The organism is Planomicrobium sp. CPCC 101110 (genome assembly GCF_007859395.1).
Classification (GTDB): domain Bacteria; phylum Bacillota; class Bacilli; order Bacillales_A; family Planococcaceae; genus Planococcus.
This window is the reverse complement of record NZ_VOHD01000006.1, coordinates 457412-572754: the sequence shown is the minus strand read 5'-3', so window position 1 is coordinate 572754 and position 115343 is coordinate 457412. Positions and strand designations below refer to the sequence as shown.

120 protein-coding genes, 1 other RNA gene, 1 riboswitch and 2 other annotated features (2 of these 124 running past the window's edge) are annotated in these 115343 nt (G+C 47.8%); of the genes, 107 read left to right on the top strand and 14 right to left on the bottom strand.

Going from position 1 to position 115343, the window contains the following annotated elements; all coding sequences use genetic code 11:
* The 6 genes from recJ to dtd form a co-directional block, all read left to right on the top strand.
* Positions 1–266, top strand: partial view of a single-stranded-DNA-specific exonuclease RecJ gene (gene recJ / locus FQV30_RS10745; RefSeq protein ID WP_146500148.1) — the 3' end only. It extends 2077 nt beyond the left edge of the window; 266 of the gene's 2343 nt are visible here — the last part of the coding sequence; its start codon lies beyond the left edge, outside the window; the stop codon is at positions 264–266.
* The gene (locus FQV30_RS10740; protein ID WP_146500147.1) at positions 257–769 is read left to right on the top strand and encodes an adenine phosphoribosyltransferase; all 513 of its coding nucleotides are present in this window, start codon (positions 257–259) and stop codon (positions 767–769) included. Before recJ ends, FQV30_RS10740 begins: the two co-directional genes overlap by 10 nt.
* 88 nt (positions 770–857) lie before the next feature.
* Complete coding sequence (locus FQV30_RS10735) at positions 858–2411, top strand: glycosyl hydrolase family 28-related protein (RefSeq protein WP_146500146.1); 1554 nt, start codon at positions 858–860, stop codon at positions 2409–2411.
* Positions 2408–2929, top strand: coding sequence for a type 1 glutamine amidotransferase domain-containing protein (locus tag FQV30_RS10730; RefSeq protein WP_146500145.1), 522 nt, complete (start codon positions 2408–2410; stop codon positions 2927–2929). The genes FQV30_RS10735 and FQV30_RS10730 overlap by 4 nt, the downstream gene beginning before the upstream one ends.
* Positions 2930–3012: 83 nt before the next feature.
* Complete coding sequence (locus FQV30_RS10725; protein ID WP_146500144.1) at positions 3013–5205, top strand: RelA/SpoT family protein; 2193 nt, start codon at positions 3013–3015, stop codon at positions 5203–5205.
* 9 nt (positions 5206–5214) lie between these two features.
* The gene (dtd, locus tag FQV30_RS10720) at positions 5215–5655 is read left to right on the top strand and encodes a D-aminoacyl-tRNA deacylase (protein WP_146500143.1); all 441 of its coding nucleotides are present in this window, start codon (positions 5215–5217) and stop codon (positions 5653–5655) included.
* Positions 5656–5749: 94 nt separating this feature from the next.
* Here dtd and FQV30_RS10715 read toward each other — a convergent pair whose 3' ends face one another.
* Positions 5750–7297, bottom strand: coding sequence for an N-acetylmuramoyl-L-alanine amidase family protein (locus tag FQV30_RS10715; protein ID WP_146500142.1), 1548 nt, complete (start codon positions 7295–7297; stop codon positions 5750–5752).
* 101 nt (positions 7298–7398) lie between these two features.
* Positions 7399–7640 (top strand) — a binding site (T-box leader).
* 54 nt (positions 7641–7694) lie between these two features.
* Between FQV30_RS10715 and hisS the strand changes: the two genes are divergently transcribed.
* The 4 genes from hisS to FQV30_RS10695 all read left to right on the top strand — a co-directional run bounded on the left by hisS (position 7695) and on the right by FQV30_RS10695 (position 11856).
* Positions 7695–8975 (top strand): histidine--tRNA ligase, encoded by a 1281-nt coding sequence (hisS, locus tag FQV30_RS10710; RefSeq protein ID WP_146500141.1) that lies wholly within the window; start codon positions 7695–7697, stop codon positions 8973–8975.
* Positions 8976–8977: 2 nt separating this feature from the next.
* Positions 8978–10747 carry an aspartate--tRNA ligase gene (aspS, locus tag FQV30_RS10705; RefSeq protein ID WP_146500140.1) on the top strand — a complete coding sequence of 590 codons (1770 nt, stop codon included), beginning with the start codon at positions 8978–8980 and terminating at the stop codon, positions 10745–10747.
* 60 nt (positions 10748–10807) lie between these two features.
* Positions 10808–10991: non-coding RNA, 6S RNA (ssrS, locus tag FQV30_RS10700), on the top strand.
* A gap of 100 nt (positions 10992–11091) precedes the next feature.
* A complete protein-coding gene (locus tag FQV30_RS10695) occupies positions 11092–11856 on the top strand; it encodes a tRNA threonylcarbamoyladenosine dehydratase (protein WP_146500139.1) in 765 nt (254 codons plus the stop codon).
* 137 nt (positions 11857–11993) lie between these two features.
* Here the strand turns inward: FQV30_RS10695 and FQV30_RS10690 are convergent, their stop codons facing one another.
* Positions 11994–13283 (bottom strand): replication-associated recombination protein A, encoded by a 1290-nt coding sequence (locus FQV30_RS10690; protein ID WP_146500138.1) that lies wholly within the window; start codon positions 13281–13283, stop codon positions 11994–11996.
* Positions 13284–13415: 132 nt separating this feature from the next.
* On the opposite strand from FQV30_RS10690, the gene cymR reads away from it, so the two are divergent.
* The 15 genes from cymR (at position 13416) to mtnN (ending at position 28151) form a co-directional block, all read left to right on the top strand.
* Positions 13416–13832: a cysteine metabolism transcriptional regulator CymR gene (cymR, locus tag FQV30_RS10685; protein ID WP_146500137.1), complete on the top strand. Its 417-nt coding sequence runs from the start codon at positions 13416–13418 to the stop codon at positions 13830–13832.
* 14 nt (positions 13833–13846) lie between these two features.
* On the top strand, positions 13847–14980 hold the full coding sequence (locus tag FQV30_RS10680; RefSeq protein WP_146500136.1) for a cysteine desulfurase family protein: 1134 nt from the start codon (positions 13847–13849) through the stop codon (positions 14978–14980).
* 14 nt (positions 14981–14994) lie between these two features.
* Positions 14995–16113, top strand: a complete 1119-nt coding sequence (gene mnmA / locus FQV30_RS10675; RefSeq protein WP_146500135.1) for a tRNA 2-thiouridine(34) synthase MnmA — start codon at positions 14995–14997, stop codon at positions 16111–16113.
* Positions 16114–16127: 14 nt separating this feature from the next.
* Positions 16128–16784, top strand: coding sequence for a tetratricopeptide repeat protein (locus FQV30_RS10670; RefSeq protein WP_186725620.1), 657 nt, complete (start codon positions 16128–16130; stop codon positions 16782–16784).
* A 23-nt stretch (positions 16785–16807) separates the two neighbouring features.
* Complete coding sequence (recD2, locus tag FQV30_RS10665; protein WP_146500133.1) at positions 16808–19207, top strand: SF1B family DNA helicase RecD2; 2400 nt, start codon at positions 16808–16810, stop codon at positions 19205–19207.
* Positions 19208–19398: 191 nt separating this feature from the next.
* Positions 19399–19607 (top strand) — a binding site (T-box leader).
* A gap of 48 nt (positions 19608–19655) precedes the next feature.
* The gene (gene alaS / locus FQV30_RS10660; protein ID WP_146500373.1) at positions 19656–22280 is read left to right on the top strand and encodes an alanine--tRNA ligase; all 2625 of its coding nucleotides are present in this window, start codon (positions 19656–19658) and stop codon (positions 22278–22280) included.
* Between the two features lie 89 nt (positions 22281–22369).
* Positions 22370–22636 (top strand): IreB family regulatory phosphoprotein, encoded by a 267-nt coding sequence (locus tag FQV30_RS10655; protein WP_146494533.1) that lies wholly within the window; start codon positions 22370–22372, stop codon positions 22634–22636.
* A gap of 2 nt (positions 22637–22638) precedes the next feature.
* Positions 22639–23055: a Holliday junction resolvase RuvX gene (gene ruvX, locus FQV30_RS10650; protein ID WP_146500132.1), complete on the top strand. Its 417-nt coding sequence runs from the start codon at positions 22639–22641 to the stop codon at positions 23053–23055.
* A 13-nt stretch (positions 23056–23068) separates the two neighbouring features.
* Positions 23069–23377, top strand: a complete 309-nt coding sequence (locus tag FQV30_RS10645) for a DUF1292 domain-containing protein (RefSeq protein ID WP_146500131.1) — start codon at positions 23069–23071, stop codon at positions 23375–23377.
* Positions 23378–23479: 102 nt separating this feature from the next.
* On the top strand, positions 23480–24604 hold the full coding sequence (gene mltG / locus FQV30_RS10640; protein WP_146500130.1) for an endolytic transglycosylase MltG: 1125 nt from the start codon (positions 23480–23482) through the stop codon (positions 24602–24604).
* 109 nt (positions 24605–24713) lie between these two features.
* A complete protein-coding gene (locus FQV30_RS10635; RefSeq protein WP_146500129.1) occupies positions 24714–25325 on the top strand; it encodes an O-methyltransferase in 612 nt (203 codons plus the stop codon).
* Between the two features lie 30 nt (positions 25326–25355).
* Positions 25356–25979 carry a uridine kinase gene (udk, locus tag FQV30_RS10630; protein WP_146500128.1) on the top strand — a complete coding sequence of 208 codons (624 nt, stop codon included), beginning with the start codon at positions 25356–25358 and terminating at the stop codon, positions 25977–25979.
* 81 nt (positions 25980–26060) lie between these two features.
* Entirely contained in the window at positions 26061–26537 is a 477-nt protein-coding gene (greA, locus tag FQV30_RS10625; RefSeq protein WP_146500127.1) for a transcription elongation factor GreA, read from the top strand.
* Positions 26538–26667: 130 nt separating this feature from the next.
* Entirely contained in the window at positions 26668–27393 is a 726-nt protein-coding gene (locus tag FQV30_RS10620) for a DUF1510 family protein (RefSeq protein WP_146500126.1), read from the top strand.
* A 53-nt stretch (positions 27394–27446) separates the two neighbouring features.
* Complete coding sequence (mtnN, locus tag FQV30_RS10615; RefSeq protein ID WP_146500125.1) at positions 27447–28151, top strand: 5'-methylthioadenosine/S-adenosylhomocysteine nucleosidase; 705 nt, start codon at positions 27447–27449, stop codon at positions 28149–28151.
* 64 nt (positions 28152–28215) lie between these two features.
* Here the strand turns inward: mtnN and pssA are convergent, their stop codons facing one another.
* Positions 28216–28755 (bottom strand): CDP-diacylglycerol--serine O-phosphatidyltransferase, encoded by a 540-nt coding sequence (gene pssA / locus FQV30_RS10610; RefSeq protein ID WP_146500124.1) that lies wholly within the window; start codon positions 28753–28755, stop codon positions 28216–28218.
* 93 nt (positions 28756–28848) lie between these two features.
* Between pssA and FQV30_RS10605 the strand changes: the two genes are divergently transcribed.
* From FQV30_RS10605 to FQV30_RS10550, 12 genes are all read left to right on the top strand, one after another.
* Positions 28849–29622: a phosphatidylserine decarboxylase gene (locus FQV30_RS10605; protein ID WP_146500123.1), complete on the top strand. Its 774-nt coding sequence runs from the start codon at positions 28849–28851 to the stop codon at positions 29620–29622.
* Between the two features lie 39 nt (positions 29623–29661).
* Complete coding sequence (locus FQV30_RS10600; RefSeq protein ID WP_146500122.1) at positions 29662–30183, top strand: YqeG family HAD IIIA-type phosphatase; 522 nt, start codon at positions 29662–29664, stop codon at positions 30181–30183.
* A complete protein-coding gene (gene yqeH, locus FQV30_RS10595) occupies positions 30180–31283 on the top strand; it encodes a ribosome biogenesis GTPase YqeH (protein ID WP_146500121.1) in 1104 nt (367 codons plus the stop codon). The genes FQV30_RS10600 and yqeH overlap by 4 nt, the downstream gene beginning before the upstream one ends.
* Positions 31284–31293: 10 nt before the next feature.
* Entirely contained in the window at positions 31294–32121 is an 828-nt protein-coding gene (gene aroE / locus FQV30_RS10590) for a shikimate dehydrogenase (protein ID WP_146500120.1), read from the top strand.
* A complete protein-coding gene (gene yhbY, locus FQV30_RS10585) occupies positions 32108–32407 on the top strand; it encodes a ribosome assembly RNA-binding protein YhbY (protein WP_146500119.1) in 300 nt (99 codons plus the stop codon). The genes aroE and yhbY overlap by 14 nt, the downstream gene beginning before the upstream one ends.
* Entirely contained in the window at positions 32404–33018 is a 615-nt protein-coding gene (locus FQV30_RS10580; RefSeq protein WP_146500118.1) for a nicotinate-nucleotide adenylyltransferase, read from the top strand. Before yhbY ends, FQV30_RS10580 begins: the two co-directional genes overlap by 4 nt.
* Complete coding sequence (yqeK, locus tag FQV30_RS10575; RefSeq protein ID WP_146500117.1) at positions 32960–33535, top strand: bis(5'-nucleosyl)-tetraphosphatase (symmetrical) YqeK; 576 nt, start codon at positions 32960–32962, stop codon at positions 33533–33535. The genes FQV30_RS10580 and yqeK overlap by 59 nt, the downstream gene beginning before the upstream one ends.
* The gene (gene rsfS, locus FQV30_RS10570) at positions 33532–33870 is read left to right on the top strand and encodes a ribosome silencing factor (protein WP_146500116.1); all 339 of its coding nucleotides are present in this window, start codon (positions 33532–33534) and stop codon (positions 33868–33870) included. The genes yqeK and rsfS overlap by 4 nt, the downstream gene beginning before the upstream one ends.
* Positions 33867–34589 (top strand): class I SAM-dependent DNA methyltransferase, encoded by a 723-nt coding sequence (locus FQV30_RS10565; protein WP_146500115.1) that lies wholly within the window; start codon positions 33867–33869, stop codon positions 34587–34589. Before rsfS ends, FQV30_RS10565 begins: the two co-directional genes overlap by 4 nt.
* 81 nt (positions 34590–34670) lie before the next feature.
* On the top strand, positions 34671–35285 hold the full coding sequence (locus tag FQV30_RS10560) for a helix-hairpin-helix domain-containing protein (protein ID WP_146500114.1): 615 nt from the start codon (positions 34671–34673) through the stop codon (positions 35283–35285).
* 110 nt (positions 35286–35395) lie between these two features.
* Complete coding sequence (locus FQV30_RS10555; RefSeq protein WP_146500113.1) at positions 35396–35968, top strand: ComE operon protein 2; 573 nt, start codon at positions 35396–35398, stop codon at positions 35966–35968.
* Positions 35969–36051: 83 nt separating this feature from the next.
* Entirely contained in the window at positions 36052–38241 is a 2190-nt protein-coding gene (locus tag FQV30_RS10550; RefSeq protein ID WP_255473407.1) for a DNA internalization-related competence protein ComEC/Rec2, read from the top strand.
* 36 nt (positions 38242–38277) lie between these two features.
* Here FQV30_RS10550 and FQV30_RS10545 read toward each other — a convergent pair whose 3' ends face one another.
* Positions 38278–38412: a YqzM family protein gene (locus tag FQV30_RS10545; RefSeq protein WP_146494554.1), complete on the bottom strand. Its 135-nt coding sequence runs from the start codon at positions 38410–38412 to the stop codon at positions 38278–38280.
* Between the two features lie 156 nt (positions 38413–38568).
* Between FQV30_RS10545 and holA the strand changes: the two genes are divergently transcribed.
* Positions 38569–39606, top strand: a complete 1038-nt coding sequence (gene holA, locus FQV30_RS10540) for a DNA polymerase III subunit delta (RefSeq protein WP_146500112.1) — start codon at positions 38569–38571, stop codon at positions 39604–39606.
* A 19-nt stretch (positions 39607–39625) separates the two neighbouring features.
* Here holA and rpsT read toward each other — a convergent pair whose 3' ends face one another.
* The gene (rpsT, locus tag FQV30_RS10535; protein ID WP_146494556.1) at positions 39626–39877 is read right to left on the bottom strand and encodes a 30S ribosomal protein S20; all 252 of its coding nucleotides are present in this window, start codon (positions 39875–39877) and stop codon (positions 39626–39628) included.
* Between the two features lie 218 nt (positions 39878–40095).
* Between rpsT and lepA the strand changes: the two genes are divergently transcribed.
* The 21 genes from lepA to recO all read left to right on the top strand — a co-directional run bounded on the left by lepA (position 40096) and on the right by recO (position 61366).
* Positions 40096–41925, top strand: coding sequence for a translation elongation factor 4 (gene lepA, locus FQV30_RS10530; RefSeq protein ID WP_146500111.1), 1830 nt, complete (start codon positions 40096–40098; stop codon positions 41923–41925).
* A gap of 61 nt (positions 41926–41986) precedes the next feature.
* Complete coding sequence (gene hemW, locus FQV30_RS10525; protein WP_146500110.1) at positions 41987–43126, top strand: radical SAM family heme chaperone HemW; 1140 nt, start codon at positions 41987–41989, stop codon at positions 43124–43126.
* 94 nt (positions 43127–43220) lie between these two features.
* Positions 43221–44252: a heat-inducible transcriptional repressor HrcA gene (gene hrcA / locus FQV30_RS10520; protein ID WP_146500109.1), complete on the top strand. Its 1032-nt coding sequence runs from the start codon at positions 43221–43223 to the stop codon at positions 44250–44252.
* Between the two features lie 19 nt (positions 44253–44271).
* The gene (gene grpE / locus FQV30_RS10515) at positions 44272–44847 is read left to right on the top strand and encodes a nucleotide exchange factor GrpE (RefSeq protein WP_146500108.1); all 576 of its coding nucleotides are present in this window, start codon (positions 44272–44274) and stop codon (positions 44845–44847) included.
* Positions 44848–44867: 20 nt separating this feature from the next.
* Positions 44868–46691, top strand: coding sequence for a molecular chaperone DnaK (gene dnaK, locus FQV30_RS10510; protein ID WP_146500107.1), 1824 nt, complete (start codon positions 44868–44870; stop codon positions 46689–46691).
* Between the two features lie 108 nt (positions 46692–46799).
* Positions 46800–47915, top strand: a complete 1116-nt coding sequence (gene dnaJ, locus FQV30_RS10505; RefSeq protein ID WP_146500106.1) for a molecular chaperone DnaJ — start codon at positions 46800–46802, stop codon at positions 47913–47915.
* A 134-nt stretch (positions 47916–48049) separates the two neighbouring features.
* Complete coding sequence (gene prmA / locus FQV30_RS10500; protein ID WP_146500105.1) at positions 48050–48991, top strand: 50S ribosomal protein L11 methyltransferase; 942 nt, start codon at positions 48050–48052, stop codon at positions 48989–48991.
* A gap of 12 nt (positions 48992–49003) precedes the next feature.
* Positions 49004–49741, top strand: coding sequence for a 16S rRNA (uracil(1498)-N(3))-methyltransferase (locus FQV30_RS10495; protein WP_146500104.1), 738 nt, complete (start codon positions 49004–49006; stop codon positions 49739–49741).
* 15 nt (positions 49742–49756) lie between these two features.
* A complete protein-coding gene (gene mtaB, locus FQV30_RS10490) occupies positions 49757–51091 on the top strand; it encodes a tRNA (N(6)-L-threonylcarbamoyladenosine(37)-C(2))-methylthiotransferase MtaB (RefSeq protein ID WP_146500103.1) in 1335 nt (444 codons plus the stop codon).
* Between the two features lie 34 nt (positions 51092–51125).
* Positions 51126–51794, top strand: coding sequence for a deoxyribose-phosphate aldolase (deoC, locus tag FQV30_RS10485; RefSeq protein WP_146500371.1), 669 nt, complete (start codon positions 51126–51128; stop codon positions 51792–51794).
* 95 nt (positions 51795–51889) lie between these two features.
* Positions 51890–52063, top strand: coding sequence for a 30S ribosomal protein S21 (rpsU, locus tag FQV30_RS10480; RefSeq protein WP_008431605.1), 174 nt, complete (start codon positions 51890–51892; stop codon positions 52061–52063).
* A gap of 198 nt (positions 52064–52261) precedes the next feature.
* Complete coding sequence (locus FQV30_RS10475; RefSeq protein ID WP_370512385.1) at positions 52262–53587, top strand: NfeD family protein; 1326 nt, start codon at positions 52262–52264, stop codon at positions 53585–53587.
* Positions 53588–53590: 3 nt separating this feature from the next.
* A complete protein-coding gene (floA, locus tag FQV30_RS10470) occupies positions 53591–54577 on the top strand; it encodes a flotillin-like protein FloA (protein ID WP_146500102.1) in 987 nt (328 codons plus the stop codon).
* Between the two features lie 34 nt (positions 54578–54611).
* Positions 54612–55049, top strand: coding sequence for a hypothetical protein (locus tag FQV30_RS10465; protein WP_146500101.1), 438 nt, complete (start codon positions 54612–54614; stop codon positions 55047–55049).
* Positions 55050–55196: 147 nt separating this feature from the next.
* Positions 55197–56156, top strand: coding sequence for a PhoH family protein (locus FQV30_RS10460; RefSeq protein ID WP_146500100.1), 960 nt, complete (start codon positions 55197–55199; stop codon positions 56154–56156).
* Between the two features lie 125 nt (positions 56157–56281).
* Positions 56282–58396: an HD family phosphohydrolase gene (locus FQV30_RS10455; protein ID WP_146500099.1), complete on the top strand. Its 2115-nt coding sequence runs from the start codon at positions 56282–56284 to the stop codon at positions 58394–58396.
* A 20-nt stretch (positions 58397–58416) separates the two neighbouring features.
* The gene (ybeY, locus tag FQV30_RS10450) at positions 58417–58899 is read left to right on the top strand and encodes an rRNA maturation RNase YbeY (RefSeq protein WP_146500098.1); all 483 of its coding nucleotides are present in this window, start codon (positions 58417–58419) and stop codon (positions 58897–58899) included.
* Positions 58886–59239 (top strand): diacylglycerol kinase family protein, encoded by a 354-nt coding sequence (locus FQV30_RS10445; RefSeq protein ID WP_146500097.1) that lies wholly within the window; start codon positions 58886–58888, stop codon positions 59237–59239. The genes ybeY and FQV30_RS10445 overlap by 14 nt, the downstream gene beginning before the upstream one ends.
* A gap of 20 nt (positions 59240–59259) precedes the next feature.
* On the top strand, positions 59260–59670 hold the full coding sequence (locus FQV30_RS10440) for a cytidine deaminase (RefSeq protein ID WP_146500096.1): 411 nt from the start codon (positions 59260–59262) through the stop codon (positions 59668–59670).
* A complete protein-coding gene (gene era, locus FQV30_RS10435; RefSeq protein ID WP_146500095.1) occupies positions 59654–60571 on the top strand; it encodes a GTPase Era in 918 nt (305 codons plus the stop codon). Before FQV30_RS10440 ends, era begins: the two co-directional genes overlap by 17 nt.
* Before the next feature lie 12 nt (positions 60572–60583).
* Positions 60584–61366, top strand: coding sequence for a DNA repair protein RecO (recO, locus tag FQV30_RS10430; protein WP_146500094.1), 783 nt, complete (start codon positions 60584–60586; stop codon positions 61364–61366).
* Positions 61367–61436: 70 nt separating this feature from the next.
* Here the strand turns inward: recO and FQV30_RS10425 are convergent, their stop codons facing one another.
* Entirely contained in the window at positions 61437–62813 is a 1377-nt protein-coding gene (locus FQV30_RS10425) for a glycine--tRNA ligase (RefSeq protein WP_146500093.1), read from the bottom strand.
* A 313-nt stretch (positions 62814–63126) separates the two neighbouring features.
* Between FQV30_RS10425 and ccpN the strand changes: the two genes are divergently transcribed.
* The 8 genes from ccpN (at position 63127) to FQV30_RS10385 (ending at position 71606) form a co-directional block, all read left to right on the top strand.
* Entirely contained in the window at positions 63127–63765 is a 639-nt protein-coding gene (gene ccpN / locus FQV30_RS10420) for a transcriptional regulator CcpN (protein ID WP_146500092.1), read from the top strand.
* A gap of 9 nt (positions 63766–63774) precedes the next feature.
* The gene (locus tag FQV30_RS10415; RefSeq protein WP_146500091.1) at positions 63775–64587 is read left to right on the top strand and encodes a pyruvate, water dikinase regulatory protein; all 813 of its coding nucleotides are present in this window, start codon (positions 63775–63777) and stop codon (positions 64585–64587) included.
* Positions 64588–64917: 330 nt separating this feature from the next.
* A complete protein-coding gene (gene dnaG, locus FQV30_RS10410; protein WP_146500090.1) occupies positions 64918–66714 on the top strand; it encodes a DNA primase in 1797 nt (598 codons plus the stop codon).
* 30 nt (positions 66715–66744) lie between these two features.
* The gene (gene rpoD, locus FQV30_RS10405; RefSeq protein WP_146500089.1) at positions 66745–67899 is read left to right on the top strand and encodes an RNA polymerase sigma factor RpoD; all 1155 of its coding nucleotides are present in this window, start codon (positions 66745–66747) and stop codon (positions 67897–67899) included.
* A gap of 171 nt (positions 67900–68070) precedes the next feature.
* The gene (locus FQV30_RS10400) at positions 68071–69210 is read left to right on the top strand and encodes an acyl-CoA dehydrogenase (RefSeq protein WP_146500088.1); all 1140 of its coding nucleotides are present in this window, start codon (positions 68071–68073) and stop codon (positions 69208–69210) included.
* Between the two features lie 127 nt (positions 69211–69337).
* Positions 69338–69736, top strand: a complete 399-nt coding sequence (gene cccA, locus FQV30_RS10395; protein ID WP_146500087.1) for a cytochrome c550 — start codon at positions 69338–69340, stop codon at positions 69734–69736.
* A gap of 60 nt (positions 69737–69796) precedes the next feature.
* Positions 69797–70510, top strand: a complete 714-nt coding sequence (locus FQV30_RS10390) for a tRNA (adenine(22)-N(1))-methyltransferase (RefSeq protein ID WP_146500086.1) — start codon at positions 69797–69799, stop codon at positions 70508–70510.
* Complete coding sequence (locus FQV30_RS10385; RefSeq protein ID WP_146500085.1) at positions 70497–71606, top strand: Nif3-like dinuclear metal center hexameric protein; 1110 nt, start codon at positions 70497–70499, stop codon at positions 71604–71606. The genes FQV30_RS10390 and FQV30_RS10385 overlap by 14 nt, the downstream gene beginning before the upstream one ends.
* A gap of 17 nt (positions 71607–71623) precedes the next feature.
* Here the strand turns inward: FQV30_RS10385 and FQV30_RS10380 are convergent, their stop codons facing one another.
* Positions 71624–72151, bottom strand: coding sequence for a DNA topology modulation protein (locus FQV30_RS10380; RefSeq protein ID WP_146500084.1), 528 nt, complete (start codon positions 72149–72151; stop codon positions 71624–71626).
* A gap of 64 nt (positions 72152–72215) precedes the next feature.
* Entirely contained in the window at positions 72216–73196 is a 981-nt protein-coding gene (locus FQV30_RS10375; protein WP_146500083.1) for a 4-hydroxy-3-methylbut-2-enyl diphosphate reductase, read from the bottom strand.
* Between the two features lie 128 nt (positions 73197–73324).
* Between FQV30_RS10375 and FQV30_RS10370 the strand changes: the two genes are divergently transcribed.
* The 5 genes from FQV30_RS10370 to FQV30_RS10350 all read left to right on the top strand — a co-directional run bounded on the left by FQV30_RS10370 (position 73325) and on the right by FQV30_RS10350 (position 77658).
* Positions 73325–74620 carry a DEAD/DEAH box helicase gene (locus FQV30_RS10370; protein WP_146500082.1) on the top strand — a complete coding sequence of 432 codons (1296 nt, stop codon included), beginning with the start codon at positions 73325–73327 and terminating at the stop codon, positions 74618–74620.
* Positions 74621–74632: 12 nt separating this feature from the next.
* Entirely contained in the window at positions 74633–75526 is an 894-nt protein-coding gene (locus tag FQV30_RS10365; RefSeq protein WP_146500081.1) for a deoxyribonuclease IV, read from the top strand.
* A 104-nt stretch (positions 75527–75630) separates the two neighbouring features.
* Positions 75631–76404: a metal ABC transporter ATP-binding protein gene (locus FQV30_RS10360; RefSeq protein ID WP_146500080.1), complete on the top strand. Its 774-nt coding sequence runs from the start codon at positions 75631–75633 to the stop codon at positions 76402–76404.
* Entirely contained in the window at positions 76397–77251 is an 855-nt protein-coding gene (locus FQV30_RS10355; protein ID WP_146500079.1) for a metal ABC transporter permease, read from the top strand. The genes FQV30_RS10360 and FQV30_RS10355 overlap by 8 nt, the downstream gene beginning before the upstream one ends.
* On the top strand, positions 77248–77658 hold the full coding sequence (locus FQV30_RS10350; RefSeq protein ID WP_146500078.1) for a Fur family transcriptional regulator: 411 nt from the start codon (positions 77248–77250) through the stop codon (positions 77656–77658). Before FQV30_RS10355 ends, FQV30_RS10350 begins: the two co-directional genes overlap by 4 nt.
* Before the next feature lie 159 nt (positions 77659–77817).
* Here FQV30_RS10350 and FQV30_RS10345 read toward each other — a convergent pair whose 3' ends face one another.
* From FQV30_RS10345 to FQV30_RS10335, 3 genes are all read right to left on the bottom strand, one after another.
* Positions 77818–78396 carry a hypothetical protein gene (locus tag FQV30_RS10345; RefSeq protein WP_146500077.1) on the bottom strand — a complete coding sequence of 193 codons (579 nt, stop codon included), beginning with the start codon at positions 78394–78396 and terminating at the stop codon, positions 77818–77820.
* A 12-nt stretch (positions 78397–78408) separates the two neighbouring features.
* Positions 78409–79527, bottom strand: coding sequence for a flavodoxin-dependent (E)-4-hydroxy-3-methylbut-2-enyl-diphosphate synthase (ispG, locus tag FQV30_RS10340; RefSeq protein ID WP_186725634.1), 1119 nt, complete (start codon positions 79525–79527; stop codon positions 78409–78411).
* 145 nt (positions 79528–79672) lie between these two features.
* On the bottom strand, positions 79673–80191 hold the full coding sequence (locus tag FQV30_RS10335; RefSeq protein WP_146500075.1) for a DUF1189 family protein: 519 nt from the start codon (positions 80189–80191) through the stop codon (positions 79673–79675).
* 167 nt (positions 80192–80358) lie between these two features.
* On the opposite strand from FQV30_RS10335, the gene FQV30_RS10330 reads away from it, so the two are divergent.
* The 13 genes from FQV30_RS10330 (at position 80359) to FQV30_RS10270 (ending at position 93322) form a co-directional block, all read left to right on the top strand.
* Complete coding sequence (locus FQV30_RS10330) at positions 80359–81990, top strand: Na/Pi cotransporter family protein (RefSeq protein ID WP_146500074.1); 1632 nt, start codon at positions 80359–80361, stop codon at positions 81988–81990.
* Between the two features lie 110 nt (positions 81991–82100).
* Positions 82101–82580, top strand: coding sequence for a DUF456 domain-containing protein (locus FQV30_RS10325; protein WP_146500073.1), 480 nt, complete (start codon positions 82101–82103; stop codon positions 82578–82580).
* A 110-nt stretch (positions 82581–82690) separates the two neighbouring features.
* Positions 82691–83299, top strand: a complete 609-nt coding sequence (locus tag FQV30_RS10320; protein WP_146500072.1) for a superoxide dismutase — start codon at positions 82691–82693, stop codon at positions 83297–83299.
* Positions 83300–83411: 112 nt separating this feature from the next.
* Entirely contained in the window at positions 83412–85592 is a 2181-nt protein-coding gene (locus tag FQV30_RS10315; RefSeq protein WP_146500071.1) for a peptidoglycan D,D-transpeptidase FtsI family protein, read from the top strand.
* Positions 85593–85762: 170 nt separating this feature from the next.
* Positions 85763–86719 (top strand): PstS family phosphate ABC transporter substrate-binding protein, encoded by a 957-nt coding sequence (locus FQV30_RS10310; RefSeq protein WP_146500070.1) that lies wholly within the window; start codon positions 85763–85765, stop codon positions 86717–86719.
* A gap of 69 nt (positions 86720–86788) precedes the next feature.
* Positions 86789–87715 (top strand): phosphate ABC transporter permease subunit PstC, encoded by a 927-nt coding sequence (gene pstC, locus FQV30_RS10305; protein ID WP_146500069.1) that lies wholly within the window; start codon positions 86789–86791, stop codon positions 87713–87715.
* A 1-nt stretch (position 87716) separates the two neighbouring features.
* Positions 87717–88595, top strand: a complete 879-nt coding sequence (gene pstA, locus FQV30_RS10300) for a phosphate ABC transporter permease PstA (RefSeq protein WP_146500068.1) — start codon at positions 87717–87719, stop codon at positions 88593–88595.
* A gap of 33 nt (positions 88596–88628) precedes the next feature.
* Positions 88629–89438 carry a phosphate ABC transporter ATP-binding protein PstB gene (gene pstB, locus FQV30_RS10295; protein WP_370512393.1) on the top strand — a complete coding sequence of 270 codons (810 nt, stop codon included), beginning with the start codon at positions 88629–88631 and terminating at the stop codon, positions 89436–89438.
* A 17-nt stretch (positions 89439–89455) separates the two neighbouring features.
* Positions 89456–90115: a phosphate signaling complex protein PhoU gene (gene phoU / locus FQV30_RS10290; protein ID WP_146500066.1), complete on the top strand. Its 660-nt coding sequence runs from the start codon at positions 89456–89458 to the stop codon at positions 90113–90115.
* A 165-nt stretch (positions 90116–90280) separates the two neighbouring features.
* On the top strand, positions 90281–90430 hold the full coding sequence (gene rpmG / locus FQV30_RS10285) for a 50S ribosomal protein L33 (protein ID WP_146494603.1): 150 nt from the start codon (positions 90281–90283) through the stop codon (positions 90428–90430).
* 64 nt (positions 90431–90494) lie between these two features.
* Entirely contained in the window at positions 90495–91067 is a 573-nt protein-coding gene (locus FQV30_RS10280) for a 5-formyltetrahydrofolate cyclo-ligase (RefSeq protein ID WP_146500065.1), read from the top strand.
* On the top strand, positions 91064–91252 hold the full coding sequence (locus FQV30_RS10275) for a YqgQ family protein (protein WP_146500064.1): 189 nt from the start codon (positions 91064–91066) through the stop codon (positions 91250–91252). The genes FQV30_RS10280 and FQV30_RS10275 overlap by 4 nt, the downstream gene beginning before the upstream one ends.
* 165 nt (positions 91253–91417) lie before the next feature.
* Positions 91418–93322: an LTA synthase family protein gene (locus FQV30_RS10270; protein ID WP_146500063.1), complete on the top strand. Its 1905-nt coding sequence runs from the start codon at positions 91418–91420 to the stop codon at positions 93320–93322.
* 168 nt (positions 93323–93490) lie between these two features.
* Here the strand turns inward: FQV30_RS10270 and FQV30_RS10265 are convergent, their stop codons facing one another.
* The gene (locus tag FQV30_RS10265; RefSeq protein WP_146500062.1) at positions 93491–93670 is read right to left on the bottom strand and encodes a DUF2759 domain-containing protein; all 180 of its coding nucleotides are present in this window, start codon (positions 93668–93670) and stop codon (positions 93491–93493) included.
* 155 nt (positions 93671–93825) lie between these two features.
* Here FQV30_RS10265 and FQV30_RS10260 point away from each other — a divergent pair, with 155 nt between their 5' ends.
* Positions 93826–94464 carry an MBL fold metallo-hydrolase gene (locus FQV30_RS10260; RefSeq protein ID WP_146500061.1) on the top strand — a complete coding sequence of 213 codons (639 nt, stop codon included), beginning with the start codon at positions 93826–93828 and terminating at the stop codon, positions 94462–94464.
* Between the two features lie 56 nt (positions 94465–94520).
* Here FQV30_RS10260 and FQV30_RS10255 read toward each other — a convergent pair whose 3' ends face one another.
* Positions 94521–94763: a DUF2626 domain-containing protein gene (locus FQV30_RS10255; protein ID WP_146494609.1), complete on the bottom strand. Its 243-nt coding sequence runs from the start codon at positions 94761–94763 to the stop codon at positions 94521–94523.
* A gap of 373 nt (positions 94764–95136) precedes the next feature.
* Between FQV30_RS10255 and comGA the strand changes: the two genes are divergently transcribed.
* The 11 genes from comGA (at position 95137) to FQV30_RS10200 (ending at position 104219) form a co-directional block, all read left to right on the top strand.
* Positions 95137–96180, top strand: a complete 1044-nt coding sequence (gene comGA / locus FQV30_RS10250; RefSeq protein WP_146500060.1) for a competence type IV pilus ATPase ComGA — start codon at positions 95137–95139, stop codon at positions 96178–96180.
* A complete protein-coding gene (gene comGB / locus FQV30_RS10245; protein WP_146500059.1) occupies positions 96134–97177 on the top strand; it encodes a competence type IV pilus assembly protein ComGB in 1044 nt (347 codons plus the stop codon). The genes comGA and comGB overlap by 47 nt, the downstream gene beginning before the upstream one ends.
* 12 nt (positions 97178–97189) lie before the next feature.
* A complete protein-coding gene (gene comGC, locus FQV30_RS10240) occupies positions 97190–97507 on the top strand; it encodes a competence type IV pilus major pilin ComGC (protein ID WP_146500058.1) in 318 nt (105 codons plus the stop codon).
* Entirely contained in the window at positions 97441–97932 is a 492-nt protein-coding gene (gene comGD / locus FQV30_RS10235) for a competence type IV pilus minor pilin ComGD (RefSeq protein WP_370512392.1), read from the top strand. Before comGC ends, comGD begins: the two co-directional genes overlap by 67 nt.
* Positions 97892–98221: a hypothetical protein gene (locus FQV30_RS10230; protein ID WP_255473401.1), complete on the top strand. Its 330-nt coding sequence runs from the start codon at positions 97892–97894 to the stop codon at positions 98219–98221. Before comGD ends, FQV30_RS10230 begins: the two co-directional genes overlap by 41 nt.
* Positions 98209–98643, top strand: coding sequence for a competence type IV pilus minor pilin ComGF (gene comGF / locus FQV30_RS10225; protein WP_146500055.1), 435 nt, complete (start codon positions 98209–98211; stop codon positions 98641–98643). Before FQV30_RS10230 ends, comGF begins: the two co-directional genes overlap by 13 nt.
* A 205-nt stretch (positions 98644–98848) precedes the next feature.
* Positions 98849–99361: a shikimate kinase gene (locus tag FQV30_RS10220; protein WP_146500054.1), complete on the top strand. Its 513-nt coding sequence runs from the start codon at positions 98849–98851 to the stop codon at positions 99359–99361.
* A 139-nt stretch (positions 99362–99500) separates the two neighbouring features.
* Positions 99501–99592: riboswitch (glycine riboswitch) on the top strand.
* A gap of 178 nt (positions 99593–99770) precedes the next feature.
* The gene (gene gcvT, locus FQV30_RS10215) at positions 99771–100880 is read left to right on the top strand and encodes a glycine cleavage system aminomethyltransferase GcvT (protein WP_146500053.1); all 1110 of its coding nucleotides are present in this window, start codon (positions 99771–99773) and stop codon (positions 100878–100880) included.
* Positions 100881–100907: 27 nt separating this feature from the next.
* The gene (gene gcvPA, locus FQV30_RS10210) at positions 100908–102275 is read left to right on the top strand and encodes an aminomethyl-transferring glycine dehydrogenase subunit GcvPA (RefSeq protein ID WP_146500052.1); all 1368 of its coding nucleotides are present in this window, start codon (positions 100908–100910) and stop codon (positions 102273–102275) included.
* Entirely contained in the window at positions 102268–103731 is a 1464-nt protein-coding gene (gene gcvPB, locus FQV30_RS10205; protein ID WP_146500051.1) for an aminomethyl-transferring glycine dehydrogenase subunit GcvPB, read from the top strand. Before gcvPA ends, gcvPB begins: the two co-directional genes overlap by 8 nt.
* 161 nt (positions 103732–103892) lie before the next feature.
* Positions 103893–104219, top strand: a complete 327-nt coding sequence (locus tag FQV30_RS10200; protein ID WP_146500050.1) for a hypothetical protein — start codon at positions 103893–103895, stop codon at positions 104217–104219.
* A 255-nt stretch (positions 104220–104474) separates the two neighbouring features.
* Here FQV30_RS10200 and FQV30_RS10195 read toward each other — a convergent pair whose 3' ends face one another.
* Positions 104475–104858, bottom strand: a complete 384-nt coding sequence (locus FQV30_RS10195; RefSeq protein WP_146500049.1) for a rhodanese-like domain-containing protein — start codon at positions 104856–104858, stop codon at positions 104475–104477.
* A 406-nt stretch (positions 104859–105264) separates the two neighbouring features.
* Here FQV30_RS10195 and FQV30_RS10190 point away from each other — a divergent pair, with 406 nt between their 5' ends.
* The 10 genes from FQV30_RS10190 to xseA form a co-directional block, all read left to right on the top strand.
* Positions 105265–107823, top strand: coding sequence for a vitamin B12-dependent ribonucleotide reductase (locus FQV30_RS10190; protein ID WP_146500048.1), 2559 nt, complete (start codon positions 105265–105267; stop codon positions 107821–107823).
* A 142-nt stretch (positions 107824–107965) separates the two neighbouring features.
* Positions 107966–108406: a type II 3-dehydroquinate dehydratase gene (gene aroQ, locus FQV30_RS10185; RefSeq protein ID WP_146500047.1), complete on the top strand. Its 441-nt coding sequence runs from the start codon at positions 107966–107968 to the stop codon at positions 108404–108406.
* Positions 108403–109470, top strand: a complete 1068-nt coding sequence (locus FQV30_RS10180; protein WP_304608850.1) for a M24 family metallopeptidase — start codon at positions 108403–108405, stop codon at positions 109468–109470. Before aroQ ends, FQV30_RS10180 begins: the two co-directional genes overlap by 4 nt.
* Before the next feature lie 18 nt (positions 109471–109488).
* Positions 109489–110046, top strand: a complete 558-nt coding sequence (efp, locus tag FQV30_RS10175; RefSeq protein ID WP_146500045.1) for an elongation factor P — start codon at positions 109489–109491, stop codon at positions 110044–110046.
* A gap of 125 nt (positions 110047–110171) precedes the next feature.
* The gene (gene accB / locus FQV30_RS10170; RefSeq protein ID WP_146500044.1) at positions 110172–110672 is read left to right on the top strand and encodes an acetyl-CoA carboxylase biotin carboxyl carrier protein; all 501 of its coding nucleotides are present in this window, start codon (positions 110172–110174) and stop codon (positions 110670–110672) included.
* Positions 110673–110685: 13 nt separating this feature from the next.
* A complete protein-coding gene (accC, locus tag FQV30_RS10165; RefSeq protein WP_146500043.1) occupies positions 110686–112035 on the top strand; it encodes an acetyl-CoA carboxylase biotin carboxylase subunit in 1350 nt (449 codons plus the stop codon).
* 19 nt (positions 112036–112054) lie between these two features.
* Complete coding sequence (locus FQV30_RS10160) at positions 112055–112453, top strand: Asp23/Gls24 family envelope stress response protein (RefSeq protein WP_146500042.1); 399 nt, start codon at positions 112055–112057, stop codon at positions 112451–112453.
* Positions 112454–112670: 217 nt separating this feature from the next.
* A complete protein-coding gene (gene nusB, locus FQV30_RS10155; RefSeq protein ID WP_146500041.1) occupies positions 112671–113060 on the top strand; it encodes a transcription antitermination factor NusB in 390 nt (129 codons plus the stop codon).
* A 15-nt stretch (positions 113061–113075) separates the two neighbouring features.
* Positions 113076–113951, top strand: coding sequence for a bifunctional methylenetetrahydrofolate dehydrogenase/methenyltetrahydrofolate cyclohydrolase FolD (folD, locus tag FQV30_RS10150; protein WP_146500040.1), 876 nt, complete (start codon positions 113076–113078; stop codon positions 113949–113951).
* A gap of 70 nt (positions 113952–114021) precedes the next feature.
* Positions 114022–115343: the 5' portion of an exodeoxyribonuclease VII large subunit gene (xseA, locus tag FQV30_RS10145; protein ID WP_146500369.1), read on the top strand. It continues 31 nt past the right edge of the window; the window shows 1322 of its 1353 coding nt (coding positions 1–1322); its start codon is at positions 114022–114024; the stop codon falls past the right edge of the window.

Sequence of the window (115343 nt, the reverse complement as noted above, 5' to 3'; positions counted from 1 at the left end):
AACTGGCAAAACATAAAGGCTGGACGCGGGAAGCGATATTTTTCATGCTTCAGGTGTTTTTTGAACTCGGTTTTGTTACACTTAACAATGGACTTACGGAGATTGCAAAAGCGCCAAGCAAACGCGATTTGTCGGAAGCGCCGATTTACAAGAAGCGTGAACAGCAAATTGCGCTCGAGCAAAAGCTCCTGTATGCGTCCTATAAAGATTTAAAAGAGTGGTTCGATACGAAACTATCGGCCAAGGAGGAAAAGATATGGATTTAAAGCAGTATGTAACAATAGTTGAAGATTGGCCAAAACCAGGCATCCGCTTCAAGGACATCACATCGCTGATGGACAATGGGACTGCCTATAAATACGCTACAGACCAAATCGTAGAGTATGCCAAAAAAGTGGACGCCGAAATCATTGTCGGCCCGGAAGCCCGCGGATTCATCATCGGCTGCCCGGTGGCTTATGCGCTTGAAATCGGTTTTGCGCCAGTGCGCAAGGAAGGCAAATTGCCGCGTGAAGTGATCCGTGCCGAATACGGCCTTGAATACGGAAAAGATGTCTTGACGATGCATAAAGACGCTATCAAACCCGGCCAGCGCGTGCTTATTACAGATGACTTGCTGGCGACAGGCGGAACAATCGGCGCTACCATCAATTTGGTTGAACAATTGGGCGGCGTTGTGGTTGGCTGTGCCTTTTTGATCGAATTAACATACTTGGATGGCCGCAAAAACTTGGACGGCTATGATGTAAATACATTGCTGAAATACTAAAATCTCTTCTTCGTCTTTCGGGGCGAAGGGGTTTTTTTATACAATGCAGGGTATGTAATAAAGAAACTAATGTGGAAGAGGTGGCCGAATGATTCAATTAGAAAAAAACCATGATCCATCAACAAACAAGCAACTGATCGATGAACTGTTGAAAAATCCGCTATCTATGGTTGAAACCATGCAAGAAACCGAAGCGTTTTTTGACGAGATCAAAATTGAGCCGATAGCGAACCCGGTGCTCGACCGGCCAAGATCTGTCGCTGAAAAAGCGTTGTCGTTCTATCGGATGCCGTATTCCATACCTGATCAGCATGGCTACAAGTGGGATTCCGACGGTATGGAGCTGTATCCTGAATGGAAAGGGACGCTCGACCGGGAATACGAGAACCTGGAACGGACCATCACCCGGTATGTGAATGTAGCGGATTTCGGCGCGGTCGGCGACGGCGAGACCGATTGCACCGCAGCATTCCAAAAAGCAATCGGAAAAGGCCGTGTGCATGTTTATGTACCGCCAGGCACCTACATAGTGAAATTTATCGAACTGCCTTCCTGGACGCGCCTAGCCGGTGCAGGCAAAGGCGAGACTACGTTGAAACTCCACTGGGATACTCCAAAGCGGCGCAGGCTCATAACAAACTCCAATTACCTGATGGGCAACCGCAACATCTCAGTTGAGGATTTAAGTATGGACTGGAATGTCCACCGCCTGGAAAGTCTGGAGAAAACCGGTTTTGGCGGCAACTTTTCGAGCTGCCTGGTATTTGCCCAAGTCACTTATGGATGGGTGAAAAATGTGGAAGGCATCAATCCAGGACTGCATTGCTTCGATATTACATCCCCTTTATACAACTATTCAGGCGATGGGTTCCGCGCGCGTGGAGGAAGCCGCTATATTTGGCTTGACCGCGTAACGGGTTATGGATTCGGCGACGATGGCGTAACAACCCACCACAGTGATTACATCTTCGTTTCAAACTCCTTTTTCTGGGATCCAAGCGGCGCCGCCCATGACAGAGGAGTGGCCAATTCCAATGGCCTGGAAATTGACGACGGCTCCCGCCACGTCTGGCTTGTAAACAATGCGACCGCAAGATGCTTCGGGGGCATCGAAATAAAAGCGCATGGTTCGTCGTCTGCTGCATCCGGCGTCCACATCTCGGGCCATTTGTCACTCAATGACAACCGGGCTTATAATTTCCGCCATATCGGCCATCATAAGATGACCGACCCGGAGTCCGTGTCGGCGTACAACATTACGGCCGAGCGCATTATCGCAATCGCACCGGTATTCTCCGATCTTTACTGGGTATCGACGCCGCGTGCTTTGGTCGTTTCAGGCTACCGCAACGTGGTCATAAACCGCTTTTTGTTTGCGGGGGATCCGGAATACGATTATCAAGGAAATCCGGCTGTGACGATTCAATTCCGGGCCAATCATGTCTCATTGAATAACGGCGTTGTAAAAGGCTTTAAGACAGCCAAATCGGATATCCTGGTATCCGGCGGCGACAATGGCGCCCATCACGTGCACGTCCGGAACATCGAAAGCATCGACTCGTCGGCCGAAGCCCTGTCGGTGGGAGAGGAATGCCTTGACGTGGTCGTAGAAAACGTTTCGCAAAAGGAGGTTTCATCATGAAATTGACAGGCAAGAAAGTCCTCAGTTTTGTCCATCATGAATTTGAAGATTTGGAACTGTGGTATCCGATCTTAAGGCTGCGGGAAGAAGGGGCTACAGTCCATCTTGCGGGAGAAGAAGCGAATACAAAATATATCGGCAAGTACGGAGTTCCTGCTGAATCCGATTTTGCCTGCAGCGATATCACGCCGGAGCAATACGATGCAATCCTTGTTCCTGGCGGCTGGGCACCGGACAAAATCCGCAGGTTCCCGGAAGTTTTGAACATCGTCCAGCAAATGGACGAAAAGAAAAAGCCGATCGGCCAAATTTGCCATGCCGGCTGGGTACTCATTTCTGCCGGTATTTTAAAGGGTAGAAAAGTGACCAGCACACCTGGCATCAAAGATGATATGGTGAATGCAGGGGCGGAGTGGTTCGATGAACCGGTAATTGTCGATGGCAACCTCGTTTCAAGCCAGCGGCCGCCGGATCTGCCGGATTATATGCGGGAATTCATTAAAGTGATGGAAAAATAATAACAAAGCTTTACTTTTCGCTTGCTTGTTTTTTATAATATAAAGATATACTTTCTGAAAAACTAGAAGCAAGGTGGGCAATTATGGCCAAAGATCAAGTTAGGACAGCTGAAGACGTATTCCAGATGGTTGCCTCTTATATGAATGCTGATCATGTTGAAATGATTAAACGGGCGTACCAAGTTGCGCTCGAAGCCCATGAAGGGCAGTTCCGGAAATCGGGCGAACCTTATATTGTGCATCCTGTGCAAGTGGCGGGCATCCTGGCGGATCTGCAAATGGACCCTGCAACTGTTGCTGCGGGTTTTTTGCATGACGTTGTGGAAGATACAACCGTCAGCCGTGAAGACATTGTCCGCGACTTTAACGAAGAAGTGGCGCTTTTGGTGGACGGCGTCACAAAATTGAGCAAGATCAAATACATGTCAAAAGAAGAACAGCAGGCGGAAAATCACCGAAAAATGTTTGTGGCGATGGCCCAGGATATCCGTGTCATATTGATCAAACTGGCGGACCGGCTGCACAACCTTCGCACGCTGAAATACCAATCGGTGGAAAAGCAGCGCATCAAAGCGAACGAAACGCTGGAAATCTTTGCGCCGATTGCACACCGTTTAGGGATCAATACGATAAAGTGGGAGCTTGAAGATACGGCTCTCCGCTACTTGAATCCCCAGCAATATTACCGCATCGTCAATTTGATGAAGAAAAAGCGGACCGAACGGGAAGAATACTTGAACAAAGTGATGGATGAAATCCGCAATCAATTGAAAGATGTCGATATCAAGGCAGAGCTCTTCGGGCGTCCGAAACATATTTACAGCATCTACCGTAAAATGGTTCTGCAAAACAAGCAATTCAATGAAATATACGATCTGTTGGCTGTGCGCGTTACGGTCGAAACCGTCAAAGATTGCTATGCGGTGCTTGGCATCATCCATTCCACGTGGAAACCTATGCCCGGGCGGTTCAAGGATTATATCGCTATGCCAAAGCAAAACTTGTACCAGTCGCTGCATACAACGGTCATCGGGCCGCAAGGCGATCCGCTGGAAGTCCAAATCCGGACGGAAGAAATGCACCGCATCGCTGAATACGGGGTGGCGGCTCACTGGGCCTATAAAGAAGGCAAGGCAACCGAACGGCCGAAAAGTTCCGTGGATTCCCGCCTGACTTGGTTCCGGGAAATTCTGGATTTCCAAAACGAATCGGACAATGCGGAAGAATTCATGGAATCGCTGAAGTACGATCTGTTTTCCGACATGGTCTATGTTTTTTCGCCAAAAGGCGATGTGATTGAAATGCCGGCCGGATCTTGCCCGATCGATTTTGCTTACCGGGTGCATTCCGAAATCGGCAACAAAACCATTGGCGCAAAAGTGAACGGGAAAATGGTTCCGCTTGATACTGAGCTGGTCACTGGGGATATTGTCGAAATACTGACCTCCAAGCAATCTGTCGGCCCAAGCCGCGATTGGCTGAAAATCGCTAAATCGACTCAGACGAAAAACAAAATCAAGCAATTCTTCAAAAAGCAATTGCGCGTCGACAACGTGCAAAAGGGCCGGGAATTGATCGAAAAAGAAATAAAAGCGCAGGAATTTCCTGTCAAAGATGTACTGACCAATGAAAACATCAAACGCGTCTGCGATAAGTTCAATTTCACAGGGGAAGATGACATGTACGCAGCGGTCGGCTTTAACGGCATCACCGCCCAGCAAGTGGTCAACCGCCTGGCTGAGAAACTGCGAAAAAAAAGGGAACAGGAAGAAGCGCTCGAGAAAATCACAGTAGAGATGAAAGCTGCCAACCCTAAAAAACGGACCGAATCGGGCGTTATTGTCAGAGGCATCGACAATGTCATGATCCGCTTGTCAAGGTGCTGCAATCCGGTGCCTGGCGACAGCATCATCGGATTCATCACCAAAGGGCGCGGGGTTTCGGTCCACCGGGGCGATTGCCCGAATGTCCAGTCGAACGAAACGGACCGGCTCATCCCGGTAGAGTGGGAAATTACGGAGACAATGGAAAACAAATCTTATCAGATTGATATTGAAGTCCAGGCATATGACCGTACCGGCCTGATCAATGAAGTCATGCATATGGTCAGCGAGACGAAGACGACAATTACTGCGGTAAGCGGCCGTGCCGATAACGACAAAATCGCGACCATCAATTTGACGATCATGATTCCGCATATTTCTTATTTGAACCGGGTGGTCGAAAGGATCAAGCAGCTTCCGGATGTCTATTCGGTGACGCGCGTGACCAACTAAGGAGGAGCTATGCGGGTAATTTTACAGCGTTCCAAACAAGCTTCCGTCAAAGTCGAAGGGACTGTCACGGGGGCGATTGAATCCGGCTATGTCCTGCTTGTCGGCATTACCCATGAGGATACCGCCGATGATGCAAAATACGTGGCCGGAAAGATTGCCCAGATGAGGCTCTTTGAAGATGAAGAAGGAAAAATGAATCATTCTGTCTTAGAAGCGGGCGGGGATATTTTATCGATCTCCCAGTTCACCTTATACGGCGATGTGAAAAGAGGGCGCCGGCCAAGCTTTACCTCGGCCGCCCGCCCGGAAATTGCCGAACCGCTCTGGCATGCTTTCAACGATGCATTGCGCGACAATGGCTTGAAGGTCGAAACCGGCGTGTTCGGCGCCATGATGGACGTTGAACTCGTCAATGACGGACCCGTTACCATTCTGGTTGAATCCAAATGAAAACCGGCCCAGGGAATCATTTCCTGGGCCGGTTTTGCTTTATCGAAAATAAACCCATAAAAAAACGGCATGGATGCTTTCCATGCCGTTTTTACTATTGCCCAAGCTGGGCGTCGAAATAATTGATGATGCCGGTGTACAAGCCAAGCGCCGCCTGGTCGCGGAATTGGCTGGTCGAGACAATCCGCTCTTCGTTGAAATTGCTCAAATAGCCCAGTTCAACAAGTACCGCCGGCTGCCGGTTCTCCCGCAGCACCAAGTAATTGCCGCTGCGCGCGCCCCGGTTGTTGAGCGGCAGTTTTCCTTCGAGGCCGGCATTGATGGATTCGCCGAGCTGCTGCTGGTAGCCGTGCATGAAATAAGTCGTAAAGCCCTGGACCCTGTTGTCGGCGACCGCGTCGTAATGGATGCTGATGAAAGCATCTGCTGCAGCTTGATAGCCGTGAGATACACGTTGGCGCAAATCGACAAAAACATCCGACTGGCGGGTCATGACGACTTCGGCACCGGCTGAACGGAGGTAGTGCGACAGAGCTTCCGCTGTTTTAAGCGTCAAATCTTTCTCGATCGTGCCGCGCACTCCGACGGTACCGCCGTCGCGGCCGCCGTGCCCCGGATCAAGGACGATTGTGACACCATTCAATGTTCCGGCTTTCCGGTCCGCCTCCTTTTTCTGGGAGGTTTGTTGTGCTGCAGTTTCGCCGTTTGTCACGACCCAAGTTGCGATAAAGGCCTCTTGGCCGCCCGGCAAAGCAACTTTATACCAATCGCCCTGCTTCTCGATTACCCCCAATTGATCGCCTGCATTGGCCCGGCTGACAACACCGGAAGCGGTGGAAGGCTCCGAGCGCAAGTTGGTGCCGTCAGTCAGTATCGTCACCGTTTCGGTGGCTGCGGAAGCCGCAGTTTTGGCAGACTGGTCGGAAAGGTGGCCGTAGAAGGCGTATACCCAGCCTGTTGTATCATCCGACAAGCGGATCTGCACCCAATTGCCTTGAAGCGACTGGACTGCGTAAATTTCGCCCTGGTGGACCGTCGCGATTTTATCCGAACTAAGATCCGCTTTTTTGCGGACATTCAAAGTGCTGACTGCAATCTCGAAAGACGATACATCTTTTGCCGCCGGGGCGGGATTTTCAGAACTGGTTTTTGTGGCGCTTATGTATTGTTTGGAAACAAAGCCGCGCGTATTGCGGAATTCCACTTCAACCCAGTCGCCGGTTTCACGGATCACTTCCGCTTGGTCGCCGGCTTTCATCTGCGTCAGGACCGATGCCGATAGGCTGGGCTGCGAGCGGACATTCAGACGGTCAACGGTAGATACGGCTTTCTGTGCCGCCGTATTGCCGGTTGCCGCCGAAGTCAGCCAGGAAGCGACCCATCCGGTTGTCTCGCCAGCCTGTATTTTCAGCCAGTCGCCTTCCTGGCCGATAACGTCCACTTTGTCGCCTTTAGCCAGCGAGCCTGCAACGCTGTACGACAAGCCGGGACCGGACCGGACATTGACGGTGGATGCGCTGATCTGGGTGCCTCCGGTTTCCGCAACAGCCGTTTGGCCGCCGAATATCGGCAAGCAGTTGGCTGTCAATAAAAAAATAAAATAAAAGCAGTAAGCCACTTGCGGTTCATTATGCACCTCCATATGTAATCATGAATTCATGATATCAAAAAAAACCGCGCATTTGTGAAAAAGGTTGACAAGTTTTGCGAGAATAATTAAGATTAACTTTATTATCTTTATATATTTTGCTGATGACGAAGAAAGTAGTCACATGATAGGCTGAAAAGAGAGGGAAAGTCCTAGGCTGCAAACTTTCCTGCAGAGATCGGTGATGAATAACACTTACGAGGCTTTTTTCTGAACGACGGCGTCTGCCGTTTATTAGGAAAAGACGGAACCGGCCGTTATCCGGAATGAGAGGGTGCATATTTGTGCATCAACTAGGGTGGAACCGCGGAAGCTGATACAGGCTCTCGTCCCTTGCGTTACAGCAAGGGGCGGGAGCTTTTTTGTATGGAAAATTAGAGGAGTGAAGACAATGAACATTCAAGCACCACGCGGCACGTATGACGTTTTGCCGGACCAATCCGCCAAATGGCAGGAAGTTGAACAGAAAATCATCGAACTTTGCCGGCTCTATCAGTATAAGGAAATCCGGACCCCGATTTTTGAACACACTGAATTGTTCCAGCGCGGTGTGGGTGATACGACAGACATCGTCCAAAAAGAAATGTACACATTCCAGGACCGCGGCGACCGCAGCTTGACGCTGCGCCCGGAAGGCACAGCGTCAGTTGTCCGCGCGTTCGTGGAAAATAAATTGTTCGGCTTGCCCGACCAGCCGGTGAAGCTTTTCTACACGGGCCCGATGTTCCGCTATGAACGCCCGCAAGCTGGCCGCATGCGCCAATTTGTCCAATTCGGTGTGGAGGCGATCGGCTCTAAAGATCCGGCAATTGATGCGGAAGTTATAGCGCTTGCAATGGACGTTTACCGTTCGGTCGGCCTGAAAAGCCTTCGCCTCGTTATCAATTCACTTGGCGATACAGAGAGCCGCATTGCGCACAAAGAAGCGTTGATCGCGCACTTTGCGCCGCGCATCGGCGAATTTTGCGGCGACTGCCAAACACGCCTGGAAAAGAATCCGTTGCGCATCCTGGACTGTAAAGTGGACCGCAACCACCCGTTGATGGCAACAGCGCCGTCGCTGGCAGATTATTTGAACGAAGAATCACGCCAATATTTCGAAGGCGTCAAAGGATACCTGGAAACTTTGAATATCGATTATGTTGTCGACCCGAATCTGGTCCGCGGCCTGGACTACTACAATCACACCGCCTTTGAAATCATGAGCGACGCAGAAGGGTTTGGCGCCATTACGACGCTTGCCGGAGGCGGACGCTACAATGGTTTGGTGGAGGATCTTGGCGGACCGGAAGCACCGGGAATCGGCTTTGCGATGAGCATCGAGCGGCTGCTCCTGGCTCTTGAAATGGAGAAAGTCGAAATCGGCCAGTCCCGAAACCTTGAGGCCTATGTGGTCGCGATGGACGAATCGACCAAGAAAAAAGCGTTCAGCGTTGTTAGGGAACTGCGCGAAAGCGGCATTTCGGCGGATATGGATTTTGGCGGCCGCAAGTTGAAGGCGCAAATGAAATCAGCCGACCGCAAAAAAGCGGCATACGTCATCGTCATCGGCGAGAACGAAATCGCTAACGGCAAAGCTGCAGTCAAAGAAATGGCAAGCGGCGAACAACAGGACGTTGCATTTGATCAGTTAACAGAAATCATTTTGAAGAAGAAATCACTGGGGGAATAATTATGCTAAGATCGCATTATAGTGGAGAAGTAAACGAATCTGTCATCGGCCAGCGCGTCGCGTTGAAAGGATGGGTCCAAAAGCGGCGGGATCTGGGCGGTTTGATATTTGTTGATGTACGCGACCGCTCAGGTATTGTACAAGTGGTTTTCAATCCGAAAATCTCTGAGCAGGCAGTCGTGATCGGAGAAAAACTGCGCAACGAATTTGTTGTCAGCATCGAGGGCCTTGTGGTTGCAAGAGCCGAAGGCCAAGTGAACCCAGCGATGGAAACCGGGAAAGTCGAAGTGCAGGTGGATCATGCAGCCATCATCAACGCAGCGAAAAATCCGCCGTTCGCAATTGAAGACAATACGGACGTCAACGAGGATTTGCGTTTGAAATACCGTTATTTGGATTTGCGCCGTCCTGTGATGTTCGAAACGTTCAAAATGCGTTCTGATATTATGAAGTCTGTCCGCAACTTCCTCGACAAAGAAGGATTCCTGGAAGTGGAAACTCCGATTTTGACAAAATCGACACCGGAAGGCGCCCGCGATTATTTGGTGCCGAGCCGCGTGCACGAAGGCGAATTCTACGCACTTCCGCAATCACCGCAGTTGTTCAAGCAAATGCTGATGGTTTCTGGTTTTGACAAGTACTACCAAATCGCCCGCTGTTTCCGCGATGAAGACTTGCGTGCTGACCGGCAGCCGGAATTCACGCAAATTGATATGGAAGTAAGTTTCCAAACGATGGAAGACATCATTCAGCTGAATGAACGCTTGATGGTCCAAATGATGAAAGAAGTTAGAAACATCAGCATCGAACCGGAATTCCAACGCATGAGCTATACGGAAGCGATGGACCGGTTCGGCTCAGACAAGCCGGATGTCCGTTTCGGACTGGAACTGGTGAACGTTTCCGACTTGGTCAAAGATTCCTCGTTCAAAGTGTTTACCGGCGCTGTCGAAAACGGCGGGCAAGTGAAATTGATCAATGTCAAAGGTGCTGCAGCCAACTACTCGCGCAAAGATATCGATGCGCTTGGTGAATTTGCGGCAGTATATGGCGCCAGAGGATTGGCGTGGCTGAAAGTGGAAGAAGAAGGCGTGAAAGGGCCGATCGCCAAGTTTTTCGAAGGCGATGCCTCTGCCGCCCTCATAGAGCGGGCAGAAGCGGAAGCGGGGGATTTGCTGCTGTTTGTTGCAGATTCAGCGTCGGTTGTTGCTGATGCGCTTGGCGCGCTCCGTTTGAAATTCGGCAAAGAGCTCGGCTTGATCGACAACTCTGTTTACAAATTTTTGTGGATCACTGACTGGCCGTTGTTTGAATACGATGAAAAAGAAGGCCGTTATTTTGCTGCCCACCATCCGTTCACAATGCCGTTCGAGGAAGATATCGACAAATTGGAGTCCGAGCCGCAGAACGTCCGCGCGCAGGCGTATGACTTGGTCTTGAACGGCTACGAACTTGGCGGAGGATCAACGCGCATTTACCGCCGCGATATCCAAGAGAAAATGTTCAGCGTTCTCGGATTTTCGGAAGAAGAAGCAAGAGCCCAATTCGGCTTCTTGATGGAAGCATTCGAATACGGAACGCCTCCGCACGGCGGAATTGCATTTGGGTTGGACCGCTTGGTCATGCTGCTGTCTGGCAGTACGAATTTGCGCGATACCATCGCCTTCCCGAAAACAGCAAGCGCCAGCGACCTTTTGACAAATGCCCCGAGCCCTGTGTCGCAAGCGCAGCTTGAGGAATTAAGCCTAGCGGTGAAAGAACAGAATAATTAAATAGCTTCAGATTAAAACATTTGTCTATTCCGTGAAGGTGTGCTAATATCTAGTTATTAAAGAATCCTGATGTGTTCGTTTTCAGCAATTCAGTTTTGACCCAACATTTTGTCGTCGGGAGACTGGATTTCATCATGGCTAACATGCCCTCACCGGAAGTTAAAAGTGATGAAGAGGTCACCCACCTGCTAGAAGCGGGTTCAAAGCGATGAGCATCAAAAAAGACGGCACGATCGGGATTCTTTATCAACTTAAAACTTTTCTCCCTCCTGCAATTTGTCGGAGGGATTTTTTATGTGTATAATTCCTAGTACACCGATTAATTTTTGAAGGGCAGGGACATCATGTTACATCAATTTTCTCGAAACGAACTTGCAATAGGCAAAGAAGGCCTTGATTTAGTGAAAAATACAACTGTTGCCATCCTTGGCGTCGGGGGTGTCGGATCATTCGCTGCGGAAGCTGTAGCGCGCAGCGGCGTTGGCCGGATCATTCTCGTGGATAAGGACAATGTCGACATTACGAATATCAACCGCCAGCTGGTGGCCAATCTATCCACAGTCGGCCAATCCAAAGCGGAAGTGATGAAACGGCGCATTGCCGACGTCAACGCGGATTGCGAAGTTATTTCTTTACATATGTTCTACACCGAAGAAACATATGAAGAATTTTTCAGCTACAACCCGGATTACGTTATCGATGCTTCCGATACAATGATTTATAAAGTCCACTTGATGCAGGAATGCTATAAGCGCGGAGTGAAGATCATCTCCAGCATGGGAGCGGCGAACAAAACTGACCCTACCCGCTTCCAGATTGCGGACATTTCCAAAACGCACACAGATCCTCTTGCAAAAGTGATCCGCAAAAAACTGCGCGATGCGGGCATCAAAAAAGGCATTCCCGTCGTGTTTTCGGATGAAAGCCCGATTGTCGTGCGCGAAGATGTGGTAGAGACAGTCGGCAAGCCAGGCGCCGCTATCCGCAAAGCGCAAATGCCGCCTAGCTCCAATGCGTTCACACCTTCGGCAGTCGGCTTGATCACGGCCAGCTGGGTCATCAATGACATTACAAAAAACATACCGATCAAGCGTGTTCGCACAAACTAATGGGAGCCGGCTCGAAATTTGAGCCGGTTTTTCTATGGGAATTATAGGGGATAGCATCAGCTGTGCGTCCAGTGACAGCAAGCGAGCGGAAAAGGAACATATAAAAACGCCATCTCCTTTTCAGGAAATGGCGAGCTTTACCGTTTGTTTTTTCGGAACGTCTTCAGTTTTTCGTAAATGCCTGCGAACTTTTTTTCTTCTCCGGCAATGACCGGCTTGTAGTACTCGGCGTTTTTGATAGCGGCCGGCAAATAATCCTGGTCGGCCCAGCCGCCGAACGAGCCGATCGGCGTGTCATGCGGGTAGCGGTAGCCTTGATGGCCAAGTTCGGCGCTGCCTGCATAATGCGCATCACGCAAATGCATCGGAATGTCGCCGGTCTGTCCTTTATGGATAGCGGCTGTGGCTGCGTCTATCGCTTTGTATGCCGAATTGGATTTCTCGGACAAGCACATCTCGGCGACTGCCTGCGCCAGCGGAATGCGCGCTTCCGGCAAGCCAAGGCGGTCGGCTGCCTGGCAGGCTGCAAGCACATGTCCGCCAACAGCCGGATTGGCAAGGCCGATGTCTTCGTATGCCATGACGAGGAGCCGCCGCGTGACGGCCGTCAAATCACCGTTTTCAAGCAAATGCGCCAAGTAATACATAGCCGCATTGACGTCGCTGCCGCGAACTGATTTCTGGAGCGCAGATAACAGGTTGAAAAAATGCGATCCTTTTTTGTCGCCGAAGAGGCCGATGCGTTTCATCATCTGTTCGATGATTGCGTCATCTGCAATCGTTTTGCCATCGCGTTCGTCGGAAGCCATAACAATCGATTCGAGCATCGTCAGCGCCTTTCGGGCGTCGCCGTTCGAACCCAGCGCAATGCGCTCGATTTGTTCTTTCGATATTTCGATAGCCTGATTGCCGAGTCCGCGTTTTGGATCTTCCAGCGCGCTTGTCAATAGCTTGGCAACATCATCTTGGGTCAGGCGCTTCAACTGCTTGATTTCTCCGCAGCGGGAACGTATCGCTGGATTAACGTCGTGGAAAGGGTTTTCCGTAGTCGCCCCGATCAAAATGATCGAGCCGCTTTCGACATGCGGCAAGAGCGCGTCTTGCTGGAGTTTGTTGAAACGATGGATTTCATCAAGGAACAACAGCACTTTGCCGGTCATCCGGGATTCGGCGACAACGTCTTCCACATCTTTTTTGCCCGACGTTGTTGCATTCAAGGCGATGAACGGCAGTTTCGATGTGCCCGCAATGGCATGGGCGATCGAGGTTTTGCCGATGCCCGGCTCGCCATACAAAAGCATGGACGGGATATGCCCGTTTTTGATCATCTTATATAATGCGGTTTGTGGACCGATGACGTCCTGCTGGCCGACGACTTCGTCGATCGTCCGCGGACGCATCCGGAAAGCCAAAGGTTCGTTCTGCAAATAAAAAACTCCTTCCGTACATCTGTTCCATCAGTATATCGCGTCAACTTTGAAAAGTCATTGCAAGTCCATTTGGCGCATTTATGCTATACTGATTTGAAGAATAATGGAATTTGACTTAGAGGTGTAACCATGAAAATATCGACAAAAGGCCGCTACGGCTTGACCATAATGATCGCATTAGGAAAAGAATACGGCGAAGGTCCGGTTCCACTCCGGAAAATCGCTGCCGAATACGAATTGTCAGAAGCGTATTTGGAGCAATTGGTCGCCCCGCTCCGGAATTCGGGGCTGGTGAAAAGTGTCCGCGGAGCATACGGCGGATATATGCTGACGCGTTCGCCAAAGGAAATCTCAGCCGGTGATGTGATCCGCGTGCTGGAAGGCCCGATCCAGCCGGTTGAAGGCATTGACGACGAAGCCCAGCCGCAGCGGGAATTATGGGTGCGGATTCGCGACGCCGTGAAAAATGTGCTCGACACGACCACAATCGACGATTTAGCCAACCACCAAGACGGTGACAATGAAAACTACATGTTTTATATATAGAAGGAGTTAAGGAAATGAACCGAATTTATTTAGACCATGCGGCCACTTCTCCGATGCATCCGGAAGTGGTCCGAACTTTTACGGAAGCGCTCGGAACGGTTTACGGCAACCCATCCAGCATCCACGGCACGGGAAGAACAGCGCGCAAGGCGCTTGATGATGCACGGCGTGTTTTCGCTAAAAGCATCAATGCAGAAGATCCGGAAATCATCATCACGAGCGGCGGGACAGAAGCGGACAATTTGGCGATTTTCGGGACTGCCGCAAAAAAGGCAGGAAAACACATCATTGCAACTGCGATTGAGCATCACGCGGTCTTGCATGCCTGCGCCAAATTGGAACGCGAAGGCTATGAAGTCACTTATCTGCCGGTCGATGCAAATGGGCGCGTCGAGGCAGAAGACGTGAAAAAAGCCCTCCGGGAAGATACAATTTTAGTGACGGTTATGCTGGGCAACAATGAAGTGGGAACAATCCAGCCGATTGCGGAAATCGGGGAGCTGCTCAAAGATACAGGCGTCACTTTCCATACCGACGCAGTGCAGGCTTATGGCCTCCTGCCGATTGATGTGGACGAATTGAACGTGGATCTATTATCCGTTTCCGCCCATAAGCTGAACGGGCCAAAAGGCGTCGGCTTCCTGTACCAGCGCAAAGGGACGCCGCTTGCACCCCAGCTGATCGGCGGGGAGCAGGAACGCAAGCGCCGCGCGGGAACGGAAAACGTGCCAGGCATTGCGGCATTCGCTAAAGCCGTCGCCATTTCTTTGGAAACAAAAGAGGAGAAATGGGAGCAGTATAACGGCTTTAAAGAAATGTTCAAAACCGTTCTTCGGAACGAAGGCATAAAATTCAGCGAAAACGGCAGCCACCAAATGCCGCATATTTTAAATTTAAGCATACCCGGCATCGATATCGAGTCGTTTTTGGTAAACCTCGATTTGGCCGGCATTTCTGCGTCAAGCGGTTCCGCCTGCACAGCGGGCTCGATCGATCCGTCGCACGTTCTCGTTGCAATGTTCGGTGAAAAAGCGGAACAAATCCGCAACTCCATCCGGTTCAGTTTCGGCATTGGCCTGACTGAAGGGGATGTCATAAAAGCGGCTGAAAAAACAGCCCAAATCAGCAAGCGTTTAGCGCTTCAGTGAAAAGGTGAGAAACAATGACTGCAAAAGCACCACAAGATACACGCGTTGTCGTCGGGATGTCCGGCGGCGTCGACTCTTCAGTCGCCGCGTACCTATTGAAAGAACAAGGCTATGACGTGATCGGCATCTTCATGAAAAACTGGGATGACACCGATGAAAATGGCTTCTGTACAGCGACGGAAGATTATGAAGACGTCATCCGTGTCTGCAACCAAATCGGCATTCCTTATTACGCCGTCAACTTTGAGAAGCAATATTGGGACAAGGTGTTCACGTATTTCCTTGAGGAATACAAAGCGGGAAGAACACCGAACCCGGATGTCATGTGCAACAAGGAAATCAAGTTCAAGGCATTTTTGGAACACGCCTTGAGCCTCGGTGCTGATTATTTGGCGACCGGCCACTATGCGCAAGTGGAACATCAGGAAAACGGCGTTACCAAAATGCTGCGCGGCAAAGACAACAACAAAGACCAAACCTATTTCCTGAACCAATTGAACCAAGACCAGTTGTCGAAAGTCATGTTCCCGATCGGCCATATGGAAAAGAAACGGGTGCGTGAAATCGCGCTCCAAGCAGGGCTAGCCACTGCAACGAAAAAAGATTCGACAGGCATCTGCTTTATCGGCGAACGCAATTTCAAAACATTCCTTGGCCAATACTTGCCGGCTCAGCCGGGCTCGATGGAGACGCTTGAAGGCGTCAAAATGGGCACGCATGACGGCTTGATGTATTATACGATCGGCCAGCGCCAAGGCTTGGGCATTGGCGGCGCGGGAGATCCATGGTTCGTCATCGGGAAGGATTTGGACAAAAACATCCTGTATGTCGGCCAGAACATCAACCATGACGCCTTATTCTCGGACAGCTTATCGGCTGTCAACTTGAGTTTCACTTCGGACGCAGCGCCGACAGGGACGCTTGAGTGCACAGCGAAATTCCGTTATCGCCAAGCAGACGTGAAAGTAAGTGTGGAATTTCTTGGCGACGAAGCTATTGTGACGTTTGCTGAACCGGTTCGCGCAATCACCCCGGGGCAAGCGGTAGTGTTCTACGACGGCGACGAATGCCTGGGCGGGGGAACGATCGACCGCGTCTTCAAAAACGGTGCACGCCTTGAATATGTAGGTTAATAGGAGAGAAAAAAATGAATTACAACGAAATCGGCATTCATGCGCTTCAAGAAGGCAACACCGAAGAAGCGATCAAAGCATTCACACAGGCAATCGAAGAACAGCCGGACAATCCGCTCGGCTATATCAATTTCGGCCACGTCCTGACTTCGATGGATGATGTTGAGCGGGCAGAGCGCTTTTTCCAAAAAGCGCTTACGCTCGATGAAACTTCAGCGACGGCATACTACGGCTTGGCCAATCTCTATTTCAACTCGGAACGTTACGAGGAAGCGCTAAAGCTTTATGAAAAAGCGGTGCAGTATGGGCTTGAAGGCGCCGATGCGCATTTCATGATCGGCAAGTGCCTGGGGCGGCTCGATCAGCCGAAATTGGCATTGCCGTATTTGCAGCGGGCTGTGGAATTGGACAGAAACGACGTGCCGGCACGCCTCAGCTATGGCATTACGCTCGCTTCAATGGAGTTGTTCGATTTAGCGGAACCGCAATTCCAAAAAGTGCTGGAACTTGATCCGGACAATTCGGATGCCCATTATAATCTGGGTATTCTTTATGCAGTGTCAACCAACCGCACAGCAGATGCGCTCCATCATCTGAAACAGGCGTATACATTGGATGAAAACAATGAAATGGCGCGTTATGCATACGATATGATTTCCACACAGCTTTAAAAAAGTGAAAGGAGGCGGCTGGCATGGCAGGGCAAATCGATTTGTTTCAAGAAGAAGTTCAGTTTGTACTGGGACGTCCGGTCGTTTCTATTTTTCACAATCCCGATAATTTGTTTTCCATCGCAAAAGTGAAAATCCAACAGACAAACACCTCGTATGAAGAAAAAGAAATCATCGTATCCGGCTACTTCCCCCAGTTATCGCTCGAGGAACAGTACCGGTTTACCGGAGCGGTCAGGAACCATCCGAAATACGGCGTCCAGTTCCAGGTCGAGACGTTCACGAAAGAAGTGCCGGAAACCGAACAGGGCATCATCCATTATCTATCAAGTGATATGTTCAATGGCATCGGACGGAAAACCGCTGAAACGATCGTCAAGAAGCTTGGAAAAGACGCGATAAAAAAAATCCTGGAAGACCCGGAAGCGCTCGACGCTATTCCGCGGCTCTCGGATGATAAAAAGGACAATATCCGTTCGACGCTGCAGATGAATCTTGGGCTTGAGCGGGTCATGATCCAATTGAACGATTGGGGCTTCGGCCCGCAGGTCGGCATGCGCATTTACCAGGCATACCGGGAGGAGACCATCGATCTGTTGACAAAAAACCCGTTCCGCCTCATTGAGGAGATCGAAGGCATCGGTTTTCAGCGGGCGGATGAACTTGGTGCCAAGCTTGGCATCACAGGCAGCCACCCGGACCGGATCAAAGCGTCGGTCCTGCATTTGCTGAACCAGGCTTCACTTTCGGAAGGGCACGTCTATGTCGACGCAAAAACGCTGATTCCGCTTGTGAAACAGCTGCTGGAAACGAGCCAGCGCGAAGAGATTTCCATCGAAGCCATTTCAAAAGCGATGATCGAACTGAATGAAGAAGGCAAAGTAGCGGGGGAAGAAACGCGGCTTTATTTGCCGTCATTGTATTATTCCGAAGTGGGGATTGCGACAAAGCTCGAGACATTGCTTTCTTCCCAGGAAAACCGCGACCGGTTCCCGGCTTCGGAGGTGCGCCGGGCACTCGGGGAAGCGGAGGAGCGGCTTGGCGTGAACTACGCCGAGACGCAGATCGAGGCGATCGACTCAAGCATCAATTCGTCGGTGATGATTTTGACCGGCGGCCCAGGTACGGGCAAAACGACCGTCGTCAGGGGACTGGTGGAAGTGTATGCCGAACTGCATGGACTGTCGCTGGATCCGAAGGATTACGCCAAGAAGAAAGAACCTTTTCCGATCATTCTGGCAGCGCCGACCGGGCGTGCCGCAAAACGCCTGAGCGAATCGACGGAACTTCCGGCGATGACGATCCACCGGCTCCTCGGCTTTAACGGCCAGGAAAAAGAGGAAGAAACCGAGAAAGAAATCGAAGGCAAACTGATCATCATCGATGAAATGTCGATGGTCGACACATGGCTCGCCCATCAATTGCTGAAAGCTGTGCCCGAAGATGCGCAGATCATTTTTGTCGGCGATCAGGACCAGCTGCCGCCTGTCGGGCCGGGCCAGGTGCTCCGCGATTTGCTCGACGCCAAACGAATTCCGACAGTCGAGCTGAAAGACATCTACCGGCAATCTTCCGGTTCATCGATCATCGAACTTGCCCACCAGATGAAAAACGGCCAGCTGCCGGCGGACATCACGGCAAAAACATCGGATCGCTCATTTATCAAAGCGGGAGCTGAGCAGATTCCGTCGGTTGTTGAAAAAGTTGTGAAAAGTGCGCTGTCAAAAGGCCATTCGATCAAAGACATACAAGTGCTTGCACCGATGTACAAAGGGCCGGCCGGCATCGATGCGCTGAACCGCATGATTCAGGAAATGGTCAACCCGAATCCCGACGGCACACGGAAAGAGCTGGTATTTGGCGACATCACCTACCGGATCGGCGACAAGATCCTGCAGCTTGTCAACCAGCCGGAAAGCAATGTCTTCAACGGAGATATGGGCGAAGTGGTGGCCATCATGAAAGCGAAAGAAACCGTTGAGAAACAAGACATGCTCGTGGCGTCGTTTGACGGCATTGAAGTGACATACCAGCGCAGCGATTTGAATCAGCTGACGCTCGCGTACTGCTGTTCCATCCATAAGGCGCAGGGTTCGGAATTCCCGACGGTCATCATGCCGGTCGTCCGGGGCTATATGAAAATGCTGCGGCGGAATTTGCTGTACACGGGAATCACCCGGAGCAAAGACTTTCTGATTCTTTGCGGAGACCCGGGCGTTTTCCGTTTCGGTGTAGAGCGCACCGACGACACCCAGCGCATGACGACGCTGAAAGACCGCCTTGCCGCCTCAACAAAAGAGCCGGCGCCGGAAATTCTCCAGGAAGAAGCCGGGCCAGCAAGCTTGACCGCCGAGAACGCCCATGCAATCCATCCGCTGATCGGCATGGAAGGCGTCACACCGCGTGATTTTTTAGAAGCGTAATGAAAACGGAAAGCGCCCGCGGGCGCTTTTTTGTTTGTATATGAAAGAGGGCGCCATCACACTCCAACGAGGGTATTTCCCTGGCGATGGCAGATCCGTAGGATGGACAGGCGCTTTCCGGATACCATAAAGAGGACCTCAGCTATTGACACAATTCAGCCCTGTTCTATATAATTCAATTTATATCCATACCCAACACATTGATGGAGAAAGTATAAGATTGCGTCCGTCCAGAAAGAGGTTCCCCGGCTGAAAGAACCTCCGGCATGCTGTTTTAGAAAGCTACTCCTGAGTGCAGCTAATCCCTGCCGTTTTGCCGCGTTAAGGCGCTTCGAGAGACATGGGCGAGTTTGTCCGTGTAACTAGGGTGGTACCGCGAATGTTAGCCTTCGTCCCTTTCATGGGATGAAGGCTTTTTATTATGTAAAGGAGGAAAAACATGAAAACCATGAAGACGATGAAAGCAGCAGACATCAGAAAAATGTATTTGGATTTCTTTAAGGAAAAAGGCCATGACCAGGAGCCGAGCGCACCGCTCGTGCCGTTTGAGGATCCATCCCTTTTGTGGATCAACAGCGGGGTGGCGACGCTGAAAAAATACTTTGACGGACGCATCATCCCGGAAAATCCGCGCATAGTGAATGCCCAAAAATCGATCCGCACAAATGACATCGAAAACGTCGGGAAAACAGCACGGCACCATACGTTTTTTGAAATGCTCGGCAACTTTTCAATCGGGGAATATTTCAAAAAAGAAGCGATTCATTGGGCATGGGAATTTTTAACAGACGACAAATGGATCGGATTCGACCCGGAAAAACTTTCTGTTACCATTCATCCGGAAGATGAGGAAGCCTACGAGATCTGGCTGAACGAAGTCGGAATTCCAGCAGAACGCATCATCCGCCTTGAAGGGAACTTCTGGGATATCGGGGAAGGCCCGAGCGGACCGAACTCGGAGATTTTCTATGACCGAGGCGAAAGCTACGGCAATGACCTGAACGATCCGGAACTGTATCCAGGCGGAGAAAACGACCGCTATTTGGAAATCTGGAACTTGGTGTTTTCCCAGTTCAACCACAACCCGGACCATACGTACACGCCGCTGCCGAAGCAAAACATAGATACCGGCATGGGGCTTGAGCGCATTACGTCGGTTGTCCAGGATGTTCCGACCAACTATGACACGGATTTGTTCATGCCGATCATCGAGAAAACAGAAGCGATTTCAGGCAAGAAATACGGCGAGGACGCTGAAGCTGATATGGCATTCAAGGTGATTGCCGACCACGTCCGCACGGTAGCATTCGCAATCGGCGACGGAGCGCTTCCTTCCAATGAAGGCCGGGGCTACGTATTGCGCCGCCTGCTTCGCCGAGCAGTCCGCTTCGCGAAGAAATTGGGCATCGAAAAGCCGTTCATGTACGAATTGGTTCCTGTAGTCGGCGAAATCATGGTCGACTTCTACCCGGAAGTCAAAGACAAGCAGGATTTCATCATCCGCGTTATGAAACTGGAAGAAGAGCGTTTCCACGAAACGCTTCATGACGGCCTGGAAATTTTGTCGCAAGTTGTGGCCTTGCAGAAAGAAGCGGGCAAGAAGGAAGTTCCTGGCGAAGATGCATTCCGCCTGTATGACACATACGGCTTCCCGATTGAATTGACAGAAGAATATGCTGAAGACGAAGGCATGACGGTCGACTATGCCGGATTTGAAGCCGCAATGGAAGCTCAGCGCGACCGCGCAAGAAGCGCGCGCCAAAACGTCAACTCGATGCAGAGCCAGTCGGAAGTGCTCGGCAATATCAAAGAACCGAGCAAATTTGTCGGCTACAGCAATACGGTGGCTGACGCACAAGTGGCGGTCATCATCAAAGACGGCGAACTTGCCGAAAGCGCCCAGGAAGGCGATGAAGTGCAAGTCATTTTGGACCAGACGCCATTCTACGCTGAGAGCGGCGGACAAATTGCCGACCGTGGAACCCTGTCAAACGATTTGGTCCATGCGGCAGTGCTGGATGTTAAAAAAGCGCCGAATGGCCAAAACCTGCATACTGTCCGCGTGGAATCAGGCGAATTGACGAAGTCGGCAGTGCATGCCCAAGTGGATGCTTCAGAACGCCGCCATACGGTGAAAAACCATACGGCGACCCACCTATTGCACCAGGCGCTAAAAGACGTTTTGGGGACGCACGTGAACCAGGCAGGCTCATATGTCGGACCTGACCGCCTGCGCTTTGACTTCTCGCATTTCGGAGGCGTAACAAAAGAAGAACTCGATCAGATCGAGCAGATCGTCAATGAAAAGGTATGGGGCGGCATTCCTGTCCAAACCGGCTACCATAACTTGCAGGAAGCGAAAGATATGGGCGCGATGGCGTTGTTCGGCGAAAAATACGGCGACATCGTCCGTGTTGTGGAAATCGGCGGCTATTCGCTGGAGTTATGCGGCGGCGTCCATGTGAACAACACTGCAGAAATCGGCCTGTTTAAAATCGTCTCTGAAAGCGGCATCGGTGCCGGCATTCGCCGCATTGAAGCTGTTACAGGGAAAGGTGCTTATGAAAGCCTGAAGGACAGTGAGCGCACGCTGGAGCAGGCAGCCGGCTTGCTGAAAGCTGCCCCAAAAGATCTGGTCCAGAAAGTTCAGTCGTTCCAGCAGGAAATGAAAGGGCTGCAGCGTGAAAACGAATCGCTGATGGCCAAAATTTCCAATGCCCAGTCCGGTGAAATCATGGAAAAAGCTCGCCAAGTCGGGGATGTTACTGTGCTGTCCACAAAAGTGGAAGCGAAAGACAACAACCAGCTGCGCCAGATGATGGACGACCTGAAACAGAAGTTCGAGAAAGCGGTCCTTGTGCTCGGCGCGACAGACGGCGAGAAAGTCATGCTGGTAGCGGGCGTCACAAAAGATCTGGTTGGCGGGAACTATCATGCGGGCCAAATCGTCAAACATGTTGCAGAGCAGTGTGGAGGCAAAGGCGGCGGCCGGCCTGATATGGCCATGGCGGGTGCTAAAAACCCGGACAAGCTGGATGCTGCCCTTGAATCTGTCTACACTTTGCTTAAATAGGTTTTATAAATGCGGGTAATCGTATATAATGAAAAACAAGGAAGCGGGAACTTTTTCTCCTAGCCAAATCAGAAAGCGAGGTGCTTGTCGTGAGTTCATTTGACAAAACCATGAAGTTCAATTCGCCTGATGAATCAATGCAGCAAGAAGTGAAACAGGTGATGCTTCAAGTTCATGCTTCACTGGAAGAGAAAGGCTATAATCCGATCAATCAAATTGTCGGATATTTATTATCAGGTGATCCGGCTTATATTCCTCGCCACCAAGATGCACGAAATATGATACGCAAACTGGAACGGGATGAAATTCTCGAAGAGCTTGTGAAATTCTATATCAAAAAGAATAATGAGGAATAAACATGCGGACAATGGGACTTGATGTCGGTTCAAAAACAATCGGGGTTGCGATCAGCGATGCATTTGGGTGGACTGCCCAAGGCATCGAAACCGTCAAAATCAATGAATCGGCAGAAGAATTCGGAATGGAGCGCCTCGGTGAACTGATCAAGCAATACGAAGTCACCGAAGTGGTCGTCGGCTATCCGAAAAACATGAATAATACCATAGGCCCCCGGGCTGAAGCATCCGAAAGATTTGCAGCTTTGCTCAAAGAAGCGTATGCTATACCGGTAGTCTTATGGGATGAACGGCTCACGACATCTGCTGCTGAAAAGATGTTGATCTCAGCAGACGTCAGCCGGAAGAATCGCAAAAAAGTGATTGACAAGATGGCTGCGGTCATGATCTTGCAAGGCTATCTTGATTTTAAAAAATGATGAGGTGACGCAAATGGAACACGGACAAGAGCACATTACAGTCGTTGATGAAAACGGCAACGAGCAACTATTTGAAGTATTGTTTACATTTGATTCGGAGGAATTCGGAAAGTCTTATGTACTGTACTTCCCGGTCGGCGCTGAAGAAGACGAAGAAGGCGAAATTGAAATTCATGCATCTTCCTTCACTGAAACTGCAGACGCTGATTCTGCTGTGGGCGGCGGAGAACTTCAACCGGTTGAAACTGACGAAGAATGGGACATGATCGAAGAAATGCTGAACACGTTCCTTGACGAAGAAGAAGAAAACGAAGAAGTTTGATCGAAGGATCGGAAGAGGGGCGGAATTGAAATCTAATTCCGCCTTTTTCTTTTGTGCTGATTTCTTGTATACTTGTAAGTGACAAGCTAAGGGGGGGAACCCGTGGAAAATCAATCTAAAAAAGAGATCATGCTGGCACGGATGAAAGAGAAAAAACAAGAGGTGAGGGTCGTCCGGCGCATTGTATTTGTAATTGCACTTATTCTACTGCTTATTATTGGCATAGCGGGATTCCGCACTTACAATTTTGTTTCCGGCGCCTTGAAGCCGGTGGATCCGGATTCGGAGAAAGTCATCGATATCAATGTGCCGATCGGCTCCAATCTGGATAGCATTTCCGAATTGCTGGAAGAAAACGGCTTAGTGAAAGATGCCCGTGTCTACAAATATTATGTGAAGTTCAACAACCAGGCGGAATTTCAAGCCGGCGACTACGGCTTAAGGCCGTCCATGACGCTTGATGAAATTACGGAAAGCTTGAAAACCGGAAAAGTTTACCGCGAGCCTTTGTTCAGCATCACATTCCCGGAAGGTTTGACGATTGAAGAAATCGCGGAAAACGTCATCGCCCAAAAAACCGATTTCACTGCGGAAGAATTCATTGAAAAAATGAAGGACAAAGCATATATCGAAGAATTGATGGCCGAGCATCCGGAGTTATTGACGGAAGAAATACTGGACGAAGACATCCGCTATCCGCTGGAAGGCTATCTGTTCCCGGCGACTTATCCATTCTACGAAGAAGATCCTTCCTTGACGCTGATCATCGAGCAGATGCTTGATGCCACCGAAACAAATGTGATGCAGTACAAGTCGGTGCTGGATGAAATGGATAAAACGCCGCATTGGCTATTGACTTTCGCTTCGCTGCTCGAGGAAGAGGCGACCGCACAGTCGGACCGCCAAACAATCGCCAGCGTCTTCTACAATCGTTTGGAAAAGGACATGCCGCTGCAAACGGATCCGACCGTCATCTATGCGATGGGCGAACACAAAGAACGGCTGTTCAACAAGGATTATGAATTTGAACATCCGTACAGCACCTATCAGAACAAAGGATTGCCGCCTGGGCCGATTGCCTCTGCTGGCCTATCGTCCATACAGGCCGTTATAGACCCGGCTGACACCGAGTACGAATATTTCCTGGCAGATTCTGAAGGCAAGAACCATTTCGCGAAAACTTACGAAGAACACCTGGAAAACCAGGAAAAGTATATTGGAAATTAACCCAAGAAGAGAAGGATGCGGCGACGCTTTCCTTCTTCTTTTTGAATTAAATTTTATTATATGGTATGATGGGGTGTAATTTTTGTAGGGTAAAAAAGGAGCTTTCTGCATGACAAATGAGCATATAACAGCAACATTGCAATCGATCAAAGCATATGCTGCAGAGCACCATGTGCCTATCATGGAAGACCAGGGCATCGAATTCCTTCTGCAATTGTTGCGTGAACAAAAGCCGGAGTCGGTATTGGAAATTGGAGCGGCAATCGGCTTCTCAGCCATAAAAGTGGCGGTGGCTCTGCCTGGGTGCACCATCGATACGATTGAACGGGACAATGGGCGATTCCATAAAGCGGTGGAATTCATAGGCGAAGCCGGGCTGGAGGGGAAAATCCGGGTTTTCCATGCGGACGCACTTGAACTGGAGTTGAAAGAACTGGGCTCTTCCTATGACGCGATTTTCATAGATGCAGCAAAAGGCCAGTACGACCGATTTTTCGAAAAATATGAAACGCTGTTGGCAAAGGGCGGGGTTTTGTATTGCGATAATATGAAAATGCACGGCTTGGCGGAACAGGAAATTTCCGAAGTGCCGAGGCGAAAACGGACGATGATCCGGAATATCAAACAGTTCAGGGAGAAAATGATGGCCCATCCCGACTACGACACGACGTTGTTATCGGCCGGAGACGGCATCATGGTTTGTAAAAAGAAGCAAGCATAAAAATATAGCGGCATGCAAGGAGCTTGGAAAATGTCTAAAAATCGTCCAGTTGTAATCGGAATTGCGGGCGGCTCGGGTTCGGGGAAAACGAGCGTCACAAATTCCATCTACGAAGTATTCAAAGAAAATTCAGTTGTGGTCATTGAACAAGACTATTACTACAAAGACCAAAGCCATTTGGCTTTTGAAGAACGCTTGAAAACCAATTATGACCATCCTTTGGCTTTTGATACCGATTTGCTTATCGAGCACATCAACAGCCTGCTGGAAAGAAAGCCGATTGAAAAGCCCGTATACAATTACGCATTACATACGCGTTCAGAAGAGACAGTAGGAATCGAACCGAAAGATGTGATCATCCTTGAAGGCATTTTGGTGCTGGATGATGTTCGCCTCCGTGAACTGATGGATATCAAGCTGTTTGTCGATACAGACGCCGATTTGCGGATTATCCGCCGCTTGCTTCGCGATATCAACGAGCGCGGACGGACCATCGATTCTGTCATCGACCAATACTTGAAGGTGGTCCGGCCGATGCACAACCAGTTTATCGAACCGACCAAACGCTATGCGGATGTTATCATCCCCGAAGGCGGCCAAAATCAAGTTGCAATCGATTTAATGGTTACAAAAATTAAAACAATTCTTGAATAGAATGGGTTATTATAATATGATGATACGAGACTGACGGATATTCACAGTTATCTAGAGTCAGCAGTTGAAGGAGTGGGGAAAATGGCAAACGAAAAACAATTTCCAATGACAGCTGCAGGAAAGCAGAAATTGGAAGATGAACTGGACTTCTTAAAAACTGTAAAACGTAAAGAAGTCGTTGAACGCATCAAAGTCGCTCGCAGTTTCGGGGATTTATCCGAGAACTCCGAGTATGATTCCGCAAAAGAAGATCAGGCATTTGTGGAAGGACGCATCGCCCAATTGGAATCGATGATCCGCAATGCCGTAATTATAACTGATGATGAAACCAATAAAGATATCGTTCGCCTAGGGACTACAGTAACATTCGTGGAAATTCCAAGCGGCGACGAAGAATCTTATACAATTGTGGGATCAGCGGAAGCGGACCCTCTTGAAGGACGCATTTCAAACGACTCGCCAATCGCGAAAAGCATGATTGGCCGCACAATTGGCGAAAACGTTAAGGTATTGACACCGGGCGGGGAAATGGAAATAAAAATCGTTTCTATCTCCTAGTCTGAATGGCCATTCTTTTGAGAATGGCTATTTTTATTAAATCGCCCTGAAAATGAAACATTCCTTATGTCAAAACGTCAAATTTGTTACATGGAATTATGGTAAAATAATTTGAAGAGGAGGCAACCGAATGTCAAATAACGAACCGCCACGTTATCCTTCTCGTTTGAAAAAGAAGAAAAACCGATCGAATGCAATTTTAAATGGAATGATCGGGTTAGTTTTTGCATTGATTCTCATAACTGGCGCGTTTATTTTCCTGGGCAGTGGAAATGAAGAAACGCAAGAGCTGGAAACGGTGCAGATCAAGACAGAATCTGAAGAACAAGCGAGCGACACGGATAACGCTGCAGAAGAAGCAAATGCAACAGCGGGAAATGGTGAAGAACAAGCACAGCCGGATAGCGCTGCGGAAGAATCCGATGAAGGCGATTCCGCTGAAAACAGCGGAAAAGAATCGGATGAAGAAACAGGGGCAGAAGAAAAAGAAGGTACGGTAATTGGTGGAACAATCACCAGTGCGGCATCCAGTGATCCGATTGTAGAAGAAACAGTCATCAATACAAGCTGGGAGCCTGTCAAAACTTCTCAAAAAGGAGACCACGTTTCGGTTTATGAAAAGGATTCAGTGGACTGGAAAGAGAAAGTGGAAGCTATTTCTTATGCTACAGGTTTGAAAGCGGACAATATGTATATCATGAGAATTCAAAACGGCGGCGGCCCTCAAAAATCGATTGGCGTTGTTCAATCGAAAGACCAAGAGGAAAAATACCGCGTGCATTTGGAATGGGTGGACGGCAAAGGCTGGAAACCGGTCAAAATGGATATTTTAAAAACGCTGGAAGGCGCCTATTAACTACGGGCGCCTTTTTGTACGGAATAGCCCAAAGAAGAAAGGAAGAACAAATTATGAGAATCGGTGTAATCGGTGCAATGGAAGAAGAAGTTGAATTGATGAGAGCTAGCCTTGATGGGGTAAAGACAGAGGAAATAGCGAATTGTGAATTTACTTCAGGTACATACAAAGGGCAGGAAGTGGTGTTGTTGAAGAGCGGAATCGGCAAAGTTAACGCTGCGTTGTCAACGACGCTTCTCTTGCATCATTTCAAACCGGATGTGGTCATCAATACCGGTTCTGCCGGCGGCTTTGATGCCGATCTGGAAGTCGGCGCTATTGTCATTTCGGATGAAGTGCGCCACCATGATGTGGATGTGACGGTGTTCGGATATGAAATGGGCCAAGTTCCTCAAATGCCGGCGGCTTTCCTTTCGCATCAGCCGTTGATTGACATGGCAGTGGAAGCTGTAGAAGAATTGGGAGAGCATCCGTATGCTGTCGGATTGATAGCGACCGGCGATTCGTTCATGAACGATCCCGAACGCGTCGAAAAAGTTCGCGAGGCGTTTCCGTCGATGAAAGCTTCTGAAATGGAAGCGGCAGCTGTGGCGCAAGTGTGCCATCAGTTCGACGTGCCGTTTGTCGTGATCCGCGCCTTGTCTGATATTGCTGGAAAAGAATCCAACGTCTCTTTCGAAGAGTTTTTGCCGGTAGCTGCCAAACACTCTACTGAGATTGTCCATAACGTCATCGAGCGCCTTTCGAAAAAAGCTTGATTTTTGAAGTTCGGCGGACAGTGCAGGCATAGAAAAAGCTGCGGGCATAAAACGCCCGCAGCTTTTAAATTTTCTTCAATGTAAAAGTGCTTACCATCAATAACGAACAAATGATAAAAAGGAACATATAAAAGACGGGCGGAAAGACGGATAACCCAAAAAAAGATAACGTGACGACAGTTCCGGCAGCAGTGATAGGCAGCCCCGTAAAATACCCGTTCGACTCGGAAATATTGAAGCGGGCAAGGCGGAAAGCTCCACTTGCTATGTAAAAGACAGTAAAAACCATTCCGGTTATGCCGAAATCCCTCAACACCAATTCATAAAGGAGTATGGCCGGCGCCACACCGAAGGAAATGATGTCACTCATCGAATCCAGCTGTTTGCCGAGCTCAGACTCCTGATTGAACTTTCTAGCGACGATTCCGTCAAAACGATCCAGAAAAGCTGCGACAAAAATGAATAGCACACTGTAGCTAAAAGCTCCATTCAACGCCGCCATTACAGAAGCGCCGCCAAATCCCATATTGCCGATAGTCAGAATGTTGGCGGATTGGGACCTAAGCTTTTTGACTGTGTGATCCATCCGTTCTATAAATAACAATGGAAAACACTCCTTTTTTGTCAACTTATTCTGTTCATTATACTGTGTAAGCGAAAATAATGGTAGACTATTTTAAGCAATGGAGGTGTTTGAGTGAAGAAAAAGTTATATCAAAGAACAATTGAATTGACCAATGGACCTATAACATCAAATATGATCCGCCAGTTTGCGCAGTCGGGCAGCAGCCGTTGGATGATTCCCGGCTATATCAAAACCTATAAGATATCGGTTGACGACGTCGAAAATTCCTTATCTTCTTTCCCCTCACTCCATGAATTTTTCATCCGCAAGCTAAAAGAACAAAGCCGGCCAATAGCGGATGCTCCGATTGTTTCTCCAGTAGACGGGAAAATTGAAATCGCGGGGGACTTGCACGACGGCATTCGGTTCCTTGTAAAAAACCAGCATTATTCGCTTTCGGACCTGCTTGGCGATCAAGCTTTGTCCAAGGCTTACGAAAATGGGAAATACGTTGTGCTTTACCTGTCGCCAGCCGACTATCACCGTATCCATAGCCCGGCTGAAGGGGAAGTGAAGAAACAATATGTGCTCGGCAAAAAATCCTATCCGGTAAACCAGGCGGGGCTGAGGTATGGCAAATCGCCGATCAGCGGAAACTACCGGTTGATCACCGAGCTGGAAACTGAGTTCGGCCGTATGCTTGTCGTTAAAGTCGGTGCGATGTTCATCAACTCGATTGAACTAACCAATCGGAAAAAGCACTGGGAAAAAGGAGAGGAAGTAGCGTATTTCAGCTTTGGATCGACAGTTGTGCTGTTTTTCGAAGAAAACACCATCGCTTTCAATGAAAAAGTAAGAGCCGGCCATGCCATCAAGGTGGGAGAAGCACTGGCAAATATGCTATAATCTATTGAATGAAGTTCGAGAAAACGGGAGTGGTTTGCAATGATCAAAAATTTTATACCAAGCCAGTTCGTTAAAAAAGTGTCGGATATTACACCGGAATCGCTGCTGGAAAAAAATATTAAAGGCATTATTACCGATTTGGACAATACCCTGGTGGAGTGGGACCGGCCAGAAGCCACGCCGTTGTTGATCGAGTGGCTAAAATCGATGAAAGATGCAGGAATCCAAGTTGTCATTGTGTCGAATAACAATGAAATGCGGGTCAAATCTTTTGCCGACCCATTGGAAATTCCTTTTATCCATCAAGCAAGGAAGCCGATGGGCCGGGCGTTCCGAAAAGCGCTCAAGATCATGGAAGTGAAAAGGGAAAACGTCGTCGTAATCGGCGATCAAATGCTGACCGACATTTTCGGCGGCAACTTGAACAAGCTGCATACCATCCTGGTTGTGCCGGTCGCGCAGAGCGACGGCTTTTTTACACGCATCAACCGGGTTGTTGAACGCAGGATCATGAAAAGGTTAAAAGAAAAAGGGCAATTGATGTGGGAGGAAGAAAATTGAACGAAATACCAACTTGTATCGGATGCGGCGCGCAAATCCAGACGGATCGTCCAGGGGAACCGGGCTATGCACCGCAATCTTCATTAAACAAAGAAGAAATTATCTGCCAGCGCTGTTTCAGGCTGAAGAACTATAACGAATTGCAGCCGGTGTCGCTAACCGACGACGATTTCCTTCGCATTTTGAACGGGCTTGGCGAACGCAAAGGGCTCATCGTCAAAATCGTCGATATCTTCGATTTCAACGGCAGCTGGCTGCCGGGGCTGCACCGGTTTGTCGGCAATAACGATATTTTATTGATTGCCAACAAAGCCGACCTTTTGCCGAAATCCGTCAAGCAGCATAAGCTGATCCAATGGATGAAACAAGAGGCGAAAAAATTAGGATTGAAACCGATCGATGTATTGACGGTTAGCGCGCATAAAGGGACAGGCATCGACGAAGCTATGGAAGCGATCGACCAATACCGCAAAGGCGAGGATGTCTATGTTGTCGGCTGTACGAATGTCGGGAAATCGACGTTCATCAACCGGGTGATCAAACAAGCCACTGGCCAATCGGATATTATCACGACTTCCCATTTCCCGGGAACTACGCTTGACATGATTGAAATTCCGTTGGACGATGAGCGCTCTCTTTACGATACGCCGGGAATCATCAATCACCATCAATTGGCGCACCATCTGCAGCCAGCCGATTTGAAGATGATTATGCCGAAAAAAGAAATCAAACCGCGGATATTCCAGTTGAATCCGGAACAGACGCTTTATATCGGCGGTCTTGCCCGATTTGACTTTGTTCAAGGGGACCGGTCATCGTTCACTGTGCACGTTGCGAACGACCTGCCGATCCACCGCACAAAACTTGAGAATGCGGATGCCCTTTACGAACAGCATTTTGGCAGTATGCTTGCTCCGCCTTCCGCTGAATTCAAGGACGATTTCCCGGAACTTGTGCGCCATGAATTCAGTGTGAAAAACAGCAAAACCGACATCGTCTTTTCCGGGCTCGGCTGGATTACGGTTCAGCATCCGAATGTCGTTGTTGCAGCCTATGCCCCTAAAGGTGTAGAAGTGCTGCTAAGACCGTCACTTATATAGGAGGGGTCAAATGAAGAAGTGGTATGCGGTGATCGGGGATCCGATTGCCCATTCTTTATCGCCTTATATGCATGAAACATGGTTCAAAGAAAACGGCGTTGATGCTGCTTATATACCGGTCCACGTCGAACCTGCGGAACTTGAAAAGTCGTTTTCCGCTTTAAAGACGCTGGGTGTCAGTGGATTCAATATTACTTTGCCGCATAAAGAGGCGATATTGCCGCTTCTGGACCGTTTGGATGATACCGCTTCAATCATGGGCGCTGTGAACACGGTGGCGTTTGATGGAGGACAATACATCGGCTATAACACGGACGGCGACGGATTTGTGCAATCCTTGTTTGCGGCACCTGTCAGCTTGAGCGAGAAAGTGCTGGTCATCGGAGCGGGAGGCGCTGCGCGAGGCATTGCCTTCGCTTTGAAACGCGCGGGGTTTTCCGATGTCTCAATAGCCAATCGGACCTTCCGGCGGGCGGAAGAACTGGCTCAGGATGTTTCTGGAACTGCGATAACATTGCAGCAAGCGGAAAAAGAGTTAGGGCAATACGGAGTGATAATCCAAACAACTTCTGTCGGCTTGTCAAAGGACCAGGCATTGCCGATTTCCATGGAAAATATAAAGCCGGGTTCTATTGCGGCGGACATCATCTATAATCCGTTGGAAACTCCTTTTTTGCTGAAAGCGAAAGAACAAGGCTGCATGACTTTGAACGGCGTCGGCATGTTTGTTTACCAAGGGGCAATCGCTTTTGAAAAATGGACAGGCATCAAGCCGGATACGGAAAAAATGAAAGAATCGATTACGAACAAATTAGGAGGACAATATGTTAACAAGTAAACAAAAAAGCTTTTTGCGAAGCGAAGCGCATCACATCGACCCTATTTTTCAAGTGGGAAAAGGCGGAGTCAGCGGCACAATGCTGCGCCAGATAGAAGAGGCGTTGGAAAAGCGTGAATTGATCAAAGTCAGCATTCTGCAGAACAACGAAGACGATAAAAACGAAGTGGCGAAAGCATTGGCCGAAGGCACTTTCGCTGAACTGGTTCAGTTGATCGGCCATACGGTTATTTTGTACAAGCCATCTGTCAACCACAAACGAATCGAGCTGCCTGTAAAAAGATGAGGAAAGTCGGGATCTTAGGCGGAACATTCAATCCTCCTCATCTCGGCCATCTGATCATGGCCAATGAAGCACTTCATGCCATGGCTTTGGATGAAGTCCGTTTTATGCCCAATTTTATTGCGCCCCATAAGGAAGTTAGCGGAGCCAGCGCCGAGCAGCGTCTTGAAATGACGCGTTTGGCGATTGCTGGCACAGCTCAATTCCAGCTTGAAGATTTTGAAATCAGACATGGCGGAGTATCGTACACATTCGACACAATGACGAGAATGGCCGAAAAAGAACCGGAAACGGAATTTTATTTTATTATAGGCGGCGACATGGTCGATGGCTTGGGCTCTTGGCACCGCATTGAAGAACTGCTCCATCTGGTCCGGTTTATCGGCATTAAACGCCCTGGCTACGAAAGCAGTCCAGGTCTTCCGGTGGCAATGATCGATTCACCAGAAATTCACCTGTCGTCCTCGATGCTAAGAGACCGTCTGGCCAAAGGCCGGACAATCGCTTTTTTAGTGCCGGAACAAGTGGAAGCCTATATCCGAAGGGAGCAATTGTATGGATCAAAGCGCGATGCTTCAGAAAGTGAAAGAACGACTTCCCGAAAAACGCTTTAATCATGTTGTAGGGGTAGTGGAAACGGCAACCGAACTAGCGCATGAATTTGGTGTTCCAGCATCGAAGGCGCAAGTGGCGGCCACCTTGCATGACGTCGCCAAGTTTTCTGAGCGGGAATGGATGAGATCCGTCATCATTGAACAGGGGATGGATCCGTTGCTGCTTGACTACCATTCAGAACTTTGGCATGCCCCGGTTGGTGCCTATGTGGCCGCTTCTGAATTCGGCATACAGGACGAAGACATCTTGAACGCGATAAAATATCACACGACTGGCCGCGCAGGCATGTCCGATTTGGAGAAAGTCATCTACATTGCAGATTTGGTGGAGCCTGGCCGCAAATTCTCAGGTGTTGAAGAATTGCGTCAATTAAAAGAACAAGGATTAGATGTTATGATGGAAGCAAGCATCAAACATACCATCGACTTTTTAACATCAAAAAATCAGCCGGTTTATCCGGATTCACTGAAGTGTTATGAACACTTCGTGCAACAGAAAGGGAACGTGGAAGAATGACAAAAGAAACATTATTGCAAACCGCTTACAATGCAGCAGAAGATAAAAAAGCCGAGGATATCGTCGTTTTGAATATGGCAGGAATTTCTTTGTTGGCAGATTACTTTATCATCTGCAGCGGGAATTCCGACCGCCAAGTACAGGCAATTGCAAAAGAATTGATCGACAAATCGAACGAAGCCGGAAATCCGGTCAAAAGCGTTGAAGGGTTTGACGCTGCACGTTGGATTCTGATTGACTTAGGGGACATCGTTGCGCACGTCTTCCATAAGGACGAGCGTTCTTACTACAACCTGGAGCGCCTTTGGAGAGAAGCGCCGACTATTGAAATATGAAATACGGAAAGTTTGCATCAGTCTATGATGGGCTGATGGAAGACATTCCATATGAAAAGTGGGTCGAGTGGGTCGCCTCCCACCTGCAAGCCGGTTCCGTCCTGGATCTGGCTTGCGGTACAGGCACGCTTTCGCAGCTTTTCAGTGAAGTGGGCTTTCAAGTGACCGCAAGCGATTTGTCAGAAGAAATGCTGACAATGGCCAGTCAGCGGTTTCAGGAAGCCGGCCTCCAAATTCCGACACTTCAGATGTCGATGGATAATCTGGAAGGATTGTCCGGTTTCGACGCAGTGGCAATTGCCATTGATTCGCTGAACTACTTGGAGACGGAAGAACAGGTCCAGCAAACTTTCAGTGAAGTATACGAAGCGCTGAACCAAGGCGGGCATTTTTTCTTTGACGTCCATTCGACTTTCAAGGTGGATTCGGTTTATATGGACAGTCCGTTTGTTTTGGACGGCGAAGATGTTGCGTATATCTGGCATACGGAAGCGGGCGACCATCCCCATAGCGTCATTCATGACATCACGTTTTTCGTGCGGCAAAACCGGCATTTCGAGCGCTTTGAAGAAACGCATGAACAGCGCACATACCCTGTTGCCGTGTACAAAAAGTGGCTGGAGGAAGCCGGGTTCCGGATAGAATCCGTAACCGCCGATTGGACCGGGGAGGAACCGGGCGCTGAAAGCCAGCGGATTTTTTTCCATGCAGTGAAATAAACCTTTTCAAAAAGAAGGCAATTTGTATATAATTGGGATAGCTTCTCTCTCATTGCCTTCTGAAGAAAAGGGGAATTTCCAATGAATTTTTCTAAGCTTCAGAACAAGATAGGATGGCTGCTGATCCCAACAGCCGCCGCAACTATCCTAGCCATCTATTTTTTACTTCCCCAAGAAAATCCGGAAGCCGTTCCGGAAGCATCTTTTGATTTGATTGACGCTGAATCCCCTCAGCAGACACCCCCCAAAAAACCGGTCGAAGAAATCCCGGAACACCTAATGGTCGATATAAAAGGCCAAGTCGCCTCTCCAGGCGTTTTTGAGCTTCCTGCTGGTTCCCGATTGCAAGACGCAATCAAAGCGGCAGGCGGTTTTTTGCCGGCTGCGGATGACCGCGCCATCAATCTGGCAATGAAAGTGCAGGACGAAATGAGCATATATGTCCCGGAAGTCGGAGAAGAAGCATTGGTGCCAAGCGGCACTCCAACAGGGGCAAGCGATTCCCTGGTCAATTTGAATACAGCGACAGAGGAAGAGCTGATGACGCTTCCTGGCATCGGACCGTCAAAAGCCGCTGCCATTATCGCCTACAGAACAGATACGGGCACCTTTCAAAAAGTGGAGGATCTGAAGGAAGTATCCGGCATTGGCGATAAAACTTTCGAGCAGCTTGCAGAATTGATAAAAGTCAATTAGCGGGTATAAGATGGCGGTAAAAACAGCGTCAAAGCCCGGGCAAGAAGCCGGTTGACGAAAATCCTGCCTCTGCTACACTTATTTTATACACACCATCAGGAGGCAATGAGATGAAGCGAATAACTTGGGACCAATTTTTCATGGCTCAAAGCCATTTACTAGCATTAAGAAGCACATGTACACGGCTTTCTGTTGGAGCGACAATTGTACGGGACCGTCGGATTATGGCGGGCGGCTACAACGGCTCGATATCAGGGGGAGACCATTGCATCGATAAAGGCTGCTACGTTGTGGACGGCCATTGCATCAGAACGATCCATGCAGAGATGAATGCGCTGCTGCAATGCGCCAAATACGGCATCAGTGTCGGCGGAGCTGATATGTACGTCAGCCACTTTCCTTGCTTGCCCTGCACAAAATCCATCATCCAGTCTGGGATTTCACGACTGTACTACGCGGCGGATTATAAAAACCACGCCTATGCGATTGAATTGCTGGAACAGGCGGGTGTTGAAGTCATCCAAGTTCCTTTTGATGAACGGAAGATCGATTTTCTGAGTGTCGAAAAAACGGCCCTGTATATGGAATTGCTCGAGAAATTGCGTGAAAAAGGCGGCAGTGATGAAGAATTGGCCTATTACAACGAGCGGGTGAAGCAATTATTCGGAGAAGTCGAAGTGTAAAGAGCCAATTTTACCTTTATATTGCGGTGGCAGCTTCCATCGCTACGCTAGCAGCGCATGAAGCACCGGAGATTCTCGTGTTCATGGCGCTGCTTTTTTGTTGGATGCTATGGAAACAGGAAACTTTAACCCTTTTTGCTGCCATTTTGCTGTTTTCATTGGCGGCTTACGCCTTCCAAGATTGGCGGACTCATGATGATACCAACTATGCCGGCCCTTTTTCCGGCGAACTCAGCTTCTACGGCAATTACACCGTGGACGGCGATGGATTGCGCGGATTTGCGCAGATCGAAGGGGGCCCGGTTGTCTACGCCACTTACCGCATCAAGACGGCAGAAGAAAAAGCTGCGCTTGAAAGGCTTCTGTACAAATCGGCATTGCGCGTCAGCGGTGTGTTCGAAGCGCCTTCACCGCCATCGCACCGTTATGCATTCAATATGGAGCGCTATGTGAAGCAAAATGGCGCTTCTAAAATCCTGGCTATCGATTCCATCGAAGGTGCAAGGGAAGTCCGGACAATCCGCAGCAAGCTGAACAGCCAGCGCGAATGGATCAAACAGCACATAAGAAAACGATTTCCGGAAAGCCTTGTTGCTGAAGCGGAAGCGCTTTTGATTGGCGAACAGGAAAAAATGACACCGGAAGAACAGCGGATCTATCAGACTTTGGGCATCACCCACTTGTTTGCAATCTCTGGCCTCCATGTAGGAATTGTCGCTGGACTGCTGTATTTTCTGCTCATCCGCATCCGGTTGAGAAAAGAGACTGTTTTGCTGCTGATGCTTTTAGCGCTTCCGGCATATGCGGTGATAGCGGGTGGAGCCCCGTCCGTCTGGAGGTCGGTAGGAATGGCGACAGCGGTTCTGGCATGCAGGCTGGCCGGCATAAAATTGCCGATTGCGGAAATTTTATTGATCAGTTTCACTTTTTCCCTTTTTTGGAATCCATTCGGCTTCTATAACATCGGCTTTCAGTTGTCCTACGGCGCAACATTTGCCATTGTTTATTCGCTCTCTTTTTTGGCCCGGCAGACGTCTGTGCTGAAAACAGGTTTTTTGATCACTTGCATCTCCCAATTAACTTTATATCCGATTTTGCTGGTTCATTTTTACGAACTTTCATTGTCTGCTTTCGTGGTCAACAGCTTGTTTGTGCCGCTTTACACACTAGTGATACTGCCGGCCAATTTTGTTTTGTTTGCGGCGACAATTGTTTCGGGGCCGCTGGCGGATCTTGCGTTTGCGCTGTATGAACCGCTGCGCGGCGGAGTCGGCAGCGGAATGGAATGGCTTGCTGCATTGCCATATCAGACATGGAATCCGGGGAAACCCAGTCTTTGCGTTGCTGTTCTGCTCGTGTTTAGCGTCCTGATCTTTTACAGCGTGGCCGAGCGGGGGTTCAAATGGCGGCAATTATTGATTGTGCTGGTGCCGGCAGTTTACATTAGCCTGGTGCCATATGTGGATCCGGCTTTGAAAGTGACTTTTCTAGATGTCGGTCAAGGCGATAGCGCGCTGGTTGAATTGCCGTACCGCAGGGGCGTCTACCTGATTGATAGCGGCGGCCTGCTCCGCTTTGAGCAAAAAGCATTCCAAAAGCGCAATCGTCCTTATGAAATCGGAAGGCAAGTGGTTGCCCCTTATTTGAAGGGGCGAGGAATATCTGCAATCGATGCTTTCGTTTTGTCCCATGCTGACGCTGATCATGCAGAAGGTGCGGAAGAAATTTTCCAACTGTTCCGTGTCCATCAATTGCATCTGTCGCCGGGATCCGAGAAGACAGACTTGATCCAATCATTGCTTCCTTATGCTGAAGAAACGCACATCCGGTTTCCGGGAAGAGGTTCAGCCTGGAAAGACGGCGGCACCCGATTTACCTATATATCGCCTAATGATGCAAACTATGAAGGAAACAACGATTCGCTTGTGCTTTTATTGGAAAACGGCGGCTTTCGGGTGTTGTTTGCCGGAGATCTGGAAATTAGCGGGGAAAAGGAATTGTTGGGGCAATATGGAGCCGCATTGGATGGGATTACAGTGCTGAAAGTCGGCCACCACGGCAGTAAGACTTCAAGCGGTGAAACGTTCCTGTCTTCTGTCAGCCCGGCGCTGTCGGTTTTCTCAGCCGGCCGGGACAATCGTTATGGCCATCCGAGCAAAGAGGTGGTGGAGCGGTTTGAGAAGCTGCAGCTAGGTACATTGAACACGGCGGAAAGCGGTACGATCGAGATAACTGTGAAAAACGGAAAAGCTTCCGTTCGGACGATGCGTTAAAAGAAAAAAGTTCCGGCATACGCCGGAACTTTTTCATTAGCTTGCTATAAAATCTACCACTACTGCAATTACGAAGATAGCTGCAAAGAAACCGAATGATACAACAAAGCCCATACCGGCGTCTATTGCGTCGTTGCGTTTTGATTGGACATTCTGTTCAAATTCATTCATTTGTACCCCTCCTAATTCCTTCTCATTATAAGCGAAGAAACAGGAAAAATCTAGATTCAACTCGTTTAAAAGGGGGGATTTTCGGGTTCGTCACAAATATGTCAAATACCAATTGCGGCCAAAATCCGCTATAGTAGTAATGGGGGTGCGCAAGTTATGATAACATCAATCTGGAAAGCGATTCGCAGCGGACAAATAGACCCTGTATATTTAGCGGTGGGAACAGAAAGTTATTTTATCGAGAAAACAGTGGATTTGTTGAAAAATAAATTAACGGACGGCGGCGAACTGGAATTGTCCATTTTCGATCTGGACGAAGTGCCGGTCGACTTGGTAATTGAAGAGGCGGATACCATTCCGTTTTTCAGTGACCGTAAATTGATCATCGCAAAAAATGCCTCTTTCCTGAAAGCGGCTGAGCGGGGAAAAGAAAAGATCGACCATGACCTGAAGATGCTGGAAGCTTGGCTGGAACACCCGCCATCCGGCAGTGTTACGATTTTTGTGGCGCCTTACGAGAAATTGGATGAGCGCAAGAAAGTGACCAAGCTGATAAAGCAAAAAGCAGTGCTTGTGGAAGCGAAAGCGCTGCAGGCACAAGATTTGGAAGTGTGGCTCGACCACGAGGCGCGGAATTTCGGCAAGCGCATCAGGAAAGATGCGGCCCAGGCATTAGTGGAGATGGCAGGCACCAATTTGACCCTGTTATCCTCGGAGATTGAAAAAATGTCGCTGTACTTGGGTTCTGGAGATGAGGAAATCACAGTGCGGCTGGTGGAAGACATGACTGCCCGGACCCTTGAGCAAGATGCCTTCAAGATGCTGCAGTCGTATCTGGACGGGGACATCAGCGGAGCTCTTTCTGTTTACTATGATTTGCTTCGGCAAAAAGAAGAGCCTGTGGCGCTGACGGCGCTTTTGGCGTCCCAGATCCGTTTTATGGTCCATGTTTTCTATTTGCAGAAAAAAGGCTATCACGCCCAACAGATTTCCAAGCAGCTGAAAGCCCATCCGTACCGCGTCAAGCTGCTGGTGGAAAAGCGCCAGCAAATTCCTGAGAAGCGGCTTCTCGAAGTGCTCAACGATCTGGCGGACATTGATCTGCAGCTGAAAACGGTGAGCGGCAACAGAGAACGCATTCTGGAATTCTTTTTGATGAAACGCAATCAACGAAAAAATGCCGGTCCCAATTAAGGGGCCGGCATTTTGTGTTTTACGCTTGTTTTTTCATCAAACGAGATTTTTTGCGAGCTGCAGTGTTTTTGTGGATAAGACCTTTAGAAGCCGCTTTTTCCACTTGTTTGATTGCCGCTTTTACTGAATCAGTTGCGTTTTCATCTTTGTTAAGAAGAGCTTGCTCAGCTTTTTTAACAGCAGAACGCATAGTTGATCTCACGTGTGAGTTTTGAGCGTTTTTTGTTTCGTTCGTGCGTACACGTTTGATAGCAGATTTAATGTTTGGCATGTATTTCACCTCCTAGACAAATAGGAACAGAGACGAAGCCGCCTCGTATCTTTTATGTCTCTATACAACATGAGTTATTTTATCAAATCGCGGAACGGAATGCAATAGTTACGTGCAAAGAAGTTTGCCTTGACAGTGAAATGATTTCAACAGCCTTTCATTGCTCAATATCCGTTACACTGCTATAATTCATAGTAGTTTGTATAGGAGTGAAGAAAATGAATCATGAGGAACGATTAGCAAGGCAAAGCAAAATTCGCAACTTTTCCATCATTGCCCATATTGACCATGGGAAATCGACGCTTGCCGACCGGATACTAGAGAAAACGGAAGCTTTGACTTCCCGGGAAATGAAAGCCCAATCTTTGGATTCCATGGATTTGGAGCGTGAACGCGGCATTACTATCAAATTGAATGCTGTTCAATTGAATTATAAAGCGAAAGACGGGGAAACGTATATCATGCATTTGATCGACACCCCGGGGCATGTCGACTTCACTTATGAAGTTTCACGGAGCCTTGCAGCATGCGAAGGTGCAGTATTGGTAGTGGATGCTGCCCAAGGCATTGAAGCGCAAACGTTGGCAAACGTTTATCTGGCCCTTGACAACGAACTTGAAATTTTGCCGGTTATTAATAAGATCGATTTGCCTGCCGCTGATCCCGAACGGGTCCGAGGAGAGATCGAAGAAGTCATCGGACTGGATGCTTCGGAAGCTGTACTGGCTTCTGCTAAAGCAGGCATCGGCATTGAAGAAATCCTGGAGCAGATTGTCGAAAAAGTCCCGGCTCCGACCGGTGACCCGAGTGCTCCACTAAAAGCGTTGATCTTTGACTCCTTATATGATCCTTACCGTGGGGTTGTCGCGTACATTCGAATTGTAGAAGGAACTGTAAAACCTGGGGACCGCATTCGCATGATGGCTTCCGGCAAAGAATTTGAAGTGATTGAAGCAGGCGTATTTACGCCGCATACGTCATTGCGGAAAGAGTTGACTGTCGGAGACGTAGGCTTCTTGACTGCTGCCATTAAAAATGTCGGTGATTCAACTGTCGGAGATACGATAACACTTGCGAACAATCCGGCACAGGAAGCTTTGCCTGGTTACCGCCGCTTGAATCCGATGGTATATTGCGGCCTTTATCCGATTGATACATCGAAATACAATGATCTTCGTGATGCGCTCGAAAAATTGGAGCTGAATGATGCTGCGCTGCAGTTCGAACCTGAATCTTCCCAAGCGCTCGGCTTTGGCTACCGCTGCGGATTCCTCGGATTGCTTCATATGGAGATTATCCAGGAACGCATCGAACGTGAATTCAATATTGATTTGATTACTACTGCGCCAAGCGTAATTTACGATGTGCACATGACCGACGGCGAAACCCTTAAAGTCGACAACCCGGCTATGATGCCGGATGCACAAAAAATAGATAAAGTTGAAGAGCCTTATGTCAAAGCGACAGTTATGGTCCCGAATGATTATGTCGGGGCAGTCATGGAAATCTGCCAGAAAAAACGGGGCAACTTCATGACTATGGATTATATTGACGCAACCCGTGTCAGTATCGTTTATGAACTGCCTCTTGCAGAAATTGTCTACGACTTTTTCGACCAATTGAAATCAGGGACAAAAGGCTACGCGTCTTTTGACTATGAATTGATCGGCTATAAAGAATCCAAGCTTGTGAAGATGGATATTCTCCTCAACGGCGAGCAAGTGGATGCATTGAGCTTTATCGTTCACCGCGACTTTTCATATGAACGCGGCAAGGTCATTGTCGATAAATTGAAGACATTGATTCCGCGCCAGCAGTTCGAAGTGCCGATCCAGGCTGCCATCGGCCAAAAAATCGTCGCACGCCAAACGATCAGCGCAATGCGCAAAAACGTTCTGGCCAAATGTTACGGCGGGGATATTTCCCGTAAGCGAAAACTCCTGGACAAGCAAAAAGAAGGTAAAAAGCGCATGAAGCAGGTCGGTTCTGTTGAAGTGCCTCAGGAAGCATTCATGGCCATCCTGAAAATGGACGACCAATCAAAATAAACAAAAAAAGGAGGCCGGATTCTGCGCCTCCTTTTCCTATTAGAAAGAAGGAAAAACTAGCATGGTAAAAGGATTGTATATCCATATTCCATTCTGCCACCAGATTTGCCATTACTGTGATTTCAATAAGGTCTTTTTCAAAGACCAGCCGGTTGATGCCTATATCGACTCGCTCGGCAAGGAGCTTGCGCTTTGGAAACAAGAAGGCGCGCTTGATAACCCGCTTGAAACTGTTTTTCTCGGCGGCGGGACACCAACATCTCTTTCGCCTCAGCAACTGGAAAAACTGCTCGGCTATATCCACCAGTATGTCCCAATGGCGGCAAACTTGGAATGGACGTCCGAAGCGAATCCGGATGAATTGACGAAAGACAAAATGCAAGTGCTATTTGACGGCGGCGTCAACCGCCTCAGCATGGGCGTCCAATCGTTCGATGAAGATTTGCTGAAGCGTTTGGGCAGGACCCACAGCAACGGCGATGTAGCGAGAGCGGTCGAAGCTGCAAGGCAAGTGGGCTTCACCAACTTGAGTTTCGATTTGATGTACGGCTTGCCGGGACAGTCGATGGCGCAATGGGAAGATACGCTCGAGAAGGCGTTCGCTTTCGATTTGCCGCATTTCTCTGCATACTCGCTGATCATCGAGCCGAAAACCGTATTCTACAACTTAATGACAAAAGGCAAGTTGAATACAGTAACCGAAGACCTGGAAGCGGACATGTACGACAAACTCATGACCGAGATGGACAAACGCGGCTTGAAGCAATATGAAATATCGAACTTCGCTTCTCCCGGTTTTGAATCGCGCCACAACCTTTTGTATTGGGACAATGCAGAATATATCGGGGCCGGGGCCGGGGCGCACGGTTATGTGAAGGGCGTCCGCTATTCCAATGCCGGGCCTTTGAAAAAATATATGGCTCCGCTTGATGAAGGCAGACGCCCGGTACTCAATATCCATGAAGTGCCGCTTAATGAACAGATGGAAGAGGAAATGTTTTTGGGACTCAGAAAAACTGCAGGTGTTTCACTGAGCGGGTTCCAGGGGAAATTCCAGCAGCCGATCAGTGAGGTATACGGCGTTATTCTAAAAAAGGAAATCGATAAACAAAACCTTGTCATCGAAGAGGATTTTGTCAAGCTGACGAAAAAAGGCCGATTTGTCGGCAATGAAGTATTTGAACAATTTCTGCTCGGTTGAGAAAAGCGCAATCGTTGACAACAACAATGGAATTTGGTAATTTTAGTGTAGTATTAGCACTCGATGTACTAGAGTGCTAACAGAGGTGATGATCATGTTAACAGAACGGCAGTTGCTCATTTTAAAAGTAACAGTAGATGATTATATTCAATCAGCTCAGCCGGTCGGATCAAACCAACTATCCAAAAAATCCGAAATTCCATTTAGTCCCGCGACCATACGGAATGAGATGGCTGATCTTGAAGGTTTGGGGTTTCTTGAGAAGACGCATACGTCTTCAGGGCGGGTCCCTTCCCAAAAAGGGTATCGCTATTACGTCGATCATCTGCTGACGCCAAAACCGCTTCCGCAACAGGATATTGTACAGCTTCGCTCGATTTTCCAAGACAAAATCACAGAAACCGAAGAAGTGATCAAACGGTCTGCCATGATTTTGTCCGAGCTGACCAACTATACAGCTATTTTGCTCGGTCCGGATGTCGGCAAGCATATTGTGAAAAGATTGTCCATTGTCCCTTTGACATCCGATACGGCAGTCGCGATCATCGTGACTGACAACGGCCACGTCGAAAACCGGGTCTTCAACATACCGGAGGGCATCAGCCCCTCCGATATTGAGAAAATGATCAATATATTGAATGAGCGCCTTATCGGGGTGCCATTGAATGATTTGCATCACCGGCTGGAACAAGAGACAATGACAATATTGCGGCAGCATGTGAAGCGGTATGGCGAATTGTTCACGACTTTGCGCCAGGCTGCGGTTTTACCGCATGAGGAAAATGTCTATTTTGGCGGCAAGCTGAACATACTGAAACAGCCGGATTTTCACGATATCCAAAAAATCAGGAATTTGATGGATGTCATGGAAGGGGCAAAGCACATCCCGATGATATTGCCTATCGGAACCCAAGGGCTCCATATCCGCATCGGTTCAGAAAACGCCTTGTCTGCAATGGAAGACTGCAGCGTCATTACGGTTTCTTATAATATCGGAGAAGAGCAGACAGGTTCAATCGCAATCGTCGGCCCTAAACGGATGGATTATAAACGGATTGTCTCCATGCTCGATCTGTTGAGCGGCGATTTGTCGAAAGAATTGACCCGTATGTTCCGGGCTAAGTGAACAAAAGGAGGAACAGGATTTGTCTAAAGAAAATGAACCGCTTAAAGCGGAAGAAGCAGTGAACAGCACAGATGTGGAAACGGAAGCTGAAACAGTAGAGGCGGAAACGGAAACAACTGAAGAGCAGCAGCCGGCTGAAGAAACGAAAGATGAAGCGGCTGCGCTTCGTGAAGAACTTGAAGCGGAGCAGAACAAATATCTCCGCTTGCTGGCCGATTATGACAATTACAAGCGCCGGGTTGTGAAAGACAGACAGGAGGCGGAGAAATTCCGTTCCCAGTCGCTGCTTTCGGATCTGTTGCCGGTATTGGACAATTTCGAACGCGCGCTTTCAGTGGAAGCGAAGAGCGATGAAGCCGTTTCTTTGCTGAAAGGGCTTGAAATGGTCCGCAGCACGCTTCTTGAAGCGGTCAAACGCGAAGGGCTGGAAGAAATCAAAGCTGTAGGGGAAGCGTTTGATCCGCATATCCATCAAGCGGTAATGCAAGAAAAAGATGAAAACGCGGAACCGGGCACCGTGTTGCAGGAACTGCAAAAAGGGTATAGCCTAAAAGGCAGGGTATTGCGTCCGGCAATGGTAAAAGTAAACGAATAATAGGTAATGGAGGAATTTAAATGAGCAAAATTATTGGTATTGACTTAGGAACTACAAACTCAGCTGTCGCGGTTTTAGAAGGCGGCGAACCAAAAATCATTCCAAATCCAGAAGGCAACCGCACCACCCCTTCTGTTGTGGCATTTAAAAACGGCGAGCGCCAAGTTGGTGAAGTTGCGAAACGCCAGTCCATCACTAACCCGAACACGATCCAATCCGTAAAACGCTTGATGGGCACGCAGCAAAAAGTTACTGCTGAAGGCAAGGAATACACGCCGCAGGAAGTTTCTGCAATGATCCTTCAATATCTTAAAGGCTATGCTGAAGAATACTTAGGCGAAAAAGTAACAAGAGCGGTTATCACTGTTCCTGCTTATTTCAACGATGCTGAACGCCAAGCGACAAAAGACGCTGGCCGCATTGCCGGGCTTGAAGTGGAACGCATCATCAACGAGCCGACTGCAGCAGCGCTTGCATACGGTTTGGACAAAATGGAAAAAGACGAAACAATCCTCGTTTATGACCTTGGCGGCGGAACTTTCGACGTTTCCATCCTTGAACTTGGCGATGGCGTATTCGAAGTAAAATCCACAGCTGGCGACAACCGCCTTGGCGGGGATGACTTCGACAAAGTGATCATCGACTACCTGGTGCAAGAATTCAAAAAAGAAAACGGCATCGATTTGTCCAAAGACAAAATGGCGACTCAGCGTTTGAAAGATGCTGCTGAAAAAGCGAAAAAAGATTTGTCTGGCGTTTCATCAACTCAAATCTCGCTTCCATTCATCACAGCTGGAGAAGCTGGACCGCTTCACTTGGAAGTGACATTGTCTCGCGCGAAATTCGATGAGCTGACTCATTCTTTAGTTGAGCGCACAATGGGGCCGACTCGCCAAGCTTTGAAAGATGCAGGGATTTCAGCATCTGAAGTTGACCGTGTCATCCTTGTCGGCGGATCTACCCGTATTCCTGCTGTGCAAGAAGCGGTTAAACGCGAAACCGGCAAAGACCCGCACCGCGGCGTTAACCCGGATGAAGTTGTTGCCATGGGCGCTGCTGTACAAGGCGGCGTGTTAACAGGTGACGTTAAAGACGTTGTTCTTTTGGACGTAACACCATTGTCACTTGGTATTGAAACAATGGGCGGCGTGTTCACGAAGCTGATTGAGCGCAACACAACAATCCCGACTTCAAAATCACAAACGTTCTCGACTGCTGCCGACAATCAGCCGGCTGTTGATATCCATGTTCTTCAAGGCGAGCGTCCGATGGCTGCTGCCAACAAAACACTCGGCCGTTTCCAATTGACGGATATTCCGCCAGCTCCACGCGGTGTTCCTCAAATCGAAGTGACGTTCGATATCGACAAAAACGGTATTGTCAGCGTTAAAGCGAAAGATTTGGGAACTCAAAAAGAACAAACGATCACGATCCAGTCGAACACTTCGTTATCTGAGGAAGAAATCGAACGCATGATCAAAGAAGCGGAAGAAAACGCAGAAGCGGATGCGAAAGTGAAAGAAGAAGTGGATCTTCGCAACGAAGCGGACCAAGCGGTCTTCCAGACAGATAAAACAATCACAGATCTTGGCGAAGTGGTTACTGAAGAAGAAAAACAGCAAGCCGAGTCAGCCCGCGATGAATTGAAAACTGCCCTGGAGAGCGGAAGCATCGATGATATCCGCGAGAAAAAAGACAAGCTGAACGAAGTTCTTCAAGGTTTGGCCATGAAAGCCTACGAGCAAGCAGCTGCTGCTCAGCAAGGCGGACAAACTGGCGCTAACCCGGGAGACGACGTTGTAGACGCTGAATTCGAAGAAGTAAACGACGATAAAGATAAGTAAGACCCGGAAAAGTCAAAGCAAAGCAAATGCTTTGGCTTTTTCAATGTCTTTGCAACCGCAATAGGAACCGTGTACAATTACAGTTGATTGCAAGAGGAGAGTGACGTCATGAACAAACGAGATTATTACGAAGTATTGGGAGTTTCCAAGACTGCATCGAAAGAAGAAATCAAAAAAGCATACCGGACGTTATCAAAAAAATTCCATCCGGATATCAATAAAGATGATAATGCCTCAGAAAAATTCCAAGAAGTAAAAGAAGCTTATGAAGTGTTGAGCGATGATCAAAAACGTGCTCAATACGACCAATTCGGACACCAGGATCCAAACCAAGGCTTTGGCGGTTTCGGCGGAGGAGACGGCTTCGGCTTCGAAGACATCTTCAGCACATTCTTTGGCGGCGGCACAAGACGGCGCGATCCGAATGCCCCGAGAAAAGGGGATGATCTTCAATATTCCATGAACATCGATTTTATGGATGCTGTTTTTGGCAAGGAAACTACAATTGAAATCCCTAAAGATGAGACATGCGGGACATGTGATGGCTCAGGGGCGAAACCTGGAACGAAAAAGAAAACGTGCCCTCATTGTGAAGGTTCTGGCCAATTGAATGTTACTCAGGACACTCCGTTTGGCCGCATGGTCAACCGCAGAGCGTGCCATTACTGTTCAGGAACAGGCCAAATCATCGAAGAAAAATGCCAGACATGCCACGGCGAAGGCAAAGTCCGCAAAATCAGAAAAATCAAAGTCAGCGTGCCTGCCGGTGTAGACGATGGCCAGCAATTGCGCGTCAGCGGACAAGGGGCTCCTGGGGTCAACGGCGGACCGGCTGGCGATTTATATGTTGTCTTCCGTGTAAGACCGCATAAAGATTTCGAGCGCGACGGCGACGATATCTACTTGGAGCTGCCGATCACATTCGCACAAGCGGCATTAGGCGATGAAGTCGAAGTCCCGACTGTTTCCGGCAAAGTGAAACTGAAGATTCCTGCAGGAACTCAGAGCGGAGCGAAATTCCGCTTGAAAGGAAAAGGCATCAAAAATGTCCACGGATACGGAACAGGCGATCAGCATGTCATTATCCGCGTGAAAACTCCGACAAAACTGAGCGAAAAACAAAAGCAATTGCTGCGTGAATTCGCGGAAGTCAGCGGGGATATCCCTGAAGAGCAAAGCAGTTCGTTGTTCGACAAAATCAAACGAACCATTAAAGGCGATTAAGAAAAACAATCATATGGGTTGGGCTGAATCACTTGGCTCTTTGTTGCTGCGCGAAGCAGCAATGGAGAGGCAGCTGGTTTTAGCCCAACTTCTGTAATTTTTTATTGAACCAATGATAAAGGAGCCGGTCACAAATGAAATGGTCAGAACTGTCAATCCATACGACAAACGAAGCAATCGAATCCGTTTCGAATATCTTGCATGAAGCAGGCGCCAGCGGTGTGGTAATTGAAGACTCGGAAGATTTTGCTAAAGAGCGGGAAGACCGTTTTGGCGAAATTTATTCGTTGGACCCGAGTGATTTCCCTAAAGAAGGCGTTATTTTAAAAGCGTATTTGCCGGTCAACAGTTTTTTAGGCGAAACCGTAGAGGCCATCAAACTCGCTATCAACAATCTCGTGCAGTTTGATATCAATCTTGGGGCCAATGTTGTCACGATCAGCGAAGTCAACGAAGAAGAATGGGCGACTTCTTGGAAGAAATATTATCATCCGGTAAAAATTTCGAAGCGCTTTACCATTGTGCCGACTTGGGAAACGTACAATCCGGTATCCAGCGATGAATTGATCATCGAATTGGATCCAGGCATGGCTTTTGGAACCGGCACGCATCCAACTACGGTTATGAGTTTGCAGGCGTTGGAGAAAACCGTAAAGCCCGGCCACAAAGTGATTGATGTCGGAACCGGTTCGGGCGTCTTGGCGATAGGTGCAGCGATGCTTGGGTCAGAGCATGTGCATGCGCTGGATTTGGATGAAGTTGCGGTTCATGCAGCGCAAATCAACGTCAAGCTGAACAAAATGCAAGACCGGATTGATGTGGTTCAAGGCAATCTGCTCGACACGATCAAAGAACCGGGCGATGTGGTTGTCGCAAATATTTTGGCTGAAATCATCATTTCCTTTACAGATGATGCTTTTCAGGTGGTGAAACCGGGCGGCGTCTACATCACATCAGGCATTATCATGCCAAAGAAAAACGACGTCAAAGAAGCGCTCGAAGCTTCCGGATTTGTCATTGAAGATGTCATGATGATGGAAGACTGGGTTACTATCATTTCAAAAAAACCGGAATGACGGGGTGTTACGATGCAGCGATATTTTTTGGAAGGCAAAGTTCCCGCCAATAAAATAGTGACAATAACAGGCGATGATGCAAAGCACATCGCTAAAGTTATGCGCCAAACTGCCGGGGACCAAATTATTGTGGTCATGGAGAAAACTGCTTTTCTCGCTGAAATCCGCTCAACCGAGTTTGATGTGGAGGCGGAGCTTAAAACTGCGTTGGAAGCAGCTTCCGAAATGCCAAAGCGGGTTACCATTGCATGCGGATTGCCAAAAGGCGATAAGCTGGAATTGATCACGCAAAAATCAACTGAATTGGGAATGCATGCACTGTTGCCGTTCGCCGCGGACCGTTCGATCGTCAAATGGGATTCCTCCAAAAACGATAAAAAAATTGCACGGCTTCAAAAAATCGCCAAGGAAGCGGCAGAACAATCGCACCGTACGCACATTCCGGAAATACATAGCGTCCACACTTTCAATCAATTGATAGAAGCCGCCAAGTCCCATGACGCGGTTGTCGTCGCTTATGAAGAAGAAGCGCGGAGCAGCGCTCCGACGCGATTTGCCGATATTTTAAAATCATTGTATGATAAGGATTCAATCCTCCTAGTATTTGGTCCGGAAGGCGGCATTTCGGAAAATGAAGTTTCTCGCTTAAAAGAAGCGGGAGCTTTGTTCACTTCTTTAGGGCCTCGGATTTTGCGGGCAGAAACCGCTCCGCTATATGCACTATCAGCTTTATCTTATGAATATGAATGAGAGAGGTGACCACTTATGTCGACGGTAGCTTTCCATACTCTAGGCTGTAAAGTGAATCATTACGAAACAGAAGCAATCTGGCAGCTGTTCAAGGAACAGGGCTATGAACGCGGTGAGTTTGATCATCATTCCGATGTTTATGTTATCAACACCTGCACTGTCACCAATACGGGCGACAAGAAAAGCCGCCAGGTAATCCGGCGCGCTGTGCGAAACAACCCAGATGCGGTCATTTGCGTGACCGGCTGTTATGCCCAAACTTCTCCTGCTGAAATCATGGCGATTCCTGGAGTGGATATTGTGGTGGGGACGCAAGACCGCACTAAGCTGCCCGGTTATATCGAACAGTATAAAAAAGAACGGAAGCCCATTAATGCAGTGGGCAATATCATGAAAAACCGAGTCTACGAAGAGCTGGACGTTCCGGCATTTACGGACCGGACGCGGGCGTCTTTGAAAATCCAGGAAGGCTGCAACAACTTTTGCACGTTTTGCATCATTCCATGGGCACGTGGGCTAATGCGTTCGCGGGACCCGAAAGAAGTGGTTCGCCAAGCGCAGCAGCTGGTAGAGGCGGGCTATCTTGAAATTGTTCTGACCGGCATCCATACCGGCGGCTATGGCGAAGATTTGAAAGACTATAACTTGGCGCAGCTTTTGCGCGACCTTGAGGCGCAAGTCACCGGCTTGAAGCGGTTGAGGATTTCTTCCATTGAAGCGAGCCAATTGACCGATGAAGTGATCGAAGTATTGAGGGATTCAAAAATTGTCGTCCGCCACTTGCACATTCCGATCCAGTCGGGGTCCAACACCGTATTGAAGCGGATGCGCCGGAAATACACGATGGAATTTTTCGCGGACCGTCTTGTACAGCTGCGGAAAGCGCTGCCTGACTTGGCCATAACATCGGATGTGATTGTCGGCTTTCCTGGCGAAACCGAAGAAGAGTTTATGGAAACCTTCAATTTCATCAACGGCCATAAGTTTTCCGAACTGCACGTTTTCCCTTATTCCCAGCGTACAGGAACGCCTGCAGCGCGTATGGACAGCCAAATCGATGAAGAAGTAAAAAACGAACGGGTTCATCGGTTGATAGCATTGAATGACCAGTTGGCGAAAGAATATGCTTCTCGGTTTGAAGGGGAACTTTTGGAGATCATACCGGAAGAAATCCATGAAGGCAGCGGGGAAATCCAGATGGTGGAAGGATATACAGACAATTATCTGAAAGTTGTCATTCCAGGGGATGAATCGTTGATCGGAAAAATTGTCAAAGTAAAGATTACAAAAGCGGGCTATCCGCATAACGCCGGCCAATTTGTCCGTGTAATGGAAGAAATAACTGTTTAAAAATGAAATCGATAAAAGAATGGAGCTTTTTGACATGACAAACATCGCTTCTTATATTGACCACACCTTACTGAAAGCTGAAACCACCCAGGAACAAATCATCCAGCTATGCAAAGAAGCGGACCAATACAAATTCGCTTCCGTATGCGTGAATCCTGCTTGGGTTGAAACGGCAGCTGCCGAACTTCAGGAAAGCACGGTTAAAGTATGTACAGTTATCGGTTTTCCGCTTGGAGCGTCGACAGCTGAAACAAAAGCTTTCGAAACTGCGGATGCCATCTCAAAAGGCGCAGACGAAATTGACATGGTCATCAATATCGGAGCTTTGAAGAGCGGAAACAGCGACCTTGTAAAAAAAGACATCCAAGCAGTAGTCGATGCCGCAAGAGGAAAAGCGATTGTCAAAGTGATTATCGAGACTGCTCTTCTAACGGACGATGAAAAAGTGAAGGCTTCGCAGTTGTCGAAAGAAGCGGGCGCTGATTTTGTGAAAACGTCAACGGGCTTTTCTACTGGCGGAGCAACAGTTGAAGATGTGAAATTGATGCGTGAAACAGTTGGAGCGGAATTAGGCGTGAAAGCTTCCGGCGGAGTCAGAAGCTTGGAAGATGTGCAAGCGATGATCGAAGCTGGAGCCAGCCGTATCGGCGCAAGTTCAGGGGTCCAGATCATGCAGGGCATAACTTCGAATTCCGATTATTAAGTATTGACCTATGTGAAAATCTAAGTTATACTTTTTAAGTATATAACACTAGTTGTTATTAGTTTCAACGTGTGTTCGGAGGGAGGGAAAAAGAGATGACAAAAACAACTGTTCGTAAAAACGAATCAATTGAAGATGCTCTTCGCCGCTTCAAACGCACTGTTTCTAAATCCGGAACAATGCAAGAGGTAAGAAAGCGCGAGTATTATGATAAGCCGAGCGTAAAACGCAAACTCAAATCAGAAGCTGCGCGTAAACGTAAATTTTAATTGACTTTACCTTTAAAATGATAATTAAAAAATATGAACGATCAGCTAAGGCCGGTTGCACGAATTCTTCGTGCAGCCGGTTTTTTGTTTCCGTTGGAAAGTATCTTCAATAATATAGTGAAAAGGCGAAAAAATATGAAACCATTTGCATGTTAAACCGTAAATAAAGGGTACAGTAAAACAAAAGGAGGAATTCCTTTGCGCGGCGCCAAGATTTTTAAGGCTTTGTTTCTTTTGCTGCTATCGCTTCTTGTCTTTATGCCTTTTGTCCATGCCAATGCGCCTGCCGTCTATGTGATTCCAATCGAGGCTGAAGTTGAAAGAGGGCTGCAGTCGTTTATCGAACGGGGAATCGAGGAAGCCGAAGAAGCAGGGGCCAAAACCATCGTTTTTGATATCAATACCCCAGGCGGTTTTGTCAACGCCGCTGACGGCATTGCTCGCTTAATAGAAGAGACGGAACTCGAAACAGTGGCTTTTGTTAATACGGACGCTTTGTCGGCCGGAGCTTTTCTGGCATTGAACAGTGACGAAATCTATATGCATCCAAAAGGGCGCATGGGCGCAGCGCAAGTGATTGACCAGGCAGGCAATGCAGCGGAAGCCAAAGCGAATAGCGCATGGCTGGCTTCTATGGAAACTGCTGCTGAATCAGCCGGCCGAAATCCGCAATATGCCCTCGCCATGGCAGATCCTTCGGTCTCTTTGCCGGAATTTCAGGCGGGTGAAGGCAAGCTGCTGACATTGAGCGCGCCGGAAGCTGAAGGGGTAGGTTATTCAGAAGGGACCGTATCGAGCATTGAAGAGCTGCTTGCTTTGAAAAATTATGAAGATGCAGAGCTTGTAACGGTCAATGAAACTTTTTCTGAAACGCTTGCCCGCTTTTTGACAAATCCAATAGTAGTCCCTATCCTGCTGTCCATTGCATTTCTGGGGTTGATCATGGAATTGTTTACCCCTGGATTGGGAGTTCCTGGATTTGTGGGGCTCTCATCTCTGCTGCTCTTCTTTTATGGGCATTTGGTGGCCGGGTTAGCCGGGTATGAAGCCATCATTTTGCTGATTATCGGCTTCGGACTTCTTGTAGTCGAATTTTTTGTGCCAGGAGGCATAGCCGGTTTTTTCGGGCTTGCCGCAATTTTTGGCAGTATCCTGTTAGCTGGCGGAGACCTTCAGACGACGTCCATAGCTATACTTATTGCATTGATTGTAGCATCAGTAGGGATGGTGATTTTGTTGAAATTCTTTGGGAAAAGGCTTCACTTATTCAACCGGATTATCTTGATGGACTCTACGAATACCGAAAGCGGGTATGTGTCTAATGTCAATCGGATGGAATTGGTCGGCCAAACCGCTATAACCATGACAGCCCTTCGGCCATCCGGAACCATTAAACTGAACGATGAACGGATTGACGCCGTTTCTGAAGGGCGTTTTGTGGATCCGGGAAAGAACGTGAAAATCATCAAAGTAGAAGGTTCTCGCATTGTTGTCCGTGAGATTGAACAAGAAGGGGAGGAATAAAGAATGGGACTTGAAACATTAGGACTTGCCGCTGCCATAATTGCAGTCATCGTTGTATTGGCAATATTTTTCACATTTGTACCAATTACATTATGGATTTCAGCAATCGCAGCAGGTGTTAGAATCAGTATCTTTACATTGATCGGGATGCGGCTTCGCCGGGTTATCCCGTCAAGAATCGTCAATCCTCTGATCAAGGCGTCGAAGGCAGGACTGACAGTAACCATCAATCAGCTTGAAAGCCATTATCTTGCCGGCGGTAACGTAGACCGAGTGGTAAATGCTTTGATCGCTGCACACCGGGCAAATATCGACTTGCCGTTCGAACGTGCAGCAGCCATCGACTTGGCTGGACGGGACGTGCTGGAAGCGGTACAGATGTCCGTTAATCCGAAAGTGATTGAAACACCATTTATTGCCGGTGTGGCGATGGATGGAATTGAAGTGAAGGCGAAAGCCCGTATTACGGTTCGTGCAAATATTGACCGTCTTGTTGGTGGTGCCGGCGAAGAAACAATCGTCGCGCGTGTCGGCGAAGGGATTGTCTCGACTTTGGGATCGAGCACTAACCATAAAAAAGTGCTTGAAAATCCAGATTTGATATCACAGACCGTGTTAGGCAAAGGGTTGGATTCCGGTACCGCATTCGAGATTTTATCGATTGATATTGCGGATGTAGATATCGGCAAAAACATCGGTGCCGAACTTCAAACTGAACAAGCGGAAGCGGACAAGAAAATTGCGCAGGCAAAAGCGGAAGAGCGGCGCGCAATGGCCGTTGCAAGCGAACAGGAAATGAAAGCGAAAGTTGTTGAGATGAGATCTAAGGTTGTTGAAGCGGAAGCGGAAGTGCCGATGGCAATGTCTGAAGCGCTGCGCAATGGCAACTTTGGTGTTATGGATTACATCAACTATAAAAATGTACAGGCGGATACAAGCATGCGCGATTCGATTGCCCGCTCTGGAGCCGATACGTCGGACGCTAAATAACCCAAGATAGCGCCAGGAAGGACGGTGGTTCAATGTGGAAGGCCTTATCATAGGATTGATCGTCATGGCTTTTGCTGCGCTCTTCAACAAGAAAAATGCCGAAGAAGAGACAGCCAAGCCGACGAAGCCGGCTCCCATGACCAGGCAGCAAACTGTCAAGCGGGCTGAAGATTACGCGAAGCAGGTTTACGGAGAACTTCAGACCCAAAGAAAAGAGCGCCCTGAAAGAGCTAAGCAAGTTGCTCGGAAAGCGGAGGAAGCTGTAACGGGTCCGCGTACGCGGAATCCGGAACCGAATCGGGAAAGGCCGGTGCGTGAGGCGGCTGGAAGGCTATCTGGCGGCCAAAATCGTCCAGCTCTTGATTCAGAGCCCCGCAAGGCCGAAGACAACATGTTTCCTCTTGAAAAAAAAGACCTGAAAAAAAGCATCATCCTATCGGAGATTCTCATGCCGCCAAAATCGAAACGATGATGAATGGAAGCCGCCCTGCTTACGCCGGACGGCTTTTTGTTTGTTTGCAATGTTCGCTCGAATTAGCGGCGAAATGTTTTACAGAGACGGATATTTAGTGATAGAGTGAGAATAGTAGTTAATACTCAATTTCAAGGGAGCGTCTACATGACAGAAAACCAATTACTCGAACTGCATGTTAAAGATCCAAACGAAGCTTTGCTGCTTCTTGGAATTTCTGATAATCATATGACTCTCATCGAAGAAGCTTTGGATATTCAGATTATCACCCGAGGAGAAGTCATCCGCTTATCAGGCACAGATGAAGGCAAACAGACTGGAAAGCTATTGATTGAACAATTGCTGAAAGTCATCCGTAAAGGGATCAATATTGACCAACGGGATATTGTGTCGGCTATCGAAATGGCAAAAGCCGGAACAATCGAATATTTCGCTGAACTGTACGAAGAAGAAGTCGCAAAAAATGCGAACGGCAAATCCATCCGCGCAAAAACGATAGGGCAGCGCCACTATATCCATGCAGTCCGCGGGCGTGATCTGGTGTTTGGGATAGGTCCGGCTGGTACCGGTAAAACATATTTAGCTGTTGTTATGGCAGTGCAGGCGCTCAAAACCGGTAGTGTAAAACGCATTATTTTGACTCGTCCGGCAGTTGAAGCAGGAGAAAGCCTAGGGTTTCTTCCGGGGGACTTGAAGGAGAAGGTTGACCCTTATCTTCGCCCTTTATATGATTCTCTCCATGATGTTTTGGGATTGGAACAGACCAACCGGTTTATCGAACGGGGCATCATCGAGATTGCTCCGCTCGCTTATATGCGCGGACGAACATTGGACCAAGCCTTTGTCATCCTGGACGAAGCACAAAATACGACAAAAGCACAGATGAAAATGTTTTTGACGCGTCTCGGGTTTGACTCCAAGATGATCATTACGGGGGATAAAACACAAATTGACTTGCCGCGCGGTGCCGAATCGGGTTTGATTGCTGCGGAAACGATATTGAAAGGCGTCAAAGGCGTTCATTTCCAATACTTAGAAAGCGGAGATGTTGTGCGTCACCCGCTTGTAGCTAAAATCATTGAAGCATATGACAACCAGTCTTCCTAAAGGACTGGTTTTTCTTTTTCTGAATTTTTTCCATTAAAAAAGTTGAATTTCTAATTTTTTGAAATAGACAGTGAAATCCCATTCCACTATTGATATGATTGTTCTATAAAGAGTGGGGTGGTTAAATGCGCCAGCGGGCAAGGAGCCTCTATAAAAAGGCAGGATATAAAGTCGTGGCACCCGGTTTGGTTTTTCTTATCGGGCTCATGGTCTACGTGTTTTTATATCCATCGATAAATGGCGATACGTATGATATCCAACTGTTTCAGTTGTCGGATGAAACAATTCGTTCAGCCAAAACGGTGGAAGATCCGATAAAGACGGAGCTGGAAAGAAACCGGGTGGCGGCTGAAATTTCACCGAGCTATCAGTTTAGCGACGAGCTTGCGGGGAATCAGGCAGCTATTATCGAATCGCTTTTCGGCTATATCATCGAAGTGAAAAACACAGCAAAAGAAAAAAAGGGAAAAGCGCCCGGAATGGCAGCCATGATTGCTGATCTCAGGGAAAATCTGCGTCTGATGGAAACGAGCGAAAGCGGCTTAAGGCTGTCGGACGAAACAATGCGGAATCTTTTGCTGTTGCCTGATGAAAGGCTGTTGAATGTGCAAAAAGAACTGCAGAATGCAGTTGAGAACAGATTGAGCGAACCGTTGCGTGAAGAAGCTGTTCCGGAAGTGCAAAACAGCATTGAACAGGAAATCCGGGAAAATGAGAACATTCCGGCTTCCGTTTTGCCCGCGGCGGCATCCATCGCCCGCTTCGCTATCAAACCGAACGAAGTGGTTGATGAGGAATTGACAGAAGCCCAGATGGAGCAAGCGAAAGCCAGTGTCGAGCCGACGCGGATTTTGCAGGGCCAAGTGCTTGTCCAGGAAGGCCAAGTGATAGACCGGGAAGTGTACCGGCAGTTGGAACTCGCGGGAATGACGGAAGAACAGCAAAATTTCAAGCCGCCAATCGGGCTGCTGCTTTTTGTCTTTATCGCCATGGGCTTGCTGATGCTCATCACGAAACGCTCCTCCGCAAAAGAACCGGAAAAAATCACGCAGCTGTTAGTGCTTGGGACTGTAATAGCCGTTTCGCTGGCACTGATGAAGATCATCAGTTTGGTAAGCGGGAATTTTGAAGTCAACATCGCTTTTCTTTTTCCGACGGCGTTGGCCGGCATGATCATCCGGATGCTTACAAATGAACGGTATGCTGTTTTCGCTTCGTTCTTTACCGCAGTCAGTGCCGGCGTTATGCTGCACGGAAATTATGCCGAGATGGTTGAGATGGATATTGTGCTTTATATGTTGGTCGGAGGAATTACCGGTATTTATTTGATCGAACGGGACGACCAGCGGGCCCGTTTGCTTCAGGCGAGCCTGGTCGTAGCTGCGGTGAATATCTTATATGTAGGATTTTATTTGCTCATGGGACAAAGCCAATATGATTGGGAAGAAATCAGCTTCTACTTTTCGGCGGCATTGGTGTCGGGTTTGGCATCCGGTGCGCTGACAATCGGCATGCTGCCGTTTTTAGAGTCGATGTTCGGGAAGCTTTCGGCCATGCGGCTGATTGAATTATCCAATCCAAACCATCCGCTGTTGAAGAAAATCTTGATGGAGGCGCCGGGAACTTACCACCATAGCGTCATGGTCGCCAATCTTGCTGATGCTTCATGCGAAGCAATCGGGGCAAACGGTCTGCTGGCCCGTGTCGGCTGCTACTATCATGATATCGGCAAAACGAAAATGCCGCAGTTTTTCATTGAAAACCAGATGAACATCCCGAACCCCCACGACTCCATCCCGCCGGACACAAGCAGGGACATCATCCTAGCCCACGGCAAACAAGGCGGGGATATCTTGAGAAAACATAAAATGCCGAAAGAAATCGTCGATATAGCGATGCAGCACCATGGCACAAGTTTGCTGAAGTTTTTTCACCATAAGGCAAAAGAGGGGAATCGGGATGTGGATGAGGCGCTTTACCGCTATACGGGACCAAAGCCGCAAACAAAGGAAATTGCGGTCGTGTCAATCGCTGACAGCGTTGAAGCCGCAGTCCGCTCCCTGAAAGACCCAACATCAGAAAAAATAAAAAATTTGGTCGATGCGATTGTAGAAGATAAACTGAAAGATGGGCAGTTTGATGAATGCGATATAACGATGAAGGAATTGAAAACGGTCAAAAAAGTGATGTGCGAAACATTGAACGGGACGTTTCACACGAGAATCGAATATCCAAAATAAAAGCGCAGGGGGGAACGGCTATGTTGTCGATTGATTTGATGGACGAGACAGCTGCATTGAACAATAGCGATCTTCAGTTTGTGGAAAAGGTGCTTTTGCACGCAGCGGAAGCAGAGGAGATCCAAAACGCCGAAGTATCAGTCACTTTTGTGACCAATGATATGATCCGAGGGATCAACAAAGAATACCGCGGGAAAGATGAGCCGACGGATGTCATTTCTTTTGCAATGGAGGAACTGGGTGAAGGAGAACTTGAAATTGTAGGTTCAATGGCCCCAAGAACTCTTGGCGATATCATCATCTCGCTTGACCGGACAAGAGAGCAGGCCGCAGATTACGGACATTCGTTCGAACGGGAACTTGGTTTTTTGGCGGTGCACGGGTTTTTGCATTTGCTCGGTTACGACCATATGAACAAAGAAGACGAAAAGAAGATGTTCTCCCGGCAGGAAGAGATTCTATCCTCTCTTGGAATCTCACGCGATCACTATGAACGCGAATAGGTTTTTCCGTTCATTCAAGTATGCGGCAGAGGGAGTCAAAGCAGCGCTGGCCAAAGAGCAAAATGTCCGGCTTCATTTTTTATCGGCCATTATCGTAGTGGCTGCCGCTTTTTTAACGGGCCTATCCTACAGCGAGTGGCTGATCATCATCTTGCTGATTGGCGGCATGATTGCGCTGGAAATGGTCAATTCCGCGCTGGAACGCGTTGTGGACCTTGTAACGGGTGAGTTTCATCCGCTTGCAAAACAGGCAAAAGACATTGCGGCCGGCGCAGTTTTGGTTTTTGCCCTGGCAAGTGCTATAATTGGTTTACTAATCTTTATGCCAAAATGGTTTTAATCTTACAGAGGTGATAGTTGATGGAGAAACAACAATTGATGGAGCAAGCAGTCGCTGCACGCAGCAAGGCTTATGTGCCTTACTCGAATTTTCCTGTAGGCGCCGCCTTATTGACCGCTGAAGGAAAAGTGTATCAAGGGGTTAATATTGAAAATGCCGGCTATTCCATGACGAACTGCGCTGAACGCACAGCGATGTTCAAGGCCGTCTCTGAAGGGGATATGAATTTTGCAGCTATTGCTGTTGCAGCGGACACGGAAGGCCCGGTATCGCCTTGTGGAGCTTGCCGGCAAGTATTGGCAGAGTTCTGCCCGCCGGATATGCCGGTTTATTTGACAAATTTAAAAGGGGACGTGCAGGAGACATCAGTGAAAGAATTGCTTCCTGGCGCGTTTTCTACGGAGGACTTAAAATATGCAGCAAGAAAATAACGGCTTCAAATCAGGGTTTATTTCCATTATAGGGCGCCCGAATGTAGGGAAATCGACTTTCCTGAACCGCGTGGTCGGCCAGAAAATCGCCATTATGAGCGATAAGCCGCAGACGACGCGCAACAAGGTGCAAGGCGTTGTTACAACAAACGACAGCCAGATGATCTTCATCGATACGCCAGGCATTAACGAACCGCGCCATAAACTGGGCGACTTCATGTTGAAGGTGGCAAAGAACACGTTCCGAGAGGTGGATGTTCTTCTGTTCGTCGCGAGTGCGGCCGACCGCATCGGCAAACAGGACCGCTTTGTCCTTGAAATGCTGAAAGGGCTTGAAGTGCCGGTCTTTTTGGTGCTCAACAAGATCGATCAGGTCCATCCGAACGACTTGCCCAAAATCATTGAATCGTACCGCAGCGAATTTGACTTCAAAGAAGCGATTCCAATCTCTGCTCTGCAAGGCAATAATGTTGAAAACCTGCTGGCCAAAATTACGGAATACTTGCCGGAAGGGCCGCAATACTACCCAGCAGACCAAGTGACGGACCATCCGGAACGTTTCATCATTTCAGAGTTGATCCGGGAAAAAGCCTTGCATTTGACCCGTGAAGAAATTCCGCATTCGATTGCAGTGGTTATTGAAAAAATAGCTCCGGATGAAGAAAACGAAAACAAAATCCGCGTCCAGGCGACCATCATGGTTGAGCGGGATTCGCAAAAAGGCATTGTTATCGGCAAAAAAGGGGTATTACTGAAAGAAATCGGCACGCGTGCACGCCAAGATATAGAAAACCTGCTTGGCTCGAAAGTCTTTCTGGAACTTTGGGTGAAAGTGCAAAAAGACTGGCGCAACAAAGCGGTGCATTTGCGCGATTTTGGCTTCCGAGACGACGAATACTAAGGAGCAGCCTGCATGCAAAATCAATTAGAAGGTATTGTGATCCGTGCGCGCCCTTACGGCGAAACAAATAAGATCGTCACCCTGTTCACAAGGGAAGCCGGCAAGATCACATGCATGGCAAAAGGGGCGAAAAAACCGGCGAGCCGGTTAGCTGCAATCACACAGCCATTTACGCACGGCACCTTTTCAATCTACAAAGGGAAGGGCATGGGGACCATCCAGCATGGCGACCCGTTGGAGTCGCTTCGGCATATCCGTGAAGATATTATGGCGACCGCCCATGCAAGTTATATCACCGAGCTGATCGATCGTCTGACAGAACAAGACGAACCTCAGCCAGTGGTATATGAAATGCTTTACCAAGCGCTGCATGCTATCGATGAAGGCTACGACCCGGAAGCGATCACGCTGTTTGTGGAATGGAAAATGCTCCCGTATGCAGGGCTGACACCGACATTGCACCAATGCGCCAATTGCGGGGCCACAGAAGGCGAGTTCGCTTTTTCGTTCCAGGAACTCGGCTTTTTGTGCCATCGCTGCTTCGATATTGACCGCTATATCATCCGGCTAAGCCCGGCACTTGTAAAAGTGATCCGAACACTTTTTTTTGTGCCGATCGAACGCGTCGGTTCGTTAAAGCTGAAAAAAGAATCCAAAACATTATTGAAGCAAATCGTCCGTACCATATACGAGGAACAGGCGGGAATCCGCTTGAAGTCCCGTGGTTTTCTCGAACAAATTGAACGGACCCCGGAATTTTTTCCAAAAAAAGAAAATCCGCCAGAAGACGAATAGTCTTTGGCGGATTTTTTTATGGAAAAAAGAAAAGAAGCTGCTTGCAATTGTGCAAGCAGCTTCTTCAATCTTAAAATTGAGTGTGTTCAGTAATATACGCTTGAACTTCGGCGATCGGCATACGAACTTGCTCCATAGAATCGCGGTGGCGGACAGTCACTTGGCCATCTTCCACAGACTCAAAGTCATAAGTAATGCAGAACGGCGTGCCAATTTCATCTTGTCGGCGGTAACGTTTGCCGATTGACTGGGATTCGTCATATTCCACCATGAAATGTTTCGACAGCTGTGCAAAAACTTCTGTTGCGCCTTCCGCCAGCTTTTTGGAAAGGGGAAGAACTGCCGCTTTATAAGGCGCAAGCGCCGGATGAAGCTTCAATACCGTCCGCTTGTCGTCGTTTTCAAGCTCTTCCACAGTATAGGCATCAACAAGGAATGCCAGGGTGACGCGGTCCGCCCCAAGGGACGGCTCGATGCAATAAGGCACATAGCGTTCGTTTGAAACCGGATCGATATAGTTGAAGTCTTCGCCGGAATGCTCCATATGGCGCTTCAAATCAAAGTCGGTTCGGTCCGCGATGCCCCAAAGCTCGCCCCAGCCAAATGGGAATTTGTATTCGATATCCGTTGTGGCATTTGAATAATGGGACAATTCGTCTTCATCATGGTCGCGAAGGCGCATATTCTCTTCGTTCATATTCAATTCCAGCAACCAGTTTTTGCAGAAGTCGCGCCAATAAGAGAACCACTCAAGATCCTCGCCTGGCTTGCAGAAAAATTCAAGTTCCATTTGTTCGAATTCACGTGTGCGGAACGTAAAGTTCCCTGGCGTGATTTCGTTGCGGAAACTCTTGCCGATCTGGGCAATCCCAAACGGCATTTTCTTTCTCATGGAGCGCTGGACATTTTTATAATTGACGAAGATTCCTTGGGCAGTTTCCGGGCGCAAGTAGATCTCGTTTGTGGACGATTCTGTAACCCCTTGGAATGTCTTGAACATCAGATTGAATTGGCGGATATCCGTGAACTCTTTTGATCCGCAAGTCGGGCAGGCGATATCGTGTTCTTTTATAAGTTCTGCCATGCGATCGAAAGACAAGCCATCGACAATCATTTCGATGCCTTTCGCTTCCAATGCGTCTTCGATCAATTTATCCGCGCGGTGGCGAGTTTTGCAGCTTTTGCAATCGATCATCGGGTCGTTGAAATTGCCGACGTGGCCGGAAGCGACCCAGGTTTTCGGGTTCATCAAGATGGCAGCGTCCAATCCGACATTATGTACAGATTCCTGAACAAACTTTTTCCACCAGGCTTTTTTAACGTTGTTTTTTAATTCGATGCCTAAAGGACCGTAATCCCATGTGTTTGCCAAGCCCCCGTATATTTCAGAACCTGGAAAAACAAAGCCTCTGTGTTTTGCTAAATTTACTACATCTTCCATTGACATAACATTACCTCCATAAAATAAAAAATCGCACACGTCCCGGACATAATGTCCGAGGACGAGTACGTTATGACCCGCGGTTCCACCCCGATTGGCTGCAAAGTGCAGCCCGCTTATAAAAAAGAGGCTCCGGATTGCCTGTTTCTGCCTGTGCGGGCTTTCACCGTCCCCGCTCGCTGGAATGCGACAGTTTTTTTAGATCCATCATTGCCTGGTATTCAATTCGCTAGTTATTGTATCATGCTAATCTTTTCTTCGCAATATCCTCATGATTAGTATATAATAATGAACATTGAGTATAACATATTTTGAGGCGGTGAGTCCGATCGAACTCAATAAGAGGCAAGAAGAAATTTTGCAGATCGTCAAAGGCAACGGCCCGATTACGGGAGAGCAGATTGCTGAACGGTTGCACTTAACAAGAGCTACATTACGGCCCGATCTGGCCATCCTGACCATGGCAGGATTTCTGGATGCCCGCCCGCGTGTCGGCTATTTTTATTCGGGAAAAAAACCCGGGCAGGACATCTCTGAAACGATGAACAATATGAAAGTTGGTGATTTCCAATCGATTCCTGTGGTTGTGCGGGAAAATGTCAGTGTCTATGACGCCATAAGCCAAATGTTTTTGGATGATGTCGGCACCTTGTTCGTGGTCGACAAACAGTCGTTATTGACTGGTGTCTTATCGCGGAAAGACCTTCTTCGGACCAGCCTGGGCAACCAAGATTTGTCTGCTATTCCTGTACATATCATCATGACCCGAATGCCCAATATCACTTATTGTTTCAAAAATGAATCGCTGATCCAAGCGGCCCATCGCCTGATCAACCAGCAGATAGATGCATTGCCGGTTGTCAACGAACATCCCGAAGGCCTGAAAGTCATCGGCAGATTGACGAAAACCAATATTACCCGGGCGTTTTTATCTTTGTCGGAAAGCCACGAATTGTGAGGTGTAAAAATGAATCCACTCCGTTTGTTTATCGTCTCCGATTCGGTAGGAGAAACGGGTGAATTGGTTGCAAAAGCAGCCATTAGCCAATATTTGAATCCAGATCAGCATGCAGTATTGAAAAGATTTCCTTATATCGATTCGATCGGCCATATACATGAAATAATCAAATTGGCAGCCAGCCAAAAGGCATTTATCGTCTATACGCTCGTATCGAAAGAATTAAGGCGATATCTCGTTGCAGAAACAGAAAAGCTCCAGGTTCCGGCAGTCGACTTGATGGGACCGCTCCTGGATGCTTTGGAAAAAGAGCTTGGGACTTCGCCTTTAGAAGAAGCAGGGCTGGTGCGGAAATTGGATGATGACTATTTCAAAAAGGTGGAAGCCATTGAATTTGCAGTGAAATATGATGATGGCAGGGATCCAAGAGGCATTCTCATGGCCGATATTGTCTTGGTCGGCATTTCACGGACTTCGAAAACGCCGCTTTCCCAATACTTGGCGCATAAACGGCTGAAAGTGGCGAATGTGCCGCTAGTGCCGGAGGTGGATCCGCCAGAAGAATTGTTCCAAGTTGATCCATCAAAATGTTTTGGCCTTGTCATCTCTCCAGAAAAATTAAATAACATCCGGAAAGAGCGGCTAATAGCATTAGGTTTGAATGACGATGCCAATTACGCCAGGATCGAGCGCATTCATGACGAAATTACCCATTTCAATAAAGTGGTCGAAAAAATGGGCTGCGAAGTGGTTGATGTGACAAATCGTGCTGTGGAAGAAACTGCTAATCTAATTTTGACTAAATTCAAAGATAAAGTGTGAAAAGCCACCTGAGAAGGCGGTTTTTCTGTTTCTAGAGCGTGCAGGCGGTGGCCTTTTCTACAAAGGAATTCTGCCATGGAAGATGCCCCGGCCTAGCCATTCGTGCTAAGAACGCCAGTAATTCCAGACGTTCCCAGGGATGAGTGGGCTCGAGTGGTCATCTTTATTTTTCTTAGTGGATTTTTATGAAAAAACGTTTTATAATATAGTTTTGTGGATAAAGCAATATAGAAGAATGTTTTGAAGGGTTATCTTTTTATCGGAAAAATAAAGGGATTTGCCGCTATATCACGAATAATAATACGTGAAACATGCAAAGATGGTGATAAAGTGTCTAATCGAGTTCCTGAAGAAGTGGTTGAGAAGATTCGGTCCAGCACTGATATTGTAGATATTGTTGGGGAATATGTTCAATTGACCAAAAGAGGCCGAAATTGGTTTGGCCTTTGTCCGTTTCACGGAGAAAGCACTCCTTCCTTTTCAGTAACATCCGACAAACAGATTTTCCATTGTTTTGGATGTGGGGCCGGCGGAAATGCCATTACATTTTTGATGGACATCGAAAATATCAGCTTCCAGGAAGCTTTGTCGAAATTGGGAGAGCGCACGGGCATTGATGTGGAAGTGAATGCGCCGGCAGATGCGCCCAATGCTTTATCGAAAAGCGATCAACAGCTTGTTTCCATGCATGAATTCGCCACTGACATGTACCATCACATTTTGGTGAACACGGAAGAAGGGCAAGCGGCGCTGGATTATCTCGAAAGCCGTGGATTCACCCGTGAAATCATTGAAAAAAACCGCATCGGCTGGTCGCTTCCAGAATGGAGCTATATGGCGAAAGCCTTGCAGCGGAAAGGGTATAGCGACGAAGAGCTGGCAACAAGCGGCCTTGCCATTCAGCGGGAGCAGTCAAATGGCTTTTTCGACCGGTTCCGCGGCAGGATCATGTTTCCTATTATGAATGAGAACGGCAAAGTGATTGCTTTTTCCGGCCGTATTCTGGAGAAGTCAAAAGAAGAAGCCAAATACCTGAACAGTCCGGAGTCACCCATTTTCCAGAAAAGCCAAGTGCTGTACAATGTGCATCATGCCAGAAGCGCGATCAGGAAAAACCGGAAAATCATCTTATTTGAAGGGTTTATGGACGTAATCGCAGCTGGCAAAGCAGGCGTTGACAACGCACTTGCAACGATGGGGACTTCATTGACAGCCCAGCATATCAAGCAATTGAAACGCTTTGCCCAAGAGGTCGTTATCTGTTTTGACGGAGACGATGCCGGATGGGAAGCCGCGAAAAGAGCTGCCATTGCACTCAATGAAGAAAAGTTCAAAGTGGAAGTTGCCGTTCTTCCTGGCAAGATGGATCCCGATGACTTTGTCCGGGAACATGGCAGTGAAGCTTTTAAAGAGCAGATTATCGGCAAACCGCATGCGTTTATAGCGTTTGCGATGATGCATGCTCGTAGATATAAAAATTTTCAATATGAAAACGATTTGCTGCAGTATATTCAGGAAGTGCTGCAGCTGCTTGCAGGACGGTCGACTCCTCTTGAGCGGGACTTGTACATCAAGCAGCTGGCGGGGGAAACCGGCCTTTCTGAAGAAGCAATTTTACAGCATTACCGCAAATTGGAAAACAAGTCAATCGAACGGAACCGCCCCGAGCAGCCTGTAAAACCGATGAAAAAAGTGGTAAAGCAGGTCACGGCGCTGCACCGGGCGGAACGACTGCTTTTCTCCCATCTTCTGGCGGATGCCAGTGCGATGGAAAAAGTGGCGAGCGATCCGACCCAAATTCCGTTTGCCAGTGAAGAATTCAAAGCGCTCTATGTTCAGTTGCTGGGGTTTTACGAAGAATGGGACAAAGCAGACTTCCATAAATTCCTTGAAACGCTCCAGGATGCGGAACTTCGGAAACTGGTCATGGAGACCGCATTGGCAGAACGAGATCCGGAGCATGCAGAAGAAGAAATCGCTGACTGTTTAAAACACCTGGGGAAGCATCGCGTCGAACAGCAAATCACATTAAAAATGCAGCAATCAAAAGAAGCGGAAAAACAAAACGATATAAAGCGGGCCTTGCTTCTTGCGCAAGAAGCGATCGCTTTACGAAAAACGTTGTAAGTGGATTCCGTTTTATAAGGAGGAAGTCGTATGGCTGAAAAGTCTGAACGCCCAAATGAAGTTGAAACAAGCAATGCTCCATTGACTATTGAAGGTCCGGAAGCAGGAATTGAAGAAGCGAAAAGACAGTTGATTGAAATAGGAAAGAAAACCGGTGAACTTAACTATGAGCAGATCGCCGATAAACTCGCTGTTTTTGAAATGGAATCCGATCAGGTGGAAGAATTCATCGACCAGTTGGAAGGCCATGGAATTGAGCTGGAACGCAAAACGGACGATGAAGAGCATTTGGACCGTTTGATGAAACCGACGGAAGAAAAGTTTGACTTGAATGATTTGAGCGTTCCGCCAGGTGTGAAGATTAATGATCCGGTCCGGATGTATTTGAAAGAAATCGGCCGAGTTGATTTGTTGAAAGCGGAAGAAGAAGTCCGTTTGGCGAAATTGATCGAGCAAGGCGATGAAGAAGCGAAAAAACGCCTTGCGGAAGCAAACTTGCGCCTTGTTGTCAGCATAGCCAAACGCTATGTCGGCCGTGGCATGCTGTTCCTGGATCTTATCCAGGAGGGGAATATGGGCCTTATCAAAGCTGTTGAGAAGTTTGACTACTCGAAAGGCTTTAAATTCAGTACCTATGCCACTTGGTGGATTCGCCAAGCCATCACCCGTGCGATTGCCGACCAGGCGCGTACCATCCGCATCCCTGTGCACATGGTTGAAACGATCAACAAGTTGATCCGTGTCCAGCGCCAATTGCTGCAGGATCTTGGCCGTGAGCCTTCACCGGAAGAGATCGGGGAGGAAATGGATCTGCTGCCTGAAAAAGTTCGTGAAATCCTGAAAATTGCGCAAGAGCCGGTTTCTTTGGAAACACCGATTGGGGAAGAAGATGATTCTCATTTGGGGGATTTCATCGAAGATTCGGATGCGCAATCTCCGTCCGACCATGCCGCTTATGAATTGTTGAAAGAGCAACTGGAAGACGTGCTTGACACATTGACCGACCGGGAAGAAAACGTGCTTCGCCTGCGCTTTGGCCTTGATGACGGCCGTACCCGCACACTTGAAGAAGTGGGCAAAGTGTTTGGCGTAACGCGTGAACGCATCCGCCAAATCGAAGCAAAAGCGCTTCGCAAACTGCGCCATCCATCCCGCAGCAAACGCTTGAAAGACTTTTTAGAATAGAAACAAACGAAATATCCGCCCATCAAAAACTTATGATGGGCGGTTTTTTATTTTGTTTTGAAACTTCAAAGGAAAAGACCCTCATTCTTTTGGATATAGGTTGAGTTCAAGGGAATTTTAACGATATAATAAAACATGTAAGCGTATTCATAGCAAAGGGGATGTAAGAATATGGACTTCGATTTGACACAAGAGCAACAAATGATCAAAAAGACGGTCAAGGAATTTGCTGATAAAGTTGTAGCTCCCGGTGCGATTGAACGGGACCGGACAAAAGCATTTCCAAAGGAAATCTTCAAACAGCTGTCCGGCATGGGGATGATGGGCTTGCCGTTTGATGAAAAATACGGCGGTGCTGGAGCGGATACAATCAGCTTTGCAATTGTGACTGAAGAATTGAGCCGTGCCTGCGCTTCTACAGGCATCACTTATTCGGCGCATATTTCTCTCGGGGGCGCTCCATTGAATTTATATGGGACGGAAGACCAAAAAGAAAAATATTTGACGCCGATCTGTACAGGCGAATCTTTCGGTGCTTTTGGACTGACAGAACCGAATGCCGGATCAGATGCAGGGGGAACCGAAACGCGTGCAGTGGAAGACGGCGATGACTGGGTCATCAATGGATCAAAAGTATACATCACGAATGCCAGCTATGCGAAACACTTGGCGCTGACCGCAATCACAGGGATGGAAGGCGGCAAAAAAGAAATCAGTGCCATTATTGTGCCGACGGATGCGGAAGGCTTTACGATAATCGACAATTACGAGAAAATGGGCCTTCACTCATCCAATACGACGGAACTTGTCCTTGAAAACGTCCGCGTTCCGAAAGAAAACCTGCTTGGAAAGCGCGGAGAAGGCTTTAAACAGTTTATGGTGACATTGGATGGAGGGCGCATCGGCATCGCTGCAATGGCTGTAGGAATCGCACAAGCGGCGTTCAACCGGGCTCTTGGCTATTCCAAAGAACGCAAACAGTTCGGCAAAACACTCTCCCAATTCCAAGTCACGCAATTCAAACTGGCGGACATGGCGATGAAAATCGAACTGGCACGGAATATGGTCTATAAAGCGGCTTGGCTCAAAGATCAGGGCCGTCCGTTCACAAAAGAAGCATCAATGGCAAAATTATATGCTTCTGAAATATCAATGGAAGTGGCTGATGAAGCGATTCAGATTCACGGAGGCTATGGCTATATGAAAGAATACGAAGTGGAGCGCTATATGCGGGACGCTAAACTGCTGGAAATCGGGGAAGGGACCTCTGAAGTTCAGCGAATGGTCATCGCCAAGCAAATCGGCTGTTAAATTACTGATTTTGTCACAAACAAGCAAAAGTTATCCTTTAATACTTTTCGTTTTGCCCATAATACAGTACAATAATGATTGATACAAATGCTATCAGTATGCAGAACAGAGAGAAGGAGGGTAACGGATGCAAAAAAATGCAATTGTACCTTATATCTTAATCATGGCTTTTGGTATTGGACTTATTTTCTTCCTTTCTATCGAAGGAGTAAATAACCAAGAAGAAATTGCGAGCCACGGCGAAGAACAAGCAGCAGGAGAAGAAGGCGGCGAAGCTGCTCCGGAAGGCGACGGCGGAAGCCCTGAGTCAACTGAATTTGATCCTGAGGCTCAAGCACAACAAAGCTGTGTTTCTTGCCACGGTTCAAGTTATGAAGGCGGAGTTGGGCCGTCACTTGTTGACACTCAATTGAGCCAAGAAGAAATTGAACAGATTATTGCAGAAGGTAAAGGCTCTATGCCTGGCGGACTTATTGAAGGCGAAAACATTCCAGCTATGGCTGAATGGGTCTTGTCACTCGAATAGTATCAAAAAACCCTTAGTTCTTTGAGAGCTAAGGGTTTTCTGTTGATTAGGAGGATTTACATGAACGCACAACAATTATCAACCCGGCTCATGCGCGTAGCGGCCCATGTGCCGGAAGGTTCGGTCGTAGCTGATATCGGCAGCGACCATGCTTATTTGCCGTGTTATCTGGTATTGAACAAAAAAGCGCAGCGTGCTGTTGCAGGAGAAGTTGTCAAAGGGCCGTACGAATCCGCCCGCAGCCAAGTCCGGCAAGAACAGCTGGAAGACCGGATCGAGGTGCGGCTTGCAAGCGGACTGGATGCAGTTTATGCAGAAGATGGCGTGACTGCTGTAACGATTGCCGGCATAGGGGGGCCGCTAATCCGCTCGATTCTTGAAGCGGGAGCGGAACGATTGAAAGGTGTCGAGCGATTGGTTTTGCAGCCGAATGTCCATGCCAAAGCGATCCGTGAATGGGCGGAAGCGAACAGCTGGACCCTTTCCGAAGAAGAAATCTTGAAAGAAAATGATAAAATATACGAAATTCTTGTTCTTGAGCCATCCGAAAAGCCGGTAAGGTTCTCTCCGTCCGAGCTCCTCATGGGACCGGAACTGATAAAGCAATTTTCCGGGGTTTTCCAGGAAAAATGGGATCGAGAATGTGCACAGTGGAAGAGAATAGTACAGGCAATGGAATCTACGGTCGAAACAGCGGAAATTATAGGGAAAAAACAAGAGTTGTTGGAGAAAATCAAACTTGTAGAAGAGGTGTTGCACGGTGAAGGTACCTAACGGCCAACAAATCATTGAAGAGTTCGAAAAATGGTCTCCGAAACATCTGGCAGTAGAAGGCGATCCCGTCGGTTTGCATGTCGGTACATTGAACAAAAAAGTCGAACGGGTTTTGGTGACGCTTGATGTGAACGATAAGGTTGCAGATGAAGCGATTGCCAAAGGGGCGAGTCTGATAATAGCCCACCATCCGCCGATTTACCGTCCGTTGAAGTCGTTGCAGACGGACTTTCCGCAAGGGAGCTTGATGGAAAAGTTGATCAAGCACGACATCGCAGTTTACGCGGCCCACACCAACCTCGATATAGCGACTGGGGGCGTCAACGACTTGTTGGCAGAAGCCCTTGGGTTGAAGGACACAAAAGTGCTGGTTCCCACCTATGAAGCGGAACTTGTGAAAATTGCGGTATTTGTTCCGGAAAGCCACGAGGAGCAAGTGCGCGAAGCGCTTGGAAAAGCCGGTGCCGGTGCCATCGGCGATTATGAACATTGCAGCTACACGCTGTCAGGCACTGGGCGTTTTCGCCCGACAGCAGGAGCGGATCCATATATCGGTGAACCTGGCAAAATGGAAACGACATCGGAATCAAAAATCGAAGTGGTGATCCGGAAAACGGAGAAAGACCGCGCTATAAAAGCGATGATTGCAGCACATCCTTACGAGGAAGTGGCATATGATGTGTTTACATTGGAAAACAAAGAAGTGGCGTTAGGGCTTGGGCGCGTCGGCATCTTGGAAGCGGACATGACTTTGGGCGCTTTCACTGAACTGGTAAAAGACCGCCTCGATGTTCCAGCCGCGCGCGTTGTCGGAGACTTTGACAAACCAGTAAAGAAAGTGGCAGTGCTTGGAGGCGACGGCAACAAATATATCCAAGCCGCTAAACGTTCAGGCGCAGACGTTTACGTGACCGGGGATCTGTATTTCCATGTTGCGCAAGAAGCCGAAGCATTGGGGCTTGCTGTTGTTGATCCCGGCCACCATGTCGAGAAAGTGATGATCAAAGGTGTTGTCAACCACATGGCGAAGAAGGCGAATTGGCAATGCGAATTTATTGCTTCGGAAGTGGATACGGAGCCGTTTCAATTCAGATAAAAACACAGATGAGCCCTTCATCTGTGTTTTTGTTGTTCTGTGGAAAGATTTTCGAGAAAGGTTTCTGCTTTTCTGGGGCTGTCCAAGACGACAATGGTTTTCTCGCCAGCCAAGCCTTCAAGCATTTCCAGTACATGAGGCCTCTTCGTGTTTGGATAGTGCCATACCCACTTCAAAAACTCGAAAGTAATTTTTTCGCCGCAGCCTGCAGCCATGTCCGGCCTGGGTTTTCGGCGATAATGCCACCTTCTTTTTAGTACGCGGTATAAACATAGTATCCTGGGCATATCCAGAAAAACAATCGTGTCAGCAGCCCTCAGCCTCAGTTCCAGCGTGCCATTGTAGTTGCCGTCGATTATCCATGATTCCTTCTGGGTCAACTGCTGCTGGATTTCCAATTGTTCGGTTCTGGAAGTTGGCTCCCATCCTGCTTTCCAGAGGAGCGCATCCAAATGATCGACGCCGATGCCTAGCCTTTTGCCCAATGCGCGGGAAAAAGTCGACTTTCCCGATCCGCCGGAGCCGATTATTGCGATCTTTTTCATCTTCTCACCCCGTTTGCTGTCAAGATAAAAAAACGCGAACCCATTACAGGATCGCGTTTTGGATTTATTCGCCTACAGGATACGGTTCGATCCGTTCGGACGGTTTCGGATGCTTTATTTTCGGCAAGATTTTGTTGAGCGGCACGCTGCGGGTCAGATCATGGGTTGCAGGATCCGCCGGGTCATAATTATCCAGGAAAGTCATCACTTCTTTGACAATCGGGGTCGGCGTGGAAGCACCTGCAGTGATTGCAACATTTTCGATGCCTTCAAGCCATTCCAGCTTCAATTCGGACAAGTCGGAAATGCGGTATGCAGGAGTCCCGGCAATGTCCTGGGACACTTGCGCCAAACGGTTGGAGTTATTGCTCATCGGATCGCCGATGACGATCAGCAAATCTGCGTCGACAGCTTGTTCAGCGACAGCTTCCTGACGCACCTGGGTTGCAAGGCAGATTTCTTTATGGACTTCCGAATGCGGGAATTTCTCTTTGAGACGCTCCATCATATGGACAACATCCCATTGGCTCATGGTCGTCTGGTTGGTGACAATGATTTTCCCGGCATCAAGCTCCAGGTTGTTGACATCTTCGACCGTTTCTACCAAATGAACCATATCTGGCGCAACGCCGATTGCCCCTTCAGGTTCCGGATGGCCGTTTTTGCCGATATAGACGATTTGATAGCCTTCCGCTGTTTTCTCGCGGATCAGGTCGTGGGTGACGGTAACGTCCGGGCAGGTTGCATCGATTGACACCAAGCCTTTTCGTTTAGCGAGTTCCCGGACTTGTGGTGAAACCCCATGAGCGGTGAAAATGACCGTTCCTGTCTCGACTTTTTCAAGAATCTCCAAACGGTTTTTGCCGTCCAATGTAATGATGCCGTCTTCCTCGAACGCGTCTGTCACGTGTTTGTTGTGGACAATCATGCCCAATATATAAATAGGACGTGGCAAGGTTTCATCCATTGCTGCATTTTTTGCAATGACCATTGCATCGACCACTCCGTAGCAATAACCTCTTGGCGATATTTTTTTGACTTTCATGTACCGCACTCCTTTCAACAATCATACACTCATTATAACGGAGACTGTCGCCTATTACAAAAGATGAAATGCAAAGTGGGTTTAATTCGTGCTATAATGTACAAAGCTTAAGGAGGGAGATTTATCCCATGACAAAATTCAACGATTATCCATTCAAACCGTTTCTGCAGGAAGCGGTGGCAAAACTGGGTTTCCAGGAGCCGACACCGATCCAAAAAGAAATGATGCCCCATATATTGAAAGGCAGCAGCGCAATCGGCCAATCCCATACAGGGACTGGAAAAACGCATAGTTTCATCATCCCGATCGTCGAACGCATCGATCCGGAAAAACAGGAAGTGCAAGCGGTCATCGCTGCGCCGACGCGTGAGCTCGGCACCCAGATTTACAACGAACTCTTGAAGTTGGTGGAAGGGTCCGGAATCGAAGTGAAATCGTTCATCGGCGGGACGGACAAACAGCGTTCCATCAACAAGCTGAAAACGCAGCCGCAAATCGTCATCGGTACACCTGGCCGCTTGAAAGATCTTGTCAATGAGAACGCGCTATTGGTTCATACAGCCAAAATCCTGGTGGTTGATGAAGCCGATTTGGCGTTTGATATGGGCTTTATCGAAGAAATTGACCAAGTTGCCGGAAAAATGCAGGAAAAGCTGGAGATGTATGTGTTTTCCGCAACGATTCCTGAAAAATTGAAGCCGTTTCTGAAAAAGTACATGGAGTCGCCGGTCCACATCAACATCGGGGACAAACGCCCGACAGCTGAAGGATTGGACTTTTATCTGGTTCCGGTCCGCAGCAAAAAGAAAGTGGAACGGCTGACGGAAGTGATGGACATCATCAATCCGTATTTGGCGATCATTTTCGTCAATACCCGTACAAATGCCGATTACGTCGCTGATGAACTAGCGAAAAAAGGCATCCGTGTAGGGCGCGTCCACGGCGATCTTGCGCCGCGTGAACGCGTGAAAATGATGAAGCAAATCCGCGATTTGGAGTACCAATACATTGTCGCGACTGATTTAGCGGCCCGCGGCATCGATATTCAAGGCGTCAGCCATGTCATCAACTATGAATTGCCGGAAGATCTGGAATTCTTCATTCACCGGGTTGGCCGTACAGCGCGTGCCGGCATGAAAGGCCTTGCCATTACGTTGTTCAAGCCGGAAGAAGAAGATGCGATTGTCCGAGTTGAGAAAATGGGCATTCCATTCCAGCAGAAAGACATTGTAAAAGGCGAATTTGTTGATTTGAAAGAGCGCCATAGCCGGAAAAACCGGGTGAGAACAGCGGATGCGGCTGACACGAAAGCCAAATCGATGGTCCATAAGCCAAAAGCGGTAAAACCGGGTTATAAAAAGAAGATGAAGTGGAAAATGGACGAAATCAAGAAAGTTGAACGCCGCAAAAATCGCAAAAAGTAAGGAGATTTTTTCATGTTATTAGGATCGCACGTTTCTATGAGCGGGAAGAAAATGCTGCTTGCAGCCAGTGAAGAAGCTGCTTCATACGGTTCTTCCACGTTCATGATTTATACAGGGGCGCCGCAGAATACGCGCCGCAAACCGATCGAGGAACTGAACATCGAAGCGGGGAAGGCGCATATGGCCGCGAACAACTTATCAAACATCGTCGTCCATGCCCCTTATATCATCAATCTGGCCAATACCGTGAAACCGGAAACGTTCGAACTGGCTGTCGAATTCCTTCAAAAAGAGATCGAACGGACAGCGGCGCTCGGAGCAACACAAATTGTTCTGCATCCGGGAGCGCATGTCGGGGCTGGCGTTGACGCCGGCATCAACAAAATCATTGAAGGCTTGAACGAAGTGCTGACACAAGACTACCCCGTCAACATTGCGCTAGAGACAATGGCTGGAAAAGGCACGGAAATCGGCCGCAACTTCGAAGAAATCGCGGCGATCATCAATGGGGTTACGCATAATGAGCGATTGTCCGTTTGCTTTGACACCTGCCATACACATGATGCCGGCTATGATGTCAAAGAAGATTTCAACAGTGTCCTTGAAGAATTTGACCGAATTGTCGGAGTGGATCGGCTGCAAGTCCTTCATATCAACGACAGCAAAAATGTCCGAGGCGCCGGAAAAGACCGGCACGAAAACATCGGCTTTGGCGAAATCGGTTTTCAGGCATTGCATGGCATTGTCCATCATCCGGATTTGATGCATGTTCCAAAAATTTTGGAGACGCCGTATGTAGGTCTGGATGCGAAAAACAAAAAGCCGCCTTACGCCTTTGAAATTGAAATGTTCAAATCCGGAGTGTTCACTCCAGGCATAATTGAAGAATTGAAAACTCCTCTATAATAGAGGAGTTTTTTTGAGTCTAATCTATTTACATTGGCTTCTGGCTGTCATATACTTTTCTAATGTAAATCGTAATGATTCTTAATTAGAAAAGAGGCGGCACCATGATTGCGCCATTGATTGAAATTGACAACATCAGTTTCGAGTATGAACAAACCAAAGCTTTAGAAGATATATCGTTGGCAGTGGAAGAAGGGGACTTTCTTGCGATACTCGGCCCTAACGGATCGGGCAAATCCACCCTGCTAAAGATTATGCTGGGATTGATCAAACCGACGAAAGGGGCGATCCGCTTGTTCGGAGTGGATGCCAAAAACTTCAGGAACCGGGAGTGGATCGGTTACGTATCCCAGAAGTCCAATTCATTCAATTCCGGTTTTCCCGCCACTGTGGCAGAAGTGGTAACAGGCGGCCTGGTGAAAAAAACGGGGCTGTTCCGCCGAATTCCGAAAACGGAAAAAGCGAACGTCAAAGAAGCGCTGGAAGCGGTCGGCATGGAAGGGTTTATGGAAAACCGGATGAGCGAGCTTTCCGGCGGACAACAGCAGCGTGTGTTTATCGCGCGTGCACTTGTCGCAAAACCGAAAGTGCTGATATTGGATGAGCCGACAGTCGGCATCGATCACCGGAATGTCCAATCGTTCTACAATATGCTCGCTTCCTTGAACCGCGACAAAGACATTACACTCATATTGGTGACACACGATGTTGATACTGTGACAGACCGTATCACACATGTTGCCTGTTTAAACCAGACAATCCATTTCCACGGTTTCAAAGACCAGCTTCATACGATGAGCGATGAACAGCGCGAAGCCTGGTATGGGCATTCCGTCCGGAAAATCCATCATATCGGAGGAAGCCACAGTTATGATTGAAGCTATTTTTTCCTATGAATTTCTGCAAAATGCATTTGCTGCCGGACTGATCATCGGCGTTATCGCACCGCTCCTCGGTGTCTTTATAGTGGTGCGCCGGCTGTCTCTCATCGCCGACGCCTTAAGCCATGTCACTTTGGCCGGCATCGCTGGTAGCCTGTACTTGAGCCAAAGCGTTGCGGCGTTCGCCATGCTGAATCCTTTGTTCTTGGGGATTGCAGCGTCTGTAGCAGGGTCGGTATTGATCGAACGGCTGAGAAGCTTGTACAAGCATTATGAAGAACTTGCCATTCCCATCATTTTATCTGCCGGTATTGGATTCGGGGCCATTTTCATCTCGCTGGCCGAAGGGTTTTCCACGGATTTGTTCGGCTACCTTTTCGGTTCCGTTTCAGCTGTCAGCAGGGAAGACCTCGGCATTGTCGCCGGGATTGCCATCATTGTACTCGCTTTTATCCGATTGTTTTTCAAGGAATTGTTCATCTTGTCGTTTGACGACGAATATGCAAAAGCCTCGGGGCTTCCAGCCAAATGGATCCATTTCTTGTTCATGATTGTAACGGCACTTGTTATCGCCGGTTCAATGCGGATTGTGGGCATTCTCCTGGTATCATCGCTAATGACCATACCGGTGGCTGCGGCAATGCGCATGGGCAAAAGCTTCAAAGGGACCATCATTTTGTCGGTCATTTTTGGCGAGGTGTCTGTGCTGACTGGACTGATAACTGCTTTCTATTTCAATTTGGCGCCGGGTGGGACCATCGTTGTCACCTCGATTTTGCTGTTATTGCTTGTCATTTGCTATAAAAAGATCACGGTATCAATGAAAAAGGGGGCCGTCGCATGAATCTGCCAAAAGCTTGGGAGATATTGAAGGAGAACGGATTCAAAGAAACATCAAAACGCCAGCAAATCCTGGAAATGTTCTCGGAAGATGACCGGTATTTGACTGCCCGCGATTTGCTTGATGTGATGCAAAAAGATTATCCCAGCATGAGCTATGACACCGTTTATCGCAACCTTGCAACTTTCGTGTCGCTCGGCATTTTGGAAGAAACCGAATTGTCGGGTGAACGCCACTTCCGCATGCAATGCGAAAGCGACCACCACCATCACCATTTTATCTGCCTTGACTGCGGCAAGATAAAAGAAGTGCCCGTATGCCCGATGGACATGATTGGAGCGGCTTTGCCTTCCTATCAAATCGCGAACCATAAATTCGAAATCTACGGAAAATGCCCAGAATGCCAATAAAAGCGTAAGCGGAGAGATGCCGCTTACGCTTTTTTATTTTGTAGGGAAAAATCCATTCAGCTATACATATTGAAGGAGAAAGAGATTTTACAACAAGATCCGCCTATGGGTGATTGAAATGAAAAAAGGCCTCTGCAGTCTGCAGAAGCCTTTGAACCTCTAAGCTTTCACGCTTGAAAACTCTCTTTTCACAAATTCATCCGCTTCCAGCCAATTGAAGACGCGAATTACATTTTTCGGAACCGGCAACCGGTTGTAAGGCGTATCAAACAGCAGCACCGGGATATCCAATTCCTCTGATATTTCCACGGCGTTGTCATGCTTGTCTTCAAAAAACAAATCTACACTATGTTTTTTAGCGGCTTGGATTTTCTTGTGCGTCCCGATCAATTCAATGTGGTCATAGGCAATTGCGTGTTCCGCAAACCAATCGAAGGTAACATCGCGGACTTCCTGGCCGCGTGCTGAAATGTAATACAATTCGTAACGGTTTTTCCAATCGTTAAGAATCTTCCTGGCATTTTCAGAGACCGGGGAAGACGCGTAAATCTTGGATTCCGCCCCGCGGAACCAAGTATAAAACTCACCAGGTTCCAAATGGGGAAGAGCGGACGTCAAATCGTATTCTTTAATGTCATCAAGCGTCAACTGGCTGTTGAACGCTTCGTTGATATGCGGAATAAGCGACGTAGGGCAAGTCACGGTTCCGTCTATATCTATGCCAAAACGGTATCTCATAAGTTCACAACCTTAAATTTGTTGTTCAAGCGCCTCTTGTTCAGCTTTTTCAGCTGCTTGCTTCTCAAAGTATTCTTGAGCGATTTTATCGATTTCAACTTTCAGTTCTTCAACCATCGTCGCTTCAGGAACTTTGCGGACTGTTTTGCCTTTCATGAAAAGAAGGCCTTCGCCGCGGGCGCCGGCAATGCCGATATCCGCTTCGCGTGCTTCTCCTGGACCGTTGACGGCACAGCCGAGAACAGCAACTTTAATCGGAGCTTTGATGTGTGAAATGTATTCTTCGACTTCGTTGGCAATAGTGATCAAATCGATTTCTATGCGTCCACACGTCGGGCAAGAAATCAAAGTTGCGGCATTTGAAGACAAGCCGAACACTTTCAATAGTTCACGGGCAACTTTCACTTCTTCGACAGGGTCTGCGCTCAACGAGATGCGGAGCGTGTTCCCGAGGCCTTTTGCAAGAAGGGCGCCAAGGCCGGCCGCACTTTTAACAGTGCCTGAGAACAGCGTGCCGGATTCTGTGATTCCCAAATGAAGCGGGTAATCGAAAGCTTTGGAAGCTTTTTCATACGCTTCGATTGCCAGGCTGACATCCGATGCCTTCATTGAGACGATGATGTCATGGAAATCAAGGTCTTCAAGGATCTTGATATGGTGCAATGCACTCTCGACCATGCCGTCAGCGGTTGGGTATCCATATTTTTCCAGGATCTTCCGTTCAAGCGAGCCGGCGTTCACGCCGATGCGGATCGGGATGCCCTTTGCTTTTGCGGCATTTACGACAGCTTCGACTTTTTCACGGCGTCCGATATTGCCCGGATTGATGCGGATTTTATCCGCGCCTTGTTCGATTGCGATCAGCGCTAATTTATAGTCAAAATGGATGTCGACAACCAATGGGATGTTGATGCGTTTTTTGATTTCACCAATAGAATAAGCTGCACGCTCATCCGGGCAAGCCACACGGACGATTTGGCAGCCCGCTTCTTCCAAACGGTGGATCTCGGCTACAGTAGCTTCCACATCGTGGGTTTTAGTTGTCGCCATACTTTGAATGAACAATTCATTACTTCCGCCGATAGTCAAATCTCCGACTTTTACGTGGCGTGTTTTTGTGCGGTGAATAATTTCACTCATTAAAATTCTCTCCTTTAGGGAATGTCTGGCTAAGACCGCCAGTTCCACATTTCTTCAACTAGGATTACTGTCTAGTTCTTTCTAACACCTATAGCCATTTTAGCAGTCTCCCGCTAGAAAAGACAAGGAAGAACGATTATCCCTTCTTGATGCGGGCGGGGGGGATTTTTGGATAGTAGCCAATGGCCAAATACAGATAAATGACGGTCAAGGAGCTTATCAAGGCAGTCACCCAAACGTTTGCGGCAAAAAAGCTGAAACCGAATGAAAGCAGAGTTGGTGCAGTTACGCTGAGGGCGGCGGTTCGCCATACGTGGCGGTATTCCCCTCTGCGCTTTTTGATGTTCAACAGGCCGAGGGCGACAAATGCGAAAAAGCTGATTTTCACAAAATGATAGATGGTTGTTGAGACAAACAGGAAAATGAATGCGAACGGGTACAGCAGCCAGTCGATTTCTTCTATATACTGCAGCAGGCCATCAACGCCATCCGTCACACTGTCCAATCCGAGTGCCAGCTCGGCAAACGATATAATTGTCATGAGCAGAACAATCAAAAAAACATACTGCATAATCTTTCCGATGGGGAGTATACGGACGGCAGCCTGTTTTTTTGGTTCCATCAAACTGGCTTTTAACAACTGAAATAAATTCATAATGATCTTCCTTTCGTTCCTAGCTTTATCGTAACATGCCCACATAATTAAAATATTCACTTTTGTTAAGGTTTTGTAAAGATTAGAGAAAAAGCTTCACAAAAGCTTAATAAAAATTGCATAATAGGCAAGTAGGAACAAATTGAATTAGGAGATGATTTTTCAACATGGAAACTAACTGGCAAGAAATTCTCTTCACCTTTTTTGGGGGGTTAGGGATATTTCTTTTTTCCATAAAATATATGGGAGACGGTTTGCAGAAAGCAGCAGGAGACCGCCTTCGTTCAATTCTTGACCGCTTTACAACCAACCCGTTCATGGGTGTGCTTGTCGGAATCATAGTTACTGTTCTTATCCAATCGAGTTCAGGAACAACGGTTATCGTTGTCGGCTTGGTAAGTGCCGGTTTTATGACTTTAAGACAGGCAATAGGCGTTATCATGGGGGCGAATATCGGGACTACTGTCACCGCCTTCATCGTCGGTTTGGATGTCGGCGAATACGCACTGCCGATCTTGGCTGTAGGAGCTGCTTTAATCTTTTTCTTCCGTAAAAACAGCATCCAAAATATCGGCCAGGTTATTTTCGGTTTCGGGGGCCTATTCTTAGGGCTGGAGCTGATGAGCGAAGGGATGAAGCCGCTGCGCGAATTGCCGGCGTTCATCGACATGACAGTCAACTTGAGCGAATTGCCGGTTTTAGGGGTAGTTGCAGGAACTGTCTTCACGTTGATCGTGCAAAGTTCAAGTGCGACGGTTGCCATATTGCAAGGGCTATATGATGAAGGAATCCTAAACCTGGGTGCATCGCTTCCTGTATTGTTCGGTGACAATATCGGAACAACGATCACAGCCGTTCTAGCGTCTCTTGGCGCTTCCATCACTGCACGCCGCGCGGCTGCCGTCCACGTATTGTTCAATGTGGTCGGATCCATCGTGTTCTTGATCCTGCTCGTGCCTTTTACTGCTTACATCGAGTGGATTTCAGGCGTTCTTAATTTGGAGGCGAAAATGCAAATCGCATTTGCCCACGGATCATTCAACGTTGCCAACACGATCATCCAGTTCCCGTTGATTGGAGCTTGGGCTTACTTGGTGACAAAATTCATCCCGGGAGAAGAGCGGATCATCGAATTCGGGCCGAAACACTTGGATGTCCATTTTATCGATACTGCTCCTTCGATTGCGCTTGGCCAGGCAAAAGAGGAAATCATCCGGATGGGTAACTATTCGGTTCAAGGGCTTCAGGAAACTTATCAGTATTTGGTGACGAAAAGCCGTAAAAATGCTGAAACAGGCTATCAATTGGAACAGGCAATCAATAACCTGGACCAGAAGATAACTGAATACCTGGTCCTGATTTCAGCGGAATCCATTTCAGCTGCAGATTCTTCGCGCCATACGGTTCTTATGGAGACAGTTCGCGATATCGAGCGGATTGGTGATCATTTCGAGAACATTCTCGAGCTGGTCGATTACCAGGAAGAAAACCGTGTGAAGATGACAACAGAAGCGATGGCCGACTTGGAAGAAATGTTTACATTGACGATCGGGACGGTTCAAAAAGCACTTGATGCTTTGGATACGACCGACCATGATATTGCAAGAGAAGTAGCTGAACAAGAAGATCTTATCGACAAGATGGAACGCAAATTCCGCAAAAAGCACATTATGCGCGTCAACGAAGGTGCATGTTCTGCGCAGGCGGGAATCGTCTTTGTAGATATCGTCAGCAACTTGGAACGGATTGGCGACCATTCAGTCAATATCGCGGAAGCCATTCTGGGGAACCGTGCATAAATAACAACAGTTTTATATCTTGAGCTTCTAAGAGCTCCCTTTCATCGCTTTACATTTTAAAAAATGTCAGGCACGATGAAGGGGAGCTTTTTATATAGGAGGAAACGAATATGGAAGTTATAGGCTGGGTTCTTATTGCGTTGTTTTTCATCATCGGATTTGTGGGACTTGTCTATCCGATCATTCCCGCAGCATTGTTTATATTCGGCGGATTTGTCGTCTACGGGCTGTTTTTTGAGTTTGCCGACCTGCCTTGGTGGTTCTGGGCGATCGAGATTTTATTTGTCGTGCTGCTGTTTGGCGCCGATGCGGCCGCCAACGCTTTCGGCGTCAAGAAGTTCGGGGGTTCAAAAGCCGGGCTATGGGGAAGCACGATCGGTTTGATCATTGGTCCATTTATCATCCCGATTGCCGGGATTCTAATCGGGCCGTTCATAGGGGCGATTCTTGCGGAAATTTTGTTCAATCGGTCGACGCTGAAGCAATCCGTCAAATCAGGAGTCGGCTCTGTAGTCGGGTTCATCACATCAGTTTTTACTAAAGGCATCATCCAGGTTGTAATGGTCGCGATTTTCTTTTGGGTGGTTTAACTCCGCCAAAGGACTGAATCGGGGTACTTGGCATGCATTTTGATTGTGCCGCCTAGAAAATTTTGATACGCTATGAAAGTAGAACATTTGACTCAAGGAGGAATTCAATCATGGCTTACCAATTACCTGAACTACCTTATGCTTACGATGCACTGGAACCACACATCGACAAAGAAACGATGAACATTCACCACACAAAGCACCACAATACGTATGTGACGAATGTGAATGCGGCTCTTGAAGGGCACGAAGAACTTGCTTCAAAATCAGTGGAGGAATTGATTTCTGACTTAAACGCAGTTCCTGAAGAAATCCGTACGGTTGTACGCAACAACGGAGGCGGACACGCCAACCACTCGCTTTTCTGGCAGCTGCTTTCTCCAAATGGCGGCGGCAATCCGACTGGCGCTTTGGCTGAAGCGATCGACAGCAAATTTGGCAGCTTTGATGAGTTCAAAACTCAGTTTGAAAACGCAGGGAAAACCCGCTTCGGATCTGGTTGGGCTTGGCTGGTTGCAAATAACGGTGAACTAGAAGTAACATCCACTGCAAACCAGGATTCACCTTTGATGGATGGCCAAACACCAATTCTTGGCGTGGATGTATGGGAACATGCTTATTACTTGAAATATCAAAACAAACGCCCTGACTATCTTGCAGCGTTCTGGAACGTTGTAAACTGGGAAGAAGTTTCACGCCGTTTCGAAGCAGCAAAATAATTGTCAAAAATTGAAACTTTGCACACACTTTTTCGTCAGAAAAAGTGTGTGCTTTTTATATGCAGATGATATACTAACAGATGCACATTTTTGTGAAAGGAGTGCATGAATTATGAAGCCCCCTCAAAAGAGGCAAGTGTCACAAGCAAAGTCCAAGTTAAAATCCCATATGGTATTCCGCATGAATATCCTCTTTTTCTCCATATTCCTGTTGTTTTCAATTTTGATATTGCGCTTAGGTTATTTGCAAATCGTTAAAGGCGAAGATTTTGCGCGCGCTATTGCCCGGACTGAAGAAGTTCCAGTCAATACAAGTGTGCCAAGAGGCCGCATTTTTGATAGCGAAGGGCGCGTCCAAGTGGACAATCAGCCGGTCAACGCCATCACTTATACGGCAATGCAGACGACTAAAAGAGATGAGATGCTCGAAGTGGCGACGGAACTTGCAAAGCTGATCGAAAAAGAAACTGACAGAGTTACGCTGCGCGACAAACAGGATTACTATATAATGCTCCATACCGAAGCCGCGACAGCAAAAGTAACCGATGAAGAGCGGGAAGCGATCGGCAATGAGGACATTACTGAAAAAGAAAAACAACAAAAGCTGGATGCCTTGATCCGCGAAAAAATCACGGAAAAAGAATTGGACAGCTTATCGAAAGAACAACTTGAAGTGCTGGCGATTTTCCGTGAAATGACAGCAGGCTATGCCATGTCGCCGCAGATCATCAAAAACAAAGGCGTTACAGCCGAAGAATTTGCCCGTGTTTCAGAGCGTCTCACCGATCCGAAACTCAACGGAGTCAATACCATTACCGATTGGAAAAGAGTTAAATCGAGCGATCTGACGATACTCGGCAGCACGACAACCCCGGAGCAAGGAATACCCGCAAGCAAGCTGAACTACTACCTGGCGCGCGATTATTCCCGCAATGACCGTGTTGGCACAAGTTTCCTCGAACAGCAATATGAAGAAGTGATGCAAGGCCAGAAATCTGTCGTTAAAAATATTACAGACGGCAGAGGCCGCGTAATTGATACCGTACCGGTCGACGAAGGGCAGCCAGGCAAGGACTTGGTGCTGGCAATGGATACGGAACTGCAATCTTCGCTTGAAGATATTGTGGAAGACCATTTGCGCGAGCTGAAAGCGGGGCCGAATTCCCAGCTGGTCCGTGATGCTTACCTCGTCATGATGGATCCGAAAACGGGAGAAGTGCTTTCGATGGTCGGAAAACAGATCGGCAAGGATGAAGATGGCAAAACCGTTGTCAATGATTATTCTTTCGGGGCCATCACGGCAGCTTATCCGACTGGTTCCGTCGTCAAAGGCGCAACTTTGTTGACCGGCTATGAACAAGATGTTATCGAGTTGAACCAAGTGATGATTGATGAACCGCTGCAATTTGCTACTGAGGTCAAAAGATCTCTCTTTAACCAAAGCTTATTCAACCGTGTCCCATTGACGGATACACAGGCGCTTGAAGTTTCATCCAACGTCTATATGTTTAAGATTGCACTTGCCATTTCAGGTAATACTTATCAGTATAAACGAGGTTTTTCAGTTGAAGCAGCAGACTATAATTTAGTCAGAAATTCATTTGCGCAATTCGGGCTCGGTGTCCCGACAGGCGTGGATCTGCCAAATGAAGGAAGTGGGTTAAAAGGTAAATTTAATTTAGCCGAACCCGGAACGTTCCTTAACTTGGCAATCGGCCAGTATGATACGTATACACCGATGCAGTTGGCGCAATATATCTCAACAATCGCCAATAACGGGTACCGGATGGAGCCGCATATTGTAAAAGAAATCCGGCAGGCTTCATCAGACGGCAAGACACTCGGTCCAGTGGAAACAGTAGTGGAGCCGAAAATATTGAACCGCATCAACAATACGCAAGAAGAGATCGACCAAGTGAAAAAGGGCATGCGCCTTGTCTACACTGGAAACAGAGGGTCTGCCCGCTCTTATTTCGGCGATGCCGACTACACAGCGGCCGGAAAGACCGGGACGGCCGAAATCCGGTATTACGATGATCCGGAAAGCCCGTTTTACAATACAGCTTCAATAAATACCGCACACGTGGGATTTGCACCATATGATAACCCGCAAATCGCTTATGCTGTACTCATTCCATACATTACAACCAACCCTAAAGCTGTGCCGGGGACGACCCATAAGATTGCCCGTGCTGCAGTTGATAAGTATTTTGAATTGAAGGCGAAGACCAGTGAAGAATCTCCTTCCACCATTAAAGAGCCTTACAAAAATGAAGATGACACTGAAGATTAAAAGGTTAAGGAAAAAGAAGACCGCTATGCGCGCATGGAAACATGCGAGAGCATAGCGTTTTTTTATTTGTCGGTATTTACATTTTCTTAACATTCGGTTCATACAAGCTCAACATTGCAGCTTTATAGTTTAACTTGTAAAGCAAACATAAACTTTAGGGGGATTACTTAATGAAAAACTGGAAGTTTGTCATGGCATCAACAATTCTTGGATCGTCTGTACTGCTTGGTGCTTGTGGCGGCAACACTGCACAGCAAGGCAGTTCAGAGGGGAGCTCAGAATCAGAAGCTGCACAACTGGAAGGTGAAGTTTCAGGTGATGGCTCATCAACTGTAGCGCCGATCATGGAAGGCATTGTTGAAGAGTACGCAGGAGTTCAACCGAACGTCCAAGTAACTGTAGGCGTTTCTGGAACTGGCGGCGGTTTTGAAAAGTTCATCCAAGGAGAGACAGATTTCTCTAATGCATCACGCCCGATTAAAGAAGAAGAAGTAAAAAGCCTTGAAGATGCAGGCATTGATTATACCGAGTTTTTGTTAGCTTATGACGGATTGTCCATTGTAGTAAGCAAAGAGAATGATTGGGTTGAAGACCTTACAGTGGAAGACTTGAAAAAATTATGGGTTGAAGACGGCACAACGAAAAAATGGTCAGACATCAACCCGGAATGGCCGGATGAAGAAGTGGTCTTCTATGCACCAGGGACAGATTCTGGAACATTCGACTACTTTAATGAAGTAATCCTTGAAGAAGAAGATATCGTAAGCGCAGCTACACTTTCTGAAGATGACAATGTATTGGTTCAAGGGATCCAAGCAGATCCGAACGCAATCGGATTTTTCGGATATGCTTATTACCAGGCAAACCAAGACACTTTAAAAGTGGTTAAAATCAACGGAGTTGAACCGACGAACGAAACGATCGAATCAGGAGAATATTCTCCGCTATCACGTCCGTTGTTCACTTATGCAAACAACACATCAGCTGCCGAAGAAGAACAAGTATATGATTTCCTTCAGTATACATTGGAAAATGCCGGGGAAATGGCTGAAGCTGTAGGCTACGTAGCCCTTCCTCAAGAAGAATACGATAAAGGCTTGTCAGATCTAGAAGCGCTTAAACAATAAGAGGATTTAGATTAAATTTAGGGGTGAGCAGCCAGCTGCTCACCTTTTGCGGTTGAAAGGGGATTCTTTATGCGAACATCTGTGCAGGAAATGATCGCGCAGTCGAAAGGGAAAAAGAACAAAAAATTCATGGAAAAAATGATTCCGGTCATTTTGTTCCTTATTGCCTCGGTATCGGTTTTAACGACAATCGGCATTGTAGTAACGCTGGTCATCGAAACCATTACGTTCTTCACACGGGTTTCTGTAGCTGATTTCTTATTCGGCACTACATGGCTGCCGTTTTCGAACAAACAAGAGCTGTTTGGTATTTGGCCGCTTATTATCGGCACATTGAAAGTAACACTTATCGCTGTCATTGTGGCGGTTCCAATCGGTATCGCTTCCGCCATTTACTTGAGCGAATATGCGAGCGAAACGGTGCGGCGCATCGTCAAGCCGGTGCTTGAAGTGCTTGCTGGCGTGCCGACGATTGTTTACGGATTTTTTGCCTTAACATTTGTCACTCCGCTTTTGCAGAGCGTTTTTCCTGAGATTAAAATCTTCAACGCCATTTCACCAGGGATTGTTGTCGGCATTATGATCATACCGATGATCGCTTCTTTGTCTGAAGATGCAATGTCGTCAGTGCCCAAACAAATTCGTGAAGGCGCCCTTGCAATGGGGTCAACAAAATTTGAAGTGGCATGGAAAATCACCGTGCCTGCCGCTTTGTCCGGCATTATCGCTTCAATTGTGCTTGCGGTATCCCGAGCTATCGGCGAAACGATGATCGTTTCACTTGCAGGCGGCTCGACGCCAAAGTTCAATGGCGATTTCACTGATTCCATCCAGACGATGACAGCCTATATCGTTCAAGTATCAAAAGGGGACGCCGGATACGGGACAACCATCTACTACTCGATTTATGCAGTCGGGTTTACATTGTTCATCTTTACAATGCTTATGAATATCCTCGCTGGATATGTCTCAAAACGGTTCAGGGAGGAATATTAAGATGCGCTATATTGAACATGAACGAGTTGTCAAACGTATGAATGGCCGATTGGTAACCAACGTCATTTTTAAAGGCATCTTCCTGGCGGCAACGTCGCTGGCGATTTTGGCGCTTGTGTTATTGGCTTATCGGATTATCACGCAGGGAGCAGGGCATTTGTCGCTCGACTTCCTGTCCAATTTCTCCTCGCGTTTCCCTGATAGAGCGGGCATCAAAGCGGCCCTTATCGGATCGCTATGGCTCATGGCAGTTGTAGCCCCGACAGCAATCATCCTTGGGGTAGGTTCTGCTATTTACTTGGAAGAATATGCGAAGAAAAATAAAATCACATCATTTATCCGGATCAACATCGCGAACTTGGCGGGTGTTCCATCCATCGTCTTCGGTTTGCTCGGATTGACGATCTTTGTCCGCGCGTTTGCTCTCGGCAACAGCATACTTGCTGCTGGATTTACGATGAGTTTGCTAATTTTGCCGGTCATTATTGTAGCTTCTCAGGAAGCGATCCGCTCAGTTCCAGGTGAGCTGCGTGAAGCATCGCTCGGCATGGGCGCCACGAAATGGCAGACCATTGTCAAAATCATTTTGCCGGCCGCAATACCGGGTATTTTAACGGGAAGCATCTTGGCATTGTCTCGTGCGATCGGCGAAACCGCACCGCTTATCGTTATCGGTGTGCCGGTAATCATCCAGTTCCTGCCAGCAGGCATAATGGATACATTCACTGCGTTGCCGATCCAAATCTTTGACTGGGCGAGCCGTCCGCAGCAAGAGTTCCAGACAGTTGCCGCAGCAGGGATTATTGTTCTAATGATTTTCTTGCTGCTGATGAATTCAATTGCAGTCATAATCCGAAATAAATTTCAGAAGCGTTATTAATGTGCAGAAGTTGAAGGGGGTTTCACTATGACAATGACTATTAAAGCGGATAAGAAAAAATCCGCGGCTACACCCGAGCAGGGCATCAAAGTGCCTGTTTATCAGACAAAAGAACTCAACCTGTGGTATGGCGAAAAACACGCATTGAAAAACATTGATTTGGATATCAATGAAAACGAAGTGACAGCGATTATCGGCCCATCAGGGTGCGGTAAATCGACTTATATTAAAACGTTGAACCGGATGGTCGAACTGGTGCCGTCCGTCAAGACTTCCGGTGAGATTTTATACCGGGACCGCAATATTTTCAGTTCGGATTACCAAGTGGAAGAACTTCGGACTCGTGTCGGCATGGTCTTCCAAAAACCGAATCCATTCCCGAAATCGATTTATGACAATATAGCTTATGGACCACGCATCCACGGTATCAAGAACAAGAAAATTCTGGACGAAATCGTTGAAAAGAGTTTGCGCGGCGCTGCAATCTGGGATGAAGTGAAAGACCGCCTGAACGAGAATGCGTACAGCATTTCAGGCGGGCAGCAGCAGCGGATCTGCATCGCCAGAGCATTGGCGATCGAACCGGATGTCATCTTGATGGATGAACCGACTTCTGCTCTTGACCCGATCTCCACATTGAAAGTCGAAGAACTGGTCCAGGAACTGAAAGAAGATTACAGCATCATCATCGTGACGCATAATATGCAGCAAGCTGCCCGGATTTCAGACAAAACCGCTTTCTTCTTGAATGGGGAAGTGATTGAATTTGATGAAACCGATGCAATTTTCTCAAATCCTTCCGATAAACGTACGGAAGATTACATTTCAGGACGATTCGGTTAAGGAAGGAAGAGAACTTTATGTCAGTACGCGAAAAATTTGATAGTGAATTGAATCTAGCCCAAAACCAATTGATTGAATTGAGCACAATGGCCATTGAAGCGTTGGACAAATCCATAGATGCGCTGATCAACCACGATATCGATGCAGCACTGAAAGTTATTGAAGACGACGCTGAAATCAATGTGCTTGAAGAAGAACTTAATGACCGCGTTATCTTGATCATTGCCAAACAGTCACCTGTTGCCACAGATTTAAGAAGGCTTATCGTATTGATCAAGATCGCTTCTGATTTGGAACGGATCGGCGACTATGCTGTCAACATTGCAAAGGAAACAATCCGCATCGGAAAAGAAGAACTGGTCACACCGATCGAACTGATCAAACAAATGCGCAGTTTGGCAACAGCGATGCTGAGACAAGTGATCGAGGCATTCATTGAAGAAGACGTCGTCAAAGGGAAAGAGATTGCGGAATTGGATGACCAGGTGGATGAACTATACGGGGAAGCGATTCGCAGGCTGATGATGGCTGGGGCGTCAAATCCGGAAAAATTGAGCCAGATTACGCAGTTGGCGTTTATTTCCCGCTATATGGAGCGTTCAGCAGATCATGCGACAAATATTGCGGAACAGTTGTTTTATCTGGTCCGTGGCAAGCATTACAATCTTAATAATTGACCGAGTTTCCGGCAATGGGAAATTGCCGGGAACTTTGTTGTTCCAAAAGATTAAAAGTTGAGTTTTCCTGGTAGACTTTGCATTGGAATGTGCTATAATAGTTAAGTCGTATAGATCTATTGCTTAGTATTAACTCGATCTTTGAAAGAATTAGGAGGGATATCGATGCGTGTTAACATCACATTAGCTTGTACAGAATGTAGCGAACGTAACTACAGCACTGTTAAAAATAAGCGCAACAACCCTGAGCGTCTTGAAATGAAAAAATATTGCTCACGTGAACAGAAAATGACTTTACACCGTGAAACGAAGTAATTCATTGCTTGCCAAAACCTGAAAAGGTTTTGGCTTTTTTCTTTCCAAAGGAGTTGTCATACATATGGAAAAAGTCCAACAGCGAAAACGTATATTAGACCAGATGAAGAAAATGGACAAAACCGTTCACCAGGAAAAATCTGCAGCGATCCTCAGCCGATTGCTGGAAGACCCGGCTTTTAAAGCGGCTGACACGATCGGTGTCACCATTTCAGCTTTTCCCGAAGTTGATACGGTACCGTTCATCGAGCATTGCTGGCAAAACGGCAAGCGCATAGCTGTCCCGAAATGCAATCCGCTGACCCGTACAATGGATTTCTATGAGATAGTGAATTTTGATCAGCTCGAAACTGTCTATATGAAACTGAAAGAACCAAAAGTTTCAGAGACTGCATACCTCAGTCCAGAGCAAATCGATATGATGATCGTACCAGGAGTGGTCTTTTCCCGATCCGGCTACCGGATTGGATTTGGCGGCGGCTATTATGACCGGTATTTGTCCAATTACCCCGGAGTGACGCGTTCATTGGCGTTCGACCTGCAAATCGCTGATTCCGTGCCGGTTGAAGTTCATGATGTACCGGTTGAGGGCATATATACTGAGAGTGTTTATTGGAACGGGAAGGTGAGCCGATGAAAAACCTTTATGATGTTATGCAGCTGTTGAAAAGCTACGGCACAGTCATTTATACGGGAGACCGCCAAGCGGATCTCGACTTGATGGAAGATGAAATCAAAGAGCTCTATAAGCAGCAATTTATTTCCGCTAAAGACTTTTCAGCTGCTTTGCTTATTCTGCGACAAAGAAGAAATGAAAAATAGGCATTCTTCGGATCCTGAAACTTTCGGGTAGTTCGTCCGTCTAGATATGGATGCTCTTTTATGATAAGATCATAGACAGTTTAAACCGTTATACTATATAGGACTGTTGCCTTTTAGCAGGATAAAGTGTGAATTTGCAAATTTTGTAGAAGGAGGATGTGCGGGATGTTTAAAAAGGAATGGCCTAAACATTCAATCCTGGCAATCGCAATTATTTCAACATGGCTAAAAACGTATATAGCTTACAAAACCAGTTTTTCGATTACGATTGATAATGTATTGCAAGAATTCATTTTATTTATCAACCCATTAAGTTTGGTGTTATTCGTTTACGGCATTTCGCTTTTCTTCAAGAGTGAAAAAACGAAAAATCGCTATTTGGTGGCAGTTACACTAACTTCATCGGTCATTCTTTATTCCAACGTGGCATTTTACCGGTTTTTCAGTGATTTCATTACATTGCCGGTATTGTTTCAGACGGATAATTTCGGTGATTTAGGGTCAAGTGCGGCTGAAAGCGTTTTTTTGACGGATATTCTCTTTTTTGCTGATGTCATCATTTTGCTGTTTGCCATTAAAATTTTAAAAGTGAATACGGGAACAGTTCAATTAGTCTCGGTTCAGCCGAAAGTTTATTTTATTATGTCGGCAGCGGTATTATTTTTTAATCTTGGCCTTTCCGAAGCAGAGCGTCCCCAATTGCTGACCCGGAGCTTCGACCGGGAAATGCTTGTCAAGAACATCGGCATGTACAATTACCATTTGTACGACCTTTACGTCCAATCGAAATCCCAAGCGCAGCGGGCGCTTGCAGATGGCTCTGAACTTGTGGAAGTAAACAATTACATCCGCTCGAACCAGGCAGAGCCCTCAAAAGATATGTTTGGAATAGCGGAAGGAAGAAACTTGATCGTTGTTTCATTGGAATCGTTGCAGACATTTCCTATCAATAATGAAATGAATGGCGAAACCATCACACCCTTTCTGAATGAATTGACGAAAGATGAAGATACCATCTATTTCCCTAACTTTTACCATCAAACAGGATTGGGAAAAACTTCCGATTCTGAATTTCTGTTCGAAAATTCTTTGTATCCGCTAAGCGGCGGTGCAGTTTTCTTCACGCATAGCGGAAACACGTTCAATTCATTGTCCGAGAAGCTCGGCAGCAAAGGCTACCATACGACAGTTCAGCACCCCAATGCAAAAAGCTTCTGGAACAGGGACATGATGTATGAGTCTTTGGAAATTGACGAGTTTCTGGATATCGGCAGTTTTGAAATCGGCGAAGGCGATGCGGTCAATTGGGGCATGAAGGATATTCCATTCATGGAACAGTCGGTCGGCCACATGGCTGAAATGCCGCAGCCGTTTTATAGCCGTTTGATTACGTTAACCAACCACCATCCGTTCTTTTTGGATGAGGAAGACAAGTTCATCGATGAATACGACTCTGTTTCCGGTACATTGAACCGCTATTTCCAGACAGTGCGATATATGGATGAATCGGTCCAGACCCTATTTGATGAATTGAAAGCGCAGGGCTTGTATGAGAACTCGGTTATTGTCATGTATGGAGACCATTACGGAATTTCCGAAAACCATAACGAAGCGATGCAGCAATATTTGAACAAAGAGATCACGCCATATGAAACAGCGCAGCTTCAGCGCGTACCGCTGTTTGTCCATATACCGGGATATGGGGAAGGGCATGTAGAGGAAGAAGTTGGAGGCCAGATTGACTTGCGTCCGACGGTGCTTCATCTTCTTGGCGTGGAGACGGCAAAAGACATACAATTCGGGGGGGACCTGTTCTCTGAAGAGCATGAGGAGTTTGTCGTATTCCGCGACGGCCGCTTTATCACGGAAGATAGTGTGTATGCCGGAAACCTCTGCTATGACAGGGAAACAGGGGAAGAAAGCGATCCTGCAAAGTGTGAACCGTATATCACTGAAGCATTGGCTGAACTGGATTATTCCGAGTCGATCATCAATGGAGACCTGTTAAGGTTTTATAACGAAGAAGATGGACAATGGCAGCCCAATAGGGAAATGCTGCAAACAGAATAAAAGAGGCCGCCAAAGCGGCCTCTTTTTTGTTTGCATATCTTTGTTCCATAAAATAGCAAAAGAATATTGGAAAGGGAAATGCATCTGACATTGTCCCGGCTTCAGCGGATTTTCAAGCCTTTCCACAAAAAAACCGCCGCCAAAAGGCAACGGTTTTTTCTGTAATGATTAGTGCAAAGATGGCGGATAGCCTTGTGTGATGATCGTAGCAACAGTGAAGGCACCGAAAATCACGAATGTTCCAAAATTAAAAAGAAATCCTAATACTTGTTTTTGCTTAAAGGTTTGAACAGTGCCTACTGCTGCAAAAATCGCAATTAGACCAAAAATAACCATAAGTAGATTCATCTATGACACTCCCTTCAACTTCAACAGCCAGTGCCGTTTTGTACTCTTTATATTGTAATGTCTTTCCTTCGATTTGTCGAGAACTAAAAAGTGTCATTCCGTTGAACAGTGATGCGCCGAAAAGTCATGGTATAATTGGCTTGAGGTGAAAAAGGATGCTGAAAATAGATCAAATGGAACTTGGCCCGGTCCAGACAAATTGTTATATCATATCAAACGATTCCAAGGAATGCCTGATTTTTGATCCTGGCGAAGAAAGCGGCAAGATTTCGGCTTTATTGAAAAAGAAGGGGCTAAAGCCTTTGGCCATTCTTTTGACGCACGCCCATTTTGACCATATCGGCGCAATCGATGAGCTGCGGGAGCAATACCAAATTCCGGTGTATTTGCACCAGCTGGAGAAAGACTGGCTGAGCAGGCCGAATCTTAACGGCTCCGGTAAGTATGCAATGGTTCCGGATTACCGGATGAAAGATGCGGATATACTGCTGAGAGATGAAAAAAGACTGGAGATCGGTTCTTTCAAGATGGACCTTTACCACACACCAGGCCATTCGCCGGGAAGCCTTACGTATTCTTTCGGCCCGGAAGATTTTGCAATCGTCGGAGATACTCTCTTCCGCGGGAGCATTGGGCGCACCGATTTGATTGAAGGATCGGAAGCGAAACTCTTGCATTCGATTCGGGAATCTCTATTGACGCTGCCGGAGCACATGATTTTATATCCCGGGCATGGACCTGAAACAACTCCGTTGCAGGAGAAAAACAACAACCCTTTTTTGCGTGGGATTTGATCAAAGCAAAAAAAAGCGGCCAGAATGGCCGCTTTTTTTGATCGTACAAATTGAAATTAATGTCCAGCACCGGGAATATGGATGAACGTCGTATAATACGTAAAGCCGACGAAGAAAACAGTCAAGTAAGCTCCGAAAATATACAAGTACATGCGTTCCGAAATGTTTAAGTATCCTAGAAGAACAAAAAATCCAGTATTAGCCACCATCAATAATGCCACTTCGTTCATATCGCCAACGTAGAAAAGAACAGCAAAAATTCCTGTCCACCATCCCATTAATTTGAACATCTTATCCATGGGTAATCCCTCCTTTGCCACAACACAATATTCTCTTTATCATTATATAGGCAATAGAGGGAATGTGTAAACAACGAGTTGCCCTTTCTTTGTGACAAACAAGTGTATTGTAGAAAAACTTTTTTGATGAATGCAGAGGGAGTACGATTCAGCTGCTGCCCGTTCAATAGAAAAGAGAAGCGGTTATTCCGGAATGGCCTTTGCGCCAGGCAGAAAAAGGAAGGCACATAAGCCGTTCAAAAATGAGATTTGCCCGTGGAACAAGGGGGCAAATTTTTATTTTGCAGGAAACTATTCCCATTTACTGATGTGCTGGTTATACTATGAGGGAGCAATGACCCCCGCGTTGTTCATATCAAAACAGGAGGTGGCCATGCATTCGATAGTCGAAAAAAGATGTGCCGAACTGCTGCATGCAGCGGCGGACGCCAGTACGACAGATATTCATATCAAACCTGATTCTACCGGCTACAGCGTTTCTTTCCGCTCTTTCCAACATTTGCGGCAAGTAATGACAATCCCCCTTGACTTAGGCGATCGCATGATTGCTTATTTCAAATACCTTTCCCTTCTAGACATGAGTGAAAAACGAAAACCCCAAACCGGCTCATTTCATCTTCCAATCCATCAACATCCTTATTATTTCAGAATATCGACGCTGCCTTCCGTTTTGACAAGAGAAAGCATCGTCATCCGGGTGATTCCGGACAAAGCGGCACAATCGATTCATCAGCTGGCGGCTTTTCGCGACTCGGCGCGCCTGCTTGAGAAATTGGCCGAAGCGCCGCAAGGGCTGATCCTTTTGACCGGACCGACCGGGTGCGGCAAGTCGACGACGCTTTATTCCTTGTTGAAGCACTGCGCCGAAACCTTGAACCGCAACATCATTACGCTGGAAGATCCTGTGGAGCGGAAAAACCAGTCCATGCTGCAAATTCAAGTGAACGAAAAAGCGGGCCTGACGTACGCCGCGGGCTTGAAAGCGATTTTGCGCCATGACCCGGACATTATCATGATCGGCGAAATCCGCGACGCTGACACGGCGCAAATTGCCGTGCGGGCTGCGCTTACTGGCCATCTGGTGTTTTCAACGATCCATGCCCGGCACTCGGTCGGGTGCCTGCATAGGCTGTTTGATCTCGGCATTTCCTATGAAGATATGGCTCAAACGCTGATTGCCATTTCCGCACAGCGCATTGTTCCGGTGTTTCCGGAAATGGGCCATCAAACTGCCGCACACCGTGCACTGTACGAAATTCTTTACGGAGAACGGCTCAGTGAAGCACTCCAATCAGCCAAAGACCGAAAAGCTTATGAGTTGCCCGAACCTCTGACTTTTGGCGGGCAGATCCGGGAAGGAGTGAAAATAGGTGCGATTGAAGCTTCCTGCGCGCTCAAACCGGATTTTCCTGTATGACCGCGATCATTTTCTGTCGAGGCTGGCGGTTCTGATGAAAGAAGGATATTTGCTCCCGACAGCTTTGACGCTTCTTTTGCCGCTGCATACGAAAAAAGTGGATGAAGCTATGGGCGGCATGGCCGCCATATTCAAAAGCGGAGGAAATGCAGCAGAAATTTTCGGTTTCTTGGGTTTTAAAAGCCAAGTGCTACTGCCGGTCGAAATAGCTGAACATCATGGCCGCCTTGCCGAAGCCATTCACAGCATTGCAAAAAGCTATGCGCGCACCGAAAATGTACAAAAAAAAATAAAGGCTTTGCTGATTTATCCTGTCTCTCTGTTGGTTTTCACATCCATCCTGTTTCTGTTTTTCCGGACCAGTTATGTTCCGAATTTAACCGGGTTGATGGAGTCGATGCAATCGGGAAAAGAAGCGGACCATGTCCCTGAATACTTGCTCAAGCTCCCTGATTTCTTTATTTCTGTGTTTGCGGTTTGCGCATCCGGTGCGTTCGCCTTTATCAGGCTGCTGAAAAAGCAGTCCGCCGCCAAACAGATCCAGTGGATATTGGCGGTGCCGGTCCTTCGGAAGTTCATGAAACTCTATTGGTCGCATTTGTTTGCCCGTGAGCTGGGCGCGCTGCTTTATAGCGGCATCTCGATCCAGGAGTCGCTCAATTTGCTGAAAACCCAAAATCACCATCCGGTTATTGAATTCATGTCAAATGGCGCACAGGAAGAAATCCAGTTAGGCCAGCCGCTCTCGGTTGCGCTGTCACGTTTCGGATTTTTGGCCGATGATATGCCCGCATTTGTCGGGCATGGAGAAATGACGGGCTATTTAGGAAAAGAGTTGATCCTCTACAGTGAAGTGCTTATGGAACGGATCGAACTGAAAACACAGCAATGGCTTCGGGTGATTCAGCCAGCTTTTTTCCTGATGATTGCCGTTTGCATCATCGGCGCATATTTAGCGATTTTATTGCCAATGTATAACTTGGTCCAAACAATTTAAGGGGGAATCACAATGCGTCTACTGAAAAACCAAAGAGGCTTTACGCTGATTGAAATGCTCATTGTCATGCTCATCATCACTGTATTGATTGCAATTGCAATCCCGAATGTCGCCAAGCAAACAACTGCGGTTGACACGAAGGGATGCAAAGCGTTCGTGCAAATGGTCCAAGGGCAAGTCGAATCGTACCGCATGGACGAAAAAGCGGTTCCGACAATCGAAAACTTGGTGACTGAAGGTTATTTGAAGACAAACGAAACCAACTGCCCGAACGGCGACTTGGTGGAAATTTCAACGGACGGTATCGTATCATCCAGAAAACCGGCTTAGGCAAAGCCGGCTTTACGCTGATCGAAATGCTGCTCGTATTATCGGTCTTGATGACCGTCGCCGCCATCGCCGTTCCCGCTTACTGGACATATGAAGAAAGGCGGGAAGAAGAGCGGTTTTTCGGATTGCTTCTCCATGACATTTATTATGCACAAAGCGAAAGCTATCGATTAGAACGCGCAACGATGGTGGTCTTCCGTGAAGGAAGCCACTCATATGAAGTGGCAGCCGATATTTTGCTGCCGCCTCTTGTCCGGAAGCTGCCCGAATCAGTGGAATTGAAAAAGACGAGCAACCTTAACGAAATATACTTTGGGGCCAACGGTTCAGTCTCAAAGTCGGGGACGATGCGTTTTGAAACAAGTACAGGTGAACGCACATTGATTGTCTATCTTGGCAAAGGGAGAGTGGTTCTTTCTGAATGAAAAAGGGATATCGTGGGCTGAGACGATGTTGAGCCTGGCGATGGTGTTTTTGCTTTTTGGCAGTCTGCTCCCTGTTCTTCAAGGGATGCACGAAAAGCTTCAGCTGAAAAGGGAGCGTGCCACCGCTTTTGAGACCATGTTTGAGGGCGCAGTGCAGATGCAGTCGGAGAGCGCCCTTCGGGGGATGAGAACAGTCAACGGCACCGTTTACCATTGGCAGATGGAAAGGCATATGTGTGTCAGCTACGACAATTATCAAGGGGAGCCGCAAGTGATATGCCTCGAGTAGCAAAAGATGAAAGAGGATTTGCATTTTTTGGTTCGCTGGTGGATTTGATGGTATTGATGCTCCTTTTGCCGCTCATTGCGCTTTTTTTCAGCTTTGCCGTTTCTTTTTCCGAATCTCTCGACCCGAAAATACTTGAATGGCAACTGTTTGCCGAAGAACTGAAAGTTTATTTGCGAGGGGTTGATTCAATTGCGGAAATCAATAATGGAGGAGGCATACGCATCAGCCGGAACGGGGAGGAATACGATATTGAAAGCTACCCGCAGCTGATCCGGAAACAAAAATTCCGCCAAGGCCATGAACCGATGCTCACCGGTGTAGAAAGCTGTTCTTTCCGTATCGATGGCACAAAATTAATCGTTCATGCAAAATTTTTGAACGGTTCCACGGAAGAGGCAGAGTATGTTCTCACGAACCCTTAAAAGCGAGCGAGGCGCCTTGTATCCTATTGCCATCGTCTTTTTTCTGTCGGCTCTTGTTCTGTTGTCCCACAGTCTGGTGTTATATTCTATTCATTACAAGGCATACGATGGATTGGAAAATAAGCACAGACATGCTACGATACAACTACTAAAGGAAATCGAAGAAAATACATTACCTGAGTAGAAGAGAGTGTCGGGTGGGAACATGAAGAGAATTTATTTAATCGGGTTTATGGGCTGCGGTAAAAGTGCCATCGGGAGAAGGCTGAGTTTTCTATTGAAAGTGCCTTTTTACGATATGGACAAAGAAATTGTGCGGCAAACAGGAATGACGATACCGGACATCTTTGAAAAGTTTGGGGAAAATCATTTCCGTGAGCTGGAAACGGAATTTTTAAGGGATTTTCACGAAGAATACTGCATCATTTCGACGGGCGGCGGCACGACGATGCGGAAAATCAACCGCAGGATTATGCGTGAAACAGGCCTCGTGCTGTTTCTTGATGCCCCTTTCAGAGAAATATGGAGAAGAATCCACAAGGATGCGAACCGGCCGATCGTCAAAAGATCGACCAGGGAAGAGATAGAGGCGCTGTATAAATCGCGCTATCCGCATTATAAGGCGGCAGCGCATATTACCATCCGGACAGAATACCGGACGCTGCGCCAAATAACCCAATATGCTGCATTTCAAGTCATTCGCCTAAAAGGCGAATGATTTTTCTTTTATCAGTAGGTAAAGTTCGCCTTTAAAGTGGATGCTTAAATTTGATTGCGCTTACCGCTGAATAATGTTAGGATATAGACGAAGTTATACGTTTGTATAGCGGTTTGGACCAATCGATTCGGTTGGGCGGATGAGTGCACGGGGAGAGCACGCGAAAGCGTCGCCGAAGGAGCAAGTAACGGTAGTTATGAATCTCTCAGGCAAAAAGACTCGGGCAGGACGCATCTCTGGAGAACGCTGCGCGGCAGCTACCAAAGAGGAAAGCCATTTATGGTAAACTTTCAGGTTCCAGGACAGAGATTTCCCTTACAAGGGAAATCTCTGTCCTTTTTTCGTTCAACTTGCTGAACGGACAACCGCCCAGCTATTTAATGGAGTTTGATACTGAGGAGGAACATTCATGGAACAACTAAAACAACTTAAACGCACTCCTCTTTTTGAGGCATACGCTCAGTATGGCGGAAAAACGATTGATTTTGGCGGCTGGGAATTGCCTGTGCAATTTTCGAGCATCAAAGAAGAACATGAAGCAGTACGTACAAGAGCTGGTCTTTTTGACGTTTCCCATATGGGAGAAATCCTTGTTGAAGGGCCGGACAGTTTGGCTTACCTGCAGCACCTCGTAACAAACGACGTTTCCAAAATCAAAGACGGCCAGGCCCAATACACCGCAATGTGTTATGAAGATGGCGGCACTGTGGATGATCTTCTGGTTTATAGGATCGATGAAACCCGCTTTATGCTTGTGGTCAACGCATCAAACATCGAAAAGGATTTTGACTGGATGCAAAAAGCGGTATCGGGCGATGTCCAACTGCAGAATGTCTCCGAACAATTTGGCCTGTTGGCATTCCAAGGGCCATTGGCGGCAAAAGTGCTGCAGCGCATGACCGATGAAGACTTGTCCCAGATCCGTCCGTTCCGCTTCAAAGAAAGTGTAGCGGTTGCCGGGCATTCGGTCCTTTTATCCCGTACTGGATATACAGGGGAAGACGGTTTTGAAATCTATGCGAACCCGGAAGACACGAAAGCGCTATGGGATAAAATTCTGGCTGAAGGAAAAGAAGACGGCGTTTTGCCGGTAGGGCTCGGAGCACGCGACACATTGCGCTTTGAAGCATGCCTCGCGCTTTATGGCCAAGAATTGTCAAAAGATATCTCCCCTCTTGAAGCAGGCATCAATTTTGTTGTGAAATTGCAAAAAGAAGAAAACTTTATCGGCAAAGAAGCGCTCGCTTCGCAGAAGGAAAACGGTGTGCCGCGCAAATTGGCAGGAATTGAAATGATCGACAAAGGCATTCCGCGCCATGGCTATCCGGTTTATATCGGCGATCAAAAAATCGGGGAAGTGACAACAGGCACCCAATCCCCTACATTGAAGAAAAACATCGGCCTGGCGCTCCTTTCAAGCGAAGACGCCGAACTTGATACAGAAGTCGAAGTCGAGATTCGCGGCAAGCGATTGAAAGCAAAAACCATCCAAACGCCATTTTATAAACGCTCCAACTAAACTAATTTGAAAAGGGGACAGCACTCGATGAAACATCGCTATTTACCAATGACGTCTCAAGACGAAAAAGAAATGCTGGATGCAATTGGCATTCAGTCAATCGATGAATTGTTTGCCGATATACCGGAGAAGGTCCGTTTCAAAGGCGAATACAACATCAAGCCTGCAAAGTCTGAATCTTCACTTACAAAAGAGTTGGCTCAGTTGGCTGCGAAAAATGCCGATACGAACCGTTTTGCTTCATTTTTAGGGGCGGGTGTCTATGACCACTACAAGCCGATCATCGTAGACCATGTTATTTCCCGTTCGGAATTCTATACGGCGTATACGCCTTACCAGCCGGAAATCTCCCAAGGCGAATTGCAGGCGATTTTTGAATTCCAGACCATGATCAGTGAGCTTACCGGCATGGATTTGGCAAACTCCTCAATGTATGACGGCGGAACGGCATTGGCCGAAGCGGGAATGCTGGCAGCCGGCCATACGCGCCGCAAGAAAATCCTTGTTTCCCGTGCAGTCCACCCTGAATCCCGTGACGTTGTCCGCACATATGCACTGGGCCAATCCATTGAAGTGGAAGAAATTCCATTGAAAGATGGCCATACCGATTTAGAAGCGCTAAAAGAAATGATCAATGAAAATGTAGCTGCTGTCATGATCCAATACCCGAACTTTTTCGGGCAAGTGGAAAACTTGAAAGAATTGGAGCCAGTCATTCATGGAGCAGGCGCTTTGTTCGCAGTTTCTGCCAACCCGCTCGCACTGGGCGCATTGACGCCTCCAGGCAAGCTTGGAGCGGACATTACGGTCGGCGATGCACAGCCATTCGGTATTGCCGAAGCGTTCGGTGGGCCGCATTGCGGATATTTCGCCGTGACCAAAGCTTTGATGCGCAAAGTTCCAGGCCGATTGGTCGGAGAAACGACGGATGAAGACGGGCGCCGCGGTTTCGTGTTGACGCTGCAAGCGCGCGAACAGCATATCCGCCGCGACAAAGCGACTTCGAACATCTGCTCGAACCAAGCGTTGAATGCCCTTGCGGCATCTGTGGCCATGACGGCCCTTGGAAAAGTGGGCACAAAAGAAATGGCTATCCAAAATATCACAAAAACCCATTACATGAAGCAGCAATTGAAAAAAGCCGGTTTTGATGTTGCTTTTGAAGGCGCTCATTTCAATGAAATCGTCGTCAAGGTAAATTCACCTGTCCGTGAACTGAATGCCGCATTATTGGAGCAAGGCATCATCGGCGGCTATGACCTTGGCCGCAGCTATGAAGAATTTGCCGGACATGTGTTAGTTGCTGTGACAGAACAGCGGACAAAAGAAGAAATCGATGCATTTGTGCAGGTTTTGGCTGCGGCAGTGCAGAAAGTGGGGGCTACTCATGCATAAAGACAATCAACCGCTCATTTTTGAAATGACAAAAGAAGGCCGCGTTGGCTATAGCTTGCCGACCCTTGATGTACCTGAAATCGATTTGACCCAAGTTTTGCCGCAAGATTTAGTGCGTGAAGAAGCGGCTGGCCTGCCGGAAGTTTCTGAACTCGATATTATGCGCCATTATACGGCTTTGTCAAAACGCAACCATGGCGTCGATTCCGGATTCTATCCGCTTGGATCGTGCACGATGAAATACAATCCGAAAATCAACGAAACGGTAGCGCGTTTCCCGGGATTCGCCAACATCCACCCGCTGCAGGATGAATCGACTGTACAGGGCGCGATGGAACTGCTGTTTGATTTGCAGGAGCATTTGAAAGAAATCACGGGCATGGATGAAGTGACTCTGCAGCCGGCTGCAGGCGCACACGGTGAGTGGACAGGCCTTATGATGATCCGCGCTTACCACGAAGCAAGAGGCGACATGAACCGTACAAAAGTTATCGTTCCCGATTCCGCACATGGCACCAATCCTGCCTCTGCCACGGTAGCTGGTTTTGAAACGATTACGGTGAAATCGAACGAACAAGGTTTGGTCGATCTGGAAGATTTGAAGCGCGTGGTCGGTCCTGACACAGCCGCTTTGATGCTGACTAATCCGAACACGCTTGGCCTTTTCGAAGAGCAAATCCTTGAAATGGCTGCCATCATCCACGAAGTGGGCGGCAAATTGTATTATGACGGCGCCAACTTGAATGCGGTTATGTCAAAAGCTCGTCCGGGAGACATGGGCTTTGATGTGGTCCACTTGAACTTGCACAAAACGTTCACTGGCCCTCATGGCGGCGGCGGACCTGGATCTGGTCCGGTTGGCGTGAAAAAAGATTTGATTCCTTATCTGCCAAAACCGGTTTTAGTAAAAACGGCAGAAGGATTGACGTTCGAATACGACCGTCCAGAATCGATCGGACGAGTCAAACCATTCTATGGAAACTTCGGCATCAACGTCCGAGCTTATACGTATATCCGTTCCATGGGGCCGGACGGCTTAAAAGCGGTAACGGAATACGCTGTGTTGAACGCTAACTACATGATGCGCAGGCTGGCGCCTCATTTCGATTTGCCGTATGACCGCCACTGCAAGCACGAATTCGTTCTTAGCGGCCGCCGCCAGAAAAAATTAGGCGTGCGGACCCTGGATATGGCAAAACGGTTGCTGGACTTTGGCTACCACCCGCCAACAATCTACTTCCCGCTGAATGTTGAAGAAGGCATGATGATCGAGCCGACTGAAACAGAATCCAAGGAAACATTGGATGCGTTTATCGATGCGATGATCCAGATCGCCAAAGAAGTAGAAGACAATCCGGAGATTGTCCAAAATGCACCGCATACAACGGTCATCAGCCGTCTGGATGAAGCGAAAGCTGCACGGAAACCGGTATTGCGCTACACGAAAGCTGAATAAGAGAAGGCAAAAAGGCGCCCCACGAAAGATTTTGGGGCGCCTTTTTTCAATTTTACAGAAAATATGATAAAGTTTGATTTATTTGAGCGTTTTTGTTGCAAATAGAACATAGGTTCTGATATATTAAAAGTGTACACACTATGGGAAAGAGGTGGATTTCGATGGTGCTTGCAATCAATGAAGTGAATGGGTTCGAAAAAGGAAAGCGATATACCAAGAATTTGGAGTTTTCATCTTGTTTTAAAAATGGCAAACTTCGTGTGGTTGCTTTGACAGATGCAGACGACAATACGTTCTACTGGACAACGACCGAAGACTCCGCTGATTATCAAAACTTCCGGCTTAAAGCTACATACTCATTTGTGGTAAGCTACATCTCCACAGTATTCGATCCCGCCAATCCCAAAGTCAATATTGCGGAATTGGAAGAGGTAGTGGCCGCGAATATGAAATTGAAACATATTGAACGATATAGATTGAAGGCTTGAATAATATATTGAAAGATACAGACTCTGGCGATGTCAGGGTCTTTTTTTGTCCTGTTTTTGGATTCGTTTGTTGTTCCGGAAGGTTTTCCCTGCATAGACCAAAAGAACATTGTTATAAAATACTAAAATCAAAAACAAATATTTCAAAACAATGTTTTTTTCTTTCGATAACGAATTCTCCGCTCTGCGTTATGGCTGATATGACTGCGTGAGGGCAGAGAAAAAGCCCTCCCGTTATGGAAAGGCTCTGCGTACTTATGATTTGGATTTGATTTTGCCGGTCCATTGCTTGAACCCGCCTTGCAGTTGATAGAGCTGGTTATAGCCTTTTTTCTTCAGGAAAAGTGCAACGCGTCCGCTGCGTGCTCCGTTTTGATCGTATAAATACACCGGCTTGTCAGCCCGGATTTCTTTATAGCGCTGGCGCAATTGAGTTTGAGGAATGTTGCGGGCCCCTAAAATGTGGCCAGCAGCGAAGTCTTTCGCTTCCCGGACATCGATTAGCTGAGCTTTTCGGTAGCCTTCGATAAATTGTTCTTGGTTAAGAGTTGTAACAGCTTTCTTGACGCGGAAATAGGAGATCAACGCAAATATGACCACTACAAGCAAAGCAATTAAAATGCTGTACAGAAAATCCAATGTTCTTGCCCCTTTCTATTCTCTCTTCATTATAAAAGAAGGGGCATCGGTTATTCAATGGCTTTGTTGCACTTAATGCAGAATTTGGGGGCAATCCTGTGAATTCAATCTCTATTCCTCATAAAATATGCATACCGATGAAAGTGTATAATAAAAATAATATGTAAACATAAATATCGCCCGAAGCAGTTTTAAAAGGAAAATAGTGGAGCTGTTCAAGCCTTTTGGATCATTTTGGAGCGGGGGAACAAAGCCGAACCCTTGGTGCCAAAAGCTTTTGCTGAACCGGAGATAACCTGTACATAAATTTGCCGTTTCAAAAAGTTTCAATATATAGTATCATGGGAACTGTAGAAATACTATATATAGTGTTTGACTCCATATAACATGAAGGAGGAATTGTCAAATGGTTTCTGTAACAAAATCTGAATACACACTTGATGCCGGTTCTTTGAATGAGGATATCAAATCTTTTCCGCAAGTCCATGCGGTGACACCGGATATGAAAATTACCCATAAAGGGGTTTCGCGTCTGGTCATGATCGACCGGTATTCGTTCAAAGACACGGAAAAAAAGACGTTAAAAGCGGGCGATTTTGTCGTGTTGACAGTAAAGGAAGATCCGAAATTCCCAGCTCGGGGACTAGGCTTCATCGTATCGCTTGATAAAGCAGCGAACAAAGCGCGGGTTTGGATCGAGGAAGACTACAGAAGCGCGATTGACAAACCGGAAGAACAGGAAACCGGCATTGTTTCACGGCCTCTTGATGTGATCGAAAAGCCGATGGAAGTCTATTATGAACAAATTGCCAAACGCAATGCGACGGGCCTTGCTTCTGTGGAAAAAACGCCTGAAAAACGGCAGCATTGGTTCGGGAAATTTTATGAGCAGCTGGTCGGATTGAAATTCATTCCAGCTGGCCGTGTTCTTTATGGAGCGGGTGCGGATACAGACGTTACGTATTTCAACTGCTACGTCATGCCATTTGTTGCGGATTCGCGAGAAGGCATTTCCGATCACCGCAAACAAGTGATGGAAATCATGTCACGCGGCGGCGGTGTCGGGACGAATGGTTCGACGCTTCGTCCGCGCAATACGCTCGCCCGCGGAGTTAACGGAAAATCATCAGGTTCCGTTTCCTGGCTGGACGATATCGCGAAGTTGACGCATTTGGTTGAGCAAGGCGGATCCCGCCGCGGCGCCCAGATGATCATGCTCGCCGACTGGCATCCGGATATTGCGGAATTCATTATTTCCAAAATGCAAAATCCGCGCATTCTTCGGTATCTGATCGAAAACTCCGAAGATGAAACGATCAAGAAGCTGGCGCAGGACAAGCTGAAGTTCAAGCCGCTGACTCAGCAGGAAGATGCCATGTACCAGGGAATCCTCAATTACCGGGCAATTCCCGGGATGGGCGGCTTTAATGCGAAAATCATGCAAGATGCCGAAACGAAATTGCGCGATGGCGGAACTCATTCAGTCCATAATGAAGAGTTTCTGACAGGCGCAAACATCTCAGTCACACTAACAGATGATTTTATGAAGGCGGTCGAGGAAGACGCCGATTTCGAATTGCGCTTTCCGGCAGTCGAATCCTATTCACCGGAAGAAATGGCCATTTACAATGAACAATGGCATGAGGTCGGCGATGTGCGCGAATGGGAAAAAATGGGCCATAGAGTCCGTACGTACCGGACGATGAAAGCGCGCAATTTGTGGAACTTGATCAATGTCTGCGCAACTTATTCAGCTGAACCGGGCATTTTCTTTATCGATAACGCCAATGACAAAACGAATGCAAAGGCATACGGCCAGAAAGTGGTTGCGACCAATCCTTGCGGCGAACAGCCCCTGGCGCCTTACTCGGTCTGCAACTTGGCCGCAGTCAACCTGGCGCAATTCGCCGATGCCAAAACAAAGCAGGTCGATTTTGAAGCGTTGAAAGAAACGGTTCGCGTCGGAGTGCGCATGCAGGACAACGTTATTGACGCAACGCCTTACTTCCTGGAAGAAAACCGCATCCAGGCGCTTGGCGAACGCCGGGTAGGGCTCGGCGTCATGGGCTTGGCAGATTTGCTCATTTATTGCGATAAAGAATACGGCTCGCCGGAAGGCAACCAGTTGGTGGATGAAATCTTCAAAACCATCGCGGCTGCTGCGTATGAAGAATCCACTGAGCTTGCGGTAGAACGCGGCAGCTTCCCGTTCCTGGCTGGCAAGACCGACGAAGAAACAGCGGCGCTCCGCAAAGCCTTTACGGAAACCGGTTTTATGCAGGGCATGCCGGAGCATATCCGCGAAGCGGTGCTCCAAAAAGGGATCCGCAACTCTCATTTGTTGACGGTTGCGCCAACCGGCTCGACAGGAACGATGGTCGGTGTATCGACCGGTCTTGAACCATATTATTCTTTCACGTATTACCGCAGCGGCCGCCTTGGCAAATTCATCGAGGTGAAAGCGGATATTGTCCGTGAATACTTGAAGAACAATCCGGAAGCGGATGAAGAAAACCTGCCGAAAGCATTTGTCACCTCCATGGACTTGGCGCCGGAAGCACATGCGGATGTCCAGTGCATTATCCAGCGCTGGATCGACTCTTCCATTTCGAAAACGGTGAACGCACCTCGCGGCTACACGGTCGAGCAAGTGGAAGGCGTCTATGAGCGCCTATACAAAGGCGGAGCAAAAGGCGGTACGGTTTATGTCGATGGCAGCCGTGATTCTCAGGTCCTTACGCTGAAAGCGGAAGAAAACTCATTTGAAGATGAGCCCAAAGAAGAAGCTTCATCGAAACGGCCAATCGTCCTTATTGATACCATCCAGGATTTGCGCTCAACAAATGTCACGATCGGTTCGGAAGTGGGCGACACATGTCCGGTCTGCCGAAAAGGGACAGTTGAAGAAATGGGCGGCTGCAACACCTGCACCAACTGCAATGCCCAACTGAAATGCGGACTTTGATCCATTCTTTAATGCGCGACGGCCTTGGCCGCCGCGCTTTTTATCTGTTTTGAAAGATAGCCGGCCTGATCTTTTTGTAATAGTTGCTCGATTTTTGTCGTATGATAAAATGAGGAAGTATGTGATTGAAAGGAGTGGCGAAATGCGTGTGTTATGTTTGAATGGCCCCAATTTGAACCGGTTGGGGAAACGGGAAAGGGATGCTTATGGAACGTTCACGCTCGCGGAGCTGGAAACTGAGCTCGCTCAATTCGCGGCAGAACAGAAAATCGAATTGACTTGCCGGCAATCCAACCACGAAGGCGAGCTGATCGATTGGATCCACCAGGCGGGAGACGACGGGCTTGATGGAATCGTCTTGAACGCCGGGGCCTATACCCATACGAGCGTCGCAATACGGGATGCCATTGCAGCGGTCCCTGTGCCGGTTGTTGAAGTACATATCTCCAATGTTTATAAACGGGAAGAATTCCGCCGCCATTCATACATAGCGCCGGTAGCTGCCGGACAAATCACGGGTTTTGGCAAAGACGTTTATAAGCTGGGCTTGCATGCTTTATTACTACGGAATCAGGGAGGATGAATAGATTGAAATTACAGAAGCTACGCACTGAAATGGAAAAGCAGCAGCTTGAGGCCTTGCTGGTGACAAGCCGCTATAATTTGCGTTATGCAACGAACTTTACAGGATCTGCCGGACTGGCGCTTGTCACAAAGGACAAAGCCTGGTTCATCACTGATTTCCGCTATACAGAACAAGCAACAGCGCAAGCTGCGGAATTTGAAGTCGTGCAAGCGAAAACCAGCCTCCTCGAGGAAGTGGCGGAACTCGCAAAAGGACATGGCATCGGAACCATCGCTTTTGAGCAGGAATATATGACATATGCTACATTTGTTCAATACCAGGAAAAACTGGATGCCGAATTGGAGCCGGTCAGTGGACTGGTGGAAAAAATCCGCATGATCAAGACACCCGATGAGGTCGAGATCTTAAAGCAGGCAGCGAAAATTGCCGATGCCGCTTACGAGCATATTTGCGGATTTATCCGTGCCGGCCGCACCGAGCTCGAAGTTTCCAATGAACTTGAATTTTTCATGAGGCAGCAAGGGGCGACTTCCTCTTCGTTTGACATTATTGTGGCTTCAGGCGTGCGTTCTGCATTGCCGCACGGGGTTGCCACGGACAAAGTGATCGAACAAGGCGACATGGTGACCCTCGATTTTGGCGCGCTTTATAACGGTTATATTTCCGATATCACCCGTACGGTTTCAGTTGGCGAGCCTTCCGAACAGCTAAAGGAAATCTATCAGATCGTCCTGGATTCCCAGGTGCTCGGTGTTGAAAAAATCGGCCCGGGCATGACAGGCATCGAAGCAGACGCCATTGCGCGCGATTACATCAAATCAAAAGGCTATGGAGAAGCGTTCGGTCATTCCACAGGCCATGGCATCGGACTTGAAGTGCATGAAGCTCCGGGCCTGTCCTCTAAATCAGAGACGGTCCTTGAACCGGGCATGGCTGTGACCGTGGAACCGGGAATTTATCTGCCAGGAGTTGGCGGAGTGCGCATTGAAGATGATATACTGATAACCGAGTCAGGAAATGTACGATTGACTAACTCCACAAAAGAGCTACGTATTTTATAACAAAACGGAGGAACTTACATGATTTCAGTAAACGATTTTAAAACAGGCGTGACCATTGAGGTGGATAACGGCATTTGGCGCGTTATGGAATTCCAGCACGTAAAACCAGGCAAAGGCGCAGCCTTCGTACGCACGAAATTGCGCAATCTGCGCACCGGCAGCGTTACCGAAAAAACGTTCCGCGCTGGCGAGAAAGTAGCGAAAGCGCAAATCGACAACCGCAAAATGCAATACTTGTATGCAAGCGGCGACGCCCATGCATTTATGGATACAGAAACATACGACCAAATCGAAATTCCAGAAAAAAATATCGAATATGAATTGAAATTCCTTCAGGAGAACATGGAAGTGCAAGTGATTCAATTCCAAGGCGAAGTTCTTGGCGTCGAATTGCCGAATTCGGTGGTCCTTGAAGTGGTGGAAACAGACCCGGGCATCAAAGGCGACACTGCAAGCGGCGGTTCAAAACCGGCTAAGCTGTCGACTGGGCTTGTTGTCCAAGTGCCGTTTTTCATCAATGAAGGCGATAAGCTGATTGTCAACACAACAGATTCATCATACGTTTCTCGCGCGTAATCATGAAAATGGCCTCTGCAACAAGGGGGCCTTTTTTAAATATGGGACAGGCTATTTCAAAAAAAACCAAAAACGTCTAGAATGGAATAGACCAAAATTATATACATAAAGGAGAGTAGGACAATTTGAAAATACAAGAAATACGTGAAATTATTAAATTAGTGGACAGCTCTTCAATCGACGAGTTCACATATGAGTCTGAAGGAACGAAAGTGAAACTGAAAAAGAATGGTGCGATTGTAAACGGCGCATCCGCTGTGCAGCCTGCAGCACCAGCCGCTCCTGCAACTCCTGCACCGGTATCAGCTGTGCCGGCGTCTACTCCAAAAGCGGAAGAGCTGGTATCGGAAGAAGTTCCAGAGCTTCCAGAAAACAACGACAAAAACTTGCATCCGATTCTTTCTCCGATGGTAGGGACTTTCTACCAATCGCCTTCTCCTGAAGAGCCGGCTTATGTCCAGCCCGGCACAAAAGTCAGAGCGGACCAAGTGGTTTGCATTGTCGAAGCCATGAAACTGTTCAATGAAATCGAAGCGGAAGTGGATGGGGAAATTGCTGAAATCCTCGTTAAAGACGGTCAGCTTGTCGAATACGGCCAGCCTCTATTCCTTGTAAAAACCAACTGAGGAGGAGCCGACGATGAAAAAAGTATTAATTGCGAACCGCGGAGAAATCGCTGTCCGGATCATCCGGGCATGTAAAGAAATGGATATAGAGACGGTTGCCGTTTATTCGGAAGCCGATCGTGAAGCTCTCCACGTCCAACTGGCCGATGAGGCTTACTGCATCGGTCCAAAACTTTCAAAAGACAGCTATCTGAACTTTTCCAATATCATCAGTGTGGCAAAATTGACAAATTGCGATGGCATCCATCCGGGCTATGGCTTTTTAGCGGAAAACGCCAGTTTTGCGGAACTTTGCGAAGCGGTAGGCATCATGTTCATCGGACCGACATCAGCCGCCATTTCAAGCATGGGAACAAAAGATGTCGCCCGGGAAACGATGCGGGAAGCCGGCGTTCCTGTCGTTCCAGGTTCGACAGGCATTGTCGCAAATGAAAAAGAAGGCTTGGAAATCGCTGAGCAAATCGGTTTTCCGGTAATCATCAAAGCGACAGCCGGAGGCGGGGGCAAAGGAATACGTGTAGCAAGAACCCGCGAAGACTTTGTCAAAGGCCTTCAAATGACGCAAAAAGAAGCGGCTGCCGCTTTCGGCAATCCTGGCGTTTACATCGAAAAATTCATCGAAGACTTCCGCCACGTTGAAATCCAGGTATTGGCTGATTCGCACGGAAACGCCATCCACCTGGGTGAGCGCGACTGCTCTATTCAGCGCCGGATGCAGAAGCTTGTCGAAGAAGCGCCATCTCCCGCCTTGACCCCTGAAATCCGTGCCCAAATGGGCGATGCGGCTGTGAAAGCGGCGCTTGCGGTCAATTACCGTGGAGCTGGGACTGTAGAGTTCATCTTTGATGTTGCCAATCAGAAATTCTATTTCATGGAAATGAATACCCGCATCCAGGTGGAACATCCGGTAACTGAAATGATTACGGGCATCGACTTGATCCAGCAGCAGTTGAGAGTGGCATCAGGCGAGACGCTTGCGTACAAGCAAGAAGATGTCACATTCAAGGGTTGGTCCATCGAATGCCGGATCAACGCCGAAAACCCTGCAAAGAATTTCATGCCTTCAGCCGGCAGAGTCAATATCTATTTGCCGCCGGGCGGTATGGGAGTGCGCGTCGATTCAGCGATGTATCCAGGCTACAGCATTCCGCCATATTATGATTCCATGGTGGCGAAGCTGATCACTTTCGCGGATACGCGCGAGGAAGCCGTTGCGAAAATGAAGCGCGCGCTTGATGAATTTCTGATTGAAGGGGTGCATACGACCATCCCGTTCCATTCGAAATTGATGGATCATGAAGTGTTCAAATCAGGTGATTTCAACACGAAATTCCTTGAGAAATATGATGTGCTAGGATCCTGACAAGAAAGGAATTGACCAAATGGCTGAAAAAACAGTATCTTATGTGCAAATGAAACCAAAAGGCGCGCAAGATTTGGGAAATATCCAGGTCGCCCCTGAAGTTTTGGAAATTATCGCGAGCATTGCGGCGTCTGATATCGAAGGTGTTGCCAGCATGCGAGGCAATTTCACTTCAGGAGTGGCAGAACGTTTAGGGAAGAAAGTGCACGGCAAAGGCGTGAAAACTGAACTGGCGGGAGATGGTTTGGCCATCGACATTTACTGCGTCGTCAACTATGGCGTGTCGATTCCGCAAACTGCTTTGAAAATCCAGGAACAGGTTCGCCAAACACTTTTGAACATGACTTCGCTCCAAACGCAGGAAGTGAATGTCCACATCACGGGAGTGCAATTTGAAACGCAGCACCCAACCGAATAACGACAAGCTGTCCAAGCTGGCTGTGCGCCGGCTTATTGGGCAGCTTTTTGTTTTCTGTGCCAGATTTTGCTGCATCGCTCCGCTGCTTCGCCGCAAAGAAAACTGTCCGAACGGAGCTTCGGACAGTTTTCTTTTCAGACTATTTCAAACATGGAAGTTCGGAAGGATTACCTGTATAATGAGGGGTAATTAGCCCAAAAAGGAGACCGAAATAGATATGAAACGACATGAAGCAAGAGAAAAGGCGCTCCAAACCTTATTTCAATTAGAAGGAACGGAATTGACAATCGATGAAGCGGTTGAGCATGTGATGGCAGGCGAGCGCGATAATTTTTATGATCTGCTGGTTCAAGGGACCCATTCCAACAAATCGGCGATTGATGAAAAACTGAAAGGCCATCTGGAAAATTGGTCGCTTGAGAGGTTGCCGAAAATTGAGCGGACCATCCTTAGAATGGCTGTGTTTGAATTGAGCTTCATGGAAGATGCGCCGTCCCGGGTCATCATGAACGAAGCGATTGAACTCAGCAAAACGTTCGGCGACGAAAAATCCAGCCGCTTTGTGAATGGTGTCTTGTCAAAGTTTACCGATGAACAAGAAAATTGATTTGGAGGAATAATTGTGACTGCGAAACTCATTGATGGAAAAGCAGTAAGCCAAAAAATTAAAGACCAAGTTCAAGTGCGTGTAGAAAAACTCAAAGCTCAAGGGGTAGTGCCAGGTCTTGCCGTGGTGCTGATCGGAGACAATTCAGCCTCTCATACATATGTGAAAAACAAGCAAAAAACATGCGAAGCGCTTGGTATGCGGTCAGATTTGCTTCAATTTCCGGATGACCTGACCGAAGCGGAGCTGTTGGCAACAATCGATAAGCTGAACAACGACCCTGAAATCCACGGGATATTGGTGCAGTTGCCGCTGCCCGCCCATATCGATGAATTCAGCGTGATTATGGCGATCGATCCACAAAAAGATGTGGACGGCTTCCACCCGGTGTCGGTCGGAAATATGATGATCGGCCGGGAAGCCTTTTTGCCTTGCACCCCTAACGGCATCATCAAGCTGCTAGACCATTACGCAATCGATCCGGCAGGCCAGCATGTTGTCGTTATCGGCAGAAGCAACATCGTCGGCAAACCTGTCGGCCAAATGCTGCTGCAAAAAAATGCAACCGTCACGTATACCCATTCGAAAACGAAGGATTTGGTTTATTACACCAAACAAGCGGACATTCTGATCGTGGCGATCGGGGTTGCGAAATTCCTGACTTCCAAACACATCAAACCCGGTTCTGTTGTAATCGATGTCGGCATGAACCGCGATGAAAACGGCAAATTGTGCGGAGACGTGGATTTTGAAGATGTTGTCGAGAAAGCTTCCTATGTAACACCAGTGCCAGGCGGAGTCGGACCGATGACAATCGCCATGCTGATGGAAAATACGGTCCAATCGGCTGAAAATGGCGTGACAAAAGACAAAAACGGAAGAACCATGTAAAATAAATAGAAAAAGAGCTGTTTTTCGGATGAAAGACAGCTTTTTAATTTCCGAGATAGGGGTTGAAATTTTGTCGACCGACCCATACTTAAGCGTCAAGGCGCTGACGAAATACATAAAAAAGAAATTTGACGCAGATCCCCATCTAAGGGATGTTTACGTTAAAGGCGAACTGTCGAACGTGAAAATCCATACGAGCGGCCATATTTACTTTACATTGAAAGACAACTCTGCGCGGCTTCCGGCCGTCATGTTCGCGGCCAATGCACGAGCGGTCAAGTTCAAGCCAGAAAGCGGAATGACCGTGTTGATCCGCGGAGACGTCACAGTGTATGAGGCATCGGGTCAGTACCAATTGTATGCCCAATCGATGCAGTCGGACGGAATCGGCGACTATTATTTGGCGTTCGAGCAGCTGAAAGAAAAATTGGGCAAAGAAGGTTTGTTCAGTGCGGCGCACAAAAAGAGCTTTCCGCGGTTTCCGAAAAAAATTGCGGTGGTCACAGCCCAAACTGGTGCCGCAGTGCGCGATATTATCATCACTTTGAACCGCCGCTATCCGCTTGCAAAAGTTGTTTTGTATCCGACGCTTGTGCAAGGGACAGGCGCTGCGCCTTCCATCGTCAGGTCGATTCAATCGGCAAACCAATCGGATTTTGATGTCATGATTGTCGGCCGCGGCGGCGGATCGATCGAAGATTTATGGGCATTCAACGAAGAAAGCGTAGCACGCGCCATTTTCGGGTCGCGAATCCCGATAATTTCAGCGATAGGCCATGAAACGGACACGACCATCGCGGATTTCGTTTCGGATTTGAGGGCGGCGACGCCGACAGCTGCAGCAGAGCTGGCAGTGCCCAGCAAGACGGAACTGCTGGACCGCGTATTGGGCTATCGTTCGGGCATGTACCGGACAATCGCCAATACGATTTCCAAAGACAAGGCGGCGCTGGCGCGGTTGACTTCTTCGCTGCCGCTCGCGTATCCGGACCGGTTGTACCGGCCGTTCATTGAGCGGGTCGAGAGGGCGACAGATTCGCTTCAGCGCGAAATTCTCCAGCAGCTGAACCGTTCAAAAGAACGCCATTCCAACTTGGACAACCAACTGCAAAACCGGGTGCCGATAAAGCGCATCAAACAATCCGAAATGGACATCGAGAATTTGTCCCGGCGCTTGGACCAGGGAATGGAGCGCAGCTTGAAAAACAGCGCCCAGCAGCTCGCTTCGGCGATGCGTACATTGGATGCCTTAAGCCCACTCAAGATCATGGACCGCGGCTATTCGATTCCCTATAAAGACGGCGTGGTCGTGAAAAGCATTTCGCAAGTGGAAACAGGCGACCGCATCGCTATATCGATGATGGACGGCACGGTAAATGCCCAAGTGGAAAG

Coding starts and splice junctions, on each gene's coding strand:
- FQV30_RS10740 (WP_146500147.1), top strand. CDS start 257: ATGGATTTAAAGCAGTATGTAACAATAGTTGAAGATTGGCCAAAACCA.
- FQV30_RS10735 (WP_146500146.1), top strand. CDS start 858: ATGATTCAATTAGAAAAAAACCATGATCCATCAACAAACAAGCAACTG.
- FQV30_RS10730 (WP_146500145.1), top strand. CDS start 2,408: ATGAAATTGACAGGCAAGAAAGTCCTCAGTTTTGTCCATCATGAATTT.
- FQV30_RS10725 (WP_146500144.1), top strand. CDS start 3,013: ATGGCCAAAGATCAAGTTAGGACAGCTGAAGACGTATTCCAGATGGTT.
- dtd (WP_146500143.1), top strand. CDS start 5,215: ATGCGGGTAATTTTACAGCGTTCCAAACAAGCTTCCGTCAAAGTCGAA.
- FQV30_RS10715 (WP_146500142.1), bottom strand. CDS start 7,297: ATGGAGGTGCATAATGAACCGCAAGTGGCTTACTGCTTTTATTTTATT.
- hisS (WP_146500141.1), top strand. CDS start 7,695: ATGAACATTCAAGCACCACGCGGCACGTATGACGTTTTGCCGGACCAA.
- aspS (WP_146500140.1), top strand. CDS start 8,978: ATGCTAAGATCGCATTATAGTGGAGAAGTAAACGAATCTGTCATCGGC.
- FQV30_RS10695 (WP_146500139.1), top strand. CDS start 11,092: ATGTTACATCAATTTTCTCGAAACGAACTTGCAATAGGCAAAGAAGGC.
- cymR (WP_146500137.1), top strand. CDS start 13,416: ATGAAAATATCGACAAAAGGCCGCTACGGCTTGACCATAATGATCGCA.
- FQV30_RS10680 (WP_146500136.1), top strand. CDS start 13,847: ATGAACCGAATTTATTTAGACCATGCGGCCACTTCTCCGATGCATCCG.
- mnmA (WP_146500135.1), top strand. CDS start 14,995: ATGACTGCAAAAGCACCACAAGATACACGCGTTGTCGTCGGGATGTCC.
- FQV30_RS10670 (WP_186725620.1), top strand. CDS start 16,128: ATGAATTACAACGAAATCGGCATTCATGCGCTTCAAGAAGGCAACACC.
- recD2 (WP_146500133.1), top strand. CDS start 16,808: ATGGCAGGGCAAATCGATTTGTTTCAAGAAGAAGTTCAGTTTGTACTG.
- alaS (WP_146500373.1), top strand. CDS start 19,656: ATGAAGACGATGAAAGCAGCAGACATCAGAAAAATGTATTTGGATTTC.
- ruvX (WP_146500132.1), top strand. CDS start 22,639: ATGCGGACAATGGGACTTGATGTCGGTTCAAAAACAATCGGGGTTGCG.
- FQV30_RS10645 (WP_146500131.1), top strand. CDS start 23,069: ATGGAACACGGACAAGAGCACATTACAGTCGTTGATGAAAACGGCAAC.
- FQV30_RS10635 (WP_146500129.1), top strand. CDS start 24,714: ATGACAAATGAGCATATAACAGCAACATTGCAATCGATCAAAGCATAT.
- udk (WP_146500128.1), top strand. CDS start 25,356: ATGTCTAAAAATCGTCCAGTTGTAATCGGAATTGCGGGCGGCTCGGGT.
- greA (WP_146500127.1), top strand. CDS start 26,061: ATGGCAAACGAAAAACAATTTCCAATGACAGCTGCAGGAAAGCAGAAA.
- FQV30_RS10620 (WP_146500126.1), top strand. CDS start 26,668: ATGTCAAATAACGAACCGCCACGTTATCCTTCTCGTTTGAAAAAGAAG.
- mtnN (WP_146500125.1), top strand. CDS start 27,447: ATGAGAATCGGTGTAATCGGTGCAATGGAAGAAGAAGTTGAATTGATG.
- FQV30_RS10600 (WP_146500122.1), top strand. CDS start 29,662: ATGATCAAAAATTTTATACCAAGCCAGTTCGTTAAAAAAGTGTCGGAT.
- aroE (WP_146500120.1), top strand. CDS start 31,294: ATGAAGAAGTGGTATGCGGTGATCGGGGATCCGATTGCCCATTCTTTA.
- yhbY (WP_146500119.1), top strand. CDS start 32,108: ATGTTAACAAGTAAACAAAAAAGCTTTTTGCGAAGCGAAGCGCATCAC.
- FQV30_RS10580 (WP_146500118.1), top strand. CDS start 32,404: ATGAGGAAAGTCGGGATCTTAGGCGGAACATTCAATCCTCCTCATCTC.
- yqeK (WP_146500117.1), top strand. CDS start 32,960: ATGGATCAAAGCGCGATGCTTCAGAAAGTGAAAGAACGACTTCCCGAA.
- rsfS (WP_146500116.1), top strand. CDS start 33,532: ATGACAAAAGAAACATTATTGCAAACCGCTTACAATGCAGCAGAAGAT.
- FQV30_RS10565 (WP_146500115.1), top strand. CDS start 33,867: ATGAAATACGGAAAGTTTGCATCAGTCTATGATGGGCTGATGGAAGAC.
- FQV30_RS10560 (WP_146500114.1), top strand. CDS start 34,671: ATGAATTTTTCTAAGCTTCAGAACAAGATAGGATGGCTGCTGATCCCA.
- FQV30_RS10555 (WP_146500113.1), top strand. CDS start 35,396: ATGAAGCGAATAACTTGGGACCAATTTTTCATGGCTCAAAGCCATTTA.
- FQV30_RS10550 (WP_255473407.1), top strand. CDS start 36,052: ATGGCGCTGCTTTTTTGTTGGATGCTATGGAAACAGGAAACTTTAACC.
- FQV30_RS10545 (WP_146494554.1), bottom strand. CDS start 38,412: ATGAATGAATTTGAACAGAATGTCCAATCAAAACGCAACGACGCAATA.
- holA (WP_146500112.1), top strand. CDS start 38,569: ATGATAACATCAATCTGGAAAGCGATTCGCAGCGGACAAATAGACCCT.
- rpsT (WP_146494556.1), bottom strand. CDS start 39,877: ATGCCAAACATTAAATCTGCTATCAAACGTGTACGCACGAACGAAACA.
- lepA (WP_146500111.1), top strand. CDS start 40,096: ATGAATCATGAGGAACGATTAGCAAGGCAAAGCAAAATTCGCAACTTT.
- hemW (WP_146500110.1), top strand. CDS start 41,987: ATGGTAAAAGGATTGTATATCCATATTCCATTCTGCCACCAGATTTGC.
- hrcA (WP_146500109.1), top strand. CDS start 43,221: ATGTTAACAGAACGGCAGTTGCTCATTTTAAAAGTAACAGTAGATGAT.
- dnaK (WP_146500107.1), top strand. CDS start 44,868: ATGAGCAAAATTATTGGTATTGACTTAGGAACTACAAACTCAGCTGTC.
- dnaJ (WP_146500106.1), top strand. CDS start 46,800: ATGAACAAACGAGATTATTACGAAGTATTGGGAGTTTCCAAGACTGCA.
- prmA (WP_146500105.1), top strand. CDS start 48,050: ATGAAATGGTCAGAACTGTCAATCCATACGACAAACGAAGCAATCGAA.
- FQV30_RS10495 (WP_146500104.1), top strand. CDS start 49,004: ATGCAGCGATATTTTTTGGAAGGCAAAGTTCCCGCCAATAAAATAGTG.
- mtaB (WP_146500103.1), top strand. CDS start 49,757: ATGTCGACGGTAGCTTTCCATACTCTAGGCTGTAAAGTGAATCATTAC.
- deoC (WP_146500371.1), top strand. CDS start 51,126: ATGACAAACATCGCTTCTTATATTGACCACACCTTACTGAAAGCTGAA.
- rpsU (WP_008431605.1), top strand. CDS start 51,890: ATGACAAAAACAACTGTTCGTAAAAACGAATCAATTGAAGATGCTCTT.
- floA (WP_146500102.1), top strand. CDS start 53,591: ATGGGACTTGAAACATTAGGACTTGCCGCTGCCATAATTGCAGTCATC.
- FQV30_RS10460 (WP_146500100.1), top strand. CDS start 55,197: ATGACAGAAAACCAATTACTCGAACTGCATGTTAAAGATCCAAACGAA.
- FQV30_RS10455 (WP_146500099.1), top strand. CDS start 56,282: ATGCGCCAGCGGGCAAGGAGCCTCTATAAAAAGGCAGGATATAAAGTC.
- ybeY (WP_146500098.1), top strand. CDS start 58,417: ATGTTGTCGATTGATTTGATGGACGAGACAGCTGCATTGAACAATAGC.
- FQV30_RS10445 (WP_146500097.1), top strand. CDS start 58,886: ATGAACGCGAATAGGTTTTTCCGTTCATTCAAGTATGCGGCAGAGGGA.
- FQV30_RS10440 (WP_146500096.1), top strand. CDS start 59,260: ATGGAGAAACAACAATTGATGGAGCAAGCAGTCGCTGCACGCAGCAAG.
- era (WP_146500095.1), top strand. CDS start 59,654: ATGCAGCAAGAAAATAACGGCTTCAAATCAGGGTTTATTTCCATTATA.
- recO (WP_146500094.1), top strand. CDS start 60,584: ATGCAAAATCAATTAGAAGGTATTGTGATCCGTGCGCGCCCTTACGGC.
- FQV30_RS10425 (WP_146500093.1), bottom strand. CDS start 62,813: ATGTCAATGGAAGATGTAGTAAATTTAGCAAAACACAGAGGCTTTGTT.
- FQV30_RS10415 (WP_146500091.1), top strand. CDS start 63,775: ATGAATCCACTCCGTTTGTTTATCGTCTCCGATTCGGTAGGAGAAACG.
- rpoD (WP_146500089.1), top strand. CDS start 66,745: ATGGCTGAAAAGTCTGAACGCCCAAATGAAGTTGAAACAAGCAATGCT.
- FQV30_RS10400 (WP_146500088.1), top strand. CDS start 68,071: ATGGACTTCGATTTGACACAAGAGCAACAAATGATCAAAAAGACGGTC.
- cccA (WP_146500087.1), top strand. CDS start 69,338: ATGCAAAAAAATGCAATTGTACCTTATATCTTAATCATGGCTTTTGGT.
- FQV30_RS10390 (WP_146500086.1), top strand. CDS start 69,797: ATGAACGCACAACAATTATCAACCCGGCTCATGCGCGTAGCGGCCCAT.
- FQV30_RS10380 (WP_146500084.1), bottom strand. CDS start 72,151: ATGAAAAAGATCGCAATAATCGGCTCCGGCGGATCGGGAAAGTCGACT.
- FQV30_RS10375 (WP_146500083.1), bottom strand. CDS start 73,196: ATGAAAGTCAAAAAAATATCGCCAAGAGGTTATTGCTACGGAGTGGTC.
- FQV30_RS10370 (WP_146500082.1), top strand. CDS start 73,325: ATGACAAAATTCAACGATTATCCATTCAAACCGTTTCTGCAGGAAGCG.
- FQV30_RS10365 (WP_146500081.1), top strand. CDS start 74,633: ATGTTATTAGGATCGCACGTTTCTATGAGCGGGAAGAAAATGCTGCTT.
- FQV30_RS10360 (WP_146500080.1), top strand. CDS start 75,631: ATGATTGCGCCATTGATTGAAATTGACAACATCAGTTTCGAGTATGAA.
- FQV30_RS10355 (WP_146500079.1), top strand. CDS start 76,397: ATGATTGAAGCTATTTTTTCCTATGAATTTCTGCAAAATGCATTTGCT.
- FQV30_RS10350 (WP_146500078.1), top strand. CDS start 77,248: ATGAATCTGCCAAAAGCTTGGGAGATATTGAAGGAGAACGGATTCAAA.
- FQV30_RS10345 (WP_146500077.1), bottom strand. CDS start 78,396: ATGAGATACCGTTTTGGCATAGATATAGACGGAACCGTGACTTGCCCT.
- FQV30_RS10335 (WP_146500075.1), bottom strand. CDS start 80,191: ATGAATTTATTTCAGTTGTTAAAAGCCAGTTTGATGGAACCAAAAAAA.
- FQV30_RS10330 (WP_146500074.1), top strand. CDS start 80,359: ATGGAAACTAACTGGCAAGAAATTCTCTTCACCTTTTTTGGGGGGTTA.
- FQV30_RS10325 (WP_146500073.1), top strand. CDS start 82,101: ATGGAAGTTATAGGCTGGGTTCTTATTGCGTTGTTTTTCATCATCGGA.
- FQV30_RS10320 (WP_146500072.1), top strand. CDS start 82,691: ATGGCTTACCAATTACCTGAACTACCTTATGCTTACGATGCACTGGAA.
- FQV30_RS10315 (WP_146500071.1), top strand. CDS start 83,412: ATGAAGCCCCCTCAAAAGAGGCAAGTGTCACAAGCAAAGTCCAAGTTA.
- FQV30_RS10310 (WP_146500070.1), top strand. CDS start 85,763: ATGAAAAACTGGAAGTTTGTCATGGCATCAACAATTCTTGGATCGTCT.
- pstC (WP_146500069.1), top strand. CDS start 86,789: ATGCGAACATCTGTGCAGGAAATGATCGCGCAGTCGAAAGGGAAAAAG.
- pstA (WP_146500068.1), top strand. CDS start 87,717: ATGCGCTATATTGAACATGAACGAGTTGTCAAACGTATGAATGGCCGA.
- pstB (WP_370512393.1), top strand. CDS start 88,629: ATGACTATTAAAGCGGATAAGAAAAAATCCGCGGCTACACCCGAGCAG.
- phoU (WP_146500066.1), top strand. CDS start 89,456: ATGTCAGTACGCGAAAAATTTGATAGTGAATTGAATCTAGCCCAAAAC.
- rpmG (WP_146494603.1), top strand. CDS start 90,281: ATGCGTGTTAACATCACATTAGCTTGTACAGAATGTAGCGAACGTAAC.
- FQV30_RS10280 (WP_146500065.1), top strand. CDS start 90,495: ATGGAAAAAGTCCAACAGCGAAAACGTATATTAGACCAGATGAAGAAA.
- FQV30_RS10275 (WP_146500064.1), top strand. CDS start 91,064: ATGAAAAACCTTTATGATGTTATGCAGCTGTTGAAAAGCTACGGCACA.
- FQV30_RS10270 (WP_146500063.1), top strand. CDS start 91,418: ATGTTTAAAAAGGAATGGCCTAAACATTCAATCCTGGCAATCGCAATT.
- FQV30_RS10265 (WP_146500062.1), bottom strand. CDS start 93,670: ATGAATCTACTTATGGTTATTTTTGGTCTAATTGCGATTTTTGCAGCA.
- FQV30_RS10260 (WP_146500061.1), top strand. CDS start 93,826: ATGCTGAAAATAGATCAAATGGAACTTGGCCCGGTCCAGACAAATTGT.
- FQV30_RS10255 (WP_146494609.1), bottom strand. CDS start 94,763: ATGGATAAGATGTTCAAATTAATGGGATGGTGGACAGGAATTTTTGCT.
- comGA (WP_146500060.1), top strand. CDS start 95,137: ATGCATTCGATAGTCGAAAAAAGATGTGCCGAACTGCTGCATGCAGCG.
- comGC (WP_146500058.1), top strand. CDS start 97,190: ATGCGTCTACTGAAAAACCAAAGAGGCTTTACGCTGATTGAAATGCTC.
- comGF (WP_146500055.1), top strand. CDS start 98,209: ATGCCTCGAGTAGCAAAAGATGAAAGAGGATTTGCATTTTTTGGTTCG.
- FQV30_RS10220 (WP_146500054.1), top strand. CDS start 98,849: ATGAAGAGAATTTATTTAATCGGGTTTATGGGCTGCGGTAAAAGTGCC.
- gcvT (WP_146500053.1), top strand. CDS start 99,771: ATGGAACAACTAAAACAACTTAAACGCACTCCTCTTTTTGAGGCATAC.
- gcvPA (WP_146500052.1), top strand. CDS start 100,908: ATGAAACATCGCTATTTACCAATGACGTCTCAAGACGAAAAAGAAATG.
- gcvPB (WP_146500051.1), top strand. CDS start 102,268: ATGCATAAAGACAATCAACCGCTCATTTTTGAAATGACAAAAGAAGGC.
- FQV30_RS10200 (WP_146500050.1), top strand. CDS start 103,893: ATGGTGCTTGCAATCAATGAAGTGAATGGGTTCGAAAAAGGAAAGCGA.
- FQV30_RS10190 (WP_146500048.1), top strand. CDS start 105,265: ATGGTTTCTGTAACAAAATCTGAATACACACTTGATGCCGGTTCTTTG.
- aroQ (WP_146500047.1), top strand. CDS start 107,966: ATGCGTGTGTTATGTTTGAATGGCCCCAATTTGAACCGGTTGGGGAAA.
- FQV30_RS10180 (WP_304608850.1), top strand. CDS start 108,403: ATGAATAGATTGAAATTACAGAAGCTACGCACTGAAATGGAAAAGCAG.
- efp (WP_146500045.1), top strand. CDS start 109,489: ATGATTTCAGTAAACGATTTTAAAACAGGCGTGACCATTGAGGTGGAT.
- accC (WP_146500043.1), top strand. CDS start 110,686: ATGAAAAAAGTATTAATTGCGAACCGCGGAGAAATCGCTGTCCGGATC.
- FQV30_RS10160 (WP_146500042.1), top strand. CDS start 112,055: ATGGCTGAAAAAACAGTATCTTATGTGCAAATGAAACCAAAAGGCGCG.
- nusB (WP_146500041.1), top strand. CDS start 112,671: ATGAAACGACATGAAGCAAGAGAAAAGGCGCTCCAAACCTTATTTCAA.